Genomic DNA, 115,343 nt, shown 5'->3' on the forward strand with positions numbered 1-115,343 from the left:
CGTAAACAAAATTAACATTGGTTTCTTTAATTTATTACTAGCCTCAATACCATCAGTAATATTAGTTTTCCAAACTAAATTTTGCGATTGCACAGTAAAAAATCCTAAAAAAAACAGGGATACAAGTAGTTTTTTCATCATAATAAATTTGGGTTTGGTTAATTAAAACAAACGAAATTAACATTTAATTCTAATTATCCAAATTATTTTATAACTAAAAGTAAATTTTACGTTTAATTACAAACAATACCCTATTGATACTACAAAAAAAACAAGATTTTAAAGACAAAATCCCCCTAATAAACGACAAAAAGCTCTTTCCATCTAAGACGAAAAGAGCTTCTTTTATTTATTAATAGTTGCGTAAACTATCTATAATAATGTAATTACTTTTTAACCGGATTAATTATCTCGTTTGCAACTGCAAGCCAAGCAGATGGCCCTCCAGCAACGTAACCTGTAGTCCCAAGTCCTTGAAAATTAACTTTCCCATCCTTGTTCTCTGCATTAGTAAAATAAACAGTTGGAAAACCTTGAATTCCAAAAACCTGTTGCAATTCATTATTCTGAGCTTTTACCTGTGGCGTTTGTGGCGTTCTTCTAGGAAAATCTAGCTCTACCAAAACAACATTATCTTTTGCCCATTTGTTAAACTCAGCAGTTTTTAAAACTTCGCTTTGCAAACGAATACACCATCCACACCAATCGCTTCCAGTGAAAAACAATAACATAGGTTTTTTCTCCTTATTACTTACAGCTATAGCTTCTTTTACATCTGTATACCATTTAAGTTCTTGCGCTTGAACAGCAAAAGACCCCAATACTAGTAACAATGCAATAAATATCTTTTTCATCTTGTTTTTATTTTTTTCAAATTTAAGCAAAAAATGAATTCTAAAATGTCTTCTACTTTACTTCTTGCATTAATTTCTTAATCAAAGGAGTACTCACGATTAAAACAATACCAGCTATAAGCGAATAAATTGCCAAATGATAATAACCATCTGTGTAAGCAATCAACTTAGACATTAATGTTGTACCTGTATTTGCATCTGACATTTCTGACCCTAATTTTCCAGCAGCAAATTGTCCAAATGCACTAGATAAAAACCACAATCCCATCATCATTCCAAAAAGTCTCTTTGGAGACAATTTAGTAATAACCGACATTCCGATTGGACCAATACATAATTCTCCAAGTGTATATACCAAATATCCTAAGGCAAAAACATTAAGAGAACTTAATCCATTTACATCAACAAAAAAACGAGCGCTATAAAATATAAAGAATCCTGCCGCAAGAAGTATGAATGAGAATCCAAATTTAACAACCGTATTCGGTTCAATTTTTCTTTTATAAAGAAAGATCCACAACAATCCAATTAAAGGGCTAAAAATAATTACGTATAAAGAGTTTATACTATTATTTACCACGTTTGGATCTATATTAAAGAACAACAATTTATTCGTTAAGTTATCTTTTGCAAACAATGATAATGATCCACCAGATTGCTCTGAGATAGCCATAAACATAAAATACCCAAAAATAAATATAAAAGCTGCAAGTAATTTGTATTGTTGGTTACGATCCTTAATTCTCAATAATTCATACAAGAAATACAAAATAGCAATTGCACCAATTGTATACATGAAATACTCAGTAAAACTAGAGTTTATAACCATTATATAAACAAACGGAATCACAACTATAGAACCTGCATAAACAGCAATTTCATATAAATTACGTTTTTTTGGTGAATGTTTTTCTAACGGAGAATTACCAATAGGTGCTAAATGCTTCTTTGTTAAAAGAAAAGTAATTACACCAATAATCATAACTATAGCAGCAGAAAGGAAACATAAGCTCCAAGAGTAATTCTTCCCTAAATAAATAGGAATTGCACCTCCTAGCATTCCTCCAATATTGATACCAGCATAGAACATACCATATCCAGCATCTCTACGTCCATCGTTTTCGTGATATAACTCACCTACCATAGAAGAAACGTTTGGTTTAAAAAAACCAGTTCCAATAATCGACAGTGTAATACCGTAATAGAAAAAATCATGTGGTGAGGCTGCAATAAGCAAATTCCCCAGAATCATAACGATTCCTCCGAAAAGCAATGATTTCTTGAATCCCAAAATTTTATCGGCAAAAATACCTCCAATAAAAGTAAAAGCATATACAAATGCCTGTATGGCTCCATATTGTAAATTTGCTTTTCCTTCTAATAATCCTAATTGGTCTACCATGAAAAATGCCAAAACACCTCTCATACCGTAAAAGCAAAAACGCTCCCACATTTCGACTAAAAATAAATACCACAATTGTTTTGGGTACTTCCCTTTAAAATTTTGTATCTGTTCTAAACTAATACTCTGCTCCATTTATTTATAATAATTAATTGATCCCGTGATCCTTCATCACTTTATTTAAGTTTTTCACCAAAGCAAACATCAATACTGTTGCAAACATCAATAAGCCAAAGTTAACCCAGAAAAAGTTTACTTTGTCATCATATTGATCCCACATACTAGCTAAAACGCCACTTAATTTATTTCCGATTGACGTTGACAAAAACCAACCTCCCATCATTAAGGCTGTAATATTTTTTGGAGATAATTTAGATACAATTGATAATCCCATAGGACTCAAGAATAACTCCCCAATAGTTATAATTCCATAATTAGCTACCAACCACCAAACCGATACCTTTTCGGCTCCGTTGCCACCTATATGAACTGCGGCAATCATTACTAAAACAGATAATGCCGAAATCAATAATCCGAATGCAATTTTGGTTGGTGTATTTGGTTCCTTTTTTCTGTTACGTAAAAAAGTAAAAAATGCAACGACCAAAGGTGTCAAAATAATTACCCAACCAGGGTTTATCGACTGACTTAAATTTGTTGCCCAAATAGAAACTGTTGCTCCTTCTACTGGTTTTTTATCCTCAGCTACATTTCTAAAATAAACTGGGTGATCTACTGTTTTGACCACTTTCCCGTTTTCTTTTTGAAGTCTAAAACTAGCATCATATAATTCAGTTGAGTCTTTTGTAAACTTAACCTCTTTAGCCAATTTCAAATTATTAAAAACTGTTTGCGTCGTTCCAGTAATTTCTCTATCTGTATAACGATCTGCCCATGTCGTTAACGCTGATCCATTCAATTTAAAAACCGCCCAAAACAAAATAACCACAGCAAAAATAGAAAGTAATGCTCCTATTTGTCGTTTCTCTTCTACTTTGGCTTTAAAATATAAGCTTCCGTAAAAGTAAACTACAGGAATACATGCAAAGATAAATGCATCTGTACTATCTGAACCAAAGATTGAACTATCTAAATTAACATCAGACTGCACTCCTTTTAATAACCAACCTATAACTCCAAATACAATAGATGGAACAAGAATGTACAATACAATTTTTGAAAATGGCATGTCTCCTTCTTGAATTCCTTTTTTATCAGTTTTATTACCATAATGTTTTGTACCTAACATAAAAACAATTACACCAATAAACATTCCTAGTCCTGCAGCCATAAAAGCATAATGCCATCCTAAAAGGATTTGTAAAGCAGCTCCAAAGAAATTACAAATGAAAGCTCCCACATTTATTCCCATATAGAAAATATTGTACCCTTCGTCTTTCTTATCTCTGTATTTATCTTCATCATAGAAATTCCCTAGAAGTGTAGAAATATTAGGTTTAAAAAACCCATTACCTACAATAACTAGTGTCATCGCTACATATAACATTGTTAAACTATGAATTCCCATCATAAAGTAACCTACTCCCATCATTAACCCACCAAGAATGATTGAGTTTTTATATCCTAAATACCTGTCTGCAACCAAACCACCAATAAAAGGTGTCAGAAATACAAGTGCTATAAAAGTTCCGTACAAATCAGAAGCTTCTTTCTCGGTCATAGCAAACCCTGCCTCTACATCTTTTAGATATAAAGTAAAAATTCCAATCATTAAATAATAACCAAAACGTTCCCACATTTCAGATAAAAACAAAAAAGGCAATGCTTTTGGATGATTTTTCCACATAATAAAATAGGTTCAAAATTAAAAAATTACCTACCCAAATAAATCGGATAGGTAATAGCTATTAAAGTTTTAATTATTAACGAATGCCGTGCATCATTTTCTTTAATATAGGAGTTAATGCAAATAAAACTACTGCAGCAATCCCTGTTAAAATAACGAAAACCATGAAGAACTCGAAGAGATTGTGAATTTCAAAACCAGCAAAAACTGGGTTTGTTGCACTTATCTGATTTGCCTCTAGAAGCTTTAATTGTTCTGGAGTAGCAACAACAGCTTTATCTAAAATAGGCTGTAAATCGATTCCTAAATCTTTAGCTTTTACAAATTTCTCACCTGTTGCAGGCATGATAGATCCCAAAGTTCCTGATAAAGCGTATCCTGCAGCATTAGACAAGAAAAACACTCCGAAAAGTAATGATGAAAAACGTTTTGGTGATAATTTCCCTACCAATGATAATCCAATTGGTGACAAACACAACTCAGCAAAAGTTTGAATTAAATACAAAAGAATTAACCATTTTATAGCTAGAAGTCCGCTATTACCAAGGTCTTTCACATTGTATGCAATTATAAAATAACTCAATGCAATTAATGCTAAACCAATTGCTTGTTTCATAGGAGATATTGGTTCTTTACCTTTCTCTCTCAATTTATCCCATAAAATACTAAAAGGTAAAGCAAAAGCGAAAACGAAAATACCATTAAACACCTGAACCATTGAAGCTGGCATCTGCCATCCAAACATAAAGGTTCTATCAGTTTGATTTGCAGCAATAAATGTCAATGAAGATCCTGCTTGCTCAAAAGCTGCCCAGAAAAATATGATAAAGAATGCTACAATATAAATAACAAAAATTCTATCTCTCTCAATTTTTGTTAATGAACTATCTGAAATAATCAATCCAGCTAATGTCAATCCACTAGCATAGATAATTGGATAAATTAATGTTTTTATAAAGTTATCTCCATCTAAAAGGTAACGGAAAGCAAAAAACAAAATCACAAAAGCAATAACAGCACCAACTAAAGCTTGTGGAGAGAAAACTGCTTTTTGAGCTTCTCCCTCTTCATAATCAGTAACATCATTTTTAGAAGGCAAACCTCCTAATGGTTTTCCTTCTGGAGTAACCACATATTTATTTTTCAATACAAAAAACACTGCTGTTCCAATAAGCATAGCAATCGATGCTGCTAAGAATCCCCATTTAAAAGCATGTATGTTTTGAACACCATTTACCACTTCGTCACCTAAATAAGGACATATTGTTTGTCCTAAGAAAGCACCTAAGTTAATTCCCATATAGAAAATTGTAAAAGCTGTATCTAATTTTGTTTTTTCTTGTTTTGGATATAAACTTCCCACCATACTTGAGATGTTTGGTTTAAAGAATCCATTTCCAAAAATAATAATTCCTAATGCAGACCACATCAAGATATTTGCTAAACTCATGTTAGAACCAAAAACACTAGCACTAACAAATAAGAAAAGCTGCCCTATGGCCATCATCAACCCTCCTAATAAAATACAATTTCTGTTCCCAAAGAAACGATCGGCAATAAAACCACCCAACATTGGTGTTAAATAACAAAGTCCCAAGAAGCCTCCATAAATCAATGCAGCATCCGATTCTTTCATTAACAATGAGTTTACCAAAAACAAGGTAAGAATTGCTCGCATTCCGTAAAAATTAAACCGCTCCCACATCTCTGTTCCAAACAATACCCAAAGTCCTTTTGGATGCGCAGTTTTCACTTCTGTTTCTTTCATATTATTTATTATTATATTTAGGTTAATTAGATTTTAATTAAAGATTTTCTTTGATAAAGTTAGTCATTTTAGTATAAAGCTGAACTCTAGTTTTTCCGCCATAAATACCGTGATCTTTATCTGGATAAATTTGCGAATCAAATTGTTTGTTAGCTTGTATTAAAGCCTCCATCATTTGCATTGTATTTTGTACATGCACATTATCATCTGCAGATCCATGAATTAAAAGAAACTTACCTTTTAATTTATCAACATGATTAATAGGAGAGTTATTATCATAACCACTTGCATTCTCTTGAGGAGTTTGCATATATCTTTCTGTATAAACTGAATCATAAAATCTCCAATTAGTAACCGGAGCAACTGCTATAGCCATTTTGAAAACGTCGTTTCCTTGGAAAATACAGTTTGAAGCCATAAATCCACCATAGCTCCATCCAAAAATTCCAATTCTAGAAGCATCAACATAAGGATAATTACCTATAACTTTAGCTGCATCAATTTGATCTTCAACTTCGTATTTACCTAATTGCAACTGTGTCACTTTCTTAAAGTCAGCTCCTTTAAATCCAGTTCCTCTAGCATCAACACAAGCAACAATATATCCTTGCTGAGTTAGCATTTCGAACCAATAATCATTAGAGTTGTTCCATTGATTTGCTACTTGCTGAGAACCAGGTCCTGAGTATTGAAACATAAAAACAGGATATTTTTTGGCAGGATCAAAATCTTTAGGTTTTAAAATCCAAGCATTTAATTCATTTCCTTTAGCTGTTTTTAATACAAAAAATTCTTTTGTTGCTAAATTATATGCTTTTAAACTAGAAGCAAGAGCTTCATTATTCTCTATTACTTGTAACTCTTTTCCAGCTTTAGCATCGTTAAGAGTATAAGTTGTAGGCTGAGATGCGCTTGAGAATGTATTGATGTAGTATTGAAAATTCGGGCTGAAGGTTGCCTTACTAGTACCTACGTTTTTAGACAAACGTACTTTGTTTTTTCCGTCAAGAGCAATTCGGTAAATATCACGATTGATTGACCCATTTTCTGTAGATTGATAAAAAACAGTTTTTGTTTTCTCATCAAATCCGTAATATGAAGTTACTTCCCAATTTCCTTTAGTAACTTGATTTTTAAGTTTTCCTGTTTTATCATATAAATAGATATGATTAAAACCATCTTTTTCGCTAGTCCAGATAAAACTATTATCCTTTAAGAATGTTAAGTTATCTGTAACATCAACATACGCTTTATCTTTTTCATTAAGAACTACTTTTGAAGTTCCCAAAGTACCATCAATAAACAATAAATCTAAATTATTCTGGTGACGGTTTAACACCTGTGCAGACAATGTATTGTTGTCATTTGTCCACTGCATTCTTGCAATATAAAAGTCGTTATAGTTTCCTAACTTAACTTCATTAGTAGTATTTGCTGCAGCATCATATATATGTAACGAAACTAGTGCGTTTTTTTCTCCAGCTTTAGGATACTTAAAAGTCTCAATTGTAGGATATAAGTCTGTTTTAAAAATCGACATTGAGAATTCAGGAACCATGCTTTCATCAAAGCGAATGTAAGCTAGTTTTTTACTGTCTTTGCTCCAATCAAAAGCCCGAACAAAAGCAAATTCTTCTTCATAAACCCAATCAGTAATACCATTGATAATTGAATTTTTCTTTCCATCAGTTGTAATCTGAGTTGATTTTTTAGAAGCTAAATCATAAACATATAGATTATTCCCTTTTGCGTAAGCAATTTTTTGTCCATCAGGTGAGAAAGTTGGCTCTTGAACCTGAAAATCAAACAGCTTTGTTAGCTCTTTTGTATCTATATTGTATAAATAATAATCTGCTGTAAAGGAATGGCGGAAGATTTTAGTCGAATTACAAGCCAATAAAATCTTTTTTTCTGATGCATCAAAAGTATAACTATTGATCATCGGTAACTCTCTGTGATTTTTTGTATCAATTAAAGTTGTTACTTTTTTTAACGTAGCATAATCGTACAAATCAATTTGCATGCTTCTACTTCCCCGATCAAAATTAAGTACAGTATACTGATTGGCATTTTGTAGAGATTGAAGTTTAAACATTTCTTTAGTTCGAAATATCCCGCTAAAAACGTCATCTACAGTGATTTTTTGTTGACCAAAAACAGTAAAACAAATAAATAAAAGTAATGCGGTAAGTTTGTTTGTATTCATACAAATGAGTTAAATATAAAAAAGAGCCCAATTTTAGTGAAAAAAATACACATAATATACATTTCATGTGTTAAATGTTAAGAAATTGTTTTTTTATATTATTTAATGTCCGTAATTACATTATAAACGAATCCGTTAAAATGGTATCTTTGCAGCAATACTACCATTTAATCAATTGAGAATGAACAACGCCGTTGCTGGATTTTCTAAATTATCCAAAGAAGAAAAAATAAACTGGATTGCAAAAAAGTACTTTTCTACGCCAGAAAAAGCCGTTTTTTTACTTAAAAGTTACTGGAATACTGATGAAAAATTACAGAAATTACATGATGAATTCATCGAAAATACAATAACCAATTTTTATATTCCCCTTGGAGTAGCTCCAAATTTCCTCATTAACGACAAATATACCACAATACCAATGGCAATCGAAGAGAGTTCGGTTGTTGCAGCAGCCTCTAAAGCAGCTAAATTTTGGTCAACTCGTGGTGGGTTTAAAGCTACCGTTATCAACACCGAAAAAATAGGACAAGTACATTTTACCTTTAATGGTGATGTTTCAAAACTTAATTTATTTTTCGCACAAACTAAAAACAAATTCTTTAGCGATACCGAAAACATAACTAAAAACATGCAACTGCGTGGTGGCGGGATTCTTGACATTGTTCTAAAAGACAAAACCAACTTATTACCAAACTACTTTCAGCTTCATGCAACCTTTGAAACCAAAGACAGCATGGGTGCCAATTTTATAAATTCATGTTTAGAGCAGTTTGCTAAAACATTAAAAGAAGCGTCACAAGAATACGAATTGTTTACTGAAGCAAATGAAGAAGTAAAAGTCATCATGAGCATTCTCTCTAACTATGTCCCAAACTGTATTGTAAGAGCAGAAGTTTCATGTCCTGTTGATGCATTAGCAGAAAAACACATTCCAAATCCTCAAGAATTTGCCGAACGATTTGTTCAAGCAGTACAAATTGCAGAAGTTGAACCATTCCGAGCTGTGACTCACAACAAAGGAATCATGAATGGAGCCGACGCTGTAATACTTGCAACTGGAAATGATTTCCGTGCTGTCGAAGCTGGAGTTCATGCCTATGCATCTAGAAACGGACAATACTCTAGTTTATCACATGCTAAAATTGAAGACGGAATTTTCACATTCTGGCTTGATATGCCACTAGCATTAGGAACTGTAGGCGGACTAACATCTTTACATCCGCTAGTGAAATTTTCATTACAAATGTTAGAAAATCCTTCAGCCCCACAGTTAATGCAAATTGTAGCCGTTGCTGGTTTAGCACAAAACTTTGCTGCATTGCGTTCCTTAACAACAACTGGAATTCAAGAGGGACACATGAAAATGCACATCAACAATATCATTAACCAATTTGCAGCCAATGATGACGAACGTCATTTAATCAAAAATCATTTTAAAAACCACACCATCTCACATAGTGCTGTAGTTGATTTTATTGAAAACTTAAGAAAATAATAAGGAGCTATTCCCGCTGTACGCTATATCTTTATGTTTTTAAAGAAAAAACACAAAGGATGCCACTACCATCGGGGCTAAAAATAAATGCATGAAAACAACCTTTTACAGTAACGGGAAACTTTTAATAACTGGAGAATACTTAGTATTAGATGGCGCAAAAGCATTTGCATTACCAACAAAATTTGGACAAAATTTAATTGTTGCCAAAGGAGAAAACCAAGAAATACAATGGAAAAGTTACGATGCCGATAATACGATCTGGTTTGATGACACTATAACTTTTACCGAGATAATAAATAATCCTGAACCAGAAACGGAAACAATAAAAAGCACATTAATAAATATTTTACATGAAGCTTATTTATTAAATCCAGCGTTTTTAACCCAATCTGAAGGTTACCAAATAAGTACGCAACTCACATTTCCTAAAAATTGGGGTTTAGGCACATCATCAACATTATTGAACAATATTGCTCAATGGACAAAAATTGATGCTTTTACGCTTCTTAAAAACAGTTTTGGAGGTAGTGGATATGATATTGCCTGCGCACAAAACAACACACCTATATTATATCACCTACAACAAGGTTTACCAACTGTAGAAAAAATAGACTTTAAACCTGAGTTTAGTCAGAATCTACATTTTGTATACTTAAACAAAAAACAAAGCAGTAAAGCAGCCATAACTGCATATTACAACAACAAGAATAGTCATCTATCAAAGATAATTTCAAACAACGACAAAATAACCCAAACTGTTTTGCAAGCCAAAACTGGAAAAGAATTTGCTAAAGCATTAGCAATGCATGAAGCCGAAATGAGCAACATACTAGAAATGCAAACTATCAAAGAAAGACTCTTTCCAGATTTTGAAGGCGTAATAAAAAGCCTTGGTGCTTGGGGAGGCGATTTTGTAATGGCAATTTCCAAAGACAATCCAACCGAATATTTTGCTGCCAAAGGATATAAAACAATAATCCCTTACAACGAAATGATACTGGTTTAATCAAAAAATCAAACCTTATTTGATCCATAAAAAAGCCTTGCTATTCCTAGCAAGGCTTTTTTATTTTCAGTTACATATAACAAATCCCGTACTCAACAGACTGTAAAACCTATTAGAAACACATCATTTTTCTAGCAATCATAATTAACCAAACACGTAAAAATACTTCCATAAAAAAAATCCCGAAATATAAATATTTCGGGATTTTCAATTTAATCTTTTATGTAAATCTTGATGAACTAGTAGCTAAAGTGCGCTCTATTATCAACAATTTTAGCATTATCTTTCAATGCAGGAAGGATTCTGTTTACATCCTGTGCACTTTGAGCTTTTAATTTTTCAACATAAGGAGCGTGGTTTGTTAAAGCTGGTGCTTTTGTAATGCTTATGTTTTTAACAACATAAACTCCAGTGTTTCCTTCAATTGGAGCAGAAAGTTTACCTGCTGCCAAAGCAAATGCATTTCCAACAACTTTTGGCTCTTGACCAACACCACCTGGTAAAGTTGGGTTGTCCATAGTAACATCTGCTGCTTGTTGTACAGCTACACCAGCGCTTTTAGCAATTGCCTCGATAGTAGTACCATTCATTTTAGCTTTAAGTATTTCAGCTTTTTTCTTGTTTTTAAGAATTGGCTCTACATAAGGTCTTGCAACATCTACTGATACTAAACCTGTTTTATTGATATTCTTAAGTTGTGCAATAACGTGACCAACATTAGCAACCTCAAAACGTTTAACGTCACCTTTACTTGTTCCTTTTTCAAACGCCCATCTTACGATAGTTCTTTGATTTCCTAATGGTCCGAAATTCTCGTCCATTCCTTTCACAGTAACTGCAGGAGAAACTGTTAATTTCATGTCTTTTGCAACTTTATTAAAGTCTTTATCAGCAGCATCCATTTCAAATTTAGTTGCTTGAGTAAATACTCTATCAGAAGTTGCTTCAGAAGCTTCGATTTTTTGTGCAACTGTTGCTAAACGAATTCCGTCTTGTTTATCTGTAATTTTGATAATATGGAAACCAAAAGGAGTTTCTACCAATCCTATTTTTCCAATTGGATTACTGAAAACAAAATCATTAAATGGTTTTACCATTTGGTTTTGACCAAAATATCCTAAATCACCACCTTGTTGTGCAGATGAGTCATCAGAAGCTGTAAAAGCTAACATTAAGAAACTATCTGGATTAGCATTAACTTGAGCTAAAACTTCTTCTGCTTTAGCTTTTGCTTGCTCTTTAGTTCTTCTTTCTTTTTGGTTTGGAACCTGAGTACCTTCATAACTAATTAAGATATGACTTGCTTTTGCATTAACTCCTGATTTAAATCCTAATGATTTAGAAATGCAGTAGTAGTTACCAAAAATATAAGGTCCGTAAACTTCACCTGGAGCAAGGCTAAATAATTTATCAGCATCTACAGCTGGCAAATCTTTCTTAGCTACATAAGTAGAATCGTAAGGTACATCTGAATTTGAATTTACAAAGTCAGCAATATTCTTAGCTGATTTAAATCCAGGTAGTGTATCGTTTTTACCAGTTTTTTGGTTGTAAACAACACTTCCTGTCAATAGAGCAGCAACTTTTGCTTTAATTTCTGCCTCATCTTCTTTAGAAGCTTTATCTTCAATTAAAACATACTGAACCTCACGAGTTTCATCAGCTTTAAATTTCTTCTCGTCTTTTTTCATGAAATCAACAATTTCTGAATCAGATACTTTTACATCACTATCTTTGATAGAAGAATATAAACCAGCTACAAAAGCAAAGTTAGCTTTGTTTGCTTCCATTTCATATTTCAACTTACCTTCAGCTATAGTTGTATAAAGACCTGCTTTAATCAACGTATTGTATATTTGGTATTTTGCATTCAAATCTGCATCTTTCTCTCTATCTTTTAGATATTGAGCTTGCTCTGGATTTGCTTTAAAATATTCTTTGAATTTTGCTACGTCAAAAATCCCTGCTGCATTTAAGAACATTGGATTTCTTCCGATATTTTGGTCAGCTTTTAAAACCTCAAGCAAATGTTTTTCACCTACTCTTAATCCTAATTTATCAAACTCTGATGATAACAAAGCAACAGAAACCTCTTGATCCCAAACTCTGTTTGCAGCTTGAGTGGAAGTTATTCCTTGCCCACTTTTTTCAACACCACTAACTTTTATTCTAAAATCTTCAAATGAGATATCTTTCCCATTGATGCTTCCTACGTCTTTTGAACTCTCACCAAAATTTCCACTACTGAAAAGATCTTGAATGATAAATGCGAATAATGCAAGTGCAATAGCGCCTATCAATAAAGCGGAACGTTGTCTAATTTTTGCTAAAACTGCCATTTTTATTGTTGTTAATTTTATATTCAGTTTGCGAAAATACAATTATCTAGCTAATAATAATACTAGTAGCAATTTATTTTCCAAGAATTTTTATTTTTCTAAAAAAAATCACTCTTTTATAGTCATTTTTACTAATTCTATTTTCTTATTTGTCGCCTCTTCTATCACAAAATGATAGTTTCCTATGGTGATTTCTTCCCCAATTTGCGGGATTTCTTTAGTATGATCTACAATAAAACCACCCAAGGTACCATAAGAGTCACTTTCTGGGATATCCAATTTGTAAGTCTCGTTTAGATACTCAACATCAAATCGGGTTGAGAAAATATACTTACCCTCCCCTAATTCTTTTTCTATTAGTTCTTCATCCGAATCGTGTTCGTCCTCTATCTCTCCAAACAACTCTTCTACAATATCCTCAACTGTTATTATCCCTGAAGTTCCACCGTATTCATCCAGAACAACCGCTACACTTCTTCGTTTTTTAGTCAATAAATTCAAAACGTCTTTTATGTAAACCGTTTCTGGAACAAACTCTACAGGAATCAATACTGACTTTATCGTTTCTGGTTTTTTGAACAAATCAAAAGAATGAACATATCCTAAAATATCATCCAATGAGTTTTGATAAACAAGTATCTTAGAATAACCTGTTTCTACAAACAAAGCCTTAAGTTCATCTACAGTATCAAATAATTCAACAGCATCAATCTCGGTACGAGGCGTCATGATATCCCTTGCTTTTACCCCCGAAAACTCTAATGCATTCTGAAAGATTTGTATCTCCGAATCAACTTCTTCATCATCTTCTACTGTACTCATTTGCTCTGAAATATAATTCCCAAGCTCTGCCTTACTAAAGAAAAACTGCACCTGATCCCCCTCTGTCTTAAAAAATCTCCTTAAAATAAAATCTGAAATCCAGATAAAAAAAGTAGATAAATAATAAAAAAGCCAGTAGAAAAAATACGCTGGAATTGCAAAAAACTTAATTAATGAATTCGCGTAAATCTGAAAAAACACCTTCGGAAAAAACTCTGCTGTGATTAAAATAAAAAAAGTAGAAATCAAAGTTTGAACAAGCAAACTGGTAACATCCGAAAAATGATATCCAAAATCTACAAGTGCCTTTAAAAGCAAATCTCCCATAAAGAAACTATAAACAACTATCGCAATATTGTTTCCAATAAGCATAGCTGCTATAAATTTTGAAGGTTTTTCGGTAAGCTTAGTAAGGATTTTAGACAAGAAGTTTTCTTGTTTCTTCTCGATCTCTAGATAAATCTTATTTGAGGATATGAACGCAATTTCCATACCCGAAAAGAAGGCTGATAGTATTAAACATAGTATTATAATACTAATCTCCATTTTTATTATTTTTTATTACGATTGTCAAGTTTGTTTGCAAATTTTCTCCTAAAGAAAAACATAAAAATTCCCATTCCTGCAATCAAAAAACTTAACCAAGGAGTAGCTTCACCTGCACTCATTTTCATTATTGCATCATAAATAAACAGAATTGCAACTATTAAATAAGCGTATTGTGTATATTTCAAGTAACCCATAATTATTATTTTTTATTCTTCAGTTTCTACCTCTCCGTTTATACGTTGAGAGTTTATTATTTTAAAATCTTTACTAAAATCGAGTCCCTGACCATACGAAACTCCTTTTACATCTGTAAATTTAAACTTTCTTTCAGTATAAAACCATTCATTTTTTTGATCAAAATACAGCTGTTCTGTTTCTAGCATCTGACCATCATCTGTAGTAATTTTTACTTTTCCTTGTAAATCAATAACTGAAGTTTGTTTATACGAAATAGCGTAATTGGCTTTTACATAGGTACGTTTATGCTTTTTATCATACAAAGTAACATCAATACCTTTTGGGAAATCGGTAAAAGGAAAATCAACATTGGAATAATCCAACATTTTAGGACTTATTAGAACTCCCGAAATAAGCCCTGAATCTGTATATTTTATATTGACATTATCAGCATCACTAGCAGGAACAAACTCTACAAAATTACTTCTCTGTACATCTTTAAAATTACCTTCGCATCCTAGAAAAAACATCGTAATAAAAATTACGAGCCCAGGAATAGCACTATATTTTTTAAGTAAATTCATTCGCTAAATAAGGTGTTAAACTCTAAATTAGAGTTTATAATCTGGATTAATTAAACTTGCTTCTTTCGAACCATTTATCGTTTAATGAGAACCCTAAACTAAAATTAGCATAATTCTCTTGAATTAAACCTGCCGATTTAGTTCCTCTTTTACCAAACTCCATTCCGAAATTGATATTTGAAAATGTTCCAGAAATTGGAAACCCAGCTCCTAGTGTAATACCAATATCATTGATACGTTGTGAATTAATAATCAAGGCTGTTCTTTCATATTTAAGACCTGCTCTATAAGTAACTCTATTAAAATATCCTGAAAAAGAACTATAATTAGGAACATAGTAACCTCCCAAACTTGCGCTTGCAGCTTTTCCGTATCCTACATTTGGCGCAGCATTGTAAACACTTGATTGATCAACTGAGTTCTGATACGAAACCTTTCCTCCAATTAACCATTTTCTTGCCTCTCCTATACCTGCACTCAAAGCAAGTTTGAACGGCATATTTACATCAACCTTTTCTTTTACATCTACACCTGGATCTAAGACATTAAAATTAAGTCCTGAACCAAGCATTCCAGTAGATATATTTCTTGTGTTTTCAGAATTTAACTTACTCTGAATAGTATATGTTGCACTACTAAACAAAGATAATTTTTTATTTATTTTATACTGATACATTGCTCCTAAGTTAAAATTAACTCCAGATAAATAAGTAGTATTCAACTCTCTTGTTCCTACTGGCACATCAGGAATAAACTCTAAACTAGTAGTTTCTACCTTACCAAAATCATATTGAAGATCTGCACCAATACTAAAATTAGGTTTAATTTTATAGGCAAGTGCAAAATAAACTTTATTCAATCCTCCTGTACCATCAAATCTTTTATTGTTACCTCCAGTATTTGCTGAAAGTGATTCAATTTGGTATCCTACAGATGAATAAGGAATTAATCCAAAACCAATACCAAACTTATTTCCTAAAGGCATACCTACAGCTATATAATCTAAAGTTGTTCTTTGCGCTTTTGCTGATCCTTTATCGGTTTTTAACGTACTCGAATTAAATGTACCTCCAACAGTAAAACTTGTAAGCTTTAAATTTGCGTAACTAGCAGGGTTTTCCAAATTAATATGAATACTATCTTGCTCTACTGCAACACCAGCCATAGAACGGCTTTCGACAGTTCCTTTAAACCTTACATCACCAATTCCGTAAAAAGAATAAGGAGAAGACGTTCCTTGCTGAGCAAAAGACACGAATGACAAAAGTAAGCAAGCGCTTATTATAATTTTTTTAATCATTGTTGATTTTATATTGAAATGTTTGGTTCAAACTTTCTAATAAGAAATTTGAATTGGCAAATATGGTATTTTTTAATCGTTTAGCCAAAAAAAGTGCATCACCACCCGTTAAAATTATTATAAAATTTAAGTAGTCTGCTTTGTATTGATCGATAAAACCGTCTATTTCATAGACGAATCCGTTCACAACCCCCGAATGTATTGATTCCGGAGTTGAATTACCAATATATTCTTTGGGCTCTTCAAATGTTAATAACGGAAGTTTTGCAGTATAATTATGAAGTGCCTCATACCTTAATCGCAATCCTGGAGATATAGCTCCCCCTAAATAATTGTCATTTTCATCAACAAAATCATATGTAATACAAGTCCCAGCATCAATAATCAATCTATTTTGGTTCGGATACTGTAATGTTGCTCCACTTGCAAGTACAATTCGATCAATTCCTAAAGTTTTTGGTGTAGCATAATTATTTTTAAATGGAAAACGATCTTCATTTGTCAAAAAACAAACATTTACATCAGTATTAAAACCTAAAAACGACTCTTTTTCGACATTTCCGACTGACGCAACAACTAAATCGGTCACTTTTTCAAATTTTTTTAAAATTTTTTTGATTTCTTTTTCAAGTTCATTTTTATCAAAAACAAAAAATTCTAAAACAGTATTATTCTCAAAAACAGCACCTTTAATGCGCGTATTCCCAACATCGATTGTTAAAACCATAGTTTCTTATTTACTGCTGCGAAGATACGAATTGATTTTTTTTAAAAATTGTTTTGGAGAAACTAAAAAACATTCTATATTTGCACCCGCAATAAGCACGGTACCTTAGCTCAGATGGTAGAGCAATGGACTGAAAATCCATGTGTCCCTGGTTCGATCCCTGGAGGTACCACGAAACCCACTCAAACGAGTGGGTTTTTTGTTTTATTCAATTTAATATAATTCTTTCTTTGAATTTACCTTGGATAATCTAAAAAACATTCTATATTTGCACCCGCTACAAGCACGGTACCTTAGCTCAGATGGTAGAGCAATGGACTGAAAATCCATGTGTCCCTGGTTCGATCCCTGGAGGTACCACAAAACCCACTCAAACGAGTGGGTTTTCTGTTTTTACACCTCGACTATCTTTTTTCTTTTATCAAGCCTCTCTTTTTATTCCCAAAAAGAAACACTAAAAATCAAACAGTCTAATTATAATTTTAAAAGGCTAATCAAATCGCTATACCCATCTCATACCCCCAATCTTACTAGTAAAAACCTAAAAAAGAATAAATTAACCTGTTTTTGTTAAAAAAGCGTCAAATAATACGGTTTTTATATTCTATTTTAGTGAAATAATAATCATATTGATTTTTATACAAAACATCAATAGTATACAGGCACATGAGCAATACATCTACAAAAGGAATCTGGAAAGTTATTTCAGCCTCTTCTATGGGAACAATGATTGAATGGTATGATTTCTATATTTTCGGAAGTTTAGCCGTCGTTATTTCAACTAAATTCTTTCCATCTGATAATCCAACAGCCTCTTTCTTGGCAACTTTAGCCACTTTTGCAGCGGGATTTGTTGTAAGACCCTTTGGCGCTTTATTTTTCGGGCGTCTGGGTGATTTAATTGGAAGAAAATATACTTTCATGGCAACCTTATTACTAATGGGATGCTCTACTTTTTTAATCGGATGCATTCCGAGTTATGAAACTATAGGCTACTTGGCTCCCATATTAGTCTTGATCTTGCGCTTACTACAAGGTCTTGCTCTTGGAGGAGAATATGGTGGCGCCGCAACCTATGTAGCTGAACATGCTCCTGTAGGACAGCGTGGGTATTGGACATCATGGATTCAAACCACTGCAACCGTTGGTCTTTTTATTTCTTTAATGGTTATCTTAATTACAAAAAATACGCTTTCGGCTGAATCATTTGATTCTTGGGGCTGGCGTGTTCCTTTTTGGGTATCTGTTGTAATGGTAGGTGTTTCTTACTTAATACGAAAAAACATGGATGAATCTCCTGTTTTTGCTAAAGCAAAAAAAGAAGGAAACATAAGCACAAACCCTTTAAAAGAAAGCTTCGGAAACAGATATAATTTAAAATTTGTCTTACTTGCCCTATTTGGTGCAACAATGGGACAAGGCGTAGTTTGGTATACTGGACAATTTTACGCCATGAGCTTTATGAAAACCGTTATGAATATCGAATCCTCTCAAGTAGATGGTTTACTAGGCATAGCTTTACTACTTGGTACGCCATTTTTTATAGTATTTGGTTGGCTTAGTGATAAAATAGGACGAAAATATATTATGATGGGCGGAATGCTACTTGCCGTCCTACTCTACAGACCGATATACAAACAAATGTATGAAACTATAAATCTTGAAAACAAAACTATTTCAAAGTCACACAAAACTGAATCTCAGAATAATGATAAAAACGAATATTATGTCACCACAAATAATGAGTATTCTGATGGAACAATCGCTACTAAAAAACAAACTTATCATACCAAAAACAAAAATGCTGATTCTGAAGTGCAAACCGCAATCACGGTTAATCCTCATGATAAATGGACATTAATTTTTCTAGTTTTTGTACAAGTTCTTTTTGTCACAATGGTTTACGGTCCAATTGCCGCTTTTTTAGTAGAAATGTTTCCTGCAAAAATCAGATATACATCCATGTCTTTACCATACCATGTTGGAAATGGAATTTTTGGTGGTTTGCTTCCCGCAATATCAACTTATTTTGTAACCCATTCTAAAGAAACTGGCAAAGCCGACTTTTATCTCGACGGTCTTTGGTACCCCATTATTATATCTTCGATATGTTTTGTTATCGGAATGATCTATATTGACAATAACAACAAAAAGACTCACATATAATCCTTTCACAATGAATACACTAAAACGAATATTAGGAATATTATGGATAATTTTATCTATTGCTGCTGCTTATTTTTGCATCTTCGAATTTGGATTACCAAAACTTGTTTCTGATAAACAAGATGATTTGGTTTTTGGAATTATAATCCTTTTTATTCTCACTCCTCTAATTGTTTTAGGACTGGGTACATTTGGTTATTTTTCGCTGATTGGAGAATATGATAAAAGAAAATAAACCTCTCTTTTTCATTTGTCAAATCCTCGATTAAAACAAAAAAGCTGCCTGCTATAATAACAGACAGCTTTTCACACTAACTAACCAATAATTTATTTCTTCAAAAACTTCAATACTTGTGTATTGTTGTTTTCATTTGTTGCTTTCACAATATAGAGACCTGTATTCAATTCACTTACAGAGAATTCAGAAGTCATTTTTCCGCTTCCTTTAAAACTTTTTACTAACTGCCCTGACAAAGAATAAATATCTACTTTTGAAACTGATGTGTTTAAAGTAAAATAATCCGAAACTGGGTTAGGATACAAAGTAATCACACTTGGTTTTTCAAAGTTTTCTATAGCCAATAAAGCTTCTTTATTCCCGTAAATTCTAAATTCTCCAGCCGAGATTAACATTGTAGCATTTACATCAGCAACATTAATTGATGTATTATCCATTAAATTATACCAAACACCTGCATACGGGAAACCAGTAGCAACGCTTTGATCTGTTACATCAAAATTTGCAAAAATCAACACATCTTTTAGCTGGGTCGTTGCCAAGGAACTATTCGTAATTTTTATATTTGGAGATAAAGAATTTGTATTCGATACGGTAGCTGTTCCTAAAAAAACAGGCTCAGTCGTTTTCATAGTAATCATTTTTGCCCAATCATTATAGATTTTGCTTCGGCTAGAATTCCCTAACCAATTACCTGTCCATTGTGGCTGTTGTTTTGTATCTAATTTACAGTCTCCAGGTATTGTTCCCGACTCATCGTTTACAATTCCATTATTACATGCAAAAATAGAAGCATCCCATCCCAAATCACCAAAATGCCATATCATTTTAGGACCTGGAATCAATAAAGACACTGCCCCAATAGCAGACATTCTAGACAATGCTACATTTAAATTTTTCACATTATGGTTTATATTGTTGCTATTACCATATTGAATGTTTTTATACATTAATCGTTCTTCATCATGACTTTCGGCATAACCCATTAATCGATTTGCTGTAAAACCATGACTACTACTTGCCATCCTAGAAATATTACTATCTGTAGCATATCCCATTGATAATTGATTGTATTCTTTGGTCATTTCCCCCCACATCATAACCCCTTTACTTATAGGATCTGTAATTCTATAATTTGCCCATTCTTTTTCTTCAGCATCACTCCCTAAATGCTCAAAAATTGTATAATGTGTTGCGTCAAGCCCCCAAGAATAATCAGCATACCTCTTTAATACATCTATCCTATCTTGTTGCAAACTATTTGTACATGACTCATCACCTGCGGTACAATTTTGCGTAAAACCTTTAGTCAAATCCCAACGAAACCCATCAATCTTATATTCTTCAATCCACTGTTTAATTACCCTTTTTACATAATTTTGAGTCCTAGGTTCTTGATGATTAAAATCCTCTCCTACACTATAAGTATGTTTAGCAACTTCATTAAAGTAAGGATTATCTGCCGAAGGCGAACCCCAACCATCATTATCTGGATCATTCATCCACATTCTCACCATTGGATTTCGACCAAAAGCATGATTCAAAGCCACGTCCAAAATAACTGCTATCCCATTTTGATGGCATAAATCAATAAATTCTTTTAGCTTGTCTGAAATACCATAAAACTTATCCAAAGCCATATGAAATGAAGTATTATACCCCCAACTTTCATTGCCTTCAAATTCCATAACCGGCATTAATTCGATAGCATTTACTTTTAAGTTTTTAAAATAATCCATCCTATCTATTAGACTTTGGTAATTCCTCCCTGCATCAAAGTCACGTACTAAAACTTCATAAACTACTAACTTCTCTTTTTCTGGTTTTACAAAATTTGTTACCTGCCAGGGATATGGTGTTTGACCAGTCTTTAAAACCGTAACTTCACGTTCTTGTCCAACTGGATAAACCGGCATGTTAGGATAACTTGCAGCAGGAATTCCCGAATCATCAAATGGAGATAAAACTAAAGTAGAATAAGGGTCTGCTGTTTTTACTAATGAGGGTGAGTTGGCAATTGGAGAATTAGCAACAACCCAATATTGATACGTGTTATTTACCCCCGAAACTAATCCTGTTAGTTCTAACCAAAACTTTCCTGAAACAGGATCTTTCTTCATTGCATAGGAACTTGTAGGTACCCAATTATTAAAGCTCCCCGCAACATAAACAAAATCTTTTAGCGGAGCATCCAAAACTAATATTGCTTTAGTTGCATCTGAAGCATTATAATTTATTCCATCTACTAATCCAGCTGGCATAGCTTCCAGAACCGTTACAGGATTTACAATTGCCGTAAACTTTTTAATTATAGTAGTTCCTGCTTGTGTTATACTTAATTCATAATTTTGATTACCTGTGATATTGGTATGATTAAATGAGTAACTTGATGTACTGGCATTCGCATTGATTACAATTCCATTTGATTTCAGACTATAACTTGCGACTCCATTTGTATTAGTAGCATTAACATTCAAGTTTCCTCCACTAGCAACAATGGTATTACTATTTTCCAAAGGAGAAGTCAGAGAAACTTGGAAAGCGCCTACCTTAATAAAAAAATCAGAACATGATGGTGCTAATTTTAGAGTCTGCGAACCATTTGCGTTTCGAAACACCAAACCCATTTTAGTAGCTAATGCTTGTTGACCACTTGTTAAACCAAAATATACGCTAGGTGTAATTACAATACTCCAAGTTCCATCTGGATTTCTGGTCATCAAACCAATCCCGTCATCAGCTCCCCAATTTCCTTTTGCCGTTCCCCAGGGATTTACATCATCACCTATTCCGGAATGCATATATACTTTTGCTGGGTTTGCCCCCATTTCATTACAAACTCCTGAGGCAAACGAAGCTGTAATAGTTATAGATTCATTTACCTGAAATACAGCAGGAGATACTGTTATCTGTTGTGCATTAGCAACAACGGCAAATAATAAAATTAAAATCAAGTGTATAGTTTTTTTCATAATCTAGTGGTTTGGTTGGTTAGTTGGTATAAAAAAGGGCTACCTCACAGATAGCCCTTATTAATTTCAAGAAAAAATTATTCTTGATTTGGAATCATTAAATAGCTTCCGTCTAAATCATTAAAATAAATAACATATTTAGATTTTGAAACTGGTATATTATCACCTGTTCCTCCTCCTGAAAAAGGAGTATTTCCTCCCCAGGAAACATCCCAAGTATCATTTGCTCTAAATTTAAGTCCCCCATCCTTTAAAGATGTTATACCTAAACTCCAGATATGATCATTAAATTTAGATTTTGTCATAGCTGTCGATACATCCCAACCTCCTGGCGTACTGTCTCCAATAATACCAACTGTTGTAAATGATTTTGCAGCAGTAGCATCATAAGGAACTAATTTATAAGTGAGTTTTTGTACATCCATTACAAAAGTATAATACCCCTCGGTTGCAATTACAAAACCAGCCGGATCAGGATCAGAATCTTTTCCTCTATATGCTAAAGTACCACCTGCACCACCATACATAGGAGCCCAAGCACCTAAAGTATTTATAGTTTTAAAAGCTCCAGCTTTAAAGAACCCTGTAAAGGTATATTCATTAGCATTTTTTGGATTTCTGAATAAAATTTGGTTTCCTTTATTATTATCCCAACCAGAAACTGTTGCATCACCAACTAAATACCACTCAATAAAGTTATAATTAACTTTACCAGTATAAGGAGTTACACTAATTGTTATTGCTGTTTTAGAAACTTGCGGAACTCCACCTGAAACACTTGAAGCAATTTTAACATCAAATAATGAGACAACTTCTGTTGCAGCTCCCAAATCAATTACTGCTTGATTTAATTCTTTAACAAGAACTGAAACTTCAGTGATATTATTTGTTGTAGCAAGAGTTTTTGCTGCTGTAAAATCACCCCCTTTTTTATCAATTAACAATGTATATTTTACTACTACAGAAGCAGAATATTCTGCTTTTGACCAAGTAAATTTAGCAGCTTCTTCTAAGCCTTTATCTACTTCCAGAATAAATGTTTTTCCCGTTGCAGGAGCAGTAATTTCAGGTGTTACAACAGCCGAAACAATTTGTCTGTTCTCAACATCATCAGCATTACATGAAACAGCTAAAACACCAATAAATGCGATTAAAATTATATATATATTTTTCATTTTAATGTTTTATTAAAGTTAGTATCCAGGATTTTGTTTCAAAGTTGGATTTGCTTGGATATTTCTTGCAGGAATTGGCATTAAATTTCTAAAAGATTCTGTAGCGCTACCATTTATAGAACCACCTTTCCATTGCCAAATTTTAGCTCCTCCTGTGAATTTACCAAAACGAATCAAATCTGTTCTTCTGTGACATTCCCAGAATAACTCTCTTCCTCTTTCATCCAAGATAAAATCAAGTGTTAACTGAGGAACTGTAATTGCTGTTGCACCTGCTCTTCCTCTAATTTCGTTTATATAACCTAGAGCTGTATTGATGTTTCCACCTGCTGCACCTCTAAGAGTTGCTTCAGCATACATTAAATAAGCATCCGTTAACCTAAACATTGGGAAATCGATATCTGGGATATCCGTTCTTTGGGCTGCAGAACCATCAGCATTTTTATTTATATATTTTGTTACTGCATAACCATCTGTAAAAGTTGAAACATTATTAATGTCTTTAGATTGTCCATCTGTATAAAACGTACCTCTTTTATCTCCAGTTGCAGTTGCATCAGGAAAAAGATCTACGAACTCTCTACGAGTTCTAATCCCTTGCCATCCACCGTCCATTCCTCTTGACGCAGCATCCATACTACCTCCAATAGAAGCATGCATAATAAAACTCATTCCTCCACCTGTTGCTCTAATTGCATTACCATCACCAACAATTGGGAAAATAACTTCAGATTGAGCACCATTTCTATTATTATCAGCAGAGAATAAATATCTGTAAGGAACATTTGCGAAAACATATCCTGAACCAGTAATTATTTCATTACATAATACTGCCGCTTCACTATATTTATCTACACCTATATACACTTTAGCATTTAAATAAACTTGTGCCAATAAAAATTTAGCTGCCGTTTTATCAACTCTTCCATATTCATTTGCTTTTGGAGCAACTAAACTATTGTCTAAGTCTTTCAATTCAGACTCAACAAAAGCAAAAACTTCTGCTCTTGATTTTTGTTCCGGATAAAAGAATCCAACAGGATCATTTTCTGTTGTAATTGGCACATTCCCGAACAAATCCATTAAGTTATAGTAAGAGAAAGCCCTTAAGAAACGAGCTTCAGCTCTAAAATTAGCAATTTCAGCTTTTAAGTTCGCATCAACACCTCTTGCCGTTAATTTCTCATCTGTAGTTTGTCTCAAAAACTCATTAGCAACACTAATGTGATAAAATGCTCTTGAGAAAGTCCCTTCTAAAAATTCATTTGCAGGAGACCATGTCTGAGCATTTAATGTTGGTAAAGTACCATCAGCCCAAGCAATAATTGCTTCATCTGTACTGAATTCCTGTGTTACAAAAAGCAATCTTAAGTAACTACTAAAGTCACCACCAAGTCCTGCAATATCAGGGCTTTTACCAGGGATTGCGGCATCACCATCACCGTCATTACCACCAACATACAGACCTGCATATAGTTTAGCCAATACTTGTTTGTATGACTTAGGGTCTTTAAAAAAGGTTTCAGATAAAAATTCATCATCATCCTTTGGCGTCACGTTTAAATCGTCCGTACACGAAGTAAGCGTCATACTTAATCCTAAAACGAATAGGAAAAAATAAGATATATATTTAAATGATATTTTCATTTTGTTTGTTTTTAAATTTTTGATTTCAGTCTACTATTAGAAATTCGCATTTACTCCAAACAAGAATGTTCTTGCTCTTGGATATACATTATTATCTATTCCGTTGAATTTCTCAGGATCTAAACCATTGTATTTTGTTAGAATAAAAACATTCTGAACCCCAGCTGTAAATCTTAAAGAAGCTGCTTTTATGATTGTTTTATCAAAAGTATATCCAAGCGTAACATTATCTAATTTTATGAAAGAAGCATCTTTTACAAAATAGTCAGACAAGTAACGTGATGTACCATTATCCTCAAAAGTAAAACCAGTATTATAGTAATCTGAACTTACATTAGACAAATCCGTTTGTCTTCTTAATCCAGCATCAGAATACCCTAAATTAGAACTTACGTTATCAAAAATTTTGTTTCCAACACTTGCTCTCCAGTTCATTGTAAAATCAAACTTTTTATAATTCAAAGTAGAGAATAATCCAAAAGTATAGTCTGGTGCTGCTTTTCCAGCTCTGTAACGATCACCTGTATCAATTTTCCCATCTCCGTTTCTATCTACATAAGCTCCTGCAATTGGCCTTTTGTTTGCGTCGTATAATTGCTCATATACAAAAAATGAATTTGGTGCATATCCTACTGAGTTAATAAGAATTTTATTCCCGTTACCACCAGCGATATTATCTCCAGTCAAATAACCTTGAAAACCAGGAACTGTAATTCCTAACTCAGAAATATTCTGATCGATATAAGTAGTATTAAAAGCTACATTCCAAGTCAAATTATCATTTTTAACAATATCAGAAGCAATACTAAATTCAACCCCTTTTGTTCGTACACTACCAATATTAAAGAAACCTTGATTTCTAAGATTTGCACCATCAGGAACTGCAATATCTGCTAATAAATCTGTCGATTTTTTATCAAAATAGTTAATAGATCCTGTAATTCTATCATTCAAGAATCCGTAATCAATACCAACGTTAGCTTCTGCCAATTCTTCCCATTTGATATTTTCATTATATCCTTCAGGTCTTGCCGTAGAATAAATAGTATTACCAAAAATATACTGTGAGTTAATTGTACCTAATGTTACTCTGCGTAAATAATCATATTGAGCAGAAATATCTTGTTGTCCAGTTGTACCATAACCAACTCTTAATTTTAAAGTTGAAACAGTAGCATTATCTTTTAAGAAAGCTTCTTCAGATAAATTCCATGCAAAAGCACCACCTGCAAAATTCCCCCATCTGTTATCTTTAGAGAAACGAGAAGTTCCGTCTCTTCTATAATTTAAAGTCAATAAATATCTGCTATCATACCCTAAATTCAAACGTCCGAAGAAAGATTGTAAATTAACGTCTGGATCTGTAGCAACATCCTCATTAGGATTTGGCTGTCTTGTTTCACCAGATGAATATTTTTCTTTTTGAAACAATTGGTAGTTATAACCAGCAGTTGCATCAATTTTAATTTTTCCTATGTCTTTAGTATAATTAAAATAAGCATTTAAGTTTTTATTTTGAAGTGCATCTGTATAACTTGAGTAGTTTCCTAAATTCACATAAGCTGGATCACTAAACGGTTTTGGCTGATATCCTAAAGCACTTTGAGTACTCACTTCAGTATAACCACTACTATCAAATCTATCAATACCTGCTTCAGCAACAACTCTTAAATCTTCAAAGAAGTGAAGTTTATAATCTATCCTAACATTACCCCATTTTCTAGTAGAAGTTGCTCTTCTATCATCTTGGTTTAATCTTGCAACAGGGTTTCTAGCTGGTAATAATGGTAAATTTCCAGTTGGCTCTAACCATTCGTAATATCCTCCATAACGAGAACCCGTTTGATATACAGATTGAGTAGGATCAAATCCAATAGCGCTTCCAATAATTGCACCTTCATCCTGAAATCGGTTTTTACCGAAAGATAAATTTCCGCTAATATCAATTTTTAAGTGGTTATCAAATAAAACTGGATTTAACGATATCGATGTCGTAGTTCTTTCAAAAGAAGTGTTTCTTAGGATTCCTGGATTATCAACATTTCCAACAGATAAACGTACAGGTAATTTGTTAAACAAAGCACCACTTACAGAGATATTATTGTTAGTTGTCAAAGCAGTATGAAAAATTTCATCTTGCCAGTTTGTATTTGCGGTACCTAATAAAGCCTGTTGTGCAGGAGTCCCTTTTGTTTTTACCAATTCACGGAATTGATCTGCACTCATTACGTCAACTGTATTCGCTACTGTATTGATACCAACTTGAGAACTAAAGTTAACTTTCACACCACCTTTTGATCCTTTTTTAGTTGTAATAACAATTACACCATTTGCAGCGCGGGAACCGTAAATTGCAGCTGCAGAAGCATCTTTAAGAACTGTAAATGATTCAATATCATTAGGATCAATTGTAGACAAAATACTTGTAGCCCCACTTGGAACTGCATTACTTAACGGAAGTCCGTCTAATACAATTAAAGGCTCATTAGAAGCATTTAATGAAGACCCACCACGAATTCTAATATCTGCTTTAGCACCAGGAGCACCTCCACCAACAACATTTACACCCGAAATACGTCCGCTAATTAAACTCTCTGGAGTTACATTAATACCTTTATTAAATTCCTTTGCTGATACTTGTGATACAGATCCAGTAGCATCTTTTTTCTTAACAGTACCGTAACCTACTTGTACTACAACTTCTCTAAGTTGATTTGCATCTTCTTCAAGAGAAATACTTGTTGTTTTTTGTCCGCTAAAGCTGATAGTATTGCTAACATAACCAATGAAAGAAGCGACAATTTTATCACCACTTTTCAAATTTGACAGCTTAAATTTTCCATCAAAATCTGTCGAAGTACCATTGGTACCCCCTTGTACATTTACGTTTACACCTGGAATTGGTTGTCCTGTTGCTTTGTCTAAAACAACACCTTCTAATGTACTCTGAGCTAGAACACTAAAAGGAAGTAGTAAGAATAAAAATAACAACTTTTTATAAATTGTTTTCATACTTTTTGTTTAAATTAAAATTGAGTTTTGGTTGATTTATTAACTTTTATTTTTACTTCGAATCTCAAAATTAAGGATTTATTAACGTGCCCGACATATGCCAATTTTTATTGGTTTACGAAAACGTGATAGTGTTGAAAACTTTCTATATAATATAAGTTTTTAGGTATAATACTGTCATTTTTAAAAATAAATCATATCTTTATTAGCAAAACAATTTTTTCCATATCAACAGCATGAAACGCAAAATAACTCTCAAACAGATTGCTAAGGAGCTTGATGTATCTATTTCTACCGTCTCAAAATCACTACGAAACAGTCTGGAAATTGGGGAAGATACCCGATTAAAAGTTCAGGCTTTCGCCAAATTCTACAATTACAAACCCAACAATATAGCACTCAGTTTAAAGAATCGTAAAACCAAAACAATCGGTATTATTATTCCTGAAATTGTACACCATTTTTTCTCCACTGTTATTAATGGAGTAGAACAAGTAGCCAACGAAAATGGATACAGCGTCATCATATGTTTATCTGATGATTCATTTGATAAAGAAGTACTTAATATGGAAATGCTTGCCAACGGAAGTATTGATGGTTTTATCATGTCTCTATCTAAAGAAACACAATTTAAAGGAGATTTTCATCATATAACCGAAGTCATAAATCAAGGAATGCCAGTGGTTATGTTTGACCGCGTTACAAATGATATATTATGTGACAAAGTAATCATCGATGATAAATCGGCAGCTTATGAAGCAGTTCAGAGTTTAATCGATAAAGGCCGTAAAAAAATAGCCTTAGTTACTACTGTTGATTATGTTAGCGTTGGAAAACTTCGAACTGATGGATATACAAAAGCACTATTAGATAATGACATTCCTTTTAGTGAAGATCTTATTATAAAGATCGAAGATGTAGATACTTGCGAAATAATCATCAGTCAATTATTAGAAGACCGAGCCATAGATGCTGTTTTTGCAGTTAATGAACTTTTTGCAGTTACTATAATAAAAACCGCCAGCAAAATGGGACTTCGAGTTCCCGAAGATCTAGCGGTTATCGCCTTTACAGATGGGATAATATCCAAATACTCGACTCCAACTATTACAACAGTAAGCCAAAGTGGCAACAAAATGGGGAATAAAGCTGCAAAAATGCTAATCGATCGCTTGGAGCTAGAAACAGAAGAAGGACAAGAGGAAGAAGAGAATTACAAAACAGAAGTAATTGAAACTCACCTCATTGAAAGAGAATCCACAGATTAATATTCTTACAATTCTAAATAAAAAAACCCATTATTAATTATAATGGGTTTTTTATTTGCTTGTTTAAAAAAATAATTTATAAATTTACGCCAGCTCAAGACTTTTACTTTTACTTCGAAAAATAAGTTAAGTTTTGATAAGCAAAGCGCTTATCGTACATTCATTAAATTACGATAATGGAAAAGCGTAAATTAAGTTTCTGGGAAATTTGGAACATGAGTTTCGGTTTCTTAGGAATACAAATGGGGTTTGCTCTACAAAATGCAAATGCCAGTAGAATTCTTCAAATTTTTGGTGCCGACGTACACGAACTTTCTTGGTTTTGGATAATTGCTCCTTTAATGGGATTAATTGTTCAACCAATAATTGGTCATTATAGTGATAAAACTTGGGGGAAATTTGGACGAAGAAAACCTTTTTTTCTTGTAGGTGCTATCCTAGCTTCAGTTGGATTAATATTAATGCCACAGGCAAACATTTTTATTTCAGTCTTACCCGCATTGTGGGTTGGTGCCGGAATGCTTATGATTATGGATGCTTCATTTAATATTGCCATGGAACCATTTCGTGCATTAGTTGGTGACAATTTAAGAACAGACCAACGTACCGCAGGATTCAGTATTCAAACAGCACTTATTGGTTTTGGAGCCGTAATTGGTTCAGCATTGCCATATGTATTAACTAAATGGTTTGGAGTTCCAAACAGTACTGTTCCAGGAAGCGTTCCTTTGAACCTTACACTTTCCTTCATTTTAGGAGCTGTTGTCTTGATAGGTTCTATTCTGGTTACTTTATTTACAACCAAAGAATACTCTCCAGACGAATTAGCTCTTTTTGAAGATCCTCAAGCTGAAAAAATTGAGGTTGAAGAAAAATCAAAACTTACAGATATCTTTAAAGATTTTGCAAAAATGCCAACCACTATGCGTCAACTCAGTTGGGTACAGTTCTTTTCTTGGTTTGGTCTTTTCGGTATGTGGGTATTTAGTACTCCAGCAATTGCACATCACATTTATGGATTACCACTAGACGACAATTCTAGTCAAAGCTATCAGGATGCTGGAGATTGGGTTGGAATACTTTTCGGAGTTTATAATCTTGTTTCAGCAATTATAGCTTTATTCTTTTTGCCAATGATTGCTAAAAAAATTGGACGAAAATCAACTCATGCCCTTTCTTTAGTCATTGGAGGAATAGGTTTAATCTCAATCTATTTTATGCCAGATGAAAACTGGGTTATCCTTTCAATGGTATTAATTGGTGTCGCTTGGGCAAGTATCCTAGCAATGCCATATGCCATCCTAGCTGGATCTATTGCTCCTAAAAAAATGGGAGTTTATATGGGTATATTCAACTTCTTTGTGGTGATTCCTCAAATAATAAACGCAATAATTGGAGGGCCAATTGTAAAATACCTTTATAACGGCGATGCTATATACGCTTTAATTACAAGTGGGGTTAGCTTTTTGATAGCCGCAGTTTTAGTTTACAAAGTAAAAGATGTAGATGACATAAAACTTTAAAACCTACAACAACAAATCTTTCTTACAACAAGAAGGAAAGTGGGTTCTTGACAATTAAAATACTTTTCGAAAGAAATTAAACAATAAGCATATTATTAAATGAATACAAAAGCGTTTATATTCGACCTAGACGGCGTAATCGTTGACACTGCTAAATACCATTATTTAGCATGGCAAAAGATTGCAAATGCATTAAACATTGACTTTACACACGAACACAACGAACTTTTAAAAGGAGTAAGTCGTGTCCGTTCACTAGATATTATCCTAGAATTAGGAAACGTTCAAGCTTCACAAGAAGATAAAGATAAATGGCTCATTCAAAAAAATGAGGATTATCTAACCTATTTAGTAGATATGGACGAAAGAGAAATCCTTCCAGGTGTTTTGCCAGTCCTACAATTTTTAAAAGAAAAGAAACAAGCCATTGCATTAGGTTCAGCAAGCAAAAATGCACGCCCGATTCTTGAAAAAACAGGAATCATATCCTACTTTGATGTTATTGTTGATGGCAATGATGTTACAAATGCAAAACCAGATCCTGAAGTTTTCTTAAAAGCGGCTCAATTATTAAACATAAGCCCTTCAAATTCTATAGTTTTTGAAGATTCAGTTGCAGGAGTTCAAGCAGCCAATATCGGAAAAATGACCAGCGTAGGAATTGGATCCAAAACAGTCTTACATGAAGCCAAATACATCTTTGAAGATTTTACTTTAATAGATAAAACATTCATCGAATCATTAATTACAGCATAAATCAATCAAAAAAACAAAATGAATCAAGATTATATAAAACCAGACAATTGGTCAATAATAGAGGAAGGCTTTGATGTAGAGAGAGTCAAATCGTCTGAGAGTCTTTTCAGTATCGGAAACGGTGCTATGGGACAACGTGCTAATTTTGAAGAAAAATACTCAGGAGAAACTTTTCAAGGAAGTTATATCGCTGGAATTTATTACCCTGACAAAACTAAAGTTGGCTGGTGGAAAAATGGCTATCCAAAATATTTTGCTAAAGTATTAAACGCACCAAACTGGATTGGTATCGACATTGAAATTAATGAAGAGGCTTTTGATTTAAATTCTTGTACCGAAGTAAAAAACTTCCGTAGAGAATTAAACATGAAAGAAGGCTGGTATAATCGTTCATTTGAAGCAACATTAAAAAACGGAACTGAAATCGCTGTCAATGTACGTCGTTTTCTATCCTTAAACATGGATGAAGTTGGTTTAATTAAATACGAGATTACGCCATTAAATAAAGATGCAAAAATACTTTACAAACCATATTTAGATGCAGGTGTTACCAATGAAGATGCTAACTGGGAAGAAAAATTCTGGGAGCCACTTGAAGTAAAAAAAGCAACAAACGAAGCATTCGTTACAGCTCAAACCTACAAAACGCATTTTAAGGTTACAACATTCATGCATAATAGCATTTTTGCTAATAACGAAAACATTAATATTTCACCTTCAACAATTGATTCTTCATCAGATAAAATAGAATATACTTATGGGGTAATTATTGCAAAAGGACAAACTTCATCTATACAAAAAATTGGTGGCTACACCGTTTCATTAAACCATACCAATACACTTGCTGCAGCCGAAAAAGCAATTAAAGAAGCATTAAGTAAAGGATATGACCAATTACTACAAGAACAAATAGATGCTTGGGCAAAAATTTGGGAAATGTCAGATATTACTATCGATGGAGATGTAAAAGCACAGCAAGGAATTCGTTTCAATATTTTTCAGTTAAACCAAACCTATTCAGGAAAAGACAATCGATTAAATATTGGACCAAAAGGGTTCACTGGAGAAAAATATGGAGGATCTACTTATTGGGATACCGAAGCGTATTGCATTCCGTTTTACATGGCTACCAAAGATCAGCAAGTTGCTCGAAATTTATTAACCTATCGTTACAATCAACTTGATAAAGCAATTGAAAATGCTAAAGACAATTTAGGCTTTAAAGATGGAGCTGCTTTATACCCAATGGTGACCATGAATGGTGAAGAATGCCATAACGAATGGGAAATCACTCATGAAGAAATCCACCGAAATGGTGCAATTGCTTTTGCAATTTTCAATTACAACCGTTACACAGGAGATTACTCTTATATCCCAGAGAAAGGATTAGAAGTATTAATCGGAATTGCTCGTTTCTGGCACCAAAGAGCCTCATTCTCTACAGACAAAAATCAATATGTAATTTTGGGAGTTACAGGTCCAAACGAGTACGAAAATAACATCAATAATAATTTCTACACCAATTATGTTGCTAAATGGTGTATTGATTATGCTGAACAACAAATTATAAAAGTTGCTGCCGAATATCCAGCTGACCACAAAAGAATCATCGAGAAAGTACAACTTACAGAAAACGAAATTCAAGAATGGAAAAAAGTAGCGAGTAATATGTACTTCCCTTTTTCAAAAGAACTTAATGTTTATTTACAACAAGACGGATTCTTAGATAAAGATTTAGTTCCAGTAAAAGATCTAGACCCCTCACAACGTCCTATAAACCAAAAATGGTCTTGGGATCGTGTATTGCGTTCACCATATATCAAACAAGCTGATGTTTTGCAGTGTTTTTACTTTTTTGAAGAACACTTTTCTAAAGAAGAACTATTGCGTAATTTTGAGTTTTACGAGTCATTTACAGTACATGAAAGTTCTCTTTCGCCTTGTGTACACTCAATCCAAGCCGCTGCTTTGGACAAAATGGATATGGCTTATACATTCTACCTAAGAACTTCACGTTTAGATTTAGACGATTACAACAAAGAGGTTGAAGAAGGTTGTCATATTACATCAATGGCAGGAACATGGATGAGCATTGTAGAAGGTTTTGGAGGAATGCGTGTAAAAAATGACACCTTACATTTCTCTCCAAAAATTCCAAAAGAATGGACAGGATATTCATTTAAAATCAACTTTAGAAATCAAATTCTAAAAGTATCAATAAACCATAACGAAACTACATTTACTGTAGATGGGGATGACGAATTAGCCATTGTCGTTAATGGCCAAGCCGTAGTCGCTAATAAGTATGCAACCGCATAAATACGAGCACCTACCTATTTTTTATAACATTTTTAATTTAACAACATGAAGAATTTCATTTTCACAGCCTTCATTCTAGTTGCATTTTGTAACATTACAAAAGCACAACAACTAAAATCGCCTGAAGGAAAATTTGTCATGGAGTTTTCGCTACAAAGCGATGGAACTCCAACTTACAATCTTAAATACAAAAACAAAGAGGTTGTAAAATCCAGTAAGTTGGGTCTTGAGCTTAAAGATGATAAAAAATCATTATTGAATGACTTTACAATTGTTGATACAAAAACAACAACTTTTGATGAAAACTGGAAACCAGTTTGGGGAGAAGTAGCATCAATTCGTAATCATTATAATGAATTGGCTGTTACATTAAACCAAAAAGGAACAGACAGACAATTGTTAATCCGTTTTCGTTTATTCAATGATGGACTTGGATTCCGTTATGAATTTCCAACACAAAAAAATCTTACGTATTTTATAATCAAAGAAGAAAAAACACAATTTGCAATGACGGGTGACCATACTGCATTTTGGATTCCTGGGGATTATGACACGCAAGAATACGATTATACAAAATCAAAATTATCAGAAATCCGTGGATTATCTGAAAAAGCATATACAGCAAACGTTTCTCAAAAGTCTTTTTCTCCAACAGGAGTTCAAACTTCGCTTATGCTAAAAACTGCAGAAGGATTATTTATTAATCTTCACGAAGCAGCATTAATTGATTATTCATGCATGCACTTAAACTTGGATGATAAAAACATGATATTCGAATCATGGTTAACTCCAGATGCAAAAGGAGACAAAGGGCATATGCAAGCGCCTAGCCATTCTCCTTGGAGAACAATTATTGTTAGTGACGATGCAAGAGAAATTCTTGATTCAAAAATGACATTAAACTTAAATGACCCATGTAAAATTGAGGACACTTCTTGGATAAAACCAGTTAAATACGTAGGTGTTTGGTGGGAAATGATTACAGGAAAAAGCTCTTGGTCATACACTAACGATTTCCCTACAGTACAACTTGGCGTTACCGATTTCTCAAAAGCGAAACCGAATGGTACACATGGTGCAACTAATGCTAATGTAAAAAAATACATTGACTTTGCTGCCTTAAATGGTTTTGATGCCGTTCTAGTTGAAGGTTGGAATGAAGGTTGGGAAGACTGGTTTGGACACTCAAAAGATTATGTTTTTGATTTCGTAACTCCTTACCCAGATTTTGATGTAAAAGGATTGCATGCTTATGCAAAATCAAAAGGTGTAAAAATAATCATGCACCATGAAACTTCAGGTTCAGTTCGTAATTATGAGCGTCATATGGACAAAGCATACAAATTCATGAACGACAATGGATACGATGCTGTAAAAAGTGGTTACGTAGGTGATATTTTACCAAGAGGTGAAAATCATTACAGCCAATGGATTGTAAACCATTACCAATATGCGCTAGAGAAAGCAGCCGAATACAAAATTATGGTTAATGCACACGAAGCAGTTCGCCCAACAGGTATTAGCAGAACATATCCTAACTTAATTGGTAACGAATCAGCAAGAGGAACAGAATACCAAGCATTTGGAGGTTCAAAAGCAAATCACGTAACTATTTTACCTTTTACAAGATTAATTGGAGGACCAATGGATTATACTCCTGGTATTTTCGAAATGGATATCAGCAAACTTAATCCAGAGAACAAATCGCATGTAAACAGTACAATTGCAAATCAATTAGCATTATACGTTACTATGTACAGCCCATTACAAATGGCGGCTGACCTTCCTGAACACTACAACAAATTTGCTGATGCATTTCAATTCATCAAAGATGTTGCTATTGATTGGGATGAGAGTAAATACCTAGAAGCTGAACCAGGTGATTATATCACAGTAGCTCGTAAAGCAAAAGGGAAAAATAGTTGGTTCGTAGGTAATGTAAACGGAGATACAGCCCGTACATCAAACATCAATTTTAACTTCCTTGAAAAAGGAAAAAAATACACAGCAACAATTTATGCTGATGCAAAAGATGCACATTACAAAACAAATCCACAAGCATACACAATCAAGAAAATAGCTGTAACAAATAAATCTAAATTATCACAGTTATCAGTTCCTGGTGGTGGTTATGCAATTAGCATAATCGAAACCAAATAATTTAATTAACCATATAAGAAATGTAAGTTCATTTAATTTTAAACCTCCCAGTTTTACTTATTTGTCCTTACATTTCTTGCTTGGTTTAAATTCTATTTTGTTATGAAAAATCAAAAAAAAATGTTTCAAATAAACCACTCATTCTATAAAATACTTCTAATAGTCTTGTTCTTTTCTGCTTCAGCAAAAGCACAGGTTCAGAAAGTAGAGCCACCGTTTTGGTACGCAGGAATGCATAATCCAGAACTTCAGATTATGTTTTACGGAAAAAACATTGCGCAATATGAACCTTCCGTTTCTAACAATGTAACCATTAAAGACATTAAAAAAACCGAAAATCCTAACTACATTTTCGTAACAATCGACACTAAAAATATACCTGCATCAGAGTTAGTTTTTTCATTTAAAAACAAAAACAAAGTTGCCTACACCCAAAAATACTCTTTAAAGAAAAGAAGAGAAAATTCAGCTCAACGCAAAAGTTTCGATGCATCGGATATGATGTATTTAATCATGCCTGATCGTTTTGCAAATGGAAATCCTAAAAATGATAGCAATGCTTCATTAGTAGAAAAAGTAAATCGCTCAATCCCAGGTGGACGTCACGGTGGAGATATTGAAGGAATTATCAAAAACCTAGATTACATTTCTTCTTTGGGCGCAACAGCAATCTGGAATACACCTTTAAACGAAGACAACGATAAAGAACATTCGTATCATACCTATGCACAATCAGATGTATACAAAATCGATGCCCGTTACGGAACCAATGAAGATTATGTTCGTTTATCTAATGAAATGCATAAAAGAAACATGAAATTAGTTATGGATTATGTAACCAATCACTGGGGAATCACACATTGGATGATGAAAGATTTACCAACAAAATCATGGATAAATCAATTTGAAAACTACACTCAAACACATCACAGACGCGAAGTAATCACTGACATCCATGCTTCAAAATTAGATAAAGAAGTTTGCATCGATGGATGGTTTGTTCCTTCAATGCCAGATTTGAATTTAAAAAACCCACTTGTAGCAAAATACCTAACTCAAAACGCAATCTGGTGGATTGAATATGCAAATCTTGACGGATTTAGAGTAGATACTTATAACTATTCAGATCCAACAGCAATGGCCAATTGGGCAAAATCGGTTACAGATGAATATCCAAACTTTAATATTGTTGGAGAAATCTGGATGCACAATCAAGCTAATTTAGCCTATTGGCAAAAAGACAGTAAAATTGGTGCTATCCAAAATTACAATTCAAATTTGCCAAGTGTAATGGATTTCACCTTACACAATCAAATCGGGTCAGCATTTAATGAAGACGAAGCGACTTGGGATAATGGTATGATAAAATTTTACAACAATTTTGCTTTAGACTATTTGTATCCAAATACAAACAACATCATGGTTTTTGCAGAGAATCATGACACAAGCAGAATCAATGATCTTTACAAATATGACATTGCTAAATACAAATTGGTAATGACATTAATGGCAACCGTTCGTGGAATTCCACAATTGTATTATGGTTCAGAAATTGGAATGGGTGGAGACAAAAGCCAAGGAGATGGTGGAATACGTCTAGATTTTCCTGGTGGATGGAATGGCGATACAAACAATGCCTTTACTAAAGAAGGTCGAACTGCTACACAGGCACAATACTTTGATTTCACATCAAAACTATTCAATTGGAGAAAGTCAAATGAAGCAGTTCATTTCGGAAAAATGACACATTACATTCCAGAAAACAACACCTATGTCTATTTTAGATATACTGATGCAAAAACAGTAATGGTCGTTTTTAATAACAATGCAAAATCGCAAACTATTAAAACAAATCGTTTCCAAGAAAACATCAAAAATCACAAAACTGGTAAAGACGTTATAACTGATAAAACATTTGATTTGACATCAGAAATTACTTTAGAACCTAAATCAGCTATTGTTCTAGAACTAGAATAAAACCCTCTTTTAAACACATAGTTTTAGCCACAGATTAAACAGATTACAATGAATTTTAATTCTTGTTGTTTGTTTAATTTGTGGCTCTTTTTTTAGAATAAAACACTCCAAAGGTTTAACCGCTAAGTCCGCAACGGTTTATGCAGGCACACAAAGAGAAAACACAATTCTCACACAAACCTTTGCGAACTTAGTGATTAAATAAATAAAAACATTTGCGCTCATTGCGGTTAGAACACAAAATGAAAAAACTTTGCGCTCCTTGCGGTTAAATCCTAAAAACATAAAAACTAGAATAAAAACTTTACGACCTTTGCAGTTAAATCTCAATAAATGCTAAAAATAGCGCATCGTGGTGCAAGAGGGTACGAACCCGAAAATACCTTGCAAGCTTTTCAAAGAGCTATCGAAATGAAAGTTGATGGTATTGAACTAGATGTGCATCTTAGCTCAGATGGTCACCTCATAGTAATTCATGACGAAACGATTGATAGAACTACTAATGGAAAAGGTTTTGTAAATAGCCTATCTTTGCAGGAATTAAAAGATTTTCGAATAGAAAACGAGCATCAAATTCCAACACTATCAGAAGTTTTTGATTTAGTAAATCAACAATGTTTTATTAATATCGAACTAAAAGGTTTAGGAACTGCCAATGCTGTGGTTGCATTAATCGAGTTATACATTTCAGAAAAAAACTGGAATTATAGTTCTTTTATTGTTTCAAGTTTCGATTGGGATTTCTTACAGCAAATTGCTTCACTAAATCCAAAAATACCAATCGGCGTTTTGACCGAAACAGATGTAGATTTAGCGATTACTTTTGCAAAAGATATAAAAGCCAAAGCAATACATCCTGATTTTCATTTGCTAAACAAAGAGAATACAATACAAATGCAAGAAATAGGATTTCAGGTTTTCCCTTGGACAGTTAATGAAAAGGAAGACATTGCAAAAATAAAAACATACAACGTAAACGGAATCATTAGTGATTTTACAGATAGAATATGACTCAAAATTTTGATATAATAATAGTAGGTGGTGGAGCAGCAGGATTTTTTACAGCAATAAATATTGTAGAGAAAAACTCAAAATTAAAAGTAGCTATTTTAGAACGTGGCTCCGAAGTGCTTACAAAAGTTCGTATTTCTGGTGGTGGTCGTTGTAATGTAACACATGCCTGTTTTGAACCCAATGAATTGGTAAAATTTTATCCGCGTGGCGAAAAAGAACTACGAGGACCTTTTCATCAATTTTGTTCAGGAGACACAATCGAATGGTTCGAAAAACATGGTGTAGAATTAAAAATCGAAGACGATGGGCGACTATTCCCTACATCCAATTCTTCGCAAACTATTATCGATTGTTTTTTAAAAGCAACTGCAAAATTAGGCATTACTGTTCTTACAGGACAAAGCGTACAATCTATCTACAAAAAAGAAAACTTCTGGAAAGTCGAAACACAGAATCAGAACTATATTGCTGATAAATTAGTCCTTGCAACTGGAAGTAATCCTAAAATATGGGAAATGCTACAAACTTTTGGACATGCAATCATATCTCCCGTTCCTTCCCTATTTACATTTAACATAAAAGACCCAAGAATAAAAGAATTACCAGGAGTTGCAGCACAAGTAACTGTAAAAGTAAAAAATACCAAACTTGAATCTACAGGACCATTATTAATCACACATTGGGGAATGAGTGGGCCAGCAATTCTGAAACTTTCGGCTTGGGGAGCACGTATTTTACATGACAAGAATTACCAATTCACAATTTCTGTAAATTGGTTAAATGATGTGGATACTGAAGATGCTGAAAAAATACTAAAAGAATTAAAACAAGAACATGCTAAGAAAGCAGTTTCAAAAAAATCCCCTTTTGATTTCCCAAATCGATTATGGGAAAGTTTGGTTCTAGCCTCTAATATAGAAATAGAAACCAAATGGGCTGATTTATCTAAAATTCAACTTCAGAATTTAGCCAATCAGTTAACCAATGCAACATTCCAAGTAAATGGAAAAAGTACTTTTAAAGAAGAATTTGTAACAGCTGGCGGAATTGATTTAAAAGAAATCAATTTTAAAACCATGGAAAGCAAACTGCATGAGAATCTATATTTTGCTGGAGAAATTGTAAATATCGATGCCATTACAGGAGGATTTAACTTTCAAAATGCATGGACAAGCGGTTTTATTGTAGCGAATAGTATTTAATTTCAAGTACTAGTAAAAGTTTTCTAGTTTCTAGATTCAAAAACAAATTAACAAGACTTTACATCTTTCATAAGTTATTCTTAAGACAATTCTAATAATTTTACTTTCAAATTATCCCTAATAAATGAAAGCAAAAATACTCACTACAATTTCTTTATTTACATATCAATTTAGTGTTTCTCAGACTGAAAAATTACTCCACGGAAAAGTCATCTCTGAGGATATTTTTCTTAAAGATGTAGAAGTCATTAATAAAACGGCCAAAACCAGTACTACTACAAATACTTTCGGAGAATTCGAGATTTTAGCAAATGTAAAAGACAGCTTAATTTTTTTCTCTGAAGGTTATTATTTTAAAAGAATGCAACTTACTCAAGAAAATATAGGAACGAACAATCTTATTGTAGGCATGCTCCCAAAACCAGAAGAGTTAGACGAAATAATCATTCTATCTAAAAAAATAAAACCAGTCTTCATAACCAAAGAAAACATTCAAGAAATAAAACTAAATAAATCCAGACCTAAATTAGGCATGAAAATAGAGGGGCATAAAGATGGAACTGCACCTATTACTGACCAAGCAGATCTTGTTCGTATTGGCAAACAAATCTATAACATAATCAAGAAAAAGAAAGGAACAAAAATTGAAACCCAAAAAATCAATTTTATTCAACTTATAACAGAAACTTTAAATCCTGATTTTTTCACAAAAGACTTAAAATTAAAGGAAGAAGAAAAAGAACTTTTTCTTGATTTTTGTGATGCCGATCCAAAATCTAAAACACTCTTAGAAGACAAAAATATTCTTTCCACAATGGATTTTTTGTATAGCAAAAACAAAGAATTTCAGAAATTAAAAGCCAACTAAAAAACAAATTAACAAGACTTTAGACATTTCATAAGTTTTACTTAAGACAATTCTAATAATTTTACTTTCAACTAATTAACCTTATATGAGAGTAGAACTACTTACAACAATATCATTATTCACCTATCAAATTGGTTTTTCACAAACAGAAAAAGTATTAAACGGAAAAGTTATTTCGCAAAATCATACACTCAAAGATGTAGAAGTAATCAACAAAACTACCAAAACTAGTACCAAAACAAATGCATTAGGAGAATTTTCAATTCTAGTTCGTGCAAAAGACAGCTTGATATTTTTTAAGCAAGACTATTTCTTTACAAGATTAAAACTAACTCAGGAAGACATCAATAAAAACAATATCACTGTTAATATTGAATCCAAAACAGAAGAATTAAATGAAGTCATAGTTACAACTATAAAACTCCCACATATAGGCTCAATGATACAATCGTCCAATGAGATAGCATTAGCCAAAAGTACTCGTTCTTTACAAAAACACACAGGTGTTTATAATGGAACCATCACAAATGGAATGGATTTTATTACTATGGGTCGAGATTTTTTAAGTCTATTTAAAAACAAAGAAGATAAAAAACCTAAAAATAAAACCCCAGGATTAAATTTTAAAGAGCTTGTAAACACAACGTGCCCTACAGATTTCTTTACAAAAGACTTAAAATTAAATGCAGCAGAAAAGGAACTTTTTCTTGAATTCTGTGATGCCGACCCAAGGTCTAAAAACCTTGTCAAACAGAATAATATATTAACTACAATGGACTTTTTATATAGCAAAAAAGACGAGTTTAAGAAACTGTAAGAAGAAAGTTTTAGTATCCAGTACCAGTCGTAATTTCCAGTTTTGAAAACTACGACTGCAAACTACTTATTCATTCTCCGATACTAGCAATTTATTTCAACTCCCCTCTTTCGTTAAGGAACTTAAAAATCTTTTTATCAACTTCAGAAATAATGTCAAGCTCGTTATAACTTAACCATCTAATTTCTTCAATTTCATTATTTGCCATTAAACTGCCAGAGTATTTTGCTTTGTAACAAGTCATAATCACATTTATTCCCTCTTTTGCTCCATCAGATTGTGCAGAAAATTTCCCAATGAATTCACTTGTATTGGGTAATATATCTATACTCAACTCTTCAGAAATTTCTCTTATTAAAGTTTGCTCATCGCTTTCCCCTTCTTCACGTTTCCCTCCAGGAATATAATACTTAGTTTTCCCTTTAGATTTCGTACTTAATATTTTTCCGTTTTGGATTTCAATAAAGGCAATTTTATCTATTTCTTTCATATTATCTAAATACACTATAACTTATTTATTTAGCCACCAAATACTAGCATTCAAGATTGTTGCAAAACTCACCCAAAGCAAATAAGGAACAAGAAGATACCCCGCGATTTTATTAATTTTAATAAACTTTAAAAGTGTTTCATAAATCATTAGCCAGAGAACCACAATTTCTATAAGTGCCAATAATGGATTCATCAATCCAAAAAACAAATACGACCACAAAGCATTTAGAGCCAGTTGGATTGCAAAGAAAACCAATGCATTTTTAACTGTTTCTTTTTCATATTCTATTCGATCCCAAACTAGTCCTGCAGCAACACCCATTAAAAGATAAAGCAAACTCCAAGCAGGCGCAAAAACCCAATTTGGCGGATTAAAACTAGGTTTAATTAGAGTAGGATACCAAGTATCAATACTAGATTTGGTCACTATTCCCGAAAAATATCCAACAGCAAGACAAGTAACAACAACCGCTAAAATTCGAGAGATTTTATTCATTTTATACTTTTTTTGAGTCAATAAAGGTAAACATTTTTGTAGGCTATCAAAAAGTGCAACAAGGTATAATTCAAAAAAAGTATCTTTGCGTAAATTTTTTATTTTATGTTTACAGCAAACGATTTTATTCCAAAAAAATATACTTCAGATATAACAAAAGGCAACTTCGAGTGGAGCGCACCAAGTAACATTGCTTTAGTAAAATACTGGGGAAAAAAAGACAATCAAATTCCAGCCAATCCATCAGTTAGTTTTACATTAAACAATTGCAAAACAATTACTAAACTAGCTTTTGACAAAAAAGACGTTTCGAATGATTTTACATTCGACTTACTTTTTGAAGGAAAACCAAAAGAAGATTTCAAACCTAAGATTCAGAAATTCCTAGAACGTGTTTTCATCTATTTACCATTCTTAAAAGACTATCATTTTACAATAGATACTCAAAACACTTTCCCTCATAGTTCAGGAATAGCATCGTCGGCATCTGGAATGGCAGCTCTTGCAATGAATTTTATGAGCCTAGAAAAAGTATTAAATCCTGAAATGACAGATGAATACTTTTATCAAAAAGCATCTTTTCTTGCTCGTTTAGGATCAGGAAGTGCTTGCCGAAGTGTAAAAGGAAAAGTTGTTGTTTGGGGAAATCAAGCAAATATAAAAGGGAGTTCCGATTTATTTGGAGTAGAATTCCCAAATACAATTCATGAGAATTTCAAAAACTACCAAGACACTATTTTATTAGTTGATAAAGGCGAAAAACAAGTATCGAGCACAGTCGGTCATGACTTAATGCACAATCATCCTTATGCTGAGAGACGTTTTGCACAAGCACATGAAAATTTAGATAAGTTAATCACCATTTTTGAAAATGGAAACTTAGACGAGTTCATTAAAGTAGTCGAAAGCGAAGCATTGACATTGCATGCTATGATGATGACATCTATGCCCTATTTTATACTAATGAAACCGAATACATTACAGATAATTAATGCAATCTGGAAATTTAGAAATGAAACACAAATCCCTGTTTGTTTTACTCTAGATGCAGGAGCAAATGTTCATGTTTTATATCCCGAAAACGTTAGCGAAAAAGTATTGCAATTTATTAAGTACGAATTAGTTGTATTTTGTCAGAATGGTCAGTACCTTTGCGACAAAATTGGAGATGGTGCAATTGCATTATAATTTTACGTATCTTTAATTAAAATTAAGCTTTTAGACAATAAAACCGACATATGAAAGGACCCCTATTTTACTCAAAAATATTACTTTTTGGAGAGTACGGAATTATCCGTGATTCAAAAGGACTTTCTATCCCTTATAATTTTTACAATGGTGCTCTGAAGAAAACCGAAAATTCTTCGGCAGAAGCCATTGCATCAAATGCAAGTTTGAGCAAGTTTACATCATACCTTGAAACATTGCAAGCAGAACAACCCGATTTGGTAACTTTTGACTTGGCTACTTTAAAGAATGATATAGAAACAGGAATGTATTTTGACTCAAGTATCCCACAAGGATATGGAGTTGGTAGTAGCGGTGCGCTTGTTGCTGCTATTTACGACAAATACGCTCAAAACAAAATCACAGTTCTAGAGAATCTAACTCGTGAGAAATTATTACAGTTAAAAACTATTTTCTCACAAATGGAAAGTTTTTTCCACGGAAAAAGCTCAGGTCTAGACCCATTAAATAGTTACTTAAGCATTCCGATTTTAATAAACTCTAAAGATAATATCGAAGCTACCGGAATTCCTAACCAAAGTTTTGACGGAAAAGGTGCTGTGTTTTTATTAGACTCGGGAATTGTTGGAGAAACTGCTCCAATGGTAAACATTTTCATGGAAAACCTTAAAGACAAAGGGTTCCGTACGATGCTAAAAAACCAATTTGTAAAATATACCGATGCTTGTGTAGAGAATTTTTTACATGGCGACATGAAATCATTATTTAGCAACACCAAAAAATTATCAAAAGTAGTTTTGAATAATTTTAAACCTATGATTCCAGAACAATTTCATGGCATCTGGCAAAACGGTATTGATACTAATGACTATTATTTAAAATTATGTGGTTCAGGCGGTGGCGGTTATATTCTTGGTTTTACACAAGATTTAGAACGCGCTAAGCAGTCATTAAAAGATTATAAACTAGAAGTAGTTTACCAATTTTAAAACAACAAATAATTATAATTTTTAGAGCCGATATTTATCGGCTCTAAAAATTAATAGCAAAACCAAACTCTTAAATTTAAATAGAAATTGGCAACTTGAATCTTATTCTATTTCCGAATATTCGTCTTATGAAAATAGTATGGAAATAAAAAAACCAATCCTAAACAAATAATTGATAACAGAAACAATTTTAATGTTTTCATTCTGCAAAAACTAAATTATACAAAGTAGTCTTTTTGTTTCACAGAAAATAAATTACAATATCACAAAAAAAGGATTTATTACATATAAGAAAATTGAGATAATGTTCTTAAAAACTATTAAAAGATGTACTTTAGTCATTTTAAACACTGTGTACAATCCGAATAATCTATAATAAAGAGAAATGTTAAGCCGTCAGAATAAAATTTTAGCGATGAAAGTCATAAGTTTGTTCTCAGTAGTGAGGGGCTACAACATTCCTATTATCATTTTAGCACAGTACTTATCGGCAATATTTATTCTCGCTCCCGAAAAAAGAGCACTGGATATCTTATTGGACTTTCATTTGTTTTTAATTGTTTTCGCATCAGCAATTACCATTGCATCTGGTTACATCATAAATAATTTTTACGACAGCCAAAAAGACTTAATTAATCGCCCAAATAAATCAATGCTGGATCGATTAGTAAGTCAGAAAACCAAACTAAGCGTTTACTTCACTCTCAATTTCATTGCAGCTTTAATGGCTTTTATTGTTTCCTGGAGAGCTTTTTTGTTTTTTTCGGTATATATATTCCTAATTTGGTTTTACTCACATAAAATCAAAAAATATCCATTAATAGGTAATCTTATGGCTGCATTATTAGCCGTTTTACCATTCTTTGCCATCTTACTCTATTTCTACAATCAGATCTCATTTAATGATTTAGAAAATCAAAGGGGACATTTTGCCGTTATCTTCGCTCATGCAATCTTTTTATTTTTATTACTCTTAATCCGTGAAATGATAAAAGATTTAGAAAATTTAAAAGGAGATTTGGCCAACAATTACAAAACTATTCCCATTCTTTATGGCGAAAGAACTTCAAAAAAAATCATTACCCTTTTAACTTTCCTTACCATTGTACCTGTATACATCTTAATCGAGATATACGACATCGGATATATGGATATTTATTTCTATTCTTGCTTTATAATTTTAATATTTTTCTTGCTTTACCTTTGGAAGTCAAATTCTAAGACACAATTCTTACTACTGCACAATGTCTTAAAATTTCTTATCGTTTCGGGCGTGTTTTGCATCGTACTTATTAATCCAAGTGTTTTGTGGCACGGAAAAACTTTACTTTTAAAAATCTAATTTCTTTAAAATTTTTAGCTTTTTTAGATAATTTTTCCTTTTAAAGCTAGTAATAGTATTAAAAGCTAGTAATCTAACAACAATCAAGTTACTGCTATTAACCAATAATAAACTATCTTTGCACAAATTACAGGATTTATGAATAATAAGGAAGGCAATAATAAAGGAAAAGGACCTAGAGCAAATAGCTCAAGACCTAACTCAAATAAGCCAAAACCTGCCATGCAAAAGCGTGCACAAGGGCCTAAAAAAGCTAAGCCGAATACTAAAATAGCGGAAGAAGCTGCTGAAAAAGCTGCAAAAAAACCGAATCAAGCACCTAAAAGACAAAAGGCTGCCGATGAGATTCGTTTAAATAAATATATTGCTAACTCAGGCGCGTGTTCTCGCCGTGACGCAGATATTTACATCCAATCTGGGAATGTAAAAGTAAATGGCGTTCCTGTTGTAGAAATGGGATACCTGGTAAAACCAGGTGATGTCGTTAATTTTGACGGAGCAGTTCTAACTCCAGAAAAGAAAGAATACATCTTATTAAACAAGCCTAAAAACTTTACAACTGCTTTTGACGAAGGTCAAGAATACCGTAATGTCTTAGAATTGGTTCGTGGTTCAACTAATGCTAAGATTGCAGCAGTAGGTAGAATGGATAAAAACACTACAGGTTTGTTGTTGTTTACAAATGATACTGATATGCTTCGTAAATTTACTTTACCAAGTCAGAAATCATCTAAAATATACCAAGTTTCATTAGATAAAAACTTGAAATTTGAGGATTTAGAAAAAATAAACAAAGGACTTGTTCTTGATGGACACCGTGTTTTTGTTGAAGATATAAGTTATATCGATAATGAACCAAAAAGCGAAATTGGACTTAAATTACGTTCATCGAATGTAAAAGTAGTACGTTCTATTTTTGAGCACTTTGAGTATGATGTTTTACGCATCGACCGTGTAGCATTTGCTGGTTTAACCAAAAAGAATTTACCAAGAGGTAACTGGCGTTTTTTAACAGAACAAGAAATTATCAATTTGAAGAACGTTTAAAAGGCTTCAAATTATATATAAGAAAGAGGAAATCCTGTTTTACATCTGTAAAATGGGATTTTTTTTAGCTAAAACAAAAGGAAGTCTTAAGAATTGCTATTTGAAAAAATATGATTGAAAATTGAGTTTGAAAATCTAGATTTGCTTTTTTCTTCAACAACTTCATATGATGAAAAGCCTAAGATAATTTTAATTCCAAGTGGAATACTATTTAAGATACCTCTTTTTTGCTCTTCTAGCGTTAATTGAAGGTCTTCTTGTAGTTCTTTTTTGTAATTGAAATAAGAGAAAACCAATAGTGCAGAGAAATTCAATACTTCGCGGGCAGTTTCACTTTTTATACCTACTTCGTTTGAGACCATTTCGGTAATTCTAGACTTTTTATTATCAAAAATTCGTTTTAATAATTTATTGCCTTCGTCTTTATAACAATCATCAACAGATAATAATCTTCCCGATTCAAAATCTATTTCTTTATAAAATTCAGTAACTCCTACAATCTCCACCAACTCATTATACAAACTGACCTCATGAATTTTATTATAGGCTCCTATTAAAATAGTTCCGATAGATGCATCAATCGCTTTAATTAGTAAAGCATCGTTTTCAAAGTAAAATTTATTCAGTTTAGAAACAACATTTGAAGAAATAAAACGTCTAAGTTCAATTTGTAAATTTGGATTCATGAATACTGGATTTCTTAATTAAAAAATAACTTATATCGATTATAAATAATCGACAAAGTGTGGCATTTTATCGTTTATGTGATAAATGTATACAAAATAATAACATATGCAAAAAAAACGTTAAAAAAAAATTTAACACTATCCTCAAAAAAACCATTTAATGCATAAAAAACCCAATAAAAGCATTAACTCCCCAAATTGCATCAAAAATCAACAAAAAATAAAAAATAAGAAAAATCGTACGTAAATATTTTAATATATAATCTTTAGTTTACAATTAATAAAAAAACTTACTATTAATAAATTTACATTTATAACTGTAACAAAACCCTCTTAAAAATGTATATATCTTATAGTTTCGGGCATAACTACATCTTATTACCCTATTTTGCATTAATGTCATAATATCCTAAGATTACAACACCATATTATGTTCCATAACAGCATGAAAAAGCCCAATACATACGAACAAAATTATAATATATTAGGAAAAAAGCTTTTGCAGAAGCTCCAATTTGAGAATATAAATCCTCCTAGTATAACCCAATAAAACGAAGAAAAATAAAAACGGTATTTTAACTATTTTAAAATAGTTTAATACAAAATATATTATAAATTTAGCCTTTTAAAACCAACTATACTTTAAATATCACTATGGCAATTAACTTACAGAAAGGGCAAAAAATAAATATTGGTTTATCAAAAATCACAATAGGTTTAGGTTGGGATCCAAACGAAGGAACAGGAAGTGATTTTGACTTGGATGCATCCGCAATAATGATAAATTCAGACAGAAAACTTTTAGGTGAAGACTACTTCGTTTTTTATAATAATCTAAAATCTCCTGATGAATCTTTAGAGCATACAGGTGATGATCCCGATGGAAAAAGTAGTGACGGTGATGATGATGAAGCTATAAAAGTTGATTTAAGTAAAATTGACCCAAGAGCTAATGAAATTTTATTTGTTGTAACAATTGAAGATTTTGAAAGAAGAAAACAAAACTTTGGTCAAGTTAGAAATTCATATATTAGAATAGTTGATAATGAAACTGGAGAAGAAATTGCCAAATATGAATTGGATGAAGATTTCTCAATAGAAACAGGAGTAGAATTTGGAAGGCTTTATAAGAAAAATGACCAATGGAAATTTGAAGCTTCAGGAATTGGATATAGAGCCGATTTAGGTTTCTTTTTGGAGAAATACTATTCTGGCGAGATCATCAAATAAAAACGATACATAATCAAATCCATTAATTACTAATTCCAGATTAACAATTTAGTACTTAAGAGAGGTTGTGCATTCAACTTAAATCTTGAAGATAATTTGTTACTGTCTAAACCTGTAAAATTGAAAATAAATCATTCAAACTATAGTCATCTTTCATTCGATTTATGGCTAACCCTTATAAAATCAAATCCTGAATTTAAAAGCAAGAGAAATCTATTATTTAAAGATTTTTTTGATGTAGATTGTTCAATCGAGAAGGTTAATGAGGTAATACGCTATTATGATGTTTTATGTAATAATATAAATGAAAGAACAGGTTCTAATATTGACACTTATGAAATTTATTATTTAATTTTAAACGCATTAAATTTAGATATAAACAATTTCTCAACGGATAAATTGGAATTATTCTATAAAGAGACTGAATTATTATTTTTAAAATATAAACCAGAACTCCTATATCATAATATCCCACAACTATTTGATGAAATTACTAAGCAAGAAAAAACAATTAACTTACTAAGCAATACAGCTTTCATCAGAGGAAATACATTGAGAAAAATATTATCTCATTATGAATTAGAAGATTATTTTAAATTTCAAATATACTCTGATGAAGTAGGGATTTCAAAACCAAATAGTCAAATATTTCAATTAGTATTTGACCAAGCAAATGAAATAAAAAAAATAACAAAAAAAGAAATACTGCATATTGGAGATAATATTGTGGCCGATTACAATGGGGCTATTAATTTTGGATTTGATGCACATCTATTAAAATTATAAAAGTGAATAAAAATTATAGTTTACATAAGATTCTTGAAAAAGATAATTGCCCATTTCAAGAAGAAGAATACAGCCGATTTAAGTTTGGTGATAAATTCTATGCAGAAAAATTTGCAAAAGAATTATTCAATGGCTTTACTGAACAATATGGCGAATTAATTTTATCAAACACGGAAATCGTAATACTCCCAAGTCCGTTTTTATCGATACCCACCGCATCAAACTTTTTGTGTTATTATTTCAAGAAACAACTGAATACCTTTCTATTTAAAAACAATAAAAAAGCATGTATTGAATCTAAAATTTACAGAAACCAAACTTATGTTACTGATTATGGGAATTTAGATTTTGAAGAAAGAGTAAAATTAATCTCTAACGATACTTATTATATTGATAGAAATTTCATTGAAGGAAAGTTATGTATTTTCGTAGATGACATTAAGATCACGGGGAGCCATGAACATACTGTAAATAAAATACTGAATCAGTATAATGTAAATGGAGATTTTGTATTTGTTTATTTTGCTGAATTGGCAAACAAAGAGATTCATCCAAACATAGAAAATTATTATAATTATTATTCCGTTAAGAACGTTGAAGACATAGTGAACATTATAAACAGTGATCATTTTCAATACAACACTCGAATAGTAAAATTTATATTAAGTCTCAACGAAGACGATTTTAGCTATTTAGCAAATAACATTTCGTTGCAAAAAAGCAGTGATTTATTTCACCTAGCAATAAGTAATAATTACCATCAGATTATAGAATACAGAAATAACATTAACGTAATAAAAATAGATTAAATTATGGCTATCAACTTACAAAAAGGGCAAAGAGAAAACATAAATGCCCCGAAATTTACAATTGGTTTAGGATGGGATACAAATAGTACCTCAACAGGAACAGGATATGATCTTGATGCTTCTGTATTTGTATTAGGAGATAATAAAAAAATAATCTCTGATGCTCATTTTATATTTTATAACAATTTAAAATCACCAGACGAGTCTGTAATCCACACAGGAGACAACTTAACAGGAGATGGAGACGGAGATGATGAGCAAGTAAAAATTGATTTAACAAAAATTGACTCAGCAGTAAAGGAAATCTGTATTGTTGTTACGATACATGATGCACAAAACAGAAAACAAAATTTTGGACAAGTTCGTAATTCATTTATTAGAATTGTAGATGATAGCAACAATACCGAAATGGTTAAATACGAATTAGAAGAAGACTTCTCAATAGAAACTGCTGTTGAGTTTGGTAGAATATATAATAAAGACGGACAATGGAAATTTGAAGCTATTGGCGCAGGAATGAAAGGTGGATTAGAGGATTATTTAAATAAATATAACTAGAAAAATGGCAATAAATTTAGAAAAAGGACAACGTATCAATCTTGAAAAAAGCAATGGTACTAAATTACAGAATATTTGCGTAGGAGTAAATTGGGGTGCTATTGAGAAAAAAGGGCTTTTTGGAACAAAAAAAGAACCTGTTGATCTAGATGCAAGTTGTGCTATTTATGATGAAAAGAAAAACCATATAGATTCTGTTAATTTTAGAAAACTATTATCTAATGACCAAGCTATTAAGCACAGTGGTGATGATTTAACTGGAGATTTAAACGGTGATGACGGATTAGATAATGAAGTTATTACTTTAGATTTTTCAAGAATATCACCATCTGCAAACCATGTAGCTTTTTTTATAAATAGTTTTAGAGGACAAGATTTTAAAGATATTCCATTTGCATCTATCAGAATATACGAAGGAACTCCAACAAGAGTTAACCAAGAATATGCTCGTTATGATATTGCAAACGATGCTTCTTTTGCTGGAAATGTATCAATGGTTCTTGGTGTTTTTTACAAAAGAAATGATGAATGGAAATTTAGTGCTATTGGAACACCTACAAGAGATAAAAAACTTGAAGAAACGATTCAAACTATCCAACAAAATCATTTATAAGAAACAACATGATAGACAATCAATTAGTTACTCAAGAAAACGTTGCGTTAATTGACAAAGATGGAAATGTAAACTTAGCTACAATTACTGAAACAGAAATAAATAGCTACAAATCGATCTCAAATCAATTAAATGAAAACGATGCCAATTCGATTTTAAATTACGGTGCTGAAATTCAAAATTCTATTGCAAAACAAAGTGATACTTTTTTGACCAACGTAAGAACATATAATTCTGGCGAGGTAGGAACTTTGATTAATGATTTGTTGACTGAATTAAATTATGTAGATGTTGACCAGTTAGACCAAGGTCCGTTTAAACGATTTCTTTCAAAGATTCCAGTCATTAATAAATTAGTTGTTGATGTAAAAAAATTATTCCAACAATACGATAAGATTACTGTAAACATTGATAAAATCAGTAATAAAGTAAAAGCAGGAATGATTAATTCTGTTAAAGATAATAGCGCTCTTCAAACAATGTTTGATGGTAATGTGGGACTTATCAAAGAAATGGAGAAACATGTCATTGCGGGTCAAATTCGTTTTAAAGAACTAAACGAAGAACTTGCTGTGATGGAAGCCAATACTGCACAATATCAAGATTATCAAATTTCTGATAAAAGGAATTTCATAAACCGTCTAGATAAACGTTTGGCCGACATGAAAATTGTTCGTTTTATTATGTTGCAATCTCTAGCGCAAATACGTGTGGTTCAAAACAACAATACCTCTATTGCAGAAAAAGCGCAATCTATCTTAACAACAACAATGCCTGTCTGGAAAAACCAGTTAACCCTGGCTGTTGCTTTACAGAGACAAAAACAAAATATTGAAATACAGCGAAAAGTATCTGAAACAACAAATACTATTTTGCAGAAAAATGCCGAAATGCTTAAACAAAACAGCATTGAAGTAGCCAAAGAAAATGAAAACACAATTGTTTCTTTAGAAACACTTAAAATGACAACCAAATCTTTAATAGATACTTTGACAGAAGTAAAACAAATTCACGAACAAGGTACAGAAACCAGAAGACAACTTGATGCTGGTTTACAAAGTCTTGAAAGTGAATTAAAAAAAGGTGTCATAAGTTAATTCAATATAAGATAAGCCCATTAAATGCAAGAGGAAGAGGAACGGTACGTTCAAATAATAAAAGATAGTAACAGAAAACTTGTGATTTTAGAATTGTTATCCAATTTCTTTAATCACAAGGATCTTGTTGGTACCTTAATAAAAACAAAAATAATCCATACTCTTTTTCAAAATAACCGCACATTAGACATTAATAAATTAGAATTATTTCACATACAGTTTACAAATAGCCTTATTGATTTATTTCAAAAAATCAAGAAATCAAAAGAACAGAACTATCTTTTAATTTCGGATGAGATATACATTAATGATGACATTATTTCAAAACTAAAATCAGAAATAGGAGAAACTAAGTTTACTAATCAAATGCGGGTTCATTCTCAAAATATGTCTAAAAAGATTGAGGAATTATATAACATATTTGTAACTGATAAATCTGCTTTATTTAATTGGAATGATATAACAATTTTTTCTGACAGCGTTCAATCCGAATACTACAGAGAAATAAGCATTGATCAATATGAGCAGCTCACCCGCTACAACAAAAGCTTGTATGAAAACTCATTTGCGAAATTTGAAAAAAAATTATTAGGCAGGTTAAATATTCTAAAATTCAAAATTAAATTTTTGTGTGGATTAGTTTGTAATAACGAGACGATTGAAGTCTATGAATTTAGAGACTCTAATGACAAATTTATTTATGTTGCCAATGATAAATCTTTCTATTTTTTAAATAGTGAAAATTCTATAGGAATAGATTTATCAAAAAACAATTCTGCAAAAGAAGAAATTGTAATACAATTAACAGCTAAAAATGCAGATTTGAACTTAGAGCTTAGCACAATCAAATCAATACTACCAGAAACTGTTCAAGAAGTATTAAAAGATTATTTAGACAAAATTTCATCTGTTGATTTCTTAGATGAGTTACAAAATGTGGATGAACAAACAAATATTTTAAAAACAATGTTAAACATTAATATTAATTAAAAGAATAAAATGGCAATTAATTTAGAAAAAGGGCAAAGACAAAGTATCGATGCACCAAAATTTACTGTAGGATTAGGATGGGATAGTAATTCTAGTAGTACTGGAGAAGGCTTTGACTTAGATGCATCAATATTTTTAGTTGGTGCTAATGGTAAACTTCCTTCTGATAATCATTTTGTATACTATAACAATCTAAAATCACCTGATCAAGCTGTAATCCATACTGGAGATAATTTAACTGGAGCCGGAGATGGAGATGATGAAAAAATACAAATTGATTTATCAAGAATTGCCCCAGAGGTTTCTGAAATTTCATTTGTAGTTACTATACATCATGCAGATACAAGAAGACAAAATTTTGGTCAAATTAGAAACTCATTTATCAGAATTCTGGATCAATCTAATGTAGAATTGGTTAAATATGAATTAGACGAAGATTTCTCTATAGAGACAGCAGTTGAATTTGGAAGAATTTACAAAAGAAACGATGAATGGAAATTTGAAGCTGTTGGTGTAGGAATGAAAGGTGGTTTACAAGATTATTTAAATAAATACAATTAACAAGAAACACTAAGAAACATGGCAATTAACTTAACCAAAGGACAAAAAATTGATCTAAGAAAATCAAGTGGTGAATCATTAACAAATTTCTGCGTTGGTGTAAACTGGGGAGCAATTGAAACAAAAGGATTCTTAGGATTATCAAAAAACGTAAAAGATGTAGACTTAGATTTAAGTTGTATTCTAATTGATGATCAGAACAACCTTTGTGATCATTTATATTCTCCTCTATACAGAATTGAAGCGTTACAACAATTTGGTCTACCAAAAGGTAAATTATTAAGTGTTGATGGTGCTTTAAAACATACTGGAGATGACCTTGCTGGAGATACAGGTGGAGATGACGGTTTAGATAATGAAATTATAACTGTAGATTTATCAAGAGTAGATTCAAAAGTTAATCAAATATTTTTCTTCTTGAACAATGCAGGAAATGAAGATTTTTCTCAAATTCCTTATGCAAAGATTAGAATGTACGAAGGTACTCCAACAAGAGTAGTTTCAGAATTTGCGTCCTATAATGTTTCTGCAGATAATCAATATGTAAACAAACGTTCAATCATTATGGGTAAACTATACAAACGAAATAATGAATGGAAATTTAGTGCTATTGGAGATCCTACAGAAGATACATTCTTAGGGCAAACAATCCACAAAATTGTAGCATCTTATCTATAATACCCCTACAGGTATTTGAAATAGTTCTTCAAATAAATTACCTCCTCCTCCATCTGAATTAAATATTGTTTTTTAAAATTTAGACAGGAGGAGTTTTTATTTTTAGAAAACCGCTAAATACAGTTTTTATAAATACTGTAGGCAATTTTTGAGTTATGTAATATCATTTCAATCATTTTTAAAAGTTATATGAGAAGATTACCAGTATATTTTTTATTAGATACCTCAGGTTCAATGTACGGCGAACCCATTCAAGCCTTAAATAATGCTTTGAGCGGTATGATTAACACATTGCGTTCAGATGCACAAGCTTTAGATTCTCTTTGGATAAGCATCATAACTTTTGATAGAGATGTAAAAGAGATTGTGCCATTAACAGAATTGGTAAACTTCCAACTTCCAGAAATAATATGTCCTCAAAGTGGCCCAACAAATACTGGAGCAGGACTTGAGTTTGTAATTGAAAAAGTAAACGCAGATGTGATAAAAGGTTCACCAACTCAAAAAGGAGATTGGAAACCTTTACTTTTTGTATTTACAGATGGAAAACCATCAGACATTCAACTTTATAGACAAAAAACACCAGAAATTAAAAACCTAAATTTTGGTGCTATTGTAGGTTGTGCAGCTGGACACATGGCCAATGATGATATTTTGAAAGAACTAACAGATAATGTCGTCCATCTAGACTCTGCTGATAGCTCTACTTTAAAGCAATTTTTTAAATGGGTATCTGAAACGATTGAGCAAGGCAATAAAAGCCAAGGAACTGGAGAAAGCGTAGCCTTACCTCCACCGCCAAGCGAAATAACTATCGTAATCTAAATTTTTAGAAGATGATAGATATAATATTTAAACTTTCAACATCAATTATTGATGTGGCAAAATATGCAGACGAAGCCTATCATGAAGGAGAACCAGATATAGACTCGATAGTTTTAAGCTCAGCTGAAAGATTAGAACTCATGGATATAGACAATCTAGTCGTGTGTTACCAATCAATAATTGTAAATGCTTTTACAATTAAACAGATAGAGCAACTTTTAATAGATAATTATCAAAAAGAGCATTTATACATAAGAGACATTATAACACGCAAGAACTGTATTTACATAAAAGTAATGCATGCTATACCCTTTACAGATATAGATAAATGTTACGGGACTTCTTTTTCCATTAACTATATGGAGTCAAATAATTGTATATCTGTTTATGGGATTAAAACAAAAAACACAGACGAAAAACAGGCTTTTAAAGAAATTGCACATGAATTAATAACTACTCTTTCAAAATGATTCTTATTAAACTTTTCATCCAGATTCTAATAATTGGTTTGTTTTTATATTCAACCCTACTACCCTATAAATATAAATTGAATCCGCAATGCAAAAAGACTTTTGACTTTTTCAAGAGTGTCTTTTTACCATATTCAATTTTCTAAAACCAGTTGCAAAGCCATTTTTAGAATAGGATTGCAATTGATATAACACAAATCGCGCTTTTAATTATTTTTTTAATGCTATTAAATTTCCTTTAAAATGAGAAGATTACCTATATATTTTTTGATTGATATATCCGAATCAATGGTTGGAGAACCTATTCAACAAGTTGAAGAAGGGCTAGCTACAATTATTCAAGCTTTAAAAACAGATCCTCATGCGCTGGAAACTGTATTTGTTTCTATCATAGTTTTTGCTGGGCAACCTAAAACATTAGTTCCTTTGCAAGAAATAGTTAGTTTTTATCCTCCTAAATTCCCCATTGGAAGCGGAACCTCATTAAGCAAAGGATTAGGGCATTTAATGCATGAATTGAGAACAAATATTGTTAAGACTACCTATGAAATGAAAGGAGATTGGAAACCAATTGTATTTTTATTTACAGATGGAGTCCCAACAGATGATAGTAAAGCCGCAATTAATGAATGGAAACTTAATTGGCAAAAAACGGCTAACCTAATTGCAATCTCTTTTGGAAACGAAACTGACACAAAACTTTTAGGAGAATTAACAGAAAACGTTTTACACTTTAATAATACAAATGTTCAGTCTTATAAAGAATTCTTCAAGTGGGTTACAGATTCTATAAAAACAAGTAGTATAAGTGTAGAAAGCAATTCGACAGGTTTTGAATTGGCAAAATTAGATGGAGAAACACTTTCGAAAATAGATTTAACCAAATCAGAACCAAATCGTCAATATGTAGATGATAATTTTGTTGTGTTAAACGGGAAATGTCAAAATACCAAAAGACCGTATTTGATGAAATACCGCAAAACAATTGCTCCATCAATTTATGCGGGTATCGAGTTATCATCAAAAAACTACAAGTTAGTTGGAGCATATCAAGTTGACAATTCTTATTTTGAACTAGCAGATACAACAAATTTCAACAATAAAGTAAATACCGACGAACTTATAGGAGGCCCGACATGTCCTTGTTGTGGCAATCAAATTGCATTTGCAGTCTGTGTTTGCAGCAAAATACATTGCATTGGCGATGAGAATATAAGTACCTGTCCTTGGTGCAATAATCAAGGTACTTATGGCGCTAGTGGCGAAGGTGGTTTTGATGTAAACAGAACGCAAGGATAATTTTTTTATGGAAGAAACAAAAAAATATCTCCAAGCTTTTTTATCACAAAATAAAATCGATATCTCAAAAAGCAAGCATACGCTTTTTAATGATTTTATCAATAATGAAACTAATATTACAGCAGTTAAGATAATAAAAGAAAATCAACAAAAGATTATGGCAAACTGGGTGCTAAAAACTAGAATTGATGATATCATTCAACAATCAGTATTATTACCGAATGGTACAGTGAATAAAAATTATGAATCAAAAATTGACTTTATTAAATTAGGCTGGAACGATATTATTTATTCAGAAATTAAAAACTTAGACGATACTGGACTTTCTTTTAACGATACGGAAGAGTTACTTCATGGAAATCCAAAAATAAGCGGCGATTTAAAATTAAAACTATTATTCAGAGTTGAAGGAGAAGAAGAAAATTCAACATTAAATGAAAAGACAATTACGGTAATTATAAATCCTGATCCAAAATCTTTGTGGAAAAACATTGAAAGCGATAAAACTGATCCTTTCTGGAAAGAAGATAACATTGCTATCTCTGGAAAGTTTTTGGACAAAAACATAGTTATAGCTTCAAAAAGAGGAAGAAGTCATGCCAATGTTGGTTCCTTTAGAGATGATGATTATACTTTTAAAAACATTAATGAAACAGGCTGGTCTGTTCTAGCAGTTTCAGATGGTGCTGGCTCAGCAAATTCATCAAGACAAGGATCTAAATTGGCCTGTGATTTAGTGATTGAATATTTTGAACAGAATTTAAAACCCGAATATCTAAAAGAATTTGACGAAACGCTCTTAAACCATTATAACAAAACAGATGAAGAGACATCAAAAAAAATAAACCATTTTGTTTACAATACACTATCAAAGGCAGCTCATTATGTGTATGAAAAACTAGATGAGTTTGCCATACAAAACGGAAGAGAACTAAAAGATTTTCATTCGACTTTAATATTTACATTAGTCAAAAAATATGATTTTGGCTATGCCATCCTAACCTTTGGAGTTGGTGATTGCCCTATAGGTCTATTAAACAAAGATTTAACCGAAATAAAACTAATGAACTGGTTAGATGTTGGAGAATTTGGCGGAGGAACACGATTTATTACAATGCCAGAAATATTTCAAAGTGATAAATTCCCATCCCGTTTTGGTTTTAAATTAGTTGATGATTTCTCTTATTTGATGTTAATGACAGATGGAATTTACGACCCTAAATTTGTTGTTGAAGTTAATTTAGAAAAAATAACAAAGTGGAATGATTTTTTAGGAGATTTGCACGGAAATAATGAAGATGGCCATAAGGTCGATTTTAATCCCGAAAACACTCAAATTGCAAACCAGCTTTCGACATGGATGGATTTTTGGAGTCCAGGAAATCACGATGACAGAACCCTAGCTATAATTTACTAAATCATGAGTATAGTTACCGTAAAATCAATTAATGACCCCGCAAAATCATATCAATTTGTTGATAATGGAGAACCTATGCGTGGTGGCGTAAAGGATGTATATTTTAGTCCGGATAAAAAATATGTAGTCGCAATTTTTAGAGACAAATTAGACTTAAACCAAAAAGAAAGACTACAAAAAATAACTAATTATTATTTGCCTCAAATTCAGAGCAAGGAAGCAGGTGATTATTACTTAAATGAAGTTTTCAGATGGCCTACAGATGTTATCGAATATAACAATCTAACAGGGGTCATTGTACCGATCTACAATTCAAAATTTTTCTTTAAAAAAGGATATGCAACAAGTGATTTAATTCAGGGGAAAGAAAAACAAGGATTGTGGTTCTCAAGCTCTAAATTTAGAAATCCGCAATATCCGCTTAGAGTAGCAAATTCAGAATTGGGAGATTGGTTAAGTTATTTTCAGATTTCAGTTAATTTAACTCGAGGAGTAAAAAAAATGCACGCCATGGGATTGGCACATTCCGATTTATCACACAGGAATGTATTAGTAGATCCAATTGAAAAATCTGCTTGCATAATAGATATAGATGGATTAGTAGTTCCAGGATTATTTCAGGCAGAAGTAATTGGAACTCCAGGTTTTATAGCACCCGAAGTACTAGCAACTAAACATCTAAATAAAACAGACCCAAACAGAAAATTACCAAACAGACTAACAGATCTGCATGCCTTGCCTGTGCTTATTTATATGTTTTTATTACGGCGCCATCCATTAAAAGGAAGTAAAGTTCATGACCTAGATACCGAAAAAGATGATTTATTATCTATGGGCGAAAAAGCAATGTTTATAGAACACCCTACAGACAATACAAACAGACCTAAACTTAATCAGGTATCAAAATGGGATTTGCCTTGGGCAGATATCACCAAACTGCCTTATACAATTGCGGGACCTTACCTAAAAACATTATTCGATAAAGTATTTATAGATGGATTACACAATCCGATGCAAAGACCAACTGCTGAAGAATGGGAAATTGCATTATTAAAAACTTCAGATTTAATGCAGAAGTGCCACAACCCTTCCTGCGAACAAAAATGGTATGTTTTTGACAATACAAATACCCCAAGATGTCCCTTTTGTAAAACCTCTCACAAAGGCACACTTCCAGTTTTAGACCTGTATTATCAATACCAAGAATCGGTATGGAAACCAGAAAATCATAGATTAATGGTTTATAACGATCAGTACTTGTTTCAATGGCACGTTAATCGTAATATTGCCAGAAATGAAAAACTAACCTCAGAGCAGAAAATACCAGTGGGTTACTTTACATTTCATGACAATAAATGGGTATTGGTTAATCAAAAACTAACCTCTTTAAAGGATCTAACAGAAGATAAAGAAATCCCAATCGGTACAATGGTAGAGCTTACCGATGGAAAAAAACTACTCCTTTCTAGAGAAGAAGGAGGAAGAGTAATCATAATTACAATGGCTAACAAATAAATATAAAACAATTAAAAACAAAAATTAACTTAATAAATAACAAATGAACGAACATCCCATTTTCTCAGAACATCCTGGATTAATAGCAATTTTTGCAATCGCAGTAGTTATAATGCTATTATTAGATTTAGGTATTTTCAACAAAAAAAGTCATGTAGTAAGTAATAAAGAAGCTATTTCCTGGTCATTAGTATGGATAAGCTTAGCAATGGGTTTTAGTGGTTTAGTATACTATTATGCTGGTTCGGCTAAATTTTATGAATTCCAATCGGCGTATTGGATCGAAAAAGCACTTTCTGTAGACAACCTTTTTGTTTTTATATTAGTATTCAAGTTTTTTGATGTACCAAACACCAACAAACATAAAGTCTTATTCTGGGGTATCATAGGAGCTTTAGTACTAAGAGCTATATTTATATTCTCAGGTGCTTTCTTAATCGAATTAACGTATTTAAACAAGCTTTTAAGCCTAGTAGGTGTCGAAGGATTCAAATACGATATTAACTTAATCATGACTGCCTTTGGACTATTCTTAGTGTATGCAGGAATAAAATCATGGTCAGCAGGGAATGAAGACGAAGATGAAGACTACAACAACACAAGAGGAGCAAGATTAATTAGAAAGTTCTTTAGCGTAAGCGATAAATACGATGGTGATAAATTCTTCACAATCGAAAACGGAAAGAAACTAGCAACACCACTTTTGGTAGTTGTAGCAGTTATAGAATTTACAGATTTACTTTTTGCAGTAGATTCAATCCCTGCAATTTTTGCTATCTCAAATGATCCATTTATCCTTTATACATCAAACATATTTGCAATTTTAGGTTTAAGAGCATTGTTCTTCTTACTTGATAATTTCATCCATTTGTTTAGTAAACTACAATACGGACTAGCAATAATCCTTGCTTTTATTGGAGTAAAAATGATTATCTCACCATTCTATCACATAGAATCACTGTACTCTTTAATTGTTATTGCAGGTGTTTTAGTAATATCAGTAATCTTATCAGTTGCGTTTCCAGAGCCAAAAGAAGCATAAAACAAATAATATACACACTAAAAAAGACCTCAATTGAGGTCTTTTTTATTTTTGATAAGTATATAAAACAACTTTTAGTTTATAGTTCCGTATTCGTTAATATAATAAAGGTTTAATTTTTTAGTCCTTTTCGAATTATAATTTAAAATTTCATAACTTACAATTGGAGATAACTTCTTATTTTTTGGGTCATTATTTTCATCTTCAATTATTTTTCCTACTATATCGTATAGATTATCTTTTAAGAGGAAAAATAGAACGCTTCGAGCATTCTTTCTGTCTAACTTCTTATAGTTTTTTAAGTATTCGGGATATTTTTCTATTTTATAATCATTATCCTCATTTTGTTGAAAACAATAGAATTTATTATCGAAAATTACAAAGCCTTTCATACCTGATATATTAAAACCAGATTCTACTAAAATTGTAATTTCATTATCATTTTCATTAAGGTCATTTAAAGCTAAAATATTTTTAAACATTAAAATTTTATTTTCTGTATCTTCTTTTTGACTTTTAGCTTGAAACTCAATTAATCCAATTCCATATAGCGTTTTACATATACTATCCATTTTAGGGTCAATTTGATTTCTCAATTCATCAGTAGTTTTAGTTTCCCAAATTGGCTTCATCAAATTAAAATACTCATCTCCCAAACTTTGCGAGAATATATTTTGACATGTAAAAAAAATCAAAATGATTAAACTAAAAAGTTTCATATAATATAATTTAAACATTAAGTATAATATAATTAAGTTTGAAGAGGTTGAGCAATTTATAGCGAAGCATAATGTCCAACTTAAAATGCGATAAAGGTAATATTCTCAATTAGTAAATATACTCGAACCAAATCTTCCCTACACATTCTAATTAGCCAAATATAAAAGAATTATAGAGCTAAATAATTCTCCATGTAGAATATATTTTAGTATTCAAAAAAAATCATAAGTTTTCTGTTTATGAAAAAATCAAATAGAATTGGACTCATATATGAGTCCAATTAAAAAATATTTCTGGTGACTTTTGTTCTTATTGTATTTAACTAAACTCAAAAATCATGAGTACAAACAACCTTTCAAAAGAAACAGAATTAAGATTAATCGATTTTTTCGACAAAACAATTGACCCAAAAACTATGGCAAAAACAATAAGACAAGTAAACTATATTGTTACTTTAAGTTTAATGAGGAAAAATGAAACACTCGAATGCGAAATAATCAACCTAGGAATAGCCTTTTATTGGCTCAATGAATTAGCCGAAGTTCTAAATCCATATCTCGATGAAGAATGAATTACACACAAAAAACATCCACAAACTTGTCATTCTGAGGAACGAAGACCCGAGCGATAGCGAATAGACGAAGTAATCACATAAAGCAACTCGATAATCTAGGAATACACTGTGTTAGCTTCTTGTAGAAATTCCTTTTAACATAAAAATAAATCGTCATCTGTTAGTCTTACATTTGGTTTTCCTAATTTTCTCACAGCTTCCTTTACCTTCGTTTGGTCTTCTTTCGATAAGAATACAGGTATTAACAGAGTTATATCTATTTTTAACAATCGATTTATTATAATTAAATCTTTTAGCGTGAATGGCTTAATTCCATTCATTAGTTCAGACATATGAGTCTTACTTTTATGCCCTAAAATTGAGGCTAAATTCTCTTGAGTTAAATCAAGTTCCTTGATTTTTCTTCTAATTGTAAGTTTTCTATTTTCTATAAACAACCTTTCTAGCTCCGCAATACGTTCCGATTTTTCACTTTCGATAAGCTTATTATCGTCAATTGCATCAATATCGCTCCATTCAGAATTTTCATATTTTTCGATTATGTCACGAAGTTTAACCCTTAAGTTTTTAAAATGAAAGTTTTCCTTCGCAAGAAGTCTCAGTTTTCTATCAGCTATAAGAGCTCTTTCATAATCCAATTCGTTTGTGATTACTCCTTTTTCTACAATATTTTCTATGTCAAAATGTGTTTTCATTATTCTATATGTCCAAATTTCCTCAACCATTTTTCAATGGTTATTTTATTATTTTTAAATATCGTCTCATATTCTTGATGAGTGCCAGCCCATACAATTGTAGCTTCACCATCATCGTCAAGCTCAATCAATATTAATGTACGATGAATATTGATATTAAAAAAATAAAAACCATCGGAATGAACACAATCGGCATCATTTCTAATATCACTAATACTTTTTTCACTGGACTTAAAACTTTCTAAATCAGAAATTAACGAATCAATTGCACTGCACAGTTTTGCATTACCTATATTTTTATTTTTAACTTTTAAAATTATTTTTTTTCCTAAAACTCTCATAGTAATAACTTTGCAAAAATAACAAAAGTTCTGATATAAACCGAACTTTTGTGATTGATTATGTTTTCTGTTTGATTCAAAAAGTTGCATTTACATGAAATAACCCATCGTATACGCACCCCTTACTGGATAAATCAGCAAAGATCTGTTTCAATTCATAACACATCAAATATATAAATATTTTCTTACAATTAATATACGAGCTTATCTTTCAGATAAAGAAACACATAAAAACAAGTCGATAATCTGGGGGTAAATTGTGTTAGCATCTTGCGCAGATTCTTCGTAAGTCAGAAAGACAAGACTGGGCAGAAAAATACGTTGTTTAGTTTACTACTCTTCGCTTCTCCATTCTTTTCACAATTAGAAAGGCAACCAATAGGTTCGGCACCCAACAAAGCCAAGCAACAATTCTATATGCAGGGGTAAACGCATTAAAAAGAATAACTAAAATAGGAAGCCAAATTCTAAGAGTCACTGCAGCAAAACACAAAGCATAACTGTATATCATCATTTTTTCATGGCTATCAGTCATTCCTTTTTTAATATCAAGATAAGCTCTTAAGGTGGTGTAGAACCACAAAACACCTAAGCAAGCAAAACCCAAAGATGCTATAGGTCCGCCCGTGGAGTAAAAAGCAACATACAAACTTGCCAATGCACTTAATAAAGATGAGATTACATAAACCTTACCTATCTGTCTATGTAGTGTAATTCTTTTAGCTCGCATTTTCGAACTGAATTGGATCCATCCGATAAGCAATGCTAGCCCACCCAAAACTATGTGAATGTAAAAGGCTGAATTCCAAAAAATACTATTTAATAGTACCTCACTTTTTGAATTTAGTAAGCCAAATTTTTTATCAAAAATAAAATAGAGAGTTGGATACAATCCAATGATTATTGCAAATGTTGCAAATAATATCCAAAGTGCTTTTTTAGTCATTATGTGTGCTTTTTATTAAACTACTACTTAATACATCCAAAAAACAAACCCTCCTCCTACCATTCGTCCATTACTAGACAAACCTGTAAGTACCTGGTTTACTTTATGCCACTGCCAAATACACAATTATTTACTTACAAATAATCAAACCACCATTTAATTTTAACCAACCCTCGTTACGCACTTTTATTTATTCCCAACAATTCTAAATACCTCCCCCGTTACTTCAATCGCTTCAGTATTGCTTATTGGAACAAATTTAATTTTGTCTTTAAGGTCAGTAATTATTTCTTCGACTGCATTTTTAAAAGGTTCGTTTGTATGATGAGGCAAAGGATAAAAATCAATTAAGTTTAGAGCTTTATAATCAGTTAAATTTTCAGCTTTAGTCTTATCATCCATTTTTTCGACATACTGTATGTTTGGAGATGCAATTACAGAACCTGCAGAAGCACCAATGTAGGGTTTCCCTTTTTTGATTTCTTCGATTATGATAGTATCAGTTCCTGTCTTCACAAACTCATTGAGCAAAAAAAAAGTATTTCCGCCAGATACATATATCATATCGTTCTTCTTAATAGTGGTTTTGATATTTTCAGGAGAATCTGTAGAAACATCCAACACATCAACAATAAGTCCTAGATTTACAAATGCACGTTTGTCATTATCTACATATCCTTTATACTCTTCGGGTATACTCGCTGTAGGAATAAAGGTAATTGTTTTGTTTTTTAGCTTTTCACCAATAAAAGGCTCTAAAAATTCGGCTACATCAACAAACGATGATGTTAAAAAAAGTTTTTTCATTGTATATATTCCTTAATTTATATTTTTTCAGCTTGTGTTTCAAATCGTCTACAATGTGTATAAATGCAAAAAATGACAAACGAATCATTCTTAAGAACGAGGCATCACATAAAACAACTTCGCGATCTAGTTTTACCGTATGTTAGCTTCTTGGAGAAGCACTTCCAATTCAAGAATAAAAGTATCTAAAAACCAATAATCTACCTAAATTAAAGGCATAAAAAAATCCTATTTTATTGTATATCGGAAAAAACTGCAACTTTTCTAGAATTGCAAATAAATCTACATTTTATTGTCTAATGTTTCCTTAAACTGTTTGTCTTTTTTGATTAAAAAACACCTACAAACTTATAATTAAAGATTAAAAGGTCTGACCTACTTTTTTAAATTATTATAAAAAAATACTTATATAATTGTTTAAACAGAACAAAATGTATATTTTTACTTTTTTGAAAGAAAATACTGTAATAAAACACCACTCCCATTTATAGACAAAAAATAGTAGACGGACATATCATAATAAATTGATTCACTACTTTTTTTAGTGAATTATAAAAATTTAATTAATACCCTAAATGAAGAAACTATTTGAGTGGGTTCACCAAACAACTGTAATTGTTTGGTGAACCATAGTAAATCCTAGTAAAAAAATATTATTAAATTAAAATTTCAAAATGACAAAAATTAAAATTTTAGTTTTGGGGCTGATAGCAATTTTCTTTGTAGCAATCTCATGTTCAAAGGAAGAAAGCCTCAATCAAAATACGAATGCAACTACAAACAAAGAGAACTTGCTTTTGCAAAAAAAATATAACTTTAACAATATCAATTTAAATGTCGATAAATCAAATATATCAACATTTAAAAATTTCAACAACCTAAATAAACTTACAAATAAATCTAGTAAATCAGAAGAACTTGATTTAAGAAAGGTTACAGAAATAAATTGGAAAGATAATATAACATCATATTTTATTCCCTTTACGAATAATCCAAATAAATCCATTGTAATTGTAGTAACTAATGATAATACAAACGATAACAATATTGATTTTAGTAAGGGAACGATTGTTGAAAATAATGTAAATCAAAATACGGGCACAGGTTATATTATAATAACTACACAAGAAAACACAGTACAGAAATCATTTGTAAATGGTGTTCTTACTCAACAATTAACTTTATCAGGAAAAAAAACTTTTAGAGCATGTTTCGATGATGCTTACAATAGTATTTGTGATGGATTTATTGGATGCGCTTCTTGGTATTCGAATCCATTACCAGCCCTAACAGCAGTTGCGTATTGTGGTGCAACCACATACAAGGAAACACTTGTTGATCAACCTATAGATGAATCACCAATTATTTTAGAGCCTCTAGAGCCTAAACCAAAATTGAAACTATAAAAAAAACAATAATATATTAAATGTATAAATGAAAAAGAAAAAAATATTATTAATATCAGTCATTGGATTGATTGTAGGGACATTAATTAAATTACAAGGATACAAAACCTTAGGAGATACATTTCTCGGTCTTTCAACACTAGTTTGGCTTTTCATTATTATCCCTCTTATTTATAAATTTATGAATAGAAATCAGAAGACATAAATAATGCATGTCCGATGTAGAAAACTCAATAATAGAAACAAAGAAATTATCATACTTAAAAAGACAATCCCTAAATGATTAAAGCATTAATGTTTCGGCAAAATTTAGGCAAAACAAAAAACCCTTAAAATATAATTTTAAGGGTTTTCAAAGTAAGTAGTGCGGATAATAGGACTCGAACCTACACGCCTTGCGGCACCAGATCCTAAGTCTGGCATGTCTACCAATTTCACCATATCCGCTCAATTGTGGGTGCAAAGATAGTCATAACTTTGACATTACAAAGCATTTTCTAAAAAAAATATTCATTCTATTTTTTGTACTTTTGAAATTCTATAAAAATCAATTTAAATGGACACTATAAAAGCATACGTTCAACAACACAAAGAACGCTTTATCAATGAATTAGTCGAATTATTAAAAATTCCTTCAGTAAGTGCAGACACAGCATACTCACAAGACGTTATTGACACATCCGAGGCAGTAAAGGCAAGTTTAGAGAAAGCGGGATGCGATTTTGTCGAAATTTGTGACACTCCGGGCTACCCAATTGTATATGGAGAGAAAATAATCGATCCCAATTTACCAACCGTATTAGTTTACGGTCACTATGATGTTCAACCACCAGATCCAATAGAGTTATGGACATCACCTCCATTTGAACCAGTTATCAAAAAAACCGAAATTCACCCAGAAGGAGCCATATTTGCTCGTGGTGCTTGCGATGACAAAGGACAAATGTACATGCACGTAAAAGCATTAGAATATATGGTACAAAGCAATACCTTGCCTTGTAACGTAAAATTCATGATAGAAGGAGAAGAAGAAGTAGGGTCTAAAAGCCTAGGATGGTTTGTAGAACGCAATCAAGAAAAACTTAAGAATGATGTGATCTTAATTTCTGACACAGGAATGATATCAAATCAACAACCATCTATAACAACAGGATTACGTGGATTAAGCTATGTAGAAGTTGAAGTTACAGGACCAAACCGCGATTTACATTCAGGATTATACGGAGGAGCAGTTGCAAACCCAATTAATGTACTTGCCAAAATGATTGCTTCACTTCATGATGAAGACAACCATATTACGATTCCAGGATTCTATGACAATGTCGAAGAATTATCATTAGAGGAAAGAGCCGAAATGGCAAAAGCACCATTTAGCTTAGAGAAATACAAAAAAGCTTTAGACTTAAATGACGTTTATGGCGAAAAAGGATATGTAACCAACGAACGTAACTCTATAAGACCAACATTAGATGTAAACGGAATTTGGGGTGGATACACTGGTGAAGGAGCTAAAACTGTTATAGCAAGTAAAGCTTACGCAAAAATATCAATGCGTTTGGTACCTAATCAAGATTGGGAAAACATTACTGAATTATTCTCAAAACACTTTACAAGCATTGCACCTGCTGGCGTAACTGTAAAAGTTACTCCTCATCACGGTGGACAAGGATATGTAACACCTATTGATAGCATTGGTTACAAAGCGGCAAATATGGCGTATACTGAAACTTTTGGAGTTCCTGCAATTCCAGTTCGTTCAGGCGGAAGTATTCCGATTGTAGCATTATTCGAAAAAGAATTAAAAAGCAAAACAATCTTAATGGGATTCGGACTTGATAGCGATGCAATTCACTCTCCAAACGAGCATTTCGGAATCTTCAATTACCTAAAAGGAATTGAAACTATTCCATTATTTTACAAATACTTTGTAGAGCTTTCTAAATAGTTCATACAGCAACATACCTTAAAATCCGTTCAGCAATGAGCGGATTTTTTTTATGGGCGTTCCCTTCGGTCGGGCTATCCACTATATCTTTTATGCCATTAGCATGACAAAAAAGGATACCGCTCCTATCCCTAACGCATCCCTGCATACAAGAAAATTTAAATACAAATCATCAGAGCCTTAAGTACTTAATCACTTGTAATTTTTTTTAAAAATTATTTGCATAATAAAAATTTAACTCTACATTTGTAGAACACAATCTATAAACGTAGAATAAAATGAATCGTAAAATAGCTTTCCTACTACTACTTTTTTCTTGTTTGGGCTGTAAAACCGAACAGATCAATCAAAAAATCGACAAAAAAAAGGAAGGCAAATGGATTGATATTTACGTACAAGACAATATTCAATACAAATCAATTGAATACTACAAGCACAATGAACCTATTAAAAAGTGGAAATCATACATAGACGGAAAAATACATAAAACCGAAAAATTCAAAAACGGAATCAGTTCTGTAAAAAACTATTATAGAAACGGAAAAATAGAATCAAAAGGAAAAACAAGAATAGATACCGATTCAAAACAAACACATTGGTATTATTTCGGAGATTGGAAATACTATACAGACAAAGGAAAATGTGTAGCCATTAAAAAATACAACAACGGAGAATTGCTATCAGAACAACAAATTAACCAATAAACCAAACCTATTTAAATTATGAAAAAATGCTTTATCTTTATTCTAATTGCACTCAATAGTATTGCCATTCAGGCGCAAACCTATAGTGATTACGTTCAAAAAGGAGATTCATATTACAACAACTCGTCCTATAAAGCATCAACAGCATTTTATGAAAAGGCTTTCAAAAAACAACACACAAATGCCTCCGATTTATACAATGGTGCTTGTGCTGCGGCACTAGCAAATGAATCAAAAATCGCATTCAAATGGTTAAATCTAGCAATCGACAATGGTTATGAAGATTTCGGCCATCTAAAAAAAGACAGCGATTTAAAAACATTATACTCACAAAAAGAGTGGGGTAAACTAATTGAAAAATTTCAAAAGAAAATAGATATTATCGAAGTCAATTATGACAAACCTTTACAAAAGGAATTACTTACAATTTATGATGATGACCAAGGAGTACGACAAGATTTTATGACTGTTTACAAAGACAAAAAACACGACAAGAAGAAAATTGACAGTATTGGGAAAGTAATGATTTATAAAGACAGTATAAATTTGATTAAAGTAACCAAAATTCTGGATGAAAGAGGATGGGTCGGAAAAAATACAATTGGCTCGCAAGCCAACCAAACCCTCTTTTTAGTCATACAGCATTCACCACTGAAAACACAACAAAAATACCTTCCGATGATGAGAGATGCAGTCAAAGAAGGAAATGCAAAAGCAACTGCATTGGCTTTATTAGAAGATCGTGTTGCCCTAAGAGAAGGAAGAAGACAAATTTATGGAAGTCAAGCTTCCATGAATACCCCAACAAGAAAAAGCTACATTTATCCAATTGAAGATCCTGATAATGTAGATAAAAGACGAGCCGAAATAGGCTTAGAACCCATAGCCGAATATGCAAAAAATTTCGATATTATTTGGGATCTTGAAGCCTATAAAAAAGAATTACCAGAATTAGAAAAACTTACAAAAAAATAAATACTATGCAATTATCAAACTCAGAAGAACAATTAATGGAACACCTCTGGAAGCTTGAAAAAGCATTCATGAGGGATTTGCTAGAAGCTTATCCAGAGCCAAAACCAGCAACAACAACCATTGCAACTTTGCTAAAAAGAATGATTGATAAAAAATTTGTTGCTTATAACGAATTTGGAAATTCAAGAGAATATTATCCATTGGTAAAAAAAACAACCTATTTCTCTAAACACGTAAACGGATTGATTAGCAATTTCTTTAATAATTCAGCATCACAATTTGCTTCATTCTTCACAACCGAAACCAATCTATCAACTTCGGAACTTGAAGAACTCAAAAAAATAATTGACTCACAAATTCAAAAAAAGAAAAAATGATAACATATCTTTTAAAATCAGGAATATTATTATTTATACTATTTGCAGTATATAAATTGTGGTTGGAAAACGAAAAAATGTTCCGCTTCAATAGGATTTATTTACTTGGGAGTTTGATTTTTAGTTTTATAATCCCATTAAATCTTTTTGCGGTCAAATCTTTGTTTAGTAACGAAACAAATGCAATTCAACTAGAAGAAATCATAATTAAAACGAGTAACAAAGTTTTAAATGAAGTCAACACACAACAGATTATATTTTATGCTCTATCCTTGATTTATGCTACAGTTGCATTACTATTGAGTATTCGCTTTATCCTTAATTTATACTCCTTTTATAAAAAAATAAAAACGAGCAAATCACAAATTACCAACAACGAAAAAATAATTTTAATTGAAGAACCTATTTTACCACATTCCTTTTTCAATTCTATTTTTATAAACGAAAACGATTACAAAAACAATAAACTTCCAGCAGAATTACTAGCTCACGAAAAAGCTCATATCCAACAAAAACATACTTTGGATATTCTTTTCATAGAAGTATTGCAAATCCTGTTCTGGTTCAATCCATTGCTAATTTTATACAAACGTGCAATCAAACTAAATCATGAATTTCTGGCCGACGAAGCCGTAATAATCCAGTTAGATTCCGTTTCACATTATCAAAATTTATTACTAAAAATGGCTTCTAACCAAAGCCAAATTGCACTAGCAAGTGCTATTAATTTTCAAATAACAAAAAAACGTTTACTTATGATGACAAAACAAGAATCTCGATTAAGAACACTATTAAAAACCTCGGCAGTAGGCTTTGTGTTCGCTACATTATTTTTTGCTTTTAACACCGCAACTATTGCACAAGGAAACAACAGAAAAGCAGAAAATGAACCCCAAAAATTCCTTACCGATTCTACCCAAGACACAACACAACCAGAATATCCAGGTGGAATGACAGAATTTTACAAGTTTGTGGGGAAAAATTTCAAAATCCCTCAAGAGGCAACAAAAAACAAAGTCTCAGGAAAAGTTCTTATAAACTTTTTTGTAGAAAAAGACGGTTCATTATCCGAATACAAAATAGCAAATGATTTAGGATACGGATTAGGCGACGAAGTTATTCGCGTATTAAAACTTTCTCCTAAATGGAAACCAGGCACACTAAACAATGAACCAGCGAGAGTAATGTACACTTTACCAATAACTGTTCAAACAGAAAAATAAAAAGCATTATTTTAAATCACAACCAACAGGTTATATTATAAAAACGAAAACAATTTTACGACTAAATCTCAAAATAAAGAAAAACTTATACCTGTTTTAAAATTGCTCTTAAATGGATAGTAGCGTTATAAATACTATGTAAAAATAAAAGCATACTTTAGCTCATAATATTAATTATTCCATAACTAAAAAACGTTTTTTAAATGACCTGTAAAAAAGAATCTTCGATTAAAGAAGGCTTCAAAATGCTATCTGTAGGTATGATTTTCATTTTCCTGTTACTATCTTTTAGCACAAAAGCCAATGCACAAACAGTTGAAAACAAAGAACAGAATGAACTTATTGAACCCTTTCATAGAGTCGAAAAACAGCCTGAATTTCCTGGTGGAATGAGAATGTTTTACAAGTTCTTCTACGCATTTTTCAAGATGCCTAATGCAGCATACGAAAACAAAATTTCCGGAAAACTTCTCCTTCGATTTACTGTAGAAATTGACGGTTCTTTATCAAATATTAAAATCATAAAAGACCTTGGTTATGGATTAGGAGAAGAAGCTGTTCGTGTTTTGAAAAGATCTATAAAATGGATTCCGGCTTCAGATAAAGGCAAAGCAGTTCCTCTTCAGTTTTCATTACCAATATCTATCGTCTATGCTGAATAAAAAAAATACTGTTTTCATTAGAAAATAATTTCACATTACAAGATAGTTTTCCGTTCACATTTATAAGAAATAAAAAAAAAAAATCCGCTTCTACTACTAGAAGCGGATTAAATAAAAAAAACTAAAAAAAATTCTAAAAAAAATTTTCAAAAAAAACGGTTAACTAAGAAGTTTATCGGGATTATATCCAAAATAAGGCATTGCCTGTTCATGAAATATTACACCGTATTCTTCTAATTCTTTTAAAATCGGCAGATACACTTCTTTATTTATGGGTAACTGAACCCCAGGAGTTGTAATCTTTCCATTCAATATCAATAAGGTTGCCATAGCAACAGGCAATCCAACTGTTTTGGCCATTGCCGTATACGTTTGATCATCGCCTATGCAAACCATTTTTGAATCTATTTGTGTGTCTACACCATTTAGTACATATCCAAATTTATGATACATTACGATCATGTCTTTATCATGTGGTTGTAATGTCCAATTATCTGAAAGTATTTTTTCTAATATCTGAGCTGGAGTAGCGTCTTTTAATCCAACAATCTTATTAGGATTAAACAAGTCAAGTTCTACAAGTTTATCCCACATAATATCGTCCTGATCTATTTTGAGAATCAAACGCATTTTGATTTCGACAGAATCAGTAGGATGATAAGGTAAAAAAGAATTCACAAACTGACGATAACTCATCTTTTCAGAATTCTCCATAACATAGCTATCATCTGTCATACCTAACTGCACAAACATATTCCATGCTTTCGAAAACCCAACACGTCTAATCGTTCCACGGTATAAAGTAAGAATATCTTCAAGTCCGTAAATGGTTCTATATTTTAAAGAATCTCTATTAGAATAAGCTTCAAATTTTCCATAACCCTCAACCTCTAGAAACTCCGTTCTACGAAACAAATTACAATATGGAATATATTTATAAGTGCCTTCCTGAATAAATTTGGCTGCACCACCCTGCCCTGCCAAAACAACATTTCGCGGAGCCCAAGTAAATTTATAATTCCATAAGTTATTATCCGATTCAGGAGCTACAAGTCCGCCACAAAAAGATTCGAACAATAGCATATCGCCGCCTTTCCCTCTGATTTCATCAATTACTTTCATGGCACTCATGTGGTCAATTCCAGGATCAAGCCCAATTTCATTCATGAAAATTAAATTATTGGCTTTAGCTTCCTTGTCCAATTCCTGCATGGCATCACTTATATATGATGCTGTAACCATATGCTTTTTATAAAGCAAACAATCTTTGGCAACTTCTATATGTAAATGAGCGGGTAACATCGATACTACAATGTCCGCTTTTTGAATAGCCAACGCTCGTTGTTCTTTGTCAAAAATATCCAATGCAATAGGAGTAGCATTAGGATGGTTATTGGTTTTCTTTTCGGCAAGAGCCAAAGACAAGTCACCTATAATAAGGTGCAAGTTTTCTTTTTCAGATTTATCCAATAAATACCGTATTAATGACGATGCCGACCTACCTGCTCCAATAACTAAAACTACTCTCATATTTTACATATATAACACAAACATACAATATTGTTATATCCATAACAATAAAATAATGTTAAAAAACTGAACTAACCATTATTTTAATCCAAAAATAAGCAGAATTTATCTATTTGAAACAACTTAAAATATTTCCAAAAGTTGTCATAATTTTTTTTCAGATTGAAAGTATTAAACCTATTTTTGTAAAGACTAATATATTTTTGTGATGGATAAAAAAATAATTGCAACAGCTGCTTTTTTAGGAATGGTAGCTATCATTTTAGGGGCATTTGGAGCACACGCTCTAAAAAAAGTTTTATCAGTAGAAGAACTAGTAACCTTTGAAACAGGTGTTCGCTACCAAATGTATCACGCCTTCTTTTTATTATTTGTAGCCACACGAAAAGAACTTTCACAAAAAACACTAAAAGTCATCTACAATTTAGCAGTAGCAGGAGTGCTATTATTCTCTGGTTCTATCTACTTACTTGCTACGAATAACCTTACATCATTTGACTTTAAAATTATAGGATTCGTAACCCCAATAGGCGGACTCCTATTAATTCTTGCTTGGAGTGTTCTTTTTGTTAAAATTATCAAACAAAAGTCATAAAATTCGTTATATAAAACTATATCTGAAATATAATATCTAATTTTACAGTCTATAAAATAAAACACAACAACTTAAAATTTATGGACAATCAAACGTTATCTACGCAATCGATTTCGCTAAATGAGTTAGGGATTAAAAATGCAACAATACATTATCAGTTATCGGCTGACGAATTACACAACATCACGATACAGTCTGGTCAAGGTGTAGAGGACTCAACAGGTGCATTAGCAATTAATACTGGTACATTTACAGGACGTTCGCCACAAGACCGTTTTATTGTAAAAGATAGTATTACAGAAGACCAAGTATGGTGGGGAAAAGTAAACATTCCTTTTGAACCAGCTGCCTTCGAAAAATTGTATGATAAGGTCACTCAATACCTATCTAACAAAGAAGTATTTGTTAGAGATTCATACGTTTGTTCAGATCCAAATTACAGATTAAATGTACGTGTTGTTACTGAAACAGCATGGTCTAACTTATTCTGCTACAATATGTTTTTGAGACCAGAAGTAAGTGAATTAGCAAACTTTACTCCAGAATGGACAGTAATTTGCGCTCCAACCTTCATGGCAGATCCAGCTGTAGACGGAACAAGACAAAGCAATTTTGCAATCTTAGATTTTACAAAAAAAATAGCTCTTATTGGTGGAACAGGATATACAGGTGAAATGAAAAAAGGAATTTTTTCAGCTTTAAATTTCATCTTACCAGTATTTAAGAACACATTACCAATGCACTGTAGTGCTAATGTTGGTAAAGACGGAGATACTGCTATTTTCTTTGGTTTATCAGGAACAGGAAAAACAACTTTATCTGCAGATCCAGACCGTAAACTAATCGGTGACGATGAACACGGTTGGACAAATGAAAACACTGTGTTTAACTTTGAAGGTGGTTGTTATGCTAAGGTAATCAACCTAACTGAAGAAAATGAACCAGATATTTTTAGAGCAATTAAAAAAGGTGCTTTACTAGAAAATGTAGTTTTCAAACCAGGTACAAATGAGGTAGATTACGATGATATCTCAATTACACCAAACACAAGAGTAAGTTACCCTATTACCCATATTGATAACATTCAACCTGGTTCAATAGGTAAAAACCCTAAAAATATTTTCTTCTTAACAGCAGATTCATTTGGTATTTTGCCTCCAATCTCGAGACTTACACCAGGACAAGCTGCTTACCACTTTATTTCAGGTTACACAGCTAAAGTTGCTGGAACAGAAGCTGGTATAGACGAACCTCAACCAAATTTCTCAGCTTGTTTTGGAGCGCCATTTATGCCGTTACACCCAACACGTTATGCAGAAATGTTGAGCAAAAAAATGAAAGATGCCAATGTAAAAGTTTGGCTTATAAATACAGGATGGACTGGTGGAGCATACGGAACAGGAACTCGTATGAAATTAAAGTACACACGTGCAATGATTACTGCAGCTTTAAACGGAGAGTTAGATAACGTAGCTTACGAAAATCACGCTGTTTTTGGAATTGCAAAACCACAAACTTGTCCTAATGTACCTAACGAAATTTTGAATCCAAGAAACACTTGGACAGATCCAAAATTATATGATATCAAAGCAGTAGAATTAGCAGAGAAATTCAAAGCTAATTTTGCAAAATTTGAAGAATTTGCTAATGCCGAGATTATGGCAGGAGCACCATTAGCATAATTAAAGGCTTTACTTACTAATTCAGAAAAAAAGAGCTGTTCTTAATCGAACAGCTCTTTTTGTTTTTATAACAATCTATTTTTTTGCCTTATCTATCAACTCTTGAATAGCATCCCAACTATAATAATGAAAGGTCATACCATTACTCATTGCTACAAAAAGCCCATTTGCAAAAGCACCACCTAAATTTACATTAGTCACATCAGCACCATCACACTCAATTGTAGAAGTAGGAATTTCAGCAAGCAAAGGGTAACTATTTAAATCCCCATTGGCACCCTCACGCGGATAAACCATAAACGTATTTGCTTGTTGGTTTGAAACCAATATATAGCCTGTTGTTGCTGTTTTTTTGTAAATAGCAATTCCTTCATTATCAGCTTTAAAATCTCCTTTACCAAAAACCGCAAGTTCCACATCACTATGATTACCTGCAGGATCTGCTACGTATTTCCTGATTCCGAATTGCTCATCACAATAATAGACCACTCCTAATTCATTATCCACAGCAATAGCTTCTATTTCTTTTTTCCCACTGTAAGAACCAAATTTACGAACCACTTTAGCGCCAACTATTCCGTTGCCTATATCCGACAGCTGATATTGCCACAAATAACTACCAGAAGGCCCAGATTTCCTTCCTACAATAGCAAAAATTGCTTGATCGCTAGGTCGAGTATACAAAGCAATTCCCATTGGATCACGTAACAACTCACCATCAAAAACAGAAATCCCACCATTATCTATAGGTTTTAAATCTGGCAAGCTAAAAATCCTGATTTTATTACTCTCTCTTTCTGTAGTAACCGCTACATCTATTTTTTCTCCATTTACCATTAAACCATAAGCAATATCTACATTGTTTGGTCTTTGTAGCGGTTCTGATTTAACTATAATTTTACCATTTAAATCAAAAGCATATAATCCTCCGTCGGTATCTTTATCTGTACCTACAATAATACTTTTTGATGGATCTGTAGGATGTATCCAAATAGAAGGATCATCGGTATCATGCGGAAGTGGTTGTGTTACAACTATTGGCTTAAGGGCATCTTTACGAACTGGTGCTAATTTACTCCCACAAGAAACCAAAAAAGCACTCACTATGAGTAGTATAAATTTATTTTTCATGTTATTGTTCTTTTAAAAAAATTGACAGGAATGTATTACCCCTGTCAATCCTAACTAAATTCATTGTAATTATATATTAAAAATCAAATTTCAATCCTAAATTGTATCGAGCTTGGTAATATTCTAACTGCTTAGTATGAGATTTTACACCTTGATAGTAACGCAACGGTTGGTTCGTTAAATTATTTGCTTCAGCAAAAAGACGAATCTTTGGTGTAATTTTAAACGAGGCATTAGCATCAACAAAAAGTTGCTTATCATAATAACTATCATTGTATTCATTTGAACCTAATTCATCTAAATAACCTGAAGTATAGTTAGTCGAAACTCTAGCCGAGAAACGTTTGTTTTCCCATGATAAAGACCCATTAAACATATGTGGAGCAGTTCCAGGAAGACTAATGTTACGTCTTTCATTTCCTTCAGCATCAGCAATCCCTTTGGCAGTAGATTTAGTATGAGTATAATTTAAATAAATTCCGAATCCTTTCAAAAATGGACTTGTAAAGAAATCCAATTGACGTTGAAACGCTACTTCAAATCCATAAACAGCTACATTATCACCATTTCTTTGCTGGATAAGTGTCCAATTATCAGCAGCAGGAATTGGGTTTTGTTGGTTAGGAAAATCTGCTGCAAATTTTGCAGTCGTGTATTGATTATCGCTATAAGTATAGATAAAATCATTCAGGTTTTTGTAGAAAACTCCACCTGAGATCAAACCAACTGATTTAAAATAATTCTCGGCCATGAAATCATAATTATAAGAATAGGTCGCTTTAAGATCTGGATTACCCGCCAATATTTGAGAATCAGTAGCAATATTATTGATATATGGCGCCAATGCATAATAATCTGGTCTTGCTAATGCTGTCGTTGCCGCTGCTCTTAACACCAAATCCTTAGTCGCATTATACTTAAATGAAATTCCAGGCATTACGTTTGTATACGAATTTGTTGTATTAATCTTTCCTTCAAGTTCTTCTTCATCCAAAACACGATTTCCTGTATAATCAATACGTGTATTCTCTACACGAAAACCTAAAATCATGGATAGTTTATCATTAAAATCCTGATCCCATCTTATGTAAGCTGCATAAATTTTTTCTTTAGCATTATAATTTACTGTCAAAAACTCAGCTGGATTTAACTCTTTCTTGAACAAATCTGGATTATTTAAATCAAGACTTCCTAGATATGAATTAGAAACAAATGCCCCTGGTACATACTTACTTCCTGCATTAAAATCAGCTCCATCATAATAACTAGTTCCAACATCTGCTAGAGTTCCTATTCCGCTTAACGGCTCATAAGAGTAAAAAATATTATCTCTCGATTTTTCTTTCATTCTTAATCTAAGTCCAGTTCTTAATCTTCCTTTTTCTGAAGGTATTATTGTAAAAGGAAAGCGAATATTCACCTTAGCACCAAACTCGCTCTCTTTTGTCTCATTAGTATTCTCCGTTGCCGAGTCAAATTTAAATTTATCTAAAGCTTCACCAGTTGTTGTAACCAAAGGGAATTCTAAATCTGATAAATCCTGAGCGGTATTCAATCCTTTCTGACGGTACTCAATATAACGCTCTTGTGGACGGTATTCTCTTGCTGTCGAATAATTTGCAGACCAATCCAAATCTAAATTCGAATTTATTAAATGTTCCCCACGTAACGCGTAATTCTGTACACGTTGGTCTTCAAGTCTTCTGTTTTTATTGCGATTATTATCAACTCCTCCTTTTGTCTGACGTTTTACTCTTCCTGTAAAACCTGTAATTTGTTCGCCATTGTAAATAGGCTTCATATCATCGTAAGTAGTTCTAAAACGATTCTCTCTATCATCTCTCCAATTATAAATCCCATTAGCAAAAATGGTATTGTTTTCATCAATTTTATAATCTAATGCTATTGCTCCACTTCTACGAATACGCTGAACATCGTATTTTCTAATTTCGGATTTACTTAAAAATTCATTTCCGAATTTATCTTTAGTCCAAGCAGCTTCGATATTATCTGATCCGTAATCTATATTATTGTAAGAACCACTCACTACTGCTCCTAGCTTACCATCAAAAAAACGATTACCATAAACTAATCCTCCAGTATAAATAGGTTTATCACGAATTGGTGCGTACCCTCCAGCTATTGTCGCAGAGATTCTTTCTCCATTTGGTGTTGCTCTAGTAATCAAATTTACTGAACCTCCAATAGCATCAGCATCCATATCAGGAGTAAGTGTTTTATTTACTTCGATTGTCGAAATCATATCCGATGGAATAAGATCCATTTGCACATTTCTATTATCACCTTCGGCAGAAGGAATACGATCTCCATTTAAAGTTACGGAGTTTAATGAAGGTGCCAAACCTCTAATAATAATATTTCTAGCTTCACCCTGATCATTTTGCATTGTAATTCCAGGTACACGTTTTAAGGCATCTCCAACATTTGCATCTGGAAAACGCCCCATTTGATCCGCCGAAATAACATTCCCGATATTTCTATTTGTCTTTTGTTGGTTTAAAGCTTTTGCCTGCCCTTTCAAGATATCACCTATAACAACTTCGTTCAATTCTGTTCCCGACGATTTTAAAGCAAAATCTATCACTGCATTTTTTCCATCAACAATAACTACATCTTGGATATTCTCAGTATATCCCATGTATTTAACTTTAACTTGGTATGCCCCCGACATTACATTAAGTAACTCATATCTTCCGTTATAATCAGAAACAGTGTACTTATTCTGACCAACAATTTCAATCATTGCTCCCGGTAAAGGCAATTTATCATCTGCATCTAATACTTTCCCAGAAACAATCCCTTTTTGAGCATAACCAACTAAGGTCATTAAAAAAAGAACTAATACTAAACATTTTTTTTTCATCTTGGTTTTGGTTGTTTTTACTACAGTACGAAACTAGTTTCTGTATATTAACTCTACCTCCTTAAAAATTTAACATATCGTTATGCTTCCTCTTTTTAAGCCTATTTTTTTTACTTTAAAATAACATAATCCCTTAAAAGATTGAGTAGAATTAACATTACTACTATTTAAAAATGCTATCAAAATCCCGTTTTAAAAACAAAAACAAGACTATAAACAAAAACATATCAACTATTTACCTCTATATTAATTTTTTGGCGTTAAATTTGCCTTATCAATCAATCAAAAACAATCAATCATGTTAAAACAATTTTTCATCCTTTGTTCTGGAGCTGACAAAGAGCTCCTCGAGGACTGTTCACACAGCGAACAAACCAAATACGTTGGTATTGGTGCCACTGTTTTTTTTACTGCAGTTATGGCATTTATTGCAAGTGCCTATGCATTATTTACCGTTTTTGACTCCATATACCCTGCTATACTTTTTGGATTTGTTTGGAGTTTACTTATTTTTAATCTAGACCGATTTATTGTATCTACAATTAAAAAAAGAGATCGTATTTGGGACGAATTCTTGCAAGCAACACCACGAATCATTCTAGCTGTTATTATTGCAATAGTAATTTCAAAACCATTAGAGATTAAAATTTTTGAAAAGGAAATCAACACCGTTTTATTAAAAGAGAAAAATGCGATGGCTCTTGCCAATAAGAAAGAAGTTGGTAACTTCTACAAATCTGATTTAGACAAAAACAAAGCTGAAATTGCAGGTTTAAAATCGGATATCCTCACCAAAGAAAAAGAGGTAAATGCATTATACTCAACTTACATCACTGAAGCCGAAGGAACATCGGGTACAAAACGATTAGGAAAAGGACCTGTTTACAAAGAGAAACGTGACAAACACGATGCCGCTCTAAAAGAACTAGCAACATTAAAAACTGAAAATGAGGCAAAAATAGCCGAAAAAGAAAAAGCCGAAAAAGTACTTCAAGCTGATGTAGACAAAAAAGTATCCGAAACACAACCTATAATCGAAGGATTTGATGGTTTAATGGCTCGAATAAATGCACTGGATAAACTACCTTGGATTCCATCTTTCTTTATCATGTTATTGTTTCTAGCAATCGAGACCTCTCCAATTATAGCTAAATTATTAGCCCCAAAAGGAGAATATGATTTTAAGCAAGAAGAATTTGAGACTGCATTAAAAGCTACTTTGGAACAAAACAAATACCAACGCAGCCTATTGGTAAAAACTAGTGCAGCAATGCATGACAAAGTTTACGCTGATATTGCCGAGGATAAAGAGCTCTACAACTTACAGCGACAAAAAGCAAAGGAATTACTAGAGCTACAAGCACATCGTTTTGTAGACAAACAGAAAGCAACACTATAATTTATCCCTTTAACGGTATAAGCTTAACAAAGTTTCATAAAAAAACCAACATTCATCATGTTGGTTTTTTTTATATTCATTTGTGGTTAAACACTACATATAACTCAAAATCTCTTTTTTGAATGTATCGTACTCACCTTGCATAATCAATCCGTTATCTAATAGTTTTTTATAATTCTGTAACTTATCAAAAAGCTCATCCTGAGTCATATCACTCAATCTTCTTTCGCCAGTAGCAAATGAAGTTTCTTGAACTGGTTCGTTATGAATTACTGCAGCAGGCATTATTTCGGCATAGCTAGTCACTTCTTCAGTTTCAATTTCTTCAATCTCTTCTTCTTCTATTACTGGCTCCTCTTCTTCTGGTTCAGCAACCTCAGCAACAGGAGCAGTTCCTAAAACTGGATTTTTAAGTATATCCAATTGCTCTTTTGCGTAAGTGAAAATTTTTCTTGCTTGAATTTTAGGGATATAATCTATAGTAAACTGAATGTCTGTTTTAGTAGAAAATGAAAATTCTGAACCTAAGATATTTTCTTTTACAAAAGTACCTACAATTTCGTCCCAAGTATAATCTGTAAAATCCATCGAAAGACCTAAATTTTTAGGCTTACATACAATGATTCTTTTATTTGTTACTACAATACTATCTGGAAAAACAGTAATTGCCGGTTTTTTTTGAACAGCAATATATCCAATCTCTTCACCTCTCATCAATAAATCATTGAGTTTAGAAGTAATTTTTTCTATCGCTTTTGGGTCTTGTTCTTCGTTTAAAAACTTTTTAAATTGTTCTTTCATGTTTTATAAGTTGCTAAGTTACAAAGTAACTGAGTTGCTAGTTTTTGTATTACATTACAAATGTAATGCCTAATTTTTTAATTCAATAATTTCATTCTGAATTTTCTTTGTCAAACTTTTGAAAACTAAATCATACGAATGATCAATAAGTTCTTTTATAAAAACAGTAGGCAAATCTCCGTTTATAGTAACAGTATTCCAATGTATTTTACTCATATGAAAACCTGGTTTAATATCATCATATTCTGCGCGTAACTCCTGAGCACGCTCTGGATCACATTTTAAATTTACCGAAGGAGTATTATTTTCCCATCGAGTCAAAGAGGACAAAGCAAACATTTTACCGCCAACTTTAAAGACCAATGTTTCTTCATCAAAAGGAAAATGTTCTGTAACTCCTTTTTTAGAAAGACAATATTCATAATACGTTTCTAAATTCATATCATTTCTTATTTACCAATTTCACCTAAATGTGTGTATTTAAATCCTGTTTCATACTTTAACCCGTATCCAAAAATTCGATCCATTGAAGCATGAGAAAACAATATAACTCCCCCAAGCTGCATTGCTTCTATCTTTAAATAACATCCTAAAATATAAACTAAAACTGCAATTCCCCTATGATGGAAAACATTATATAAAAAAGCCCCTGCTTTTGCATTAAAAGCATAACCAATCATTGAAAAATCGGGCACCAATATCCACACCAAAAACCACCACCATTGATAATCTAAGAGGCTAAATAAATATATTCCAAGAATAAATAAACCTAACTCTTCTAATTTTATAGCTGTTTTCATTTTATCACTTTTTCCATCATTTTCTCAGGAGTTTTTAATGCAGTAAAACCAAATTTGCTATATAAGAAATGAGCGTCACTTGTCGCTAATCTCCATATTTTAACGTCTTTTAATACAGGCTCATTTATCATTCTATCAATCAGAATCGACGAATATCCTTTACCTCGATGTTCTTCAATAATAAAAACATCCATTACATAAGCAAAAACCACATAATCGGTGATTACGCGGGCAAAGCCTATTTGTTTATCGTTCAAGAAAATTCCAAAACAAAATGAATTATCAATTGTTATCTGAACTTCTTCTATAGTACGTCCTGCTGCCCAATAAACATCTTTTAGAAAATGCTGAATAAAAGGAACATCTAATTTACTTTTATCTGTAGAAACTGTAATCATATCTTATACAAAATAGGTTTTGATGGACTTGCATCATTCTCAAACGAAGCAATTTGTATGTTCAGTATATAACTTCCGTCTTTTATTTCGTCAGCAACATAAATCATTTCAGTGATTGTAGCTCCTAGGCATGCATCTGAATTGAGATTATCTACATCTTTTACATTCCAAAATGCTTTGTGTGCCAATAACTTTCCCTCATCATGTTCCTTATCAACACTTGGTAAATCAATCAATAAGTGTTGAATCTTGCTTTCGCGAATAAAAATCGCTGCGTCCTCAGACAAATAAGGCGGATTGGTATTCGAATATTTTGCTGATTTTTTAGTTTTTTGATTCGGAAGTGTTCTAATAATTATTGCTTCTGGTGAAATCGAGCTATTCAACACTTTTTGAAGCTGCACTTTAGTAATTACCAAATCTTCCCCTTGAATCTCAGGTTCAACAGAAACTAATTCTGCCAAAAAGAAAAACTTTTTTAGCGATTGATTAATACTATAAAACGCTCGTGTAATATGTCCCAAGCATTCCGTATGTGTTCCATGCCCATGCGGATTAAAGAAAATATTATTAAAATTAGTAGATGATTTACCTTCTGAAACCTTTCCTATCCAATCACCAAAAACAACTGGCTCAATTACTGGTTTTTCAATATACCAAGCAATTGGATTATCATCAGTATTCGTTAATGCAATCGAAATATCGATAGGTTCAGATAAATCTATTTCAAAATTTTGATTGTTGTGTTTTATTGTCGCCTTCATATTTTATTTAACCACAAGATTTTATTTATTTTTAACCGCAAGGAACACAAATGTCTTTATTTATTTAACTACTAAGTTCGCAAAGCTTTATGTGAAAATTGCATTTCCGTCTTTACGTACATTGCGTGAACCTTTGCGAACTTAGCGGTTGAATACTTTAGATTTAACCCCTAATACATTACTTCAGGGTTTGCAATATTTGTCGGATTTCTGTTTACATAGTTGATTACATTCTCAAAAGCTTTCTCAAAATAAAGCTCGTAACTATCTTTCTCAACATAACCAATATGCGGTGTACAAACAACGTTTGGCAGTTGCAATAATTCAAAATCTACATCATAAATAGGCTCTTCTTCATAAACATCAATACCTGCAAATCCAGGTCTGCCTTTTTTCAAACAATGCAACAAAGCTCCTTTTTCTATTAATTCAGCTCTAGCTGTATTAATCAGAACAGCATCCGATTTCATTAAACTCAAATCGGTTTCTTTCACTATTCCAAAAGTACTTTCGTTGAGTCTAAGATGTAATGTAATCACATTACTTTGGGAGAAAAACTCTTCTCTTGAAGTCGCTTGAGTATATCCATCAAGAACAGCTTGATTTCTTGAATTTTCACTTCCCCAAACCAAAACTGTTGCTCCAAACACATTTGCATATTTTGCAATCTGTTGTCCTATCTTCCCATAACCCCAAATACCTATTGTTTTCCCTTTTATAGTAGAACCAATATTCGTTTGCCATTTTCCTTCTTTCATTCCTTGAATGGCTTGCGGAATCAAGCGAACTGTATTCATTAGTAATGCCCAAGCTAGTTCAGAAGGTGCAACAGGCGAACCAATTCCTTCGGCAACAGCAACTTTATATTTTGTGCAAGTAGCAATATCAAGGTGATTTGATTTTTTCCCTGTCTGACTTATCAATTCTAATTTAGGTAGCTTAGAAAGCAGCTCTTCTGTAATTTCAGTTCTTTCTCGAATTAAAACTATAATCTCGGAGTCCTTTAATAACTCCGCTAACTTTGAGTCATCTTTTTCTGTATGGTTAAGAACAGTAACATCTAATCCCTTCAACATTTTGAAGGATTCTAATTTTACAACTGCGTCTTGATAATCATCTAATATGGTAATTTTCATAATATCTATTGATTAAATGTTTTAATGATTATCAAAAACAGAACACCATTCATCGTAATAGTCTCCTGCCCATTTTTTCATATTCTTAAAATACCATTCTGCAGCTTCATCCGCAAGATTAAATCCATCTTCATCATCAATAATAGATTCTTCTTCAAAACTATTTAAAGCATGATGTAATGCTGCACTACAAAGAAGAAACTGACCAAAAGTATCAGCTACAATTTCGCCATTATCCCAACTTCCTGCGCCATGCATTAGCTTTTGAATACCATCTTCAAGATTATCAAAGTCAATAATAACGGGATCAGCACCTTCATCCGCAAAAAGAAAAAAGCCTTTATTCCAATTCTCAATTTCTGTATTCTTTACTGGATTGAAGTTGTATCCATTTTGCTTAAACTTTAAATTTTCAATTCCATAAATACACATTGGATTTCCAACAGTATCAAAATAAAAATCTTTTGCTGGAGCAAAGTCTTTTACATAATTCTTTAAGTTATCAGGGAGTATAGTCGAGAATTCCTCTTCTAGTCTATCAATATGGTGATTGTTTTTGGATTCACCGAAAGGGAAATCTTCGCCTTCATTCCAAAAACTTCTAATTTCTATTAAAGCATTTTCTAAAGTCATCTGATATTAATATTATTCGTTAATTCCATTTAAACCGCAAGGCTCTTATTTTTTTAACCGCAAAGAACACAAAGAATTACATTTACTTATTGCTATGTTCGCAAAGCTTTGCGTACCTAGCTGTTGAATACTTCACACATAACTGAAAAGGGCACAAATGTTTTTATTTATTCAATTACTAAGTTCCAAAGTTGTATCTAAAAAAGGTGCTTTTTCCCTTGTAATTAAAACAATTTTTCAAAGATTATTTACAACTCTTCGAATTCCATTTTTTACTAAAACAACATTAAAATTTATAAGCAAACCTAATTTACAATTCGTTAATTTCAAATAAGTTAATAGCTGTGCAAAATGAACATTATTTAAAGCCTCCACCGATTTTATTTCTAAAATTAATTTATTTTCTATAATAATATCCAATCGATATCCAATATCCAATTTAACTTCTTCATAAATTAAAGGCAATCCTTTTTGCTTTTCAATTTCTAAACCTGTTTTTTTCAATTCATAATATAAACATTCTTCATAAGCACTTTCTAATAATCCTGGTCCAAGTGCTTTGTGTACCTTTAATACTGAATCGAAAACAATTCTTGATAATTCATTCTCAGTCATATGTTTTTATTTAACTGCAAATAGTACAATACTCGCAATATTTAGAAAAACAAATCTAAGATTAAAATACACGACTATTCCTACATAAATTAATTTATTTACAATAAAAACTCACAAGTATTAATCGAAAGACCTTGCGCTCTTTGCGTAAAATCCTAGCGTTTAAACTCCTATTCCAAATTTATATAAAATAAATCAGACGCGATTCCATCTGTTAAGAATTTTCCTTTTGCTGTTGGTCTTAAAACATTATCCTTGATGAAAACCAATTCATCATCTAGAAACTTATTTGCTTGTTTCTTTAGATAAGCCAAATAATCCGCCCCAAATTCTTTTTCTATTCTATCTAACGAAACGCCCCAGATTGTTCGTAATCCAGTCATTATATATTCATTATATCGATCGGATACTGAAAGAACTTCTATTTCATTAGGCAATTTGCCCTCTTGAATTGATTTTAGATAAATTGAGTTATTAGATATATTCCAGCTTCTAGAAATGCCATCGTAACTATGTGCCGAAGGTCCAACTCCAACATATTTTTTACCCAACCAATAGGCTGAATTATTTTTAGAAAAATAGTTCTCTTTTCCGAAGTTTGACAATTCGTAATGAATAAAACTATTTGCTTCAAGAGTTTCAACCAAAATCATAAAATGTGCTGAAGCCACTTCATCATTAGGTTTTGCCACTTTTCCAGTCTGAATCAATTTATTCAATGCGGTTTTGGGTTCAACAGTCAAAGCGTAACTCGAAATATGTGGAATACCAAAACTAAGGGCAGTCTCAATATTCTGTTTCCATTTTTCATTACTCATTCCGGGAACACCATATATTAAATCCAGAGAAATATTATCAAAATATTTCGTCACTTCTTCTAAGCATTTTTTAGCTTCCACCGAATTATGAGCACGGTTCATCATCTTCAAATCATCTTCAAAAAAAGATTGAATCCCAATACTCAATCGGTTTATCGGACTTTTAGACAATTCGATTATTTTATCTGTAGATAAATCATCCGGATTTGCTTCGAGCGTAATTTCTGGATTATCCGCTACTTTATAATTCTTATAAACCTCTGCAATTAAAAACTGAATTTCATCACTAGTCAATACCGAAGGAGTTCCTCCTCCAAAGTAAATAGTCTCAACGATGTCATTTTCAAACTCATTCTTGCGCATAAAAAGTTCTTTGGCAATAGCCAAAACCATCTCCTCTTTCTTTTTCATCGAAGTTGAAAAATGAAAGTCGCAATAATTGCACGCTTGCTTACAAAAAGGGATATGAATATAGATTCCGCTCATTTTTTAGTTTTCAATTTCAGTAACAGTTCGCAGTCGCAGCAACAGTTCTCAGTAATTAACTGTGTGCAAAAACTGAAAACCCCGACTGACCACTATTTCTTAACTCGTTCCTCATTCTGTTTCACAAATGAATCCCAACCACTATAACTTTTCTCTCCAATTACTTTTCCTGAGTTAAAGAAGTGACAAACTGCGGCAGCCAATCCATCGGTACTATCGAGATTCTTAGGTAATTCTTTTAACCCTAAAAGCTGTTGCAGCATTTTAGCAACCTGTTCTTTACTGGCGTTTCCGTTCCCAGTAATCGCCATTTTTATCTTTTTAGGTTCATATTCGGTTATCGGGATATCTCTCGAAAGTCCCGCAGCCATTGCAACCCCTTGAGCGCGACCTAACTTTAACATCGACTGAACGTTTTTACCAAAGAAGGGAGCCTCTATAGCTATTTCATCTGGATGATGTGTTTCGATTAATTCGATGGTACGCTCAAAAATGAGTTTTAGTTTTTGGTAATGATTATCATATTTAGACAATTGCAATTCGTTAAGCTGCAAAAATTCCATTTTTTTATTGACGATTTTTATCAATCCAAAACCCATAATAGTTGTTCCCGGGTCAATTCCTAATATGATGCGTTCTTTTGTCAAGTGATTTTGTTTCAAGTTTGCCGTTTCAAGTTCAAAGTTTTCTGTTTCTTTGCGCTATGATTTCAATTCCTCACAAAGCTAAACAATTCCTTGTTCTTGTAGTCAAACTTTTGATTGTAGGTGGCGCATTTTATTTTATATATAATCAACTGGCTCAAAACGACAAACTCGACTGGCAAAAATTTACTGTTTTGTTCAAAAAAAATCAATCTATTTCAGGAATTGCATTTATATTATTACTGAGTGTTTTGAATCGATATTTTGAAATTTTAAAATGGCAGAATCTAGCACAGGTTATTCGAAAAATATCAGTTGCTGAAGCTACAAAACAGGTACTTGGAGCATTAACTGCTGGACTTTTTACTCCAAATGGAGTTGGTGAATATGCTGGAAAAGCTTTGTTTTTCGAAAAGAAAAACACTAAAAAAGTAGTATTCTTAAACCTTATTTGCAATGGAATACAAATGGTCATCACTGTTATATTTGGAATTTTTGGTTTGTTGTATTTTAATTCAAAATACAATGTAATCACTCCAACTACTGTTGCATTACTTTTTGGTCTTTTATTTGTAGTGTTTCTAGTTGTTTTTCTATTAAAAAAAATCACCATCAAAGGATACTCAATCGAAAAGTTGATTCATAAGATTAATGAAATTCCAAAATCAATCCATCAAAAAAACATTCTTTTAGGAATTTGTCGTTATTTAGTATTCTCACATCAATATTATTTTTTGTTTCTAGCTTTTGATGTTGACCTCTCTTATTTCACTCTAATTGCGACGATTACAGCCGTTTATTTTCTAGCGTCATCATTACCTACTTTTCAGTTTTTAGATTTTGCTGTAAAAGGAAGTGTAGCAGTTTATTTCTTCGGAATTCTTGATGTAAACGAATGGATTGTAATTTTCATTTCGACCTTAATGTGGTTTTTAAATGTTGTTTTACCTGTTGTTATTGGGAGTTATTATGTTTTGAATTTTAAAACTAAAACCACAAACTAATGATGCTTTTGTATGCTATAATACTAATTTATTGCCTTGTTATTGCATGGCTTAATTATGGTTTTACTAAAATAAAAAAGCAACAATCTACTGGATTAGATCCAAAAACACATTTTACAATTGTAGTCCCATTTAGAGATGAAGCAGAAAATTTACCAATTCTTTTAAATAGTATTTCAGCATTAAATTATCCTATAGAATTCTTTGAAGTAATTTTAATTGATGATGATTCAGAAGAATCCTTTTGTATTCTGTCTCAGAAATTTAATATTCAAATAACAAAAAATATTCGTGTTTCGAATTCTCCTAAAAAAGATGCCATTACAACAGCAATGCAGCATGCTACAAATCAGTGGATTATTACAACCGATGCAGATTGTATTGTTCCTAAAAACTGGTTGCAGATTTTAGATAATTATATTCAGCTTCACGATGTTTCTATGATTGCAGGAGCTGTTAGCTATCAATGTAACAATTCATTTTTGGATCATTTTCAGCAATTGGATTTAACAAGTTTACAAGGCGCAACAATTGGAAGTTTTGGATTAAATAAAGGTTTTATGTGCAATGGCGCTAATTTCGCCTATACCAAATCATTATTTAAAAAACTAAATGGCTTTGAAGGGAACAACAAAATTGCCAGTGGAGACGATGTTTTTTTATTACAGAAAGCAATCATAAATTTTCCCGAGCAAGTACATTATTTAAAAGCCGATGAAAATATCATCATAACAAAACCAACTCCAGATTGGAGAAGCTTGTTTTATCAACGGGTTCGCTGGGCAGCCAAAACCGGCTCTTATCAAAGTACGTTTGGAAAATCATTAGGTATTCTTGTTTTCCTTGCCAATTTAAGTGTGGCATTAGCTTGGATTCTGTGTCTTACATTCCAACTAAACTATATCAATCTATTAAGCATACTAACTCTTAAGTTTATTCTAGACTCGATATTACTTTATCAAACCAATTCTTTTCTAACCAATAAACAAATGCGTTACTTTATTTTATCAAATTTATGGTATCCGTTTTTCAGTACTAGCGTTGCTTTATACAGTTTATTAGGAAGTTATGAATGGAAAGGCAGGCAGTTTTCTAAATAGTTTTTCTATCTATAAAAATTAAACCGACAAAAGTTAAGGCTAAAAATGCTGAAGAAATTGTACTTACTACTATACTTCCTATCTGCTTTAACGTCATTCCGAATGCAAATCTTATTCCTAAAATAATTACAGTAATACATAGTACTAAAAGCCAATATTTTAAATTAACTTCATTTCTTTCTTTAATTCTAACAGGCAACTTATAAATATATAGAAGAATGAAAACCATCCCAACTAGAGAACTTAGATGCTGTGCTATTTTATAAAAAGGAATAGTAAATAATTCTGCGTTTAAAAAAGGTATCCTTTGTACAAAATAACCCCTTTCATGTGTAAATGCATCCCAAAAGATATGAGAAATAATCCCTAATAAAAGCGAGAATATCACAATATGTGCATTGGACTTAAAGTAACTAACCCAGTTCATTTCTTTTAAAACGAATAATCTTTCTTTTAAGAAATCAGGCAAATTAGCTATAAATGGTCTTTTTATTAACTCATGAAATAAGAATGCAACTAAAATTCCTAAAGGAATATCTACTAAAAACATTCCTAAAAAAGTATGTCCGATATCTCCTTGCATTTTCATTCTAAAAAAATATTCAAAATCAGGAGACATTGCCCCAACAATTAAACCTGTAGCAGAAAATTTTTTATTTTTTAAGAATGGTAGAATAATGGCTGGATGCGAAAAAGTAAACGGCATCGCTACTCAACCTTAAGAATTACTGGCAATACAAATTGAGTTTTTACAGGAATCCCACGTTTAATAGCAGGATTAACTTTTGGAAAATCGACTAAACGTGCTCGCAGGATGCTATCAATCTTAACCGTATCATAAGCTACTGAATCTTTTGGAAACTGTGGTTCGAATTTCATTGTAGCGTTTGGAAAAATTGTCACTTTTACTTCAATAGTATCTAGTTCTGGATAAAGAATAGCAAGCGTATCAATGCTTAGTTTTTGCTGAATAAGCTGTGTCATTATCTCAAAAAAGCACTGCTGGCGCTGCTTTTTATTTTCAATTTTCTCACACTCAACCACCGATGGAAACTCATCAACTTCTTTCCAATTAATCGATTTTAGTTCTTTTTGCAATAATTCTTTTTCAGAAGGTACCTGCTTCTCAAAATATTGACAAGAGTTAAACAAAAAGATTATTAATAAAAGTGAAAATTGCTTCAAGGGTTTGATTTTGAATTGAACTATTAATTTATAAAAATACAATTATTTTTTTTGAGAAGCTTTGAATAACAAATAATCCTCATAACTTTCTGAAAGCCATTTCTCTTTGTTTTTTGCTGCAACTTCTTTTTGATCAGGATATAGAATTGACAATCGGTCTGAAAAAGTGGCAATTTGAACTGTATAATTATAAAACTGTGTTTTAGTTAAAACGACATCTGGATTACTTCTAATTTTAAAGAAATCAAAAAAAAGAGCATCAAAATCCTTCATTGAAAAATTTAATACTTTTTTCTTATTACTTTTATAAATGCTATCCTGAAGTAGTCGATCGTCTATTGAGAGTTTTTTAGTTTGCGCATATGTATCTGTATTGATTAAAAAAATCAAAAAACAAAACATCATTAATTGCAAAATTCTAGACATAGACGAGTTTTACTAAAAGCATGTACGCGCAAAATTACAAAAAAATTATATGGATTCACTATTATTGTTACTCGGTTTTATATGCATGATTATTGGAATTTTAGGCAGTTTCCTACCTGTTTTACCCGGAATAAGCCTAAGTTGGATAGGTTTATTGTTACTTTATTTAACAAAAGCTGTTCCGATGAATTATTGGATTTTAGGAATTACACTGGCAATTACAATTGTCATTTCCATTTTAAACTACATCATTCCTGCCAAGGGCACTAAGAAATTTGGCGGTAGTAATTATGGCGTTTGGGGAACTAACATCGGCTTAGTTGTTGGAATTTTTGCCCCGATTCCTCTTGGTTTTATTATTGGCCCATTTGTTGGAGCTTTTATCGGAGAACTTATCTACGACAAAAAAGATCATAATCGTGCCTTAAAAGCTGCTACAGGTTCCTTTATTGGCTTTCTAGCTTCAAGTTTCATAAACTTTATGCTTTGTATTGTATTCTTTGGTTTATTCCTTTCGCTTGTATGGCAAAATCGTGCTGGATTATTCTGAATTTAGAAACTATTCCAAACTCTATTTCTAAAGACATCAAAAGTTTGTTTTAAATGCTGATTAATTCCTAAAAGAATTACCACAATTAACAATCCATATCCAACAAGAGTAAAAATCTCCATATTAGACAGCAAAATAGATTGCTTGGTAATAGAACCTAAAATTTGTTTCATTGCCAAAAGATTAGCTTCATCCGGATTAAAACCTTTACTAATAAAACCTTGTGTAGTCTGTGCGATTCTACTTTGTGTCTCAGGACTTTCGGGTGCAACAAACTGTGTTAACTTTGTAAAATGCGATTTCTGAAAAAATTTCTCAGCATTTTGCATAATACAAAACCCTATCGTACTTCCCCAAAAACGACCAGAAACCCCTATCGCTCCAGAATAAGGTGCCAAGCCTGTTGGTACTGATGACATGGTAAACAAAACTAATGGCACAAACAAAACTCCAACTGCAACTCCTTGCAAAACATATGGTATTGCCATTGTTGCCAATGAAATATCAGGCACAAAAAGAAAGGTAAACCATAAATGGAATACTGCTAGAATAAAGAATCCTAGCATAAAAATATATTTAGACGCTACCGTTTTTGCTAGAAAAACCGCAGCCAAAACCATTCCGATAACATTACCTATCACATTAAGAAATTGAACATGAGCAACACGTGAGGGTTCCCAATTCCAGACACTAAACATCGTACTATGACAAATATTAAGTGTTGCTCTACCTATATAGAAAAGAAAAAACAACAGAAAACCGATTCGCAGATTGGCATATCGAAAAACATTCAGATCAAAACAAGGACGTTTTACATGCAATTGTCTAAAAATAAACAAGCCTGTCGAAATTAAAGATGCAATTAATGCAAATCGGATTTCGAAAGATTCAAACCAATATTTTTTCTCAGCATATACAAAGAAATACGCTCCGCATAATATGGCTATTAACAATAAAACAAAACTAGTCCAATCTATTTGATACAATGGGATTTTTCGGTGAAGACGACTATCATTAAAGGTTATCATGATTAGTAAAACACAAACAATCTGAAATAATGCTGATCCGTACGCCATATATTTCCAGTCGTAGTTCTCCAAAAGCCAAACAGCAATATTCATTATAAAAGGCGATGATAACAACAATGCACCATAATTAAATGTAAATCCAATTATAATTGCATTTTTAGATTTAAATCGGGTAATTAATAATTGCCTTAACGGCACACCTGGCAATGCCATTAAAAAACCTTCAGCCATTCTTATAATAATGAATAGCGAAAAGTTCTTAACATAAGCCGACAGCATTATAGTAATAGCTACTAAACAAAATACTGCAATCAAATATTTTTTGGTTGGGAAAAATTTAGAGAATCGACTCTCTATTAATATTGTGGCAAGTAAAGTTCCATAAGTAACACACATCGAAAATTGTAAATCTTCTGGCTCTATATCCAAAAAACTTGATGCATAAGTAACATTTGAAGAGTAAACTCCCAACAAAATCATAGAGTGCAACATGCAAAAAAACAAGATTACAATGATTGCCCAGTTCGGAACCCATGATTTAAAAACGCTCGTATTGTCTAACATTATGTTATTTGTGTTCGGCTACAACAGTTATATTCATTCCGGCACGAAGGAAGTCAGCTTGTTCACTTGTGTCTTTTAATTTTATTCTTACTGGAATTCTTTGTTCAATCTTAATAAAGTTTCCAGTAGCATTGTCTGGTGGTAATAATGAGAATCGTGCACCACTTGCAGGAGATAACGAAGTTATCACACCCACAAATTCTTTATCATTAAGTGCATCAGCATGTATTTCGACTTCCTGACCAATAGTCAAGAACTGCACTTGAGTTTCTTTAAAGTTTGCTGTAATCCATTTTTCTTTACTAACCATCGAAAGCAAAGTTTGTCCTTCTTTTATCATTTGCCCTGGCTGAATTGTTTTTTTAGCCACCCAACCATCATAAGGCGCAGTGATTACTGTGTATGAAAGAAACAAAGCGGCATTATCTGCTAACGCTTGCTTAGACTGAATTACTGTTTGTGCAGTAGGAACACTCGCAGCTGCTTGCGATGTATTTAAAGTCGATGTTTCAATTCGATTACTCATTTCTTGATAATGAGCCTGAGCTGATTCGTAATCTGCTTTTACTTTCTCTAATTGTTGCTCAGTTGCTGCTTCTTCTTTAACCAAAGCTTTGTATCGTTGGTATTCTAGTTGTGTTTTCCAAAGATTTGTTTTGGCTGCAGCCAATTGCGATTTCCCAATTGTAGTTGCACTTGCAGTTGTTACTACATTTTTTTCAACAACTACACTATTTCCTTTAGCGCTTTCAACATCTGCCAAAGCAACATCTAACCTTGATTTATATTCACGGTTATCAATAACCAACAAAGTATCTCCTTTATGAACAAATTGATTTTCCTCATAACGAACCTCTTGAACATAGCCAGTGATTCTTGACATAATAGGCGTAACATACTGCTCAACCTGAGCATCATTTGTTTCTTCATGGTTTTTATTAAAAACATAAAACCAAATTCCCAAAACGATTCCGCTCAAAACAAGCACGCACGCAATAACTGTTATCAATGTATGAAACGACTTATTAGCTCTTGTTTCATTTTTAATTTTTACCATAAAAACTTATTCTCTTTTTAAATTTAATTATTTAATAATCCAGCTGTATGAAGCAATTCATAGTGCTTCATTTCTGCATCAATTCTGGTTGCGATTTTATTAAATTTCGCTTGCAATAAGGCGTTATCCGCATCGACCATTTCGGTAATAAGAACCAATTGATTCAGGTATTTTAACTTTACGATGCGATAATTCTCCGTAGCCAATTCTAGTGCTTTATCAACAACTATAATCTTCTCGACTATTTCCTGATATTGAGTATGATTTTTAAATAATTCATCCTGAACTTTATTTTTCACAATTTCCGATTGCGCTTTTTGCCATTCAACCTTTGAATTGGCAATATGTACTTTGGTTTTATTCTTATACAATCCTGACAAACTAAATGTTGCTTCAATTCCTACCTGTCCTAAACTATACAAATATGGATTTGGTGGAAAAAACATATAATTAGGGTATTTAAAATTATAGTCTCCAAAGAAATTTATTGTTGGATAATAATTCCCTTTTGCCAATTTTAGCTCTGTCTTCTTGATTTCAATTTCTTGGTGTGCAATTCGCATCTCTTCATTTTGAAGTGTATGATTTAAATAGAAATTATAGTTATCCAGACTTACATTTTCATTTAAACTTGCCGTTGTATCAATAGTAATTTCTTGCTCTTCTGGTAACTGAAGGATTGTTTGTAACTCGTGAAGTGCAATTTTGATGTTTTTCGAATTTGTTAAAGCATTCAACTCACGATCTGAAAGCTGAAGTTCAGCTCTTAAAACTTCATTTTTTGTAATTGTTCCGTGATTTTTCAAAGATTGAACTTCTTTAAGTCGGCTTTGCTCTTCTTTAATGTTTTCTTCAATAATTTTTTGAAGTTCCATCATTTTCTGAATTCCCAGATAAGTAGCAATTACCTCTAACTGAATATCACTTTCTGTTTTTTCGCTTTTTACTAGAGCAATTTTACTTTCTTGATTAGCGATTTCTATAGCATTGTTTATTTTATTACCAGCATATAAGGGTACTTTGATAGCTGTACCAATATTATACATCTCCGGAATAGTATGCGTTACCGCTTTATCTTTTAAAAACCCACCTTTAAACTCTGTTAAGTTTGTAACACGAGAATAAGAACTATTAAATTCTATTTCGGGCAGACGAAGTTCTTTAGTTTCTTTAATATTCTCTTTAGAAATGTCAACCTCGATACGAGATCTAAGAATATTTTTGTTGTTTTCTTTTGCAATTTTTATTGCTTCTTGTAATGAAATCGGATTGCTTTGTTGAGCTTGTAGTGTAGTTACTCCTTGTAAAATCAGGATTAAAACCAGATTTTTAGAAAAATAACGTATTGTCGAAAACCTTTTTTTAAGGAACATGAATGTAGTGTAATTTATTCACTGCAAAGTTCTTTCATTTTATAATTGCCTGATAATTCTAAAAAGTCAATAACATATTCATTTCGGACAAATTTTAACAATTGAAAATCAGCTAAATCGAAGGAAATCGTTATAGTTAAGTGGATTGAGCATATTCTAACAAAGAAAAATTTGACGAACTATCTAATGAAGATTATAAACAAAAAAGCTAATCCAGAATAAAATCTGCATGTTTCACCTAATTATGCTCACGCAGATTCAGTAGATATAACAGAAAAAAAAGATTTTATTTAAAAATCCGCCAGCGCAACTCATTTTTTACACTTTACATTTCACCATTCACACTTTACAGCTTCCCTTTTTTCAAAATATTTTCTCCTTTAAGATAATCCGAAGGGCGTTGACCTAGAATTTTAAAAAATGTATTACTAAAGGTGGGTACACTGGTATAGCCCACTTCTTCTGCTACTTCTTTTACAGATAATCTTCTATCAAGAAGAAGTTCAATTGCTTTTAATACTCTTCTAATTGTATAATATTGGATAAAAGACATTCCTAGATCTTTCTGAAACAAACGGTATAGAGATTTCTCACTATATCCAAATTCATGAGCTACCACTCCAAACAAAATGGTCTCTCCTAGATTATTTTCGATATAACGCAAAATTTTACCCAAACGAGGATCTTTTGGCAGAGGTAATTCCAAAGGCAAATTGGTTAAACAGATTTGAGGTAGTATTGCTTTGATAACTTTAGCAATTGCAAAATTAGGACTGCCTTTTTTAAGATCACCATTCCATTGATTGGTAAAAAGCATCATTTGAAGCAATAAGTTATTGACTGGATAAATGCCTTCATTTTTATAAAAAGTATCCTCATCTTTTTCAATAGGAAAATATAGGTTTCGCATCATCACATTTTCAGACTTTGGATGAATGCTATGTTCTATTCCACTCGGAATCCATATAAAATGTCGTGCAGGCAAAAAATAGGTTTTAGTTTCTGTTGTTACAAAAACAACATCACCTTCAGCATAAAGAAATTGAGCTTTATTGTGTTTGTGTGTAGGAACAAACAATTCTCCCATCAAATCGTGATGACAGTAAATACTCTTTTTATCAGCATCTACTTTTTTGATGTAATACTTATCTACTTTATGTTTTGACTGCTCCATTGAAGTAAGTGAATATCGACAGCTATATTACGATATATAAATATAAGGAAGATAATTAAAAGAAGTGGAAATGCTTTAAAATAAAAAAAGCCTTTCCGTTAAGAAAGGCTTCTTCCAATATTGCGGTCTGGACGGGACTCGAACCCGCGACCCCATGCGTGACAGGCATGTATTCTAACCAACTGAACTACCAAACCCACTTGCTTTATTGTGGTGCAAAACTACAACAGAAGTTCTGATTCTACAAGCTTTTTTGCACTTTTTAATCAAATAAAAATGTTAATTTTTTAACACCTTGATTTCTATCAAAATAGAAAAACTGAAAGTTGTTTAAATCAAAAAAGCCATCCACAAAAGTGGAAAGCTTTTCATTGGTCTAACTACTAAACCCGGTCAGCTTACAAGGCCGACCAAACAACACAACTAATCTTAGATACCGTATTTGGGCAAAAAAGCCTTTCTATAAAGAAAGGCTTTCCCCAATATTGCGGTCTGGACGGGACTCGAACCCGCGACCCCATGCGTGACAGGCATGTATTCTAACCAACTGAACTACCAAACCTCTGCGTTATTGCGGTTGCAAAGATAGTATAGAATTTCGTTTCTGCAAGCCTTTTTTGAAAAAATATTTAATTATTTTTTGAATTATTATCCAAAGTTTTGTTTTTCAACCAAGTATGTCGTTAAAATTTTTTCGAAATTTTCACCTACTGCGACCGGAACATACTTAATTCGGTTCTGAGCACAGGTTAAAGCCAATCGTTTAAAGTAACTCTCCACCTCTTTTTCGTATTCTACTTTCACATTATCTGCAAAAACAGCTACTTCTTCCCCCGTTTCCAAGTCTATAAATTTGCGGGGAGCATTATCAAAATCAAATTTTACTTCAGTTTCCTTATCTATTACATGAAATAGGACCACTTTATGTTTATTATGCTTAAGATGTTGCAATGCATTAAACAATAGCTCTTCATTTTCTGACTGAAACATATCTGTAAAAACAATAATCATCGAACGCCTGTGGATTTTCTCTGCTATCTGATGCAAATAGGTAATGGTATCCGTTTTTTTACTTGTCTTAGGTTTCTCTAAAAGCTCCTCTAGCTTATTAAGCAACATTCTATGATGACGGTCACTACCCTTTTCAGGCGCATAATACTCATAACTATCCGAAAACACACTCAAACCTACTGCATCACGTTGTTTCTTCAATATATTCATTAAAACTGCTGAAGCCAAAACCGAAAAACCTATTTTATTCTCATAAAAAGATTGATTTGATTTTAAATCAGGATAATGCATCGATGCTGAATTATCTATTATCAAATGACAACGCAAATTAGTTTCTTCTTCAAATCGCTTTGCATACAGTCGATCCGTCTTAGCAAACAGCTTCCAATCGATATGTTTTGTGCTTTCTCCAACATTATACACCTTGTGCTCAGCAAATTCTGCCGAGAAACCATGAAATGGGCTTTTATGCATTCCCGAAATAAACCCTTCCACAACCTGATTTGCCAACATCTCAAGATGCTGAAAACTAGAAATCTTCTCTATTTGCGACTCAATCTTCATTCGGTTTATTTTTTTATTTTTTGTGCACGGTACAAATCATCTGTCGCTTGCAATAATTTTCTCTTTAATATTGGACTAAAATTAGGGTTTTCCTTCAGAAACGTTTCTACTACATCAAAAGCATATTTTGACGAGTATCTTCCAATTGTATTATTAAGCCAATCCTTTGGAAAGAATATATCTCCCGTACGTTGAATTTCAGTTACTAAATCCAAACAAAAACGAAGATGTTTTTTAGCACTTTCCTGACGCAATGGATGATGAATATTCCCTAAAGCTGATGAAACCCAAGTTTCTTTCTCTCTATTTTTATCCTCATTTAAAGATAACATAAACGCATCTCTAACAGAATCATCTTTTGATAAAGAAGGAAGCAAAAACTCAAATCTCTTTTGTTTATCAGGATTACTAATATCTAACTTTGTCTTACTTAGAATCTCATCTGCTTTTTGATGTTTAAATATAGCCAAATTCATAGCTATACCTGTATAATCATCCTCATTTAATTTTAGATTCGGAATAGCATTTTCTTTATTCCATATTTGATATAATTTTTCTTTACCTGAATCTGAATAAGCAATAGAACTAAACAACCCAAACAGCGTTTTTTTAATATTTTTAGGCAAATCTGTCCCTAAACGCTCATAAGTTACCTTTTCAAGTTGCTCTTGGCTGGCGCTTTGTTGTTGCTCTGTTAGAAATTTCCAAAAAATAGTATTTAACTGATTTGACAAAACTTTAATAACCAATTCGTTTTGCTCCACTTTGATTCCTTCAAGACAGGAATCAAACACCTTTACTGGCGAAACAACACCAGCCAACATATTCTCATAAAGGTTAATATAACTATACGCTCTTGCAACCTCGTCTTTGATTGTCGGAATATAATTTAGATTAGCTGCATCTACAGGAAAAATACCATAACCAAAACCATTATAATTATATATAATTGTAGTTGGCTTTGACAAGCCTAAAACATTTTCCACCTTAGTAGTCTTATCTTTTACCGCAACTTTAATCACCTTAACACCATCAGGGTACACCAATCCAATATCAAAAATTTGTGGCCAAAGGCTCTTTGATTTATCCTCTGCCTCCTGATCAATCTCAAAACTTTTTATACGACCTTTAGAATCATATCCGATACGACTCGCAAGAATTGGTCTCCCAGATTTATTAACCCACACATCACTCCATTTCTTCATATCCAGTGGTGTTTCAGCATCCAGAATTTCAACTAAATTCTCCCAATTCGCATTATCATTAGCATACTTCTGAATATATTTCTGAATCCCTTTTCTAAACGCTTCCTCCCCCATTGAAACCTCTAATTGTCTCATCATGATTGGCGCTTTATTATAAATAATACTTCCATAAAGCGATCCTGCATTTTTAAGATTAGCTAATTTTTGTTTAATAGGATGCGTTCCTGCAGATCGATCCTCTGCATAAGCACTAGGATAATGAGCCGTTAAGAACTGCAAACCATGATTTACCTTTGGAAAAATTGGATTCATAATCTTATCCGCCATGAAGTTGGCAAAAACCTCTTTCATCCAAACATCATCAAACCATTTCATAGTTACCAAATCACCAAACCACATATGAGCCGTTTCGTGAGCAATTAATTTAGCACGATTTAACTTTTCACTATCAGTCGCACTATTATCCAAAAACAAAGAAGACTCTCGATACTGGATCGCTCCCACATGTTCCATTCCTCCATATTGAAAAACAGGAATTGAGGCAAAATCTAATTTCTGAAAAGGAAATGGATATTGCGTATAGCGCTCCAAGAAACCCAAAGACTGCTGATGTAAATCAAAAATAGTATCAGTACTCGCCTTAATTTTATCTAGATTATTTTCTCTATACAACATCGTCATTACTCTAGTACCACTAGGATTTTCAGTAACTCGTTTAAACTCTCCAGCTACAAACGAAAACAAGTAGGTACTCATTTTATCTGATTTACCAAACCTGTAAGTAACCGCTTCCCCACCTTCAATCTTCTCTTTTACCGAGGCACCTGCTAGAACAGACCAATCTTTTGGTACTGTAAGGGCAAGAATATAAGTAGCTTTAATATCAGGCTGATCAAAACAAGGAAATAATGTACTAGCTCTATCTGGAACCAATAAAGTATATAGAAAATCATCATTTCTATTCAACGATAAGTTCCCGGCTATAAATGAAATTTCAACTTTATTATCACCTACCACTAAGCTCTTATCAGAAATAACGATATGCTCTTTTTCATGTATAATGGCTACTTTTTTACCATTTACAAGAACAGATTTTAGGTTTTCAGATTTCTCATTAAAATCCAAATACAACGAACGACTTAAATCCGATAATTTAAATTCTACAACAAGATTTGATTCAATTTCTTGACTTTTTTTATCCGGAATTACAAATGACAAATCATAAGATACATTAGAAATTTGTTGTTTTCTAAAAACTGCCAATTCCTCCGAAACTCCTCTTTCTAATAAAAAATCATTCTTTTTTACAGATTGTGACCAACAAGAACTAGTTAAAATAAAGAAACCAAGAAAGTAATAAATAAATTTCATTTTAAGATGTGTATTGATATTCGTTAAAAATAAAAAAAAGGTTTGACTTTCGCCAAACCTTTTTTTATATAAATTAATAATCGGAATCGATTACAACAATGCGTCTAAACTATCTGCGTAAGTTTGTTTCGGAGCAACTCCTACTTGTTTACCTACTACTTCACCATTATGAAAAACCAAAACAGTTGGAATATTACGCACACCATATTTTGCAGCAAATTCTTGATTTGCATCTACGTCTACTTTTCCTACTACTACTTTTCCATCATATTCATTGCTTAACTCGTCAATGATTGGACCAACCATTCTACAAGGTCCACACCATGCAGCCCAAAAGTCAACCATAACTGGTTTATCTGATTTCAAAACTACTTCTTCAAAAGTAGCATCTGTTATTGCTAAAGCCATATTCTTTTTTGTTTAAAGTTTAACCCTCAGACATCGCTTCGGGGGACAGTTTTTAATGAGTTTCAAACTCGAGTACAAATTTAGAAATTTAAAATCAATTCACCTCTATTTCTAAATTAGTTTTCATTATAAACGCATTGCAAATATTTATACTCCTTTTTGTTTTTCAATTCTTTTTTGAAGCTCAACCTGCTATCCGCTATATCTTTTACAACTTAAAGAAAGCTGCAAAAGGATATCGCTCCTATCAGGGCTAAACATGTACATAACAGGAACTGTTTCTTTAATTTACCTACAACAAAAAAGAGGATATTCTTTCGAACATCCTCTTTTTCAAAAACTAAAAAAATAAAAATATTATAAGTTATATCTAAGACCTAAAGTCAAACCTAAACCACTAATACCAACATAAGAACTTAACTCATCTGTAGGTTTATTTTGATCTAGTCCATTAGGATTTGTCAAAGCATTATTAGAAGTTGTATTCAAAGAATTTCCATAATTAGTATGAATCTGTGCTGTAGTTCTTGTTGCTAAAGCATCGTTGCCATTAACTGTAAATTCTGTGGTTTCTTTAGTTTTTCCGTGTACAGTAAAGTTACGGTATTCTAATTCAGCAAATGCAGCGATATTTTTTCCTAATTTATAAGATGTTCCTAAAGCTGCCACAAAACCAACAGTTGGATTTGGTTTTACTTTATCAACACTATGAACCGCCATAGTTGCAGGATTAGCTACACCAGTTGGCGCAACTGCATCTGTGGTAATTTTAAGATCTCCATGAATTGGAATCAACACACCTACTTTTGTATATGGTTCAAATCCATGAGCTTTTCCTAAATACATAACTAAAGCAGGAGCAAGATCAAATGCTTTAATTTCTCCCTCAGAACTAAAATTATAAATAGGCTTTCCTCCAGAAATAAAAATTTGGTCTGTAGTAGTTCTCGCCATTGTTTTACTATTACTAGTGTAATAATTGATTCCCATCTCAACTCCTAAACGAGCCGAAAAACGGTACCCTGCAGTAACTCCTGTTCTAAAACCTTCACCAAAAGAACCTGTAACACTTTCTTCAGAAACTAATTTCCCTCCTACATAAGTTCTATCCAAAGGAAGATTTCCTCCTACAGTAGGAAACTCAGTAGCTGCAGTTTGCAAGAAATAAGATCCACCTAATTTAAAGTACCAGCTTTCATGTTCTTTTGTTTCAGTTTGAGCTACCATTGTCATAGAACAAACCATCATTCCTAATAAAAAAAGATTCTTTTTCATAATTTTTTTCTTAAATAATTTATTTAGTATAAAATAATTTAACAGAATGTTCTCTTTTGCTTTTGGGGCAATGGGAGCGCAATCGTTGTAATTGAGAACAATAATACTAAAAAATTAGTATGCATGCATAATTATACCGTTAAAAAAATGCATTATTTAAAATTTTAACTATAAATCTTTAATTTAACTTGAAATTTACCTGCATTTTCTCCAATTCTTGCAATAACTCATTACTGATTTTCACTTTTAGCCTTCTACTTGGCATAGTCAGCTTCGTAACTACGTTTATTTCCTCAACCTCAGTAACTTCCGCTGTTTTAGCACTCATAGCATCATCGCCATCTTCATTTTCATCTACAAAAACTGCATCGTCAGCCTCCTCAAACTCAGTCGTAGTCTCAACCAAGCGCTTTATTTTTTCTAATTCCATGATTTCAAAAGTCACTGTATTATCCCCTTTATTCTCGTTAAATAACTGGCTCAACTTATGAATAAACTCTGTTTGCAAATCTTTTATGTTCAACAACAAAATCAATTTCTTAGCAAAAGCTTCTAAAATATCTTGTAATTGTCTGATTTCAACAAACTGTAATCTTGGATCAGATTTTTTACCAGTATCGTGATTTACCCAACCATCTTTAATTAACACCTTCAAGAAAGCAAAGTTATTTTGAATCAAGAAATGGCGAAATTTCAAGTATTCTTCACCAAAAATTTTGAATTCATAACTTTCATCATATCCTTCTAAATTAAATATTGCCCAACCTTTTCCATTTTTAGCGACACGATGCTGCACGTTATTTATAATTCCAGCAAAATTTAGATTTTTACCAACATATTCATTCATGCTTTTCAAGGCTTCTAATCTGGCATTACAGAAATATTTCATCTCAAATCTAAAATCATCTAATGGGTGTCCTGAGATATAAATCCCAACAACATCTTTCTCTTTGGCCAATTTTTCCATCGTACTCCAATCTTCACAAGGAGGTATCACTGGCTCAGCGATTTGCACCTCACTAGTTTCTCCAAACAAACTCACTTGTGATGAATTTTCATTTTCTTGAAACTTCGATCCATAACGAATTGCCTTTTCATAAAAAGTAATTCCATCACCATCATCATGAAAATATTGCGCTCTCGTCGTTCCTTCAAATGAATCAAATCCACCAGCAAGAGCCAAATTTTCAATTGCTTTTTTATTAGCCGCACGCAAATCTATTCGTTTAGCCAAATCAAAAATCGATTTATATTTACCTTCTTTTCTACTTTCTACAATTGTTGCTACAGCTCCAGAACCAACTCCTTTAATGGCTCCCATTCCAAAACGTACTGCATATTCATCATTTACAGTGAATTTATAAAACGACTCATTTACATCTGGTCCTAAAACCTGTAATCCCATTCGTTTACATTCCTCCATAAAAAACGAAACCTGCTTGATATCATTCATATTATTCGAAAGAACCGCCGCCATATATTCTGCAGGATAATGCGCTTTTAAATAAGCCGTTTGATATGCAATCCAAGCATAGCAAGTCGAGTGTGATTTATTAAAGGCATAACTCGCAAAAGCTTCCCAGTCTTTCCAAATCTTCTCTAGCACTTTTGCATCATGTCCTTTTGCAGCAGCTTGCTCCACAAACTTAGGCTTCATTTTATCCAGTACTTCCTTTTGCTTCTTACCCATCGCTTTACGCAAAACGTCGGCCTCACCTTTTGTAAAACCAGCCAGCGATTGTGACAAAAGCATTACCTGCTCTTGGTAAACCGTAATTCCGTAGGTTTCTCCCAAATATTCCTCACAGGCATCTAAATCGTATTTGATTTCTTCTTCTCCATTTTTTCTTCGAACAAATGATGGAATATACTCTAATGGTCCTGGACGATATAAGGCATTCATCGCAATTAAATCTCCAAAAACCGTTGGCTTAAGATCCTTCATGTATTTCTGCATTCCAGGTGACTCATATTGGAAGATACCAACCGTTTCTCCTCTTTGGAAAAGCGCATAGGTTTCAACATCGTCAATCGGAAATTCATCTGGATTTAAGTCAATTCCGTTTCTATATTTTACCAGCTTTACCGTATCTTTTATCAATGTAAGGGTCTTCAGACCCAAGAAGTCCATTTTAAGTAATCCGGCACTTTCTGCAACCGAGTTATCAAACTGTGTTACATATAAATCAGAATCTTTGGCAGTTGTAACCGGAACGAAATTCGTAATATCCGATGGTGTAATAATTACCCCACAGGCATGAATTCCGGTATTTCGCATCGATCCCTCAAGGATTTTTGCTTGTTGAATTGTCTCACCAGCCAAATCATCTTCATTGGCAATAGCAATTAATTCTTTTATATTATCAAACTCATCTGAACGAAGTGCTTTTTTAACCTCATCTTCACTTTCTGAAATAAAACGTGCCAAATTCCATTTTGACGGCATCATTCCCGGAATCAGTTTTGCAATCCTATCAGCTTCAAACAATGGTAAATCTAATACACGAGCCGTATCACGAATCGCCGATTTGGTTGCCATTTTACCATAAGTAATAATTTGCGCAACCTGATTTTTACCATATTTATTGATTACATAATCCATAACTCGACCACGACCCTCATCATCAAAATCGATATCAATATCGGGCATGGATACACGATCGGGATTAAGGAAACGCTCAAAAAGCAAATCATACTTAATGGGGTCAATATTGGTAATTCCTAAACAATATGCCACTGCTGAACCTGCAGCAGATCCACGCCCCGGCCCTACCGAAACATCCATGTTTCGAGCCTCAGCAATGAAATCCTGACAAATCAAAAAGTAACCCGGATACCCAGAATTCGAAATCGTTAATAACTCAAAGTCCAAACGTTCCTGAATAGATTCTGTAATTTCACCATATCGCCTCTTCGCACCTGTCATAGTAAGGTGTCGCAGATATTTATTTTCACCACGTACACCGCCATCTGCTTCATCTTCTACTACTAAAAATTCCTCAGGAATATCAAACTTTGGAAGTAATACATCACGATAAAGTGAATAAATTTCGACTTTATCTACGATTTCCTGAATATTTATAATAGCTTCTGGCAAATCCATAAAGAGCTTTTTCATCTCTTCTGGCGACTTATAATAGTACTCCTGATTTGGTAATCCGTAACGATAGCCACGACCACGACCAATTGGAGTGGCTTGTTTTTCACCATCTTTTACACACAATAAAATATCGTGCGCATTGGCATCTTCTTTATTTAAATAATAAGTATTATTGGTCGCAATTAACTTCACATTGTGTTTCTGAGAAAACTCAATCAAGGTTTTGTTCACCCGATTCTCATCTTCCTGATTGTGACGCATAACTTCTAGATAGAAATCATCTCCAAATTGTTCTTTCCACCAAATCAAAGCTTCTTCAGCTTGATTTTCACCGATATTCAAAATTTTACTCTGAATCTCTCCATACAAATTCCCAGACAAAACCATGATGTCTTCTTTGTATTGCTCGACAATTTTTCGATCAATTCTAGGAACATAATAAAATCCGTCTGTAAAAGCAATCGACGACATTTTAGCTAGATTGTGATACCCTTTTTTATTTTTAGCCAACAGTACAATCTGATTACCATTGTCCTTTTTACTCTTATCTAAGTGATTATCACAAACATTGAATTCGCAACCCACAATCGGTTTTATTTCAGTTTCTGTTGGTTCTTCACCACTTTCTACTAAAGCTTTATTCTTACCTGATGCAGCTTTATTATGATTCATAACGGCGCTCACAAAGTGAAAAGCCCCCATCATATTTCCAGTATCCGTCATAGCAACGGCTGGCATTCCATTTTTAGCTGTAGCCGCAACAATATTCCCAATACCTATAGTCGATTGTAAAACCGAAAACTGGGTATGATTATGCAAATGCGAATATTTAGCTGCTTTAAAATCTTCTAAATCTGACTCTGAAACTGTTGCTTGTTTATCATCTGATTCAAAAGCTCTTAATTGCTCTCTGATTTTATCAGAAGCTGCTTTTAAATTGATATGTTTTAGACCAATAAGTTTGATCTCCTGAGGGTTTTTATTTTGAAATTCTCCAAAATAATCCTTCGGAACATCTAATTCTTCTTTGGTAAAAACTTCTCTTCTTATTAATTCAAGAAAACAACGTGTAGTTGCCTCAACATCGGCTGTTGCGTTGTGCGCTTCTGCAAAAGGTTTATTAAAAAGATAACTATGTAGCTCTGTTAATGTTGGCAATTTAAATCTTCCTCCACGTCCTCCTGGCAGTTGCAATAACGAAGCCGTAACCTCGGTACAAGTATCAAGAACCGGCATAGTGCTCATAGGTGAATCAACACCCATTCGGTGAAATTCAGCTCCCATAATATTAACATCGAAACCTAAATTCTGACCTACAATAAATTTAGTTTTACTTAATGCAATATTAAATTTCTCTAAAACTTCTTGTAATGAAATTCCATCGGCTTCAGCCAACTCAGTAGAAATTCCGTGAATACGCTCTGCATCATACGGAATATTAAATCCATCTGGCTTAACCAGATAATCCTGATGCTCTATAAGTTTCCCCATATCATCGTGCAACTGCCATGCTATTTGAATACAGCGAGGCCAGTTGTCTGAATCAGTAATAGGTGCGTCCCAACGTTTAGGTAGTCCAGTAGTTTCGGTATCGAATATTAAGTACATAGTTTTCTTTAAAAGACAATTTTTAAAATTCCAAATTCCAATTATCTCTATTCTAAATCCCTGATAACAAGAACTAAATAAAAGCGCTGGATGGAAAATGGAGGAACTACAAATTTAGTCTTTTTTTGAGCTATTAAAAAAGGAAGTTATCAACAAGGGAGAGCAAAATGACAACTTAAAAATAAAGATACACATCGCAACAAAAACAGATTTTTCTGTCCAAAACAGATAATATAGTATTGAAATAGAGTAAGAAAATACAACAAAAAACAATGTAGCACAAGTTACTTTTGCCCCTTTAATCTCTAAAAGAAATTAATTTAATATGAAAAAAACTTTAGTTTTTTGTTTTAGTGTATTAATCACTAATTTTTTAATTGCTCAGCAATCAGTTACTATAAGTGGACCAGCGTCTGTAGAAGTAGGAGTCCCTTATAATTATACCTTTGAATTTAAACCTATTTACCCTTGGTTAAATGCTGTTCAAGCAGATGGTTATATTATTACAAATTGGATTGTTTCAACAGGAACAAATGGTAGTACAGGCTCTATTCCTGGATACATTGGAAACCCTAGTAATCAAAGTAGTTATCTTAATGATGGTACTTATAACAATTCAAACCCAAAAACAATCCCAATCCAATGGGGAAACAGTACTTATTTGAGTAGCGATAAGATAACTGTAAAGTTAAGTGGTATCTATATAAAAAAAAGCACTGGTCAACATATTGGGTATTTTAATTTCCAGCCACAAGCTGAACAATCGGTAACTGTGCAAAGGTTAATAAATCCTATTATTAGTGGAAATACATCTATATTAAACTGTAACCAAGCTCCTGTAACATATCTGGTATCTAATGCAACCAATGGGGATAGTTTCCAATGGGAAGTAACAAATGGCGCCGAAATTTCGGGTTCTAGTACGGTTACCTCGGTGATAGTAAAACCTCCTTTAACTGGAGATTTTAATGTAGGGTGTATAGTTAAAAGAACAGCTGCAAACATCAATTATTATGTCGGTACTGGTAACAAAATAACAAGAACATCACGTTCAGCAGTATGGTCAACTAATCCTGTTAATCAAACCTTTTTATGTAAAAGTTCTGGATTAATATTTTCAATCGACAATCAAACTGATATTGATAATGTGTTTTGGAATGCGCCAAATTGCACCATTTCAGTAGAAACTATTGTTAATGGTAAACGACAAGTTACCATCACACCAAATAGCTCTATAACTACCGGTTCAACATTGACAGTAAATGCAGTAGTTAATTTTGCAGGTGGATGTTCGGTAACAACACCGTCTAAAACATTTAATATTTCTGACAGTACAGCTCCTCCAATACCCGACGGGTATATTAAAGTTGAAGATTGGGACTGTTATAGTGATTCTGGTTTAAAGTTAACATTTGTACCTACAACTCCCTTCACCAATGGAAGCATAAGAGTTACTCCGTCTATAATGGCGCATCCTACTGTCTCAAGAAACATTAATGTTACTGTCACTTATACTAACTCCTGCACTGGAGCTATAGCTAGTAAAATATACTCCTTAGACACACCAACTCCTTGTTTTGAAGCAAGATTAACTCCAAAAAGTGAGATTTCAGAAATTATAATTTCACCAAATCCTACAAACGGAAATATTACAATAAAACTTCCAGAAATACTTTTTGGCAATTATCAGATTTTTAATCAAAATCAGAAATTAGTTCAAGAATCTAAATTCTACAATCAAGATGAATTGCAAATTGAGCTTTCAAGCAAACTAAAAGGAGGGATTTATATTTTAAAAGTAATAACTGAAAAAAATGTCTTAACGGGCAAAATAATTTTAAACAATTAAACATGAAAAACTTAGTAATTGCCATGATCTTAAGTATTTCCTTTGCGGGAAATGCTCAAGATATAACTGATTTGCAAGTTGGAATAAATTTGAATCCTTTCTTTTTCACTAGAATAAATTCAAACTTCCCTTATAATAAAGACAAACAAGATTTGCCAAATGGTTTTGGTTTTGGACTCACAATCGAAAAAAACTGGAATGACAGTTGGGGTGTAAAAACTGGGTTTGAATATTCGAAACAAAACGAAAAATACTTTTTTGATGTCGTTGGAGACAATACAAGTATAAAATCAAGTTTTGAGTATTATAAAACCCCCATAACTGTTCAATATTATTATCGCTTAAAAGAAAAATTATTTTTAACATTTAATCAAGGAATACAGTTTTCTTTTCTGAAATATTATAAAACAATTGCAGAAAATGAATATGAAATAAGAACACAAACTTCAGATTATAGTGAATATATTTCTTATCAACATCCAGAAAGAAATCAATATTATAGTGACGAAGGAAAAATGCACAAAAAAACTTTATTTGGTATAATTGGTTCAATTGGTTTAAAAGGTTTTCTGTCAGATAAAATTTCCTATTCTACAAATTTAAGATATGAATATGATTTCACTTCTGCAGATAATTTCCCTTACTATTCCGATACATCTGATTGGAATGATTCTGAAAAAACTACACATAATTTACGAATCGGGTTAGAATTAGGTCTGCAATATCATTTTTCAATAAATGATCGCTTTGATAAAAGCCCACATCGATTGTAAAGATTGGTAGCTATAATAATCAATCCAAATTATTAAAACTCGTTATGTTTTTGATAATTTGGATTGATTATTTTCTTTTATATTGAATGGTAGGTAAAATTTCTTCTATTTACCCCTTGCTTTTCGCATACACCATCAAAGAAATAGCCAAATATGGAATGTCTTTTAAAATAAAAAAATCAGTTACAGGAAAACCTTCAACCATTTTAAAAACTCCTGGAGTCGTAAATAAGAAACTTAATGTAGTAATAAAAATAACCATTGATGCCAAAGCTGAATACATGGCTATCTTTTTATTAAAAAAGGACAATGCCAATCCAATTCCCGTAACAACCTCAAAGACCCCTATTATATTTGAAACCTGTTGAACCGACATCACCTTATACATCCAACCCATAGCAAAATGATTTTCAACTAGTCCTTTTATCGCCCCAGCCTCTACAGCTGTAAACTTAAAAAGCCCAACCCAAAGTAAAATAATAACAGTTCCAAAAACACCAATTCTGTAAGCAATCTGATTCAAGTTCATAATTTTATATTTTTTTATTATTAGAAACTTCAATATTAATAGCTTATTCACAAACCAAATGTCAGATAGTTGTCATTATCACTCATTTTTACATCCAACTACATTATTGTTTTTATTTTCATTCTAAAAAACAGAAAAACTTTTTTTTGGATGTCGTAGTATTTAAACAAAGAACACACCTAAAAAAAACCTTCAGAAAATACATTTTATTGTCAGTCAAAAAAAAGAAACACAAACTAATAATCATTACTATTTTAGTGTACTTTCCCACATTAAAACCCAACAAACACCCTAAAAACCAGTAAAATACAACAAAAACAACAAATCCTCAACAGCAAAAGCAATTAGAATAATCTCAATCAAAAAAGAAAACAAAAAATCAAATCAAAATACAATTGCCAAACCAAAAACCAACAAAAACAATTAGCTAGCAATCTGTAAAACAGTTTGGGCATCGTATATAATCAAATATGCCAATTCTTGCATTTGTTTCTTTTTCTAATTTTGTTATCCTCTTATAATTACATGGAAATTACAATTAAAAAATAGTTAAAAATGAGTACTACATTATTCGACAAAGTATGGGATTCGCACGTAGTGCGTAAAATTGAAGATGGACCAGATGTGTTTTTCATTGACCGTCACTTCATTCATGAAGTTACAAGTCCTGTTGCTTTTTTAGGATTAAAATCCAGAGGCATCTCGGTTTTATACCCAGAACGCACTTTTGCAACTGCCGATCACAACACACCAACTATAAATCAACATTTACCTGTACAGGATGCTTTATCTGCTAACCAGTTAAAAGCACTTGAAGATAATGCAGCTGAATACGGAATTTCTCACTGGGGATTAGGCCATCAAAAAAATGGAATTGTTCACGTTGTAGGTCCTGAAAACGGAATTACACTACCAGGTGCAACTATAGTTTGTGGAGATTCACACACTTCAACTCACGGTGCTTTTGGAGCAATTGCTTTCGGAATAGGTACTTCTGAGGTTGAAATGGTTTTATCTACACAATGTATCATGCAACCGAAGCCAAAGAAAATGCGCATCAACGTAAATGGTGAATTAAGCAAAGGTGTTGGTCCAAAAGATGTTGCTCTTTATATTATTGCACAATTAACTACTTCAGGTGGCACAGGATATTTTGTTGAATACGCTGGAAACGTTTTTGAAAACATGTCTATGGAGGGTCGTATGACTGTTTGTAATTTAAGTATCGAAATGGGTGCTCGTGGAGGAATGATTGCTCCTGATCAAAAAACATTCGACTTTCTTGAAGGAAGATTATTTGCTCCAAAAGGGGAAGCATGGGACAAAGCTGTTGCATACTGGAAAACTTTAAAAACTGATGCTGATGCTGTTTTTGATGCAGAACTAAACATCAAAGCATCTGATATCGAACCAATGATTACTTATGGTACTAATCCTGGAATGGGAATTGGTATCTCTAAAAATATTCCGAACGCCAATCAAGTTGAAGGTGGTGAGGAAACCTACAAAAAATCTTTAGCCTATATGGGCTTTCACGAAAATGATGTAATGATTGGAAAACCAATTGACTTTGTTTTCTTAGGAAGTTGTACCAATGGTCGAATCGAAGACTTTAGAGCTTTTACCGAAATTGTAAAAGGTCGTAAAAAAGCCGACAATGTAACTGCTTGGCTAGTTCCTGGTTCTCACGTTGTTGAGGCACAAATTAAAGAAGAAGGTCTTTTAGATATTTTAACCGAAGCTGGCTTTGTATTACGTCAACCAGGTTGTTCAGCATGTTTAGCTATGAATGATGATAAAGTTCCTGCTGGAAAATATGCGGTAAGTACCTCTAACAGAAACTTCGAAGGTCGTCAAGGTCCTGGATCAAGAACACTTTTAGCTAGTCCAATTATGGCTGCCGCAGCTGCTGTTACTGGAAAACTAACTGACCCAAGAGAACTTTTTTAAATGACTTTATGCTTTAAGCATAAAACTCAATAACAAAATAAAAATGCTGTACAAAAAAGCTTACTACTTATTACCTACAGCCTAAAGCAAAAAACAATGGCATACGATAAATTTAACATACTTACTAGCAGTGCAGTACCACTGCCAATTGAAAACGTAGATACAGATCAAATTATTCCTGCACGTTTCTTGAAAGCTACAAAACGCGAAGGTTTTGGAGACAATCTTTTTAGAGACTGGAGATACAATGGAGATGATTCTC

At 32.5% G+C, this 115,343-nt stretch carries 101 protein-coding genes and 5 tRNA genes (2 of these 106 cut by a window edge); 53 read left to right on the plus strand and 53 right to left on the minus strand.

Going from position 1 to position 115,343, the window contains the following annotated elements; all coding sequences use genetic code 11:
* The 6 genes from LNQ49_RS10335 to LNQ49_RS10360 form a co-directional block, all read right to left on the minus strand.
* Positions 1–141: the start of a thioredoxin family protein gene (locus LNQ49_RS10335; protein ID WP_229988708.1), read on the minus strand. Its footprint begins 315 nt before the window's first position; 141 of the gene's 456 nt are visible here — the first part of the coding sequence; the start codon lies at positions 139–141; its stop codon lies off the left edge, out of view.
* Between the two features lie 245 nt (positions 142–386).
* On the minus strand, positions 387–854 hold the full coding sequence (locus tag LNQ49_RS10340; protein ID WP_229988709.1) for a thioredoxin family protein: 468 nt from the start codon (positions 852–854) through the stop codon (positions 387–389).
* Between the two features lie 52 nt (positions 855–906).
* Complete coding sequence (locus tag LNQ49_RS10345; protein WP_229988711.1) at positions 907–2,391, minus strand: peptide MFS transporter; 1,485 nt, start codon at positions 2,389–2,391, stop codon at positions 907–909.
* 13 nt (positions 2,392–2,404) lie between these two features.
* A complete protein-coding gene (locus LNQ49_RS10350) occupies positions 2,405–4,063 on the minus strand; it encodes a peptide MFS transporter (RefSeq protein WP_229988713.1) in 1,659 nt (552 codons plus the stop codon).
* A gap of 76 nt (positions 4,064–4,139) precedes the next feature.
* Positions 4,140–5,831: a peptide MFS transporter gene (locus tag LNQ49_RS10355; RefSeq protein ID WP_229988714.1), complete on the minus strand. Its 1,692-nt coding sequence runs from the start codon at positions 5,829–5,831 to the stop codon at positions 4,140–4,142.
* 37 nt (positions 5,832–5,868) lie between these two features.
* Positions 5,869–8,037, minus strand: coding sequence for a S9 family peptidase (locus LNQ49_RS10360; RefSeq protein ID WP_229988715.1), 2,169 nt, complete (start codon positions 8,035–8,037; stop codon positions 5,869–5,871).
* A 181-nt stretch (positions 8,038–8,218) separates the two neighbouring features.
* Here LNQ49_RS10360 and LNQ49_RS10365 point away from each other — a divergent pair, with 181 nt between their 5' ends.
* Both LNQ49_RS10365 and LNQ49_RS10370 read left to right on the plus strand, forming a co-directional pair.
* A complete protein-coding gene (locus LNQ49_RS10365) occupies positions 8,219–9,535 on the plus strand; it encodes a hydroxymethylglutaryl-CoA reductase, degradative (RefSeq protein ID WP_229988716.1) in 1,317 nt (438 codons plus the stop codon).
* 91 nt (positions 9,536–9,626) lie between these two features.
* Positions 9,627–10,544, plus strand: a complete 918-nt coding sequence (locus tag LNQ49_RS10370; RefSeq protein WP_229988717.1) for a GYDIA family GHMP kinase — start codon at positions 9,627–9,629, stop codon at positions 10,542–10,544.
* Between the two features lie 239 nt (positions 10,545–10,783).
* On the opposite strand, the gene LNQ49_RS10375 is transcribed toward LNQ49_RS10370, so the two are convergent.
* The 6 genes from LNQ49_RS10375 to LNQ49_RS10400 form a co-directional block, all read right to left on the minus strand.
* The gene (locus LNQ49_RS10375) at positions 10,784–12,883 is read right to left on the minus strand and encodes a peptidylprolyl isomerase (RefSeq protein WP_229988718.1); all 2,100 of its coding nucleotides are present in this window, start codon (positions 12,881–12,883) and stop codon (positions 10,784–10,786) included.
* Between the two features lie 108 nt (positions 12,884–12,991).
* Positions 12,992–14,251: a hemolysin family protein gene (locus LNQ49_RS10380; RefSeq protein ID WP_229988719.1), complete on the minus strand. Its 1,260-nt coding sequence runs from the start codon at positions 14,249–14,251 to the stop codon at positions 12,992–12,994.
* Positions 14,252–14,256: 5 nt separating this feature from the next.
* On the minus strand, positions 14,257–14,448 hold the full coding sequence (locus tag LNQ49_RS10385; RefSeq protein WP_229988720.1) for a hypothetical protein: 192 nt from the start codon (positions 14,446–14,448) through the stop codon (positions 14,257–14,259).
* A 12-nt stretch (positions 14,449–14,460) separates the two neighbouring features.
* Positions 14,461–15,015 carry an LPS export ABC transporter periplasmic protein LptC gene (gene lptC / locus LNQ49_RS10390; RefSeq protein WP_229988721.1) on the minus strand — a complete coding sequence of 185 codons (555 nt, stop codon included), beginning with the start codon at positions 15,013–15,015 and terminating at the stop codon, positions 14,461–14,463.
* Between the two features lie 46 nt (positions 15,016–15,061).
* The gene (gene bamG, locus LNQ49_RS10395) at positions 15,062–16,315 is read right to left on the minus strand and encodes a BamG family beta-barrel-assembly machinery protein (protein ID WP_229988722.1); all 1,254 of its coding nucleotides are present in this window, start codon (positions 16,313–16,315) and stop codon (positions 15,062–15,064) included.
* A complete protein-coding gene (locus LNQ49_RS10400) occupies positions 16,308–17,042 on the minus strand; it encodes a type III pantothenate kinase (protein WP_229988723.1) in 735 nt (244 codons plus the stop codon). Before LNQ49_RS10400 ends, bamG begins: the two co-directional genes overlap by 8 nt.
* 99 nt (positions 17,043–17,141) lie before the next feature.
* On the opposite strand from LNQ49_RS10400, the gene LNQ49_RS10405 reads away from it, so the two are divergent.
* From LNQ49_RS10405 to LNQ49_RS10420, 4 genes are all read left to right on the plus strand, one after another.
* Positions 17,142–17,214, plus strand: a tRNA-Phe gene (locus LNQ49_RS10405).
* A 115-nt stretch (positions 17,215–17,329) separates the two neighbouring features.
* A tRNA-Phe gene (locus LNQ49_RS10410) sits at positions 17,330–17,402 on the plus strand.
* 306 nt (positions 17,403–17,708) lie between these two features.
* The gene (locus tag LNQ49_RS10415) at positions 17,709–19,208 is read left to right on the plus strand and encodes an MFS transporter (RefSeq protein WP_229988724.1); all 1,500 of its coding nucleotides are present in this window, start codon (positions 17,709–17,711) and stop codon (positions 19,206–19,208) included.
* Between the two features lie 10 nt (positions 19,209–19,218).
* Positions 19,219–19,443 carry a DUF6814 family protein gene (locus LNQ49_RS10420; RefSeq protein WP_229988725.1) on the plus strand — a complete coding sequence of 75 codons (225 nt, stop codon included), beginning with the start codon at positions 19,219–19,221 and terminating at the stop codon, positions 19,441–19,443.
* A gap of 92 nt (positions 19,444–19,535) precedes the next feature.
* On the opposite strand, the gene LNQ49_RS10425 is transcribed toward LNQ49_RS10420, so the two are convergent.
* The 4 genes from LNQ49_RS10425 to LNQ49_RS10440 form a co-directional block, all read right to left on the minus strand.
* Positions 19,536–22,418: an alpha-amylase family glycosyl hydrolase gene (locus tag LNQ49_RS10425; RefSeq protein ID WP_229988726.1), complete on the minus strand. Its 2,883-nt coding sequence runs from the start codon at positions 22,416–22,418 to the stop codon at positions 19,536–19,538.
* A 77-nt stretch (positions 22,419–22,495) separates the two neighbouring features.
* Positions 22,496–23,593 carry a SusE domain-containing protein gene (locus tag LNQ49_RS10430; RefSeq protein WP_229988727.1) on the minus strand — a complete coding sequence of 366 codons (1,098 nt, stop codon included), beginning with the start codon at positions 23,591–23,593 and terminating at the stop codon, positions 22,496–22,498.
* Positions 23,594–23,611: 18 nt separating this feature from the next.
* Positions 23,612–25,240 (minus strand): RagB/SusD family nutrient uptake outer membrane protein, encoded by a 1,629-nt coding sequence (locus LNQ49_RS10435; protein WP_229988728.1) that lies wholly within the window; start codon positions 25,238–25,240, stop codon positions 23,612–23,614.
* Between the two features lie 36 nt (positions 25,241–25,276).
* Entirely contained in the window at positions 25,277–28,252 is a 2,976-nt protein-coding gene (locus tag LNQ49_RS10440; RefSeq protein ID WP_229988729.1) for a SusC/RagA family TonB-linked outer membrane protein, read from the minus strand.
* Positions 28,253–28,488: 236 nt separating this feature from the next.
* On the opposite strand from LNQ49_RS10440, the gene LNQ49_RS10445 reads away from it, so the two are divergent.
* The 10 genes from LNQ49_RS10445 (at position 28,489) to LNQ49_RS10490 (ending at position 42,156) form a co-directional block, all read left to right on the plus strand.
* Complete coding sequence (locus LNQ49_RS10445; RefSeq protein ID WP_229988730.1) at positions 28,489–29,520, plus strand: LacI family DNA-binding transcriptional regulator; 1,032 nt, start codon at positions 28,489–28,491, stop codon at positions 29,518–29,520.
* A 176-nt stretch (positions 29,521–29,696) separates the two neighbouring features.
* Positions 29,697–31,043, plus strand: a complete 1,347-nt coding sequence (locus tag LNQ49_RS10450; protein WP_229988731.1) for an MFS transporter — start codon at positions 29,697–29,699, stop codon at positions 31,041–31,043.
* Positions 31,044–31,142: 99 nt separating this feature from the next.
* A complete protein-coding gene (pgmB, locus tag LNQ49_RS10455) occupies positions 31,143–31,799 on the plus strand; it encodes a beta-phosphoglucomutase (RefSeq protein ID WP_229988732.1) in 657 nt (218 codons plus the stop codon).
* 18 nt (positions 31,800–31,817) lie between these two features.
* A complete protein-coding gene (locus LNQ49_RS10460) occupies positions 31,818–34,118 on the plus strand; it encodes a glycoside hydrolase family 65 protein (protein WP_229988733.1) in 2,301 nt (766 codons plus the stop codon).
* Positions 34,119–34,163: 45 nt separating this feature from the next.
* Positions 34,164–36,278 (plus strand): glycoside hydrolase family 97 protein, encoded by a 2,115-nt coding sequence (locus LNQ49_RS10465; RefSeq protein WP_229988734.1) that lies wholly within the window; start codon positions 34,164–34,166, stop codon positions 36,276–36,278.
* Between the two features lie 102 nt (positions 36,279–36,380).
* A complete protein-coding gene (locus LNQ49_RS10470) occupies positions 36,381–38,255 on the plus strand; it encodes a glycoside hydrolase family 13 protein (RefSeq protein WP_229988735.1) in 1,875 nt (624 codons plus the stop codon).
* A gap of 333 nt (positions 38,256–38,588) precedes the next feature.
* On the plus strand, positions 38,589–39,266 hold the full coding sequence (locus tag LNQ49_RS10475; protein ID WP_229988736.1) for a glycerophosphodiester phosphodiesterase: 678 nt from the start codon (positions 38,589–38,591) through the stop codon (positions 39,264–39,266).
* A complete protein-coding gene (locus LNQ49_RS10480; protein ID WP_229988737.1) occupies positions 39,263–40,471 on the plus strand; it encodes a BaiN/RdsA family NAD(P)/FAD-dependent oxidoreductase in 1,209 nt (402 codons plus the stop codon). The genes LNQ49_RS10475 and LNQ49_RS10480 overlap by 4 nt, the downstream gene beginning before the upstream one ends.
* Positions 40,472–40,595: 124 nt before the next feature.
* Positions 40,596–41,339, plus strand: a complete 744-nt coding sequence (locus LNQ49_RS10485) for a hypothetical protein (RefSeq protein ID WP_229988738.1) — start codon at positions 40,596–40,598, stop codon at positions 41,337–41,339.
* 85 nt (positions 41,340–41,424) lie between these two features.
* Positions 41,425–42,156, plus strand: a complete 732-nt coding sequence (locus LNQ49_RS10490; RefSeq protein WP_229988740.1) for a hypothetical protein — start codon at positions 41,425–41,427, stop codon at positions 42,154–42,156.
* Between the two features lie 91 nt (positions 42,157–42,247).
* Here LNQ49_RS10490 and LNQ49_RS10495 read toward each other — a convergent pair whose 3' ends face one another.
* Together LNQ49_RS10495 and LNQ49_RS10500 are read right to left on the minus strand one after the other, a co-directional pair.
* Positions 42,248–42,646, minus strand: coding sequence for an NUDIX hydrolase (locus tag LNQ49_RS10495; protein ID WP_229988741.1), 399 nt, complete (start codon positions 42,644–42,646; stop codon positions 42,248–42,250).
* 21 nt (positions 42,647–42,667) lie between these two features.
* On the minus strand, positions 42,668–43,144 hold the full coding sequence (locus LNQ49_RS10500; protein WP_229988742.1) for a TspO/MBR family protein: 477 nt from the start codon (positions 43,142–43,144) through the stop codon (positions 42,668–42,670).
* Between the two features lie 105 nt (positions 43,145–43,249).
* Between LNQ49_RS10500 and LNQ49_RS10505 the strand changes: the two genes are divergently transcribed.
* The 4 genes from LNQ49_RS10505 to LNQ49_RS10520 all read left to right on the plus strand — a co-directional run bounded on the left by LNQ49_RS10505 (position 43,250) and on the right by LNQ49_RS10520 (position 47,710).
* Entirely contained in the window at positions 43,250–44,332 is a 1,083-nt protein-coding gene (locus tag LNQ49_RS10505) for a diphosphomevalonate decarboxylase (protein ID WP_229988743.1), read from the plus strand.
* 50 nt (positions 44,333–44,382) lie between these two features.
* Entirely contained in the window at positions 44,383–45,321 is a 939-nt protein-coding gene (locus LNQ49_RS10510; RefSeq protein ID WP_229988744.1) for a mevalonate kinase family protein, read from the plus strand.
* A gap of 385 nt (positions 45,322–45,706) precedes the next feature.
* Positions 45,707–46,663, plus strand: a complete 957-nt coding sequence (locus tag LNQ49_RS10515; RefSeq protein WP_229988745.1) for a geranylgeranylglycerol-phosphate geranylgeranyltransferase — start codon at positions 45,707–45,709, stop codon at positions 46,661–46,663.
* A 138-nt stretch (positions 46,664–46,801) separates the two neighbouring features.
* Positions 46,802–47,710: a pseudouridine synthase gene (locus LNQ49_RS10520; RefSeq protein WP_229988746.1), complete on the plus strand. Its 909-nt coding sequence runs from the start codon at positions 46,802–46,804 to the stop codon at positions 47,708–47,710.
* Positions 47,711–47,796: 86 nt separating this feature from the next.
* Here the strand turns inward: LNQ49_RS10520 and LNQ49_RS10525 are convergent, their stop codons facing one another.
* Positions 47,797–48,396: a DUF937 domain-containing protein gene (locus LNQ49_RS10525; protein WP_229988747.1), complete on the minus strand. Its 600-nt coding sequence runs from the start codon at positions 48,394–48,396 to the stop codon at positions 47,797–47,799.
* Between the two features lie 654 nt (positions 48,397–49,050).
* On the opposite strand from LNQ49_RS10525, the gene LNQ49_RS10530 reads away from it, so the two are divergent.
* From LNQ49_RS10530 to LNQ49_RS10600, 15 genes are all read left to right on the plus strand, one after another.
* A complete protein-coding gene (locus tag LNQ49_RS10530) occupies positions 49,051–49,626 on the plus strand; it encodes a TerD family protein (RefSeq protein WP_229988749.1) in 576 nt (191 codons plus the stop codon).
* Between the two features lie 120 nt (positions 49,627–49,746).
* Complete coding sequence (locus tag LNQ49_RS10535) at positions 49,747–50,412, plus strand: HAD family hydrolase (protein WP_229988751.1); 666 nt, start codon at positions 49,747–49,749, stop codon at positions 50,410–50,412.
* A 2-nt stretch (positions 50,413–50,414) separates the two neighbouring features.
* Complete coding sequence (locus tag LNQ49_RS10540; protein ID WP_229988754.1) at positions 50,415–51,221, plus strand: phosphoribosyltransferase family protein; 807 nt, start codon at positions 50,415–50,417, stop codon at positions 51,219–51,221.
* A 3-nt stretch (positions 51,222–51,224) separates the two neighbouring features.
* Positions 51,225–51,779 (plus strand): TerD family protein, encoded by a 555-nt coding sequence (locus LNQ49_RS10545; RefSeq protein ID WP_229988756.1) that lies wholly within the window; start codon positions 51,225–51,227, stop codon positions 51,777–51,779.
* Between the two features lie 4 nt (positions 51,780–51,783).
* On the plus strand, positions 51,784–52,392 hold the full coding sequence (locus LNQ49_RS10550; RefSeq protein ID WP_229988757.1) for a TerD family protein: 609 nt from the start codon (positions 51,784–51,786) through the stop codon (positions 52,390–52,392).
* 8 nt (positions 52,393–52,400) lie between these two features.
* Positions 52,401–53,489 (plus strand): toxic anion resistance protein, encoded by a 1,089-nt coding sequence (locus LNQ49_RS10555; RefSeq protein WP_229988760.1) that lies wholly within the window; start codon positions 52,401–52,403, stop codon positions 53,487–53,489.
* A gap of 24 nt (positions 53,490–53,513) precedes the next feature.
* Positions 53,514–54,479, plus strand: a complete 966-nt coding sequence (locus LNQ49_RS10560; RefSeq protein WP_229988762.1) for a hypothetical protein — start codon at positions 53,514–53,516, stop codon at positions 54,477–54,479.
* Between the two features lie 9 nt (positions 54,480–54,488).
* Positions 54,489–55,040: a TerD family protein gene (locus tag LNQ49_RS10565; protein WP_229988764.1), complete on the plus strand. Its 552-nt coding sequence runs from the start codon at positions 54,489–54,491 to the stop codon at positions 55,038–55,040.
* Positions 55,041–55,058: 18 nt separating this feature from the next.
* A complete protein-coding gene (locus LNQ49_RS10570) occupies positions 55,059–55,718 on the plus strand; it encodes a TerD family protein (protein ID WP_229988765.1) in 660 nt (219 codons plus the stop codon).
* A 189-nt stretch (positions 55,719–55,907) separates the two neighbouring features.
* Positions 55,908–56,543 (plus strand): vWA domain-containing protein, encoded by a 636-nt coding sequence (locus LNQ49_RS10575; protein ID WP_229988766.1) that lies wholly within the window; start codon positions 55,908–55,910, stop codon positions 56,541–56,543.
* A gap of 11 nt (positions 56,544–56,554) precedes the next feature.
* Positions 56,555–57,013 carry a hypothetical protein gene (locus LNQ49_RS10580; protein ID WP_229988767.1) on the plus strand — a complete coding sequence of 153 codons (459 nt, stop codon included), beginning with the start codon at positions 56,555–56,557 and terminating at the stop codon, positions 57,011–57,013.
* A 243-nt stretch (positions 57,014–57,256) separates the two neighbouring features.
* Entirely contained in the window at positions 57,257–58,312 is a 1,056-nt protein-coding gene (locus LNQ49_RS10585; protein WP_229988768.1) for a TerY-C metal binding domain-containing protein, read from the plus strand.
* Positions 58,313–58,319: 7 nt separating this feature from the next.
* Positions 58,320–59,729: a PP2C family serine/threonine-protein phosphatase gene (locus LNQ49_RS10590; RefSeq protein ID WP_229988769.1), complete on the plus strand. Its 1,410-nt coding sequence runs from the start codon at positions 58,320–58,322 to the stop codon at positions 59,727–59,729.
* Positions 59,730–59,732: 3 nt separating this feature from the next.
* On the plus strand, positions 59,733–61,244 hold the full coding sequence (locus LNQ49_RS10595; RefSeq protein ID WP_229988770.1) for a helix-hairpin-helix domain-containing protein: 1,512 nt from the start codon (positions 59,733–59,735) through the stop codon (positions 61,242–61,244).
* 43 nt (positions 61,245–61,287) lie between these two features.
* Positions 61,288–62,286 carry a TerC/Alx family metal homeostasis membrane protein gene (locus LNQ49_RS10600; protein WP_229988771.1) on the plus strand — a complete coding sequence of 333 codons (999 nt, stop codon included), beginning with the start codon at positions 61,288–61,290 and terminating at the stop codon, positions 62,284–62,286.
* Positions 62,287–62,360: 74 nt separating this feature from the next.
* On the opposite strand, the gene LNQ49_RS10605 is transcribed toward LNQ49_RS10600, so the two are convergent.
* Entirely contained in the window at positions 62,361–63,005 is a 645-nt protein-coding gene (locus LNQ49_RS10605) for a hypothetical protein (protein ID WP_229988772.1), read from the minus strand.
* A 338-nt stretch (positions 63,006–63,343) separates the two neighbouring features.
* Here LNQ49_RS10605 and LNQ49_RS10610 point away from each other — a divergent pair, with 338 nt between their 5' ends.
* A complete protein-coding gene (locus tag LNQ49_RS10610) occupies positions 63,344–63,577 on the plus strand; it encodes a hypothetical protein (protein ID WP_229988773.1) in 234 nt (77 codons plus the stop codon).
* A 137-nt stretch (positions 63,578–63,714) separates the two neighbouring features.
* On the opposite strand, the gene LNQ49_RS10615 is transcribed toward LNQ49_RS10610, so the two are convergent.
* The 4 genes from LNQ49_RS10615 to LNQ49_RS10630 all read right to left on the minus strand — a co-directional run bounded on the left by LNQ49_RS10615 (position 63,715) and on the right by LNQ49_RS10630 (position 66,369).
* Positions 63,715–64,305: a helix-turn-helix domain-containing protein gene (locus LNQ49_RS10615; protein ID WP_229988774.1), complete on the minus strand. Its 591-nt coding sequence runs from the start codon at positions 64,303–64,305 to the stop codon at positions 63,715–63,717.
* On the minus strand, positions 64,275–64,616 hold the full coding sequence (locus tag LNQ49_RS10620) for a type II toxin-antitoxin system HigB family toxin (RefSeq protein ID WP_229988775.1): 342 nt from the start codon (positions 64,614–64,616) through the stop codon (positions 64,275–64,277). The genes LNQ49_RS10615 and LNQ49_RS10620 overlap by 31 nt, the downstream gene beginning before the upstream one ends.
* 325 nt (positions 64,617–64,941) lie before the next feature.
* Entirely contained in the window at positions 64,942–65,562 is a 621-nt protein-coding gene (locus LNQ49_RS10625; RefSeq protein WP_229988776.1) for a DUF2306 domain-containing protein, read from the minus strand.
* A 186-nt stretch (positions 65,563–65,748) separates the two neighbouring features.
* Positions 65,749–66,369: a Type 1 glutamine amidotransferase-like domain-containing protein gene (locus tag LNQ49_RS10630; protein ID WP_229988777.1), complete on the minus strand. Its 621-nt coding sequence runs from the start codon at positions 66,367–66,369 to the stop codon at positions 65,749–65,751.
* 674 nt (positions 66,370–67,043) lie between these two features.
* Here LNQ49_RS10630 and LNQ49_RS10635 point away from each other — a divergent pair.
* The gene (locus LNQ49_RS10635) at positions 67,044–67,775 is read left to right on the plus strand and encodes a hypothetical protein (protein WP_229988778.1); all 732 of its coding nucleotides are present in this window, start codon (positions 67,044–67,046) and stop codon (positions 67,773–67,775) included.
* Between the two features lie 365 nt (positions 67,776–68,140).
* On the opposite strand, the gene LNQ49_RS10640 is transcribed toward LNQ49_RS10635, so the two are convergent.
* Positions 68,141–68,222 (minus strand) — tRNA-Leu (locus tag LNQ49_RS10640).
* A 109-nt stretch (positions 68,223–68,331) separates the two neighbouring features.
* Between LNQ49_RS10640 and LNQ49_RS10645 the strand changes: the two genes are divergently transcribed.
* From LNQ49_RS10645 to LNQ49_RS10670, 6 genes are all read left to right on the plus strand, one after another.
* Positions 68,332–69,720: a dipeptidase gene (locus tag LNQ49_RS10645; RefSeq protein ID WP_229988779.1), complete on the plus strand. Its 1,389-nt coding sequence runs from the start codon at positions 68,332–68,334 to the stop codon at positions 69,718–69,720.
* Between the two features lie 278 nt (positions 69,721–69,998).
* The gene (locus LNQ49_RS10650) at positions 69,999–70,424 is read left to right on the plus strand and encodes a hypothetical protein (RefSeq protein WP_229988780.1); all 426 of its coding nucleotides are present in this window, start codon (positions 69,999–70,001) and stop codon (positions 70,422–70,424) included.
* An 18-nt stretch (positions 70,425–70,442) separates the two neighbouring features.
* Entirely contained in the window at positions 70,443–71,399 is a 957-nt protein-coding gene (locus LNQ49_RS10655) for a DUF6624 domain-containing protein (protein ID WP_229988781.1), read from the plus strand.
* Positions 71,400–71,404: 5 nt separating this feature from the next.
* Positions 71,405–71,776, plus strand: coding sequence for a BlaI/MecI/CopY family transcriptional regulator (locus LNQ49_RS10660; protein WP_229988782.1), 372 nt, complete (start codon positions 71,405–71,407; stop codon positions 71,774–71,776).
* On the plus strand, positions 71,773–72,999 hold the full coding sequence (locus tag LNQ49_RS10665) for a M56 family metallopeptidase (RefSeq protein WP_229988783.1): 1,227 nt from the start codon (positions 71,773–71,775) through the stop codon (positions 72,997–72,999). The genes LNQ49_RS10660 and LNQ49_RS10665 overlap by 4 nt, the downstream gene beginning before the upstream one ends.
* Positions 73,000–73,202: 203 nt before the next feature.
* Positions 73,203–73,661, plus strand: a complete 459-nt coding sequence (locus tag LNQ49_RS10670) for an energy transducer TonB (protein ID WP_229988785.1) — start codon at positions 73,203–73,205, stop codon at positions 73,659–73,661.
* A gap of 159 nt (positions 73,662–73,820) precedes the next feature.
* On the opposite strand, the gene LNQ49_RS10675 is transcribed toward LNQ49_RS10670, so the two are convergent.
* Complete coding sequence (locus tag LNQ49_RS10675; RefSeq protein ID WP_229988787.1) at positions 73,821–75,191, minus strand: saccharopine dehydrogenase family protein; 1,371 nt, start codon at positions 75,189–75,191, stop codon at positions 73,821–73,823.
* 208 nt (positions 75,192–75,399) lie between these two features.
* On the opposite strand from LNQ49_RS10675, the gene LNQ49_RS10680 reads away from it, so the two are divergent.
* Positions 75,400–75,786 carry a DUF423 domain-containing protein gene (locus LNQ49_RS10680; protein WP_229988789.1) on the plus strand — a complete coding sequence of 129 codons (387 nt, stop codon included), beginning with the start codon at positions 75,400–75,402 and terminating at the stop codon, positions 75,784–75,786.
* A gap of 80 nt (positions 75,787–75,866) precedes the next feature.
* The gene (pckA, locus tag LNQ49_RS10685) at positions 75,867–77,468 is read left to right on the plus strand and encodes a phosphoenolpyruvate carboxykinase (ATP) (RefSeq protein WP_229988790.1); all 1,602 of its coding nucleotides are present in this window, start codon (positions 75,867–75,869) and stop codon (positions 77,466–77,468) included.
* A 75-nt stretch (positions 77,469–77,543) separates the two neighbouring features.
* Here the strand turns inward: pckA and LNQ49_RS10690 are convergent, their stop codons facing one another.
* Together LNQ49_RS10690 and LNQ49_RS10695 are read right to left on the minus strand one after the other, a co-directional pair.
* The gene (locus LNQ49_RS10690; protein WP_229988791.1) at positions 77,544–78,599 is read right to left on the minus strand and encodes a phytase; all 1,056 of its coding nucleotides are present in this window, start codon (positions 78,597–78,599) and stop codon (positions 77,544–77,546) included.
* A gap of 76 nt (positions 78,600–78,675) precedes the next feature.
* A complete protein-coding gene (locus tag LNQ49_RS10695; protein ID WP_229988792.1) occupies positions 78,676–81,483 on the minus strand; it encodes a TonB-dependent receptor in 2,808 nt (935 codons plus the stop codon).
* Between the two features lie 298 nt (positions 81,484–81,781).
* Between LNQ49_RS10695 and LNQ49_RS10700 the strand changes: the two genes are divergently transcribed.
* On the plus strand, positions 81,782–82,882 hold the full coding sequence (locus LNQ49_RS10700; RefSeq protein ID WP_229988793.1) for a DUF4407 domain-containing protein: 1,101 nt from the start codon (positions 81,782–81,784) through the stop codon (positions 82,880–82,882).
* A 93-nt stretch (positions 82,883–82,975) separates the two neighbouring features.
* Here the strand turns inward: LNQ49_RS10700 and LNQ49_RS10705 are convergent, their stop codons facing one another.
* The 10 genes from LNQ49_RS10705 to ruvC all read right to left on the minus strand — a co-directional run bounded on the left by LNQ49_RS10705 (position 82,976) and on the right by ruvC (position 89,980).
* The gene (locus LNQ49_RS10705; protein WP_229988794.1) at positions 82,976–83,683 is read right to left on the minus strand and encodes a PH domain-containing protein; all 708 of its coding nucleotides are present in this window, start codon (positions 83,681–83,683) and stop codon (positions 82,976–82,978) included.
* Between the two features lie 69 nt (positions 83,684–83,752).
* Positions 83,753–84,124, minus strand: coding sequence for an MmcQ/YjbR family DNA-binding protein (locus LNQ49_RS10710; RefSeq protein WP_229988795.1), 372 nt, complete (start codon positions 84,122–84,124; stop codon positions 83,753–83,755).
* Positions 84,125–84,132: 8 nt separating this feature from the next.
* On the minus strand, positions 84,133–84,483 hold the full coding sequence (locus LNQ49_RS10715; RefSeq protein WP_229988796.1) for a DUF4260 domain-containing protein: 351 nt from the start codon (positions 84,481–84,483) through the stop codon (positions 84,133–84,135).
* Positions 84,480–84,881: a GNAT family N-acetyltransferase gene (locus tag LNQ49_RS10720; protein ID WP_229988798.1), complete on the minus strand. Its 402-nt coding sequence runs from the start codon at positions 84,879–84,881 to the stop codon at positions 84,480–84,482. Before LNQ49_RS10720 ends, LNQ49_RS10715 begins: the two co-directional genes overlap by 4 nt.
* Positions 84,878–85,645 (minus strand): cyclase family protein, encoded by a 768-nt coding sequence (locus tag LNQ49_RS10725; protein WP_229988799.1) that lies wholly within the window; start codon positions 85,643–85,645, stop codon positions 84,878–84,880. The genes LNQ49_RS10720 and LNQ49_RS10725 overlap by 4 nt, the downstream gene beginning before the upstream one ends.
* 170 nt (positions 85,646–85,815) lie before the next feature.
* On the minus strand, positions 85,816–86,781 hold the full coding sequence (locus LNQ49_RS10730) for a D-2-hydroxyacid dehydrogenase family protein (RefSeq protein ID WP_229988801.1): 966 nt from the start codon (positions 86,779–86,781) through the stop codon (positions 85,816–85,818).
* 21 nt (positions 86,782–86,802) lie between these two features.
* On the minus strand, positions 86,803–87,414 hold the full coding sequence (locus tag LNQ49_RS10735) for an SMI1/KNR4 family protein (RefSeq protein ID WP_229988802.1): 612 nt from the start codon (positions 87,412–87,414) through the stop codon (positions 86,803–86,805).
* Between the two features lie 237 nt (positions 87,415–87,651).
* Positions 87,652–88,029, minus strand: a complete 378-nt coding sequence (locus LNQ49_RS10740) for a GxxExxY protein (RefSeq protein WP_229988803.1) — start codon at positions 88,027–88,029, stop codon at positions 87,652–87,654.
* Positions 88,030–88,199: 170 nt separating this feature from the next.
* Positions 88,200–89,333 carry a radical SAM family heme chaperone HemW gene (gene hemW, locus LNQ49_RS10745; RefSeq protein WP_229988804.1) on the minus strand — a complete coding sequence of 378 codons (1,134 nt, stop codon included), beginning with the start codon at positions 89,331–89,333 and terminating at the stop codon, positions 88,200–88,202.
* A gap of 92 nt (positions 89,334–89,425) precedes the next feature.
* The gene (ruvC, locus tag LNQ49_RS10750; protein ID WP_229991333.1) at positions 89,426–89,980 is read right to left on the minus strand and encodes a crossover junction endodeoxyribonuclease RuvC; all 555 of its coding nucleotides are present in this window, start codon (positions 89,978–89,980) and stop codon (positions 89,426–89,428) included.
* A gap of 56 nt (positions 89,981–90,036) precedes the next feature.
* Here ruvC and LNQ49_RS10755 point away from each other — a divergent pair, with 56 nt between their 5' ends.
* Together LNQ49_RS10755 and LNQ49_RS10760 are read left to right on the plus strand one after the other, a co-directional pair.
* Positions 90,037–90,981 (plus strand): lysylphosphatidylglycerol synthase domain-containing protein, encoded by a 945-nt coding sequence (locus tag LNQ49_RS10755; RefSeq protein WP_229988805.1) that lies wholly within the window; start codon positions 90,037–90,039, stop codon positions 90,979–90,981.
* Positions 90,981–92,081 (plus strand): glycosyltransferase family 2 protein, encoded by a 1,101-nt coding sequence (locus tag LNQ49_RS10760; protein ID WP_229988806.1) that lies wholly within the window; start codon positions 90,981–90,983, stop codon positions 92,079–92,081. Before LNQ49_RS10755 ends, LNQ49_RS10760 begins: the two co-directional genes overlap by 1 nt.
* Here the strand turns inward: LNQ49_RS10760 and LNQ49_RS10765 are convergent.
* The 3 genes from LNQ49_RS10765 to LNQ49_RS10775 are packed head-to-tail and all read right to left on the minus strand — an operon-like array spanning position 92,074 to position 93,692.
* Entirely contained in the window at positions 92,074–92,787 is a 714-nt protein-coding gene (locus LNQ49_RS10765; protein ID WP_229988807.1) for a DUF4184 family protein, read from the minus strand. The two genes, LNQ49_RS10760 and LNQ49_RS10765, sit on opposite strands and share 8 nt — an antisense overlap.
* A gap of 2 nt (positions 92,788–92,789) precedes the next feature.
* On the minus strand, positions 92,790–93,266 hold the full coding sequence (locus tag LNQ49_RS10770) for a hypothetical protein (RefSeq protein WP_229988808.1): 477 nt from the start codon (positions 93,264–93,266) through the stop codon (positions 92,790–92,792).
* A gap of 42 nt (positions 93,267–93,308) precedes the next feature.
* Entirely contained in the window at positions 93,309–93,692 is a 384-nt protein-coding gene (locus LNQ49_RS10775; RefSeq protein ID WP_229988810.1) for a hypothetical protein, read from the minus strand.
* Between the two features lie 49 nt (positions 93,693–93,741).
* On the opposite strand from LNQ49_RS10775, the gene LNQ49_RS10780 reads away from it, so the two are divergent.
* Positions 93,742–94,242 (plus strand): DUF456 domain-containing protein, encoded by a 501-nt coding sequence (locus LNQ49_RS10780; RefSeq protein ID WP_229988812.1) that lies wholly within the window; start codon positions 93,742–93,744, stop codon positions 94,240–94,242.
* A 2-nt stretch (positions 94,243–94,244) separates the two neighbouring features.
* Here LNQ49_RS10780 and LNQ49_RS10785 read toward each other — a convergent pair whose 3' ends face one another.
* From LNQ49_RS10785 to dnaE, 11 genes are all read right to left on the minus strand, one after another.
* Positions 94,245–95,834, minus strand: coding sequence for an MFS transporter (locus LNQ49_RS10785; RefSeq protein WP_229988814.1), 1,590 nt, complete (start codon positions 95,832–95,834; stop codon positions 94,245–94,247).
* 4 nt (positions 95,835–95,838) lie between these two features.
* Positions 95,839–96,891: an HlyD family secretion protein gene (locus LNQ49_RS10790; RefSeq protein WP_229988815.1), complete on the minus strand. Its 1,053-nt coding sequence runs from the start codon at positions 96,889–96,891 to the stop codon at positions 95,839–95,841.
* A 23-nt stretch (positions 96,892–96,914) separates the two neighbouring features.
* Positions 96,915–98,264, minus strand: coding sequence for a TolC family protein (locus LNQ49_RS10795; protein WP_229988816.1), 1,350 nt, complete (start codon positions 98,262–98,264; stop codon positions 96,915–96,917).
* Positions 98,265–98,610: 346 nt separating this feature from the next.
* Positions 98,611–99,438: a helix-turn-helix domain-containing protein gene (locus tag LNQ49_RS10800; RefSeq protein ID WP_229988817.1), complete on the minus strand. Its 828-nt coding sequence runs from the start codon at positions 99,436–99,438 to the stop codon at positions 98,611–98,613.
* Positions 99,439–99,561: 123 nt separating this feature from the next.
* Positions 99,562–99,635, minus strand: a tRNA-Asp gene (locus tag LNQ49_RS10805).
* Between the two features lie 291 nt (positions 99,636–99,926).
* A tRNA-Asp gene (locus LNQ49_RS10810) sits at positions 99,927–100,000 on the minus strand.
* Positions 100,001–100,086: 86 nt separating this feature from the next.
* Positions 100,087–101,013 (minus strand): DUF58 domain-containing protein, encoded by a 927-nt coding sequence (locus LNQ49_RS10815; RefSeq protein ID WP_229988818.1) that lies wholly within the window; start codon positions 101,011–101,013, stop codon positions 100,087–100,089.
* Between the two features lie 5 nt (positions 101,014–101,018).
* Entirely contained in the window at positions 101,019–103,589 is a 2,571-nt protein-coding gene (locus LNQ49_RS10820; protein WP_229988819.1) for a M1 family metallopeptidase, read from the minus strand.
* A 90-nt stretch (positions 103,590–103,679) separates the two neighbouring features.
* A complete protein-coding gene (gene trxA, locus LNQ49_RS10825) occupies positions 103,680–103,997 on the minus strand; it encodes a thioredoxin (protein ID WP_071184740.1) in 318 nt (105 codons plus the stop codon).
* A gap of 357 nt (positions 103,998–104,354) precedes the next feature.
* Positions 104,355–105,272, minus strand: a complete 918-nt coding sequence (locus LNQ49_RS10830) for an outer membrane beta-barrel protein (RefSeq protein WP_229988820.1) — start codon at positions 105,270–105,272, stop codon at positions 104,355–104,357.
* A 178-nt stretch (positions 105,273–105,450) separates the two neighbouring features.
* Entirely contained in the window at positions 105,451–109,980 is a 4,530-nt protein-coding gene (dnaE, locus tag LNQ49_RS10835) for a DNA polymerase III subunit alpha (RefSeq protein WP_229988821.1), read from the minus strand.
* A 325-nt stretch (positions 109,981–110,305) separates the two neighbouring features.
* On the opposite strand from dnaE, the gene LNQ49_RS10840 reads away from it, so the two are divergent.
* Entirely contained in the window at positions 110,306–111,829 is a 1,524-nt protein-coding gene (locus LNQ49_RS10840; protein ID WP_229988822.1) for a T9SS type A sorting domain-containing protein, read from the plus strand.
* Positions 111,830–111,831: 2 nt separating this feature from the next.
* Positions 111,832–112,602, plus strand: a complete 771-nt coding sequence (locus tag LNQ49_RS10845; RefSeq protein ID WP_229988823.1) for an outer membrane beta-barrel protein — start codon at positions 111,832–111,834, stop codon at positions 112,600–112,602.
* A gap of 109 nt (positions 112,603–112,711) precedes the next feature.
* Here the strand turns inward: LNQ49_RS10845 and LNQ49_RS10850 are convergent, their stop codons facing one another.
* On the minus strand, positions 112,712–113,131 hold the full coding sequence (locus LNQ49_RS10850; RefSeq protein ID WP_229988824.1) for a DUF417 family protein: 420 nt from the start codon (positions 113,129–113,131) through the stop codon (positions 112,712–112,714).
* 555 nt (positions 113,132–113,686) lie between these two features.
* Here LNQ49_RS10850 and leuC point away from each other — a divergent pair.
* Complete coding sequence (leuC, locus tag LNQ49_RS10855; protein ID WP_229988825.1) at positions 113,687–115,081, plus strand: 3-isopropylmalate dehydratase large subunit; 1,395 nt, start codon at positions 113,687–113,689, stop codon at positions 115,079–115,081.
* A gap of 96 nt (positions 115,082–115,177) precedes the next feature.
* Positions 115,178–115,343: the 5' portion of a 3-isopropylmalate dehydratase small subunit gene (gene leuD, locus LNQ49_RS10860; protein ID WP_229988826.1), read on the plus strand. It continues 431 nt past the right edge of the window; 166 of the gene's 597 nt are visible here — the first part of the coding sequence; it begins with the start codon at positions 115,178–115,180; its stop codon lies beyond the right edge, outside the window.

This window comes from Flavobacterium pisciphilum (assembly GCF_020905345.1).
Classification (GTDB): domain Bacteria; phylum Bacteroidota; class Bacteroidia; order Flavobacteriales; family Flavobacteriaceae; genus Flavobacterium; species Flavobacterium pisciphilum.

Coding starts and splice junctions, on each gene's coding strand:
- LNQ49_RS10340 (WP_229988709.1), bottom strand. CDS start 854: ATGAAAAAGATATTTATTGCATTGTTACTAGTATTGGGGTCTTTTGCT.
- LNQ49_RS10345 (WP_229988711.1), bottom strand. CDS start 2,391: ATGGAGCAGAGTATTAGTTTAGAACAGATACAAAATTTTAAAGGGAAG.
- LNQ49_RS10350 (WP_229988713.1), bottom strand. CDS start 4,063: ATGTGGAAAAATCATCCAAAAGCATTGCCTTTTTTGTTTTTATCTGAA.
- LNQ49_RS10355 (WP_229988714.1), bottom strand. CDS start 5,831: ATGAAAGAAACAGAAGTGAAAACTGCGCATCCAAAAGGACTTTGGGTA.
- LNQ49_RS10360 (WP_229988715.1), bottom strand. CDS start 8,037: ATGAATACAAACAAACTTACCGCATTACTTTTATTTATTTGTTTTACT.
- LNQ49_RS10365 (WP_229988716.1), top strand. CDS start 8,219: ATGAACAACGCCGTTGCTGGATTTTCTAAATTATCCAAAGAAGAAAAA.
- LNQ49_RS10370 (WP_229988717.1), top strand. CDS start 9,627: ATGAAAACAACCTTTTACAGTAACGGGAAACTTTTAATAACTGGAGAA.
- LNQ49_RS10375 (WP_229988718.1), bottom strand. CDS start 12,883: ATGGCAGTTTTAGCAAAAATTAGACAACGTTCCGCTTTATTGATAGGC.
- LNQ49_RS10380 (WP_229988719.1), bottom strand. CDS start 14,251: ATGGAGATTAGTATTATAATACTATGTTTAATACTATCAGCCTTCTTT.
- LNQ49_RS10385 (WP_229988720.1), bottom strand. CDS start 14,448: ATGGGTTACTTGAAATATACACAATACGCTTATTTAATAGTTGCAATT.
- lptC (WP_229988721.1), bottom strand. CDS start 15,015: ATGAATTTACTTAAAAAATATAGTGCTATTCCTGGGCTCGTAATTTTT.
- bamG (WP_229988722.1), bottom strand. CDS start 16,315: ATGATTAAAAAAATTATAATAAGCGCTTGCTTACTTTTGTCATTCGTG.
- LNQ49_RS10400 (WP_229988723.1), bottom strand. CDS start 17,042: ATGGTTTTAACAATCGATGTTGGGAATACGCGCATTAAAGGTGCTGTT.
- LNQ49_RS10415 (WP_229988724.1), top strand. CDS start 17,709: ATGAGCAATACATCTACAAAAGGAATCTGGAAAGTTATTTCAGCCTCT.
- LNQ49_RS10420 (WP_229988725.1), top strand. CDS start 19,219: ATGAATACACTAAAACGAATATTAGGAATATTATGGATAATTTTATCT.
- LNQ49_RS10425 (WP_229988726.1), bottom strand. CDS start 22,418: ATGAAAAAAACTATACACTTGATTTTAATTTTATTATTTGCCGTTGTT.
- LNQ49_RS10430 (WP_229988727.1), bottom strand. CDS start 23,593: ATGAAAAATATATATATAATTTTAATCGCATTTATTGGTGTTTTAGCT.
- LNQ49_RS10435 (WP_229988728.1), bottom strand. CDS start 25,240: ATGAAAATATCATTTAAATATATATCTTATTTTTTCCTATTCGTTTTA.
- LNQ49_RS10440 (WP_229988729.1), bottom strand. CDS start 28,252: ATGAAAACAATTTATAAAAAGTTGTTATTTTTATTCTTACTACTTCCT.
- LNQ49_RS10445 (WP_229988730.1), top strand. CDS start 28,489: ATGAAACGCAAAATAACTCTCAAACAGATTGCTAAGGAGCTTGATGTA.
- LNQ49_RS10450 (WP_229988731.1), top strand. CDS start 29,697: ATGGAAAAGCGTAAATTAAGTTTCTGGGAAATTTGGAACATGAGTTTC.
- pgmB (WP_229988732.1), top strand. CDS start 31,143: ATGAATACAAAAGCGTTTATATTCGACCTAGACGGCGTAATCGTTGAC.
- LNQ49_RS10460 (WP_229988733.1), top strand. CDS start 31,818: ATGAATCAAGATTATATAAAACCAGACAATTGGTCAATAATAGAGGAA.
- LNQ49_RS10465 (WP_229988734.1), top strand. CDS start 34,164: ATGAAGAATTTCATTTTCACAGCCTTCATTCTAGTTGCATTTTGTAAC.
- LNQ49_RS10470 (WP_229988735.1), top strand. CDS start 36,381: ATGAAAAATCAAAAAAAAATGTTTCAAATAAACCACTCATTCTATAAA.
- LNQ49_RS10475 (WP_229988736.1), top strand. CDS start 38,589: ATGCTAAAAATAGCGCATCGTGGTGCAAGAGGGTACGAACCCGAAAAT.
- LNQ49_RS10480 (WP_229988737.1), top strand. CDS start 39,263: ATGACTCAAAATTTTGATATAATAATAGTAGGTGGTGGAGCAGCAGGA.
- LNQ49_RS10485 (WP_229988738.1), top strand. CDS start 40,596: ATGAAAGCAAAAATACTCACTACAATTTCTTTATTTACATATCAATTT.
- LNQ49_RS10490 (WP_229988740.1), top strand. CDS start 41,425: ATGAGAGTAGAACTACTTACAACAATATCATTATTCACCTATCAAATT.
- LNQ49_RS10495 (WP_229988741.1), bottom strand. CDS start 42,646: ATGAAAGAAATAGATAAAATTGCCTTTATTGAAATCCAAAACGGAAAA.
- LNQ49_RS10500 (WP_229988742.1), bottom strand. CDS start 43,144: ATGAATAAAATCTCTCGAATTTTAGCGGTTGTTGTTACTTGTCTTGCT.
- LNQ49_RS10505 (WP_229988743.1), top strand. CDS start 43,250: ATGTTTACAGCAAACGATTTTATTCCAAAAAAATATACTTCAGATATA.
- LNQ49_RS10510 (WP_229988744.1), top strand. CDS start 44,383: ATGAAAGGACCCCTATTTTACTCAAAAATATTACTTTTTGGAGAGTAC.
- LNQ49_RS10515 (WP_229988745.1), top strand. CDS start 45,707: ATGTTAAGCCGTCAGAATAAAATTTTAGCGATGAAAGTCATAAGTTTG.
- LNQ49_RS10520 (WP_229988746.1), top strand. CDS start 46,802: ATGAATAATAAGGAAGGCAATAATAAAGGAAAAGGACCTAGAGCAAAT.
- LNQ49_RS10525 (WP_229988747.1), bottom strand. CDS start 48,396: ATGAATCCAAATTTACAAATTGAACTTAGACGTTTTATTTCTTCAAAT.
- LNQ49_RS10530 (WP_229988749.1), top strand. CDS start 49,051: ATGGCAATTAACTTACAGAAAGGGCAAAAAATAAATATTGGTTTATCA.
- LNQ49_RS10545 (WP_229988756.1), top strand. CDS start 51,225: ATGGCTATCAACTTACAAAAAGGGCAAAGAGAAAACATAAATGCCCCG.
- LNQ49_RS10550 (WP_229988757.1), top strand. CDS start 51,784: ATGGCAATAAATTTAGAAAAAGGACAACGTATCAATCTTGAAAAAAGC.
- LNQ49_RS10555 (WP_229988760.1), top strand. CDS start 52,401: ATGATAGACAATCAATTAGTTACTCAAGAAAACGTTGCGTTAATTGAC.
- LNQ49_RS10560 (WP_229988762.1), top strand. CDS start 53,514: ATGCAAGAGGAAGAGGAACGGTACGTTCAAATAATAAAAGATAGTAAC.
- LNQ49_RS10565 (WP_229988764.1), top strand. CDS start 54,489: ATGGCAATTAATTTAGAAAAAGGGCAAAGACAAAGTATCGATGCACCA.
- LNQ49_RS10570 (WP_229988765.1), top strand. CDS start 55,059: ATGGCAATTAACTTAACCAAAGGACAAAAAATTGATCTAAGAAAATCA.
- LNQ49_RS10575 (WP_229988766.1), top strand. CDS start 55,908: ATGAGAAGATTACCAGTATATTTTTTATTAGATACCTCAGGTTCAATG.
- LNQ49_RS10580 (WP_229988767.1), top strand. CDS start 56,555: ATGATAGATATAATATTTAAACTTTCAACATCAATTATTGATGTGGCA.
- LNQ49_RS10585 (WP_229988768.1), top strand. CDS start 57,257: ATGAGAAGATTACCTATATATTTTTTGATTGATATATCCGAATCAATG.
- LNQ49_RS10590 (WP_229988769.1), top strand. CDS start 58,320: ATGGAAGAAACAAAAAAATATCTCCAAGCTTTTTTATCACAAAATAAA.
- LNQ49_RS10595 (WP_229988770.1), top strand. CDS start 59,733: ATGAGTATAGTTACCGTAAAATCAATTAATGACCCCGCAAAATCATAT.
- LNQ49_RS10600 (WP_229988771.1), top strand. CDS start 61,288: ATGAACGAACATCCCATTTTCTCAGAACATCCTGGATTAATAGCAATT.
- LNQ49_RS10605 (WP_229988772.1), bottom strand. CDS start 63,005: ATGAAACTTTTTAGTTTAATCATTTTGATTTTTTTTACATGTCAAAAT.
- LNQ49_RS10610 (WP_229988773.1), top strand. CDS start 63,344: ATGAGTACAAACAACCTTTCAAAAGAAACAGAATTAAGATTAATCGAT.
- LNQ49_RS10615 (WP_229988774.1), bottom strand. CDS start 64,305: ATGGTTGAGGAAATTTGGACATATAGAATAATGAAAACACATTTTGAC.
- LNQ49_RS10620 (WP_229988775.1), bottom strand. CDS start 64,616: ATGAGAGTTTTAGGAAAAAAAATAATTTTAAAAGTTAAAAATAAAAAT.
- LNQ49_RS10625 (WP_229988776.1), bottom strand. CDS start 65,562: ATGACTAAAAAAGCACTTTGGATATTATTTGCAACATTTGCAATAATC.
- LNQ49_RS10630 (WP_229988777.1), bottom strand. CDS start 66,369: ATGAAAAAACTTTTTTTAACATCATCGTTTGTTGATGTAGCCGAATTT.
- LNQ49_RS10635 (WP_229988778.1), top strand. CDS start 67,044: ATGACAAAAATTAAAATTTTAGTTTTGGGGCTGATAGCAATTTTCTTT.
- LNQ49_RS10645 (WP_229988779.1), top strand. CDS start 68,332: ATGGACACTATAAAAGCATACGTTCAACAACACAAAGAACGCTTTATC.
- LNQ49_RS10650 (WP_229988780.1), top strand. CDS start 69,999: ATGAATCGTAAAATAGCTTTCCTACTACTACTTTTTTCTTGTTTGGGC.
- LNQ49_RS10655 (WP_229988781.1), top strand. CDS start 70,443: ATGAAAAAATGCTTTATCTTTATTCTAATTGCACTCAATAGTATTGCC.
- LNQ49_RS10660 (WP_229988782.1), top strand. CDS start 71,405: ATGCAATTATCAAACTCAGAAGAACAATTAATGGAACACCTCTGGAAG.
- LNQ49_RS10665 (WP_229988783.1), top strand. CDS start 71,773: ATGATAACATATCTTTTAAAATCAGGAATATTATTATTTATACTATTT.
- LNQ49_RS10670 (WP_229988785.1), top strand. CDS start 73,203: ATGACCTGTAAAAAAGAATCTTCGATTAAAGAAGGCTTCAAAATGCTA.
- LNQ49_RS10675 (WP_229988787.1), bottom strand. CDS start 75,191: ATGAGAGTAGTTTTAGTTATTGGAGCAGGTAGGTCGGCATCGTCATTA.
- LNQ49_RS10680 (WP_229988789.1), top strand. CDS start 75,400: ATGGATAAAAAAATAATTGCAACAGCTGCTTTTTTAGGAATGGTAGCT.
- pckA (WP_229988790.1), top strand. CDS start 75,867: ATGGACAATCAAACGTTATCTACGCAATCGATTTCGCTAAATGAGTTA.
- LNQ49_RS10690 (WP_229988791.1), bottom strand. CDS start 78,599: ATGAAAAATAAATTTATACTACTCATAGTGAGTGCTTTTTTGGTTTCT.
- LNQ49_RS10695 (WP_229988792.1), bottom strand. CDS start 81,483: ATGAAAAAAAAATGTTTAGTATTAGTTCTTTTTTTAATGACCTTAGTT.
- LNQ49_RS10700 (WP_229988793.1), top strand. CDS start 81,782: ATGTTAAAACAATTTTTCATCCTTTGTTCTGGAGCTGACAAAGAGCTC.
- LNQ49_RS10705 (WP_229988794.1), bottom strand. CDS start 83,683: ATGAAAGAACAATTTAAAAAGTTTTTAAACGAAGAACAAGACCCAAAA.
- LNQ49_RS10710 (WP_229988795.1), bottom strand. CDS start 84,124: ATGAATTTAGAAACGTATTATGAATATTGTCTTTCTAAAAAAGGAGTT.
- LNQ49_RS10715 (WP_229988796.1), bottom strand. CDS start 84,483: ATGAAAACAGCTATAAAATTAGAAGAGTTAGGTTTATTTATTCTTGGA.
- LNQ49_RS10720 (WP_229988798.1), bottom strand. CDS start 84,881: ATGATTACAGTTTCTACAGATAAAAGTAAATTAGATGTTCCTTTTATT.
- LNQ49_RS10725 (WP_229988799.1), bottom strand. CDS start 85,645: ATGAAGGCGACAATAAAACACAACAATCAAAATTTTGAAATAGATTTA.
- LNQ49_RS10730 (WP_229988801.1), bottom strand. CDS start 86,781: ATGAAAATTACCATATTAGATGATTATCAAGACGCAGTTGTAAAATTA.
- LNQ49_RS10735 (WP_229988802.1), bottom strand. CDS start 87,414: ATGACTTTAGAAAATGCTTTAATAGAAATTAGAAGTTTTTGGAATGAA.
- LNQ49_RS10740 (WP_229988803.1), bottom strand. CDS start 88,029: ATGACTGAGAATGAATTATCAAGAATTGTTTTCGATTCAGTATTAAAG.
- hemW (WP_229988804.1), bottom strand. CDS start 89,333: ATGAGCGGAATCTATATTCATATCCCTTTTTGTAAGCAAGCGTGCAAT.
- LNQ49_RS10755 (WP_229988805.1), top strand. CDS start 90,037: ATGATTTCAATTCCTCACAAAGCTAAACAATTCCTTGTTCTTGTAGTC.
- LNQ49_RS10760 (WP_229988806.1), top strand. CDS start 90,981: ATGATGCTTTTGTATGCTATAATACTAATTTATTGCCTTGTTATTGCA.
- LNQ49_RS10765 (WP_229988807.1), bottom strand. CDS start 92,787: ATGCCGTTTACTTTTTCGCATCCAGCCATTATTCTACCATTCTTAAAA.
- LNQ49_RS10775 (WP_229988810.1), bottom strand. CDS start 93,692: ATGTCTAGAATTTTGCAATTAATGATGTTTTGTTTTTTGATTTTTTTA.
- LNQ49_RS10780 (WP_229988812.1), top strand. CDS start 93,742: ATGGATTCACTATTATTGTTACTCGGTTTTATATGCATGATTATTGGA.
- LNQ49_RS10785 (WP_229988814.1), bottom strand. CDS start 95,834: ATGTTAGACAATACGAGCGTTTTTAAATCATGGGTTCCGAACTGGGCA.
- LNQ49_RS10790 (WP_229988815.1), bottom strand. CDS start 96,891: ATGGTAAAAATTAAAAATGAAACAAGAGCTAATAAGTCGTTTCATACA.
- LNQ49_RS10795 (WP_229988816.1), bottom strand. CDS start 98,264: ATGTTCCTTAAAAAAAGGTTTTCGACAATACGTTATTTTTCTAAAAAT.
- LNQ49_RS10800 (WP_229988817.1), bottom strand. CDS start 99,438: ATGGAGCAGTCAAAACATAAAGTAGATAAGTATTACATCAAAAAAGTA.
- LNQ49_RS10815 (WP_229988818.1), bottom strand. CDS start 101,013: ATGAAGATTGAGTCGCAAATAGAGAAGATTTCTAGTTTTCAGCATCTT.
- LNQ49_RS10820 (WP_229988819.1), bottom strand. CDS start 103,589: ATGAAATTTATTTATTACTTTCTTGGTTTCTTTATTTTAACTAGTTCT.
- trxA (WP_071184740.1), bottom strand. CDS start 103,997: ATGGCTTTAGCAATAACAGATGCTACTTTTGAAGAAGTAGTTTTGAAA.
- LNQ49_RS10830 (WP_229988820.1), bottom strand. CDS start 105,272: ATGAAAAAGAATCTTTTTTTATTAGGAATGATGGTTTGTTCTATGACA.
- dnaE (WP_229988821.1), bottom strand. CDS start 109,980: ATGTACTTAATATTCGATACCGAAACTACTGGACTACCTAAACGTTGG.
- LNQ49_RS10840 (WP_229988822.1), top strand. CDS start 110,306: ATGAAAAAAACTTTAGTTTTTTGTTTTAGTGTATTAATCACTAATTTT.
- LNQ49_RS10845 (WP_229988823.1), top strand. CDS start 111,832: ATGAAAAACTTAGTAATTGCCATGATCTTAAGTATTTCCTTTGCGGGA.
- LNQ49_RS10850 (WP_229988824.1), bottom strand. CDS start 113,131: ATGAACTTGAATCAGATTGCTTACAGAATTGGTGTTTTTGGAACTGTT.
- leuC (WP_229988825.1), top strand. CDS start 113,687: ATGAGTACTACATTATTCGACAAAGTATGGGATTCGCACGTAGTGCGT.